Source organism: Shewanella sp. ANA-3 (assembly GCF_000203935.1).
Classification (GTDB): Bacteria; Pseudomonadota; Gammaproteobacteria; order Enterobacterales; family Shewanellaceae; genus Shewanella.
The window spans coordinates 2,705,978-2,821,320 of record NC_008577.1 but is presented as its reverse complement, the minus strand read 5'-3'; the positions used below and the strand labels follow the sequence as shown (position 1 = coordinate 2,821,320).

Sequence of the window (115,343 nt, the reverse complement as noted above, 5' to 3'; positions counted from 1 at the left end):
GCCAAGCTGTCCAACACGTGAGATAGATAATCCGTTAAGCCTGCGTTACGCAGACCATAAACCACCAGATACATACCCAGTGAAAAGATCACTATTTGCCATGGTGCGCCGCGCAGTACCTTAGTGGTATCTATCCCATGGCCTTTCTTGGCGACCACAAACAGAATAAGCGCGCCCACGGCAGCAACTAAACTCACGGGCACGCCGAGGGGTTCTAGGCCAAAAAAGCCGACTAAGAGTAAGACTAAAACTCCCCAACCGGTTTTAAAGGTGTTGAGGTCGCGAATTGCGGCCTTAGGCTCGCGCAGTTTTTCTAGGTCGTAGGTGGCTGGAATATCTTTGCGGAAAAACACATGCAGCATCACTAATGTGGCGCTAATCGCGGCAATATCGACGGGCACCATTACAGCGGCATATTCGTTAAAGCCTATCTTGAAAAAGTCCGCGGAAACGATATTCACTAGGTTAGAGACGATTAACGGCAAACTTGCGGTATCGGCAATAAAACCTGCGGCCATCACAAAGGCTAAGGTGGCTCCGGCGCTAAAGCCCAGCGCCAGTAACATCGCAATCACGATTGGGGTGAGGATCAGCGCCGCGCCATCATTGGCGAATAAGGCTGCAACGGTAGCACCGAGTAACACTATGTAAGTAAAGAGTAAACGGCCACGACCTTTACCCCAGCGGGCCACATGCAGCGCGGCCCATTCGAAAAATCCTGACTCATCCAATAATAAACTGATGATGATCACGGCGATAAAGGTGGCGGTCGCATTCCAGACGATATTCCACACCACGGGAATATCCCCTAACTGCACTACGCCTAATAGCAAGGCCAATACGGCGCCCAAGGTGGCACTCCAACCTATGCCTAAACCCTTAGGTTGCCAAATCACTAACACTATGGTGAGAACAAAAATCGCCCCTGCCAACCACATAAAACCTCCTAAAAGGGCAGCTATTGCCTGCCCATAACCATAAAATAATGCCCATTGAGGCACATTAACGCTATTTTGCCAATTGGCTTAATCGTTCAATACCAATGGGTTCTTCTTCCTGCAGTGGGATTAATGCCAATCTAGAGGCTAAACCCCGTTGTACTTTGTCGATTTGTGCCACTTCATGGCGAGCGCGCACTTTTAATAGTGGCGAGGTTGTTCTCGCAACGGCGAGGCTGTTATTGATAAGCCATGCCCAAGGCTCGATCCCTGCACGGCGCAAATCCTCTTGTAAATTAGCGGCTTCGAGCACGGGTGTGGTTTCGGGTAGGGTGACTAATAACACCTTAGTGCGCTCTTTGTCCTGTAACTGCATCATAGGGGTTGAATAGTGAGTCGTTTCTCCCATACGTTTGGCGACTTCACGGTGGTAGGCGCCCGTGGCATCGAGTAGCAATAGGGTATGCCCAGTGGGTGCGGTATCCATGACGACAAAGCGTTTACCCGCCTCGCGGATAATCCGCGAAAATGCTTGAAATACAGCGATTTCTTCGGTGCAAGGTGAGCGTAAATCCTCTTCTAGCAAGGCCTTACCTTGGGCATCTAATTCTTTGCCTTTGGTGGCTAACACTTGTTCACGGTAGCGAGTGGTGACTTCAACAGGATCGATTCTGCTGACTTGCAAATTCGCTAATTGACCATGAAGAGTGTGTTCTAAATGCGCAGCGGGATCTGAAGTCGTCAGATGCACATCTAAACCGAGCTCCGCCAATCTCACCGCAATTGCGGCCGCTAAGGTGGTTTTACCAACACCGCCTTTGCCCATCAACATGATAAGGCCATGGTCTTGTTTAGCGATTTCACCGATGAGGTTATCCAGTGTTGGCACTTGGGGATGGCTACCTTGATGAGATTGCTCATGCTCATTAATGTTAAGTAAGTCATTGGGTTGCGCTGGCAGCAAGAGTTGGCGTAATGGTGCAACACCCACCATATTCATGGATTGCAACGGCAAGGTTTCATGGGGCAATGCCGCGAGAATGGGAGATAAATTGGCGAGCACAGCTTGTTCTCGTCGGTAGAGCGCATTGGCAAGGGGATCATCAAGTGCCGCGTTTTGGGGTAATACGCCGTTAATCACTAGATATTGATTTTTAAGGCCCACTTGACGTAACTCTTGGTGAGTGCGTTCCACTTCAATCAGAGTGGATTGCTGTGGGCGCGCAACTAAGATCAAGCGTGTCTTATCGGGATCGGCCAGTGCTATTAAGGCCTGCGCGTAACGCTCCGCCTGTTTTTCGAGGCCCGCTAATGGGCCAAGACAGGATGCCCCCTCGGGGTTCGCCTCGATAAAACTGCTCCAAGCGCCGGGGAGTTGGAGCAAGCGGATAGTATGTCCCGTTGGCGCGGTATCAAAAATAATATGATCGAAATCTTGCTGTAATGAATCATCGGTCAATAAGCCAGTAAATTCATCGAAGGCGGCAATTTCAGTAGTGCAGGCACCGGAGAGTTGCTCTTCAATACTGCGAACCACATCAGGCGGTAAGATCCCTTTGACGGGATCGACAATCCGGGCACGGTATTGTGCTGCGGCGGCTTGGGGATCAATTTCCAGAGCCGTGAGTCCAGCAACGCTATCAATAGGGGTAAGTTGATTACCTATAGTTTGCCCAAAAACCTGGCCCACATTGGAGGCTGGGTCGGTACTGACCAACAACACCCGTTTTCCTTTGTCGGCTAAGTTGATTGCTGTGGCGCAGGATAGCGAAGTCTTACCAACACCGCCTTTACCGGTAAAAAAGAGAAATGCGGGCGGATTTTTAATAAATTTCATGCTGTTATCCTTAGTTCGTTGATTAGCAGCAAGCGCTCTTGCCGCTGCAACAAGACGTCGCTTCTGTAGCTGGTGCTTCGAGAGTGATTTTGGCCCAACGGGCCAGTTCCTGACGAGTCGGATAACGGCCAGCTAAAAGCATCTCGCCATTCAGTAGAATCACGGGTAAGGACTCAGCACCTGAGGTGTCTAAAAAGCGTTTGACCAGAGCATTTTCAACAAAGGCCATAGGCTGTTGGGATAAGTTGAATCGCTCGACGGTAATGCCTTGCTGTTTCAGCCATTGGCAATCCGCGGCAAAGGTAACGAGTGTTTGATCAACGTCAGCACCACATACGCCAGTACTGCAACATAAAGCAGGATCGAATATCGAAAAATGAGTCATGGCTGTTCCTCGTAAAAAAATTTTGATTTGAATAGGAGGCGATAAATGGAGATCGACGCCTTAAAAAATCACCTAGATAGTATATATGAAATTCCATATATACTATACGCTTCAAAAAATCAGAGTCAAATCCCCTAGGGATATTCAGCGCTTAAATCTAAAAACTCTGAAGTTGATCATCTCTATACCAGCAACAAGTGACATAACTCCTATTTGCTACTGATCACATTTTTTATTTTTTTCAACTTGGTTTCACAATTGTAAATTTTAGTAAAGTGTTGGTGTTTATTAATTGATCTAAATCGCAGTTATATACCTAAAAAGATATATATTAAATTCCATACCCTTATCAGGAGTGTGGAAAATGAAGAAAGAGAATCAAGTCAACTTGGGACGGCGCCAGCTGCTCAAGTCAACTGCGGCGGGAACGGTATTAACAGGTATTGGTGGAACCTTATCTTTTACACCTATTGTCGAGGGGATTGCTGCTGAATTACCCGCGCCTCTACGTAGAACGGGCGTGGGTGAATGGCTAGCCACGACTTGCCAAGGTTGTACCTCATGGTGCGCTAAACAGATTTATGTTATGGATGGCCGCGCATTAAAAGTGAGGGGTAATCCAAACTCCGGCGTACACGGTATGTCCAGTTGCCCTCGTCAGCACTTAAGCTTACAGCAGGTTTACGATCCTGATAGATTGCGCACGCCAATGATGCGAACTAATCCTAAAAAAGGCCGCGACCAAGATCCTAAATTTGTCCCTATTAGCTGGGATAAAGCGCTGGATATGTTAGCGGATAAAATCATTGCCTTACGTGTCGCTAACGAACCACATAAATATGCGCTTCTTCGTGGAAGATACTCGCATATCAATGATTTACTCTATAAAAAAATGACCAATCTGATTGGGTCTCCTAATAATATCTCCCATAGTTCAGTGTGCGCTGAAGCCCATAAAATGGGGCCTTACTATTTAGATGGTAACTGGGGATATAACCAATACGACGTTAAAAATGCTAAATTTATCCTGTCATTTGGTGCTGATCCCATTGCGAGTAACCGTCAAGTCTCGTTTTATTCTCAAACTTGGGGAGATTCACTCGATCACGCCAAAGTAGTTGTAGTTGACCCAAGACTTTCGGCTTCGGCGGCAAAAGCCCATAAATGGATCCCGATTGAACCTGGCCAAGACAGTGTTCTCGCACTCGCTATTGCCCATGTGGCCTTAGTTGAAGGTGTATGGCATAAGCCCTTTGTTGGAGATTTTATTGAGGGTAAAAACCTGTTTAAAGCAGGTAAAACCGTCAGTGTCGAGAGCTTTAAAGAAACCCATACCTACGGTTTAGTCGAATGGTGGAACCAGGCCCTTAAAGATTACACCCCTGAATGGGCAAGCAAAATTACCGGTATTGACCCTAAAACCATTATCGCCATTGCTAAAGATATGGGGGCGGCGGCGCCTGCGGTGCAAGTATGGACATCCCGAGGTGCAGTGATGCAGGCCCGTGGTACTTATACTTCAATTTCTTGTCATGCATTAAATGGCCTATTTGGTGGCATTGATAGCAAAGGGGGCTTATTCCCCGGTAATAAAACGCCACTGCTGAAAGAATATCCAGAGGCGAAAGCCTATATGGATGAGATTGCTGCTAAAGGGGTTAAAAAGGAAAAAATTGACCAACGTGGACGTCTTGAATTTCCTGCTCTGGCAAAAGGTAAATCCGGTGGCGGCGTGATCACGGCTAACGCAGCTAACGGTATCCGTAATCAAGACCCCTACGAAATTAAAGTGATGCTGGCCTACTTCAATAACTTTAACTTCTCCAACCCCGAAGGGCAGCGTTGGGATGAAGCCTTAAGTAAAGTCGACTTTATGGCGCACATTACCACCAACGTATCTGAATTCAGTTGGTTTGCGGATGTGTTACTTCCTTCTAGTCACCATATGTTTGAAAAATGGGGCGTGTTAGATTCTATCGGTAATGGTGTCGCCCAGATTTCAATTCAACAGCCTTCGATCAAGCGCTTGTGGGATACCCGTATTGATGAATCTGAAATCCCTTACATGTTAGCTAAAAAGCTGGCCGATAAAGGGTTTGATGCACCTTGGCGTTATATTAACGAACAAATTGTTGATCCAGAAACCGGTAAACCTGCGGCGGATGAAGCTGAATTTGCTAAATTAATGGTCAGATACCTCACCGCACCATTATGGAAAGAAGATGCGTCCAAATATGGCGACAAACTGAGCTCTTGGGATGAGTTCGTGCAAAAAGGGGTGTGGAATAGCTCTCCCTATAAGCTCGAAGCTCGCTGGGGTAAGTTTAAAACAGAAACCACTAAATTTGAGTTCTACAGCAAAACCTTAGAAAAAGCGCTGCAAAGTCATGCCGATAAGCACAAAGTTAGCATCGATGAGGTAATGAAAGCCTGTGACTACCAAGCCCGTGGCCACTTAGCCTTTATTCCCCATTATGAAGAGCCCTATCGTTTTGGTGATGAATCAGAATTCCCCTTGTTATTAGTGGATCAAAAGTCACGCCTTAATAAAGAAGGACGTACCGCAAATAGTCCTTGGTACTACGAGTTTAAAGATGTCGATCCAGGTGATGTGGCCAATGAAGATGTGGCGAAATTCAACCCGATAGACGGTAAGAAATTTGGCCTTAAAGACGGTGATGAAATTCGTATTACCAGTCCTGTGGGTATGCTGACCTGCAAAGCTAAGTTATGGGAAGGTGTTCGTCCTGGGACTGTGGCTAAGTGTTTTGGGCAAGGTCATTGGGCCTATGGCCGATACGCTAGTGCTAAATTTGGTGTCACTCCAAGGGGGGGCTCAAATAATGATTTGATTGCAGACAGATACGATCGCTTAAGTGGTGCGTCGGCATTTTATGGTCATATCCGTGTTCGTGTTGAGAAAGTGTGAGGTAACCCACTATGAGATTAGGAATGGTGATTGACCTACAAAAATGTGTAGGGTGTGGCGGCTGTAGCTTAGCCTGTAAAACAGAAAACAACACGAACGACGGTATTCACTGGTCGCATCATATTGCGACCACTGAGGGTACGTTCCCTGACGTTAAATACACATATATACCGACCCTGTGTAACCATTGTGATGATGCACCATGTGTTAAAGTGTGTCCTACAGGAGCGATGCACAAAGATAAACGCGGTTTAACGCTGCAAAACAATGATGAATGCATTGGTTGCAAGAAGTGTATGAATGCTTGCCCATACGGCGTGATTAGTTTTAATGCGGCAACACCGCACCGTCGTTGGCAGGATGACTCAGAGGTGGTCGCGAACGGAACTGTATCTCCACTTATGCTACTAAAGCGTACAGGGGCTACGGCAACACCTAATGAAAACCCAGAGCGGGGTGATACCTATCCGATGATACGGCCAAAGCGTACTACAGAGAAATGTACTTTCTGTGATCATAGGCTTGATAAGGGGTTGAATCCTGCCTGTGTTGACGCTTGTCCATCTGAAGCACGGGTAATTGGTGATTTAGATGATCCGCAGAGCAAGGTATCCCAGTTGATTAAATTGCATAAACCTATGCAGTTGAAACCTGAAGCGGGAACGGGACCAAGGGTATTTTATATTCGCAGTTTTGGTGTTAAAACCGCTTATTAATCATAGAGGTTAATTTGTTAGTGAAAGCCACAGATGAGATTCTGTGGCTTTTTACTTTATACGCGCCCTATCAATCACTAAACATCAGCGAATCTAATACCCCTTGGCCGCTGTGAACACCGCCCTCTGTGACTTTGGCGGATTTGCTGCGAATTAAATACCCCGCATAGCTGGGACTCTCGGCATGGGTTTTATCATTGACGGCGGCTATGCCATCACAGTGGACGCTGAACATGCCAATTTCAGGGATCAAGTCATCGATGATGTGTATTTCGCCGTTGCGTACCACTAAAGCCTGGGTTGCTCTCGGCCTTGGGTGTAAGCGACGCATTAAGGACCATACTGGGTATTGTGCGGGCTCAAGCTCGGCTAATTTGGGGAGAATATCGGCGCCAAAAATACAATGACCGCCGCCTTCCCCTTGATTTTTTAAGACCCAAGTCTCTATTGGGGACTCGGCAATTAACTGGGGGCTCTGTGCGGTGACAGGGCGCATTTCACCGAGGAGTGACTTGACCATGCTGGCTTCTGGCTGAGTTAATCCAAACTGAGTTAAGGCCTGTTCATCCATAGTCGAGAGCAGCATTTGCATTCGTTTACTGGTTGCCAACTGCTGGCCTAAGGTCGCATTGAGGGCGATGCGATGTTGTTCAAGCAACACCCGGATCTCCATCAGGGCTTGGTAATCCCTGTTGCCATTGATGTCGATGGTTGCATAATCTGCAAATTGATAACCTGTACGCAGATAGACGGTATCAATTGTCCCCACGCCTTCGAGTATTAGCCTTTGCTGCGCGCCGGTGGTGAGTTGCCCTTGCAGTTCACTCAAGGTTCTGCGCAGGGTTTGTATTCCTTTTTGCTGCAGCGCGAGTTCGAGCAAATGCTGATCAAACACATTGTCTTCATTTTCTTGCACTAGCATCAAAAATCTTGCCGGTCCTGAATCTTCAAATTCCTGTTTTATCTTAAAGGTTGCTGTTGCTATGCCGACGGATAATTGTTCAATAGCATGATTTTCAACCAGTTCCCCCTTAGGTTGTATAGACCATTGCTGCTGTAAATAGCGATGAAGTTGATGGGCCCGCTGCCCAAAGGGGCCCATGCCAGCCGCTATGCCATTAAACTCCACCAGTTTGGGTCCTAAGTCCCGATCGTCCATAAAGTCGCTACGCATAATAAGCAGTGGCATTCTTGGGGCTGGGGTGCCAGAGCTATTTGTAGAGCTATGTGCAGAGCCATGCAGCTGTTGATGCGCTTTCAATAGCGCGGCAAAGAAGGGATCGCTTGCTGTAATAGGTTGAATAGCATCAACTAAAAAAGCATGTGCTTCAGACACATAATGGATAAGTTTACCCAGTGGTTCCACCGCACCTTTGAGATATTGATAGTGTGCTTTACTGATTAAACTGGGCGTTAGGGTAAATGGGGCGTGGCGGGCGGAATACGCAGTTTCTTTAAAGGCCATCCCATGGGTTAGCGCCCATTCTATGGCATCATCTTTGGCTGTTAGTGGCACAGTTAAATTCATGTTGATTCTCTTAAACTGACAGCGTCTATTGGCAATACCTGTCTTTGCATTTGTAGGGGGTAGCCCTAAGGCACTCACTTTAAGGGCATACAGTGAGTGCCACATCGAACTAGATCACTATTTTGTGCATTAGCTAAATAGATAGCTATACAGAAACCCTGCACCCACAGCCATGCCTAAAATAACGCTGAGAAATGCGGCAATCATCTGACCTTTAAAAATGGCTTTAAGTAATATGACTTCGGTCAAACTTGCTCCGGCGCTCCCTATGATCAACGCCATTACTGAGCCCATCGCCATGCCTTTTTGGATTAACGCGGCGCTGAGTGGGATAACCGCTTCGGCGCGAATATAGAGTGGGATCCCAATTAATGCGGCAATGGGGATCGCATACCATGTGGCTTCTCCAGCATACTGAACGATTAACTCCGTTGGCATAAATCCGTAGATCATTGAACCCAATAGCACACCGATAAACAGATAGGGCAGCACTTGTTTGAAGTCCTTCCAAGTGGCGCGCCAAACCTTTACCCAGCGGCTCTGAGGTTTGTTTTGCGGCACGGTTTGGGAAGGGCAACACGAAGTTGCAATAGGCTCAGCTTGAGTAACGCAACACAAGGTCACCGCGGGGGCGGTTTTACTATCACAACATGCGCTGACAACGGGTGCGGGGGTTACTTCGCAACCGCTACTCGCGGTCGGTGACGGTTTAGTATCGCAACATGAAGCAGCAGTGGCTGTATCTGCCTGAGCATAGGCCTCTTGACGCACATATTGTTCAAATCCGAGTTTTTCCAGCAAGTAACCTGCTATTACAGAGACACCCAGAGCGACCGTAAAATAAAATAGCGCGACCTTAAACCCAAAGGTGACCACAAAAAGCCCGATAATCACCGGATTAAGTAATGGGCTGGCAAATAGGAATACCATCATAGGGCCAAATCCCGCACGGGCCCTGAGTAAACCTTTTAAGAATGGGATAGTGGAGCAGGAGCAAAAGGGAGTGATAGACCCGAGCAAGGCGGCCACTATATAGCCTCGACCATGGCGGGAACTTAATATGGATTGCACTTTTTGCGGCGTGATGAATTCTTGCAGCATACCGACGAGGTAGCTTATGGCAAGAAATAACAAGGTTAGCTCAAATGCAAGAAAGACGAACATATTGACCGTTTCTTTCAGTATAGTGATAGTTTCGGGAGTCATTTTTTATCTCTTTTAAGTTCATTTCGAATATTCCGGAATAATAGTTGTTGAGTGGAGTTATTTCAACTCTTAATTTCTGGAAATGTAGAAATATTTAGAATGGGACTAAACGTGATCCTCAGTAAGCCCTGTAGGCTAAGTTCTTCCCTAGGCTGTTTGCCCTTCATTTTGACGTCGCTCGTGAATAGATATTTCTGGTATTATCGAATAACTTAACAAATGACTCTGAAATCACAGTACCGATATGAATACAGAAAATGCAGCTAAAGTATTGAAGGAGCTAGGGCATCCCACTCGTCTTGCCCTGTTCAGAATATTGGTAAAAGGCGGTTATGGGGGCGTTGCCGTGGGGCAATTACAGGAAGCATTACAGATCCCAGGTTCAACACTCTCACACCATATTAGCGCCTTAATGTCGGCCGGCATTATCTCCCAGCGGCGTGAGGGCAGGGTGTTATATTGTGTGCCTGACTATGAATTATTACAGGGACTGGTGCATTTTTTACAGGATCAATGTTGTAGTGAACAATGAGACGTTTGTTAGGGGATGATAAATCCTTTGATATGGATATTTACATATACGATAATTCGTATATAGTGTCGGTATCTTTATAAGGACTCATTCCTATGAAAAAACGCATACTTTTTCTCTGTGTTGGAAATTCGGCACGTTCGCAACTCGCTGAAGCCTTGTTAAAACATCAAGCACAAGATCTGTTTGAGGTATTTAGCGCGGGGACTGAGCCAGAGCCGATAGACGAACGAACCTTATATGTTTTGCAGAAAAATAATCTAGACACGAGCGAATTACGTTCTAAATCTGTCAATGAATTCAGTGGGCAATCCTTTGATTTTGTGATCAGCCTCTGTGAAAAATCCACGCAAGAATGCCAGAGTTTTCCCTTAGCAGATAAGATTATTGCTTGGGATTATCCCGATCCCAGAATAGAATCGGGCACTCGTGGGTTTGAACAAACTTTTAGAGAACTCAACGAAAGAATAAAAATGTTTGTACTCGTTCAGTCTAAGGATCTTAATGATTAATCCTACGCAATTTTTTAAATGTTTAGCCGACGAAACGCGCCTGCGTTGTTTGATGCTTATTCAGCACGAGGGTGAGCTTTGCGTCTGTGAGTTGACCGAAGCGTTGCAGGAAATTCAACCCAAGATTTCACGGCATCTAGCCCAATTACGTAAATGCGGATTGTTAGTCGATCGCCGCCAGGGGCAATGGATTTTCTATAGTATCAGTAATGACTTACCCGAATGGAGTAAGTTAGTTTTGAGTGAGGTTACCAGCCACAATCCGGTATTTCTAGAAGAAAATATGCGAAATCTATGCAAGATGGGCGGTCGCCCCGAGCGCGCTAGAGCCTGTTGCTAAAGATTGTCCGTAGCAAATAAATAAAAAATTTAATCCAAAATATATGAAATTTCATATATTAAGTCGCCAGAGGTTGATATGGCACCAGCTATAAAAGTGCTCTTTCTATGTACCCACAATGCCTGTCGTAGCATCCTTGCGGAAGCCATCGGCCGAGATCTTCTGATTAAGTTGGAGGATGTGACCTCTGCTAAATGGCAGTTTGCGAGTGCAGGCAGTGCTCCTGCGGGAGTGGTTCATCCACAAACTTTATTGCAATTAGCTCATAGAGGCTATAGTACCGAGGGCCTCAGCAGTAAAAACTGGGATGTGATGGCTGATTTTACGCCCGATCTGGTGATTACTGTGTGTGATAGTGCCGCGGGAGAAACCTGCCCTCTATGGTTAGGCCACACACTCAAGTTGCATTGGGGGTTACCGGATCCAACATCAACAGATCCCGCCGATATGGATGCACAGTTTTCCAGTGTCATTGGCACTCTTGAAAAACGTATAACAGCATTAATCTCCTTGCCGCTTTCGGCTGGTATTGATGCACAGAAGGTTTCTTTACAATCCATTGCGAGTCAGTTTCCACTTACGTAAAAAATGCACAGAGGCTTAAGTGGATGGTAATTCAATCCATAGTACAACCTATATCTTTTGCTGTGCTGTTTCGATATTGCTCAAGGAAGTCTGATTATGCTGCAACTATTTTCCGATTTAGCGAGCTGGTTAACCTTTGGGGTGATGGGCCTAGATCCCAATACTAAGCTTGCAGATGCGGTACATTTTTTTATTGAAGATACCACTAAGATTTTTGCACTCCTGTTGCTGATGATTTATGCCATCGCCTTGGTGCGGGCATCGCTCAATGTTGAGCGGGTGCGGGATTACTTAGCGGGTAAAAATCGCTTTATTGGGTATTTTATGGGCTCGGGCTTCGGCGCTGTGACCCCATTCTGCTCATGTTCGAGCATTCCGGTATTTTTAGGTTTTACCTCCGCGGGGATCCCTGTGGGGATCACTATGGCGTTTTTGATCACGTCACCGTTAATTAATGAAGTGGCCGTTCTGCTGCTGGTAAGTCTGTTGGGCTGGAAGTTCACAGTGATATACGTGTTGGTCGGTATGTCGGTGGGGATACTCGCGGGCGCCTTTTTAGACACGATCCGCGCCGAACGTTGGCTGCAGTCCTTTGCGGCAAAAGCGCTTGAACAAGGTCAGGCGCAGGCGAGTCAAGATAATAGCGAGGATATGACATCAACATCCATGACCTTCACCGAGCGACATGAGTTTGCAAAAGGCGAGACCCTAGAGATTTTTGGTCGGGTGTGGAAATGGGTCATTATTGGGGTCGGGCTTGGCGCCGCGCTCCATGGTTTTGTCCCCGATGGTTGGATTGAAGCCCACCTTGGCGATGGTCAGTGGTGGTCGGTTCCTGCCGCGGTATTGATTGGTATTCCCCTATATTCCAATGCGACAGGTGTCATTCCTATCATGGAAAGCCTTATTACTAATGGTCTTCCCATAGGCACGACATTGGCATTTTGTATGGCTACAGTAGCCGCGAGTTTCCCTGAATTTATTTTACTAAAACAGGTGATGCAATGGCGTTTACTGGCCATTGTTTTTGCCATTTTATTGATTGCATTCACCCTGATAGGGTGGATATTTAACGCTATCAGTCCCATGCTGTGAGGATTATAAAATGTTAAACATCAAAGTATTAGGTAGTGGTTGCACTAAATGCACTAAAACCGCCGAGATCATTACCGCCATTGCCAATGAGAAGGGAATCAGTATTGCCCTGGTGAAGGAAACTAATCCCGAAGTCATTATGGGTTATAAGGTGATGAGTACATCCGCCGTAGTGATCGATGAGAAGCTCGTGCATTGGGGCTCAATTCCCCATAGAGACATGATTGAATCCTGGTTAGTGGGGTAACACTTAATGTCACATCCATTTGATATTTTGTCTTTAGACAGTGGTACTCGCTTAATTTTCACCCCTTGTCCTGGGACTAAATCTGCCCCTGTAGCAGAGGCGGTGGCGACACTTAAAGCTGCGGGGACTGAAGTTATCATCACCCTGATGCCGCTTGGTGAATTGCACACCTTTGGCGCCACCTCATTACCTGATATTTGCCGTGAAACGGGGATCCGTTGGCTGCATTTACCTATAGAAGACGATGCGTCGCCCGCAGAGGAGTTTGAGTTAGCCTTTGCAAAGCACAGGGCAGAGCTACTTGCCTTGATGCAAAACAAAGCGACGATTGCGATTCATTGCCGTGGTGGTTCAGGGCGCACGGGATTAATGGCGGCAATTCTGTTGTTACTAGCGGGAGGCTCCTTGAGTGAAGTGATTACCCAAGTGCAATCGATTCGTCCTAACGCCTTAACTAATGCGCATCAGCGCAGCTATATCGACCAGTTAACGCTTTAGCATAAGAGTGACGCTTTCATCTTAAACAATAATATCAAAAAGATACGATAAAACTGAGTGTGAAGGAAACAGGTATGACAATCAAAATTGGGATCAATGGCTTTGGCCGTATGGGACGTTTAGCGCTGCGCGCCGCTTGGGGCTGGAATGACGTCGAATTTGTGCAAATTAACGATCCCGCAGGGGATGCACCGACCTTAGCCCATTTGCTGACATTCGATTCTGTGCATGGCCGTTGGCAGCATGAGGCGAACAGTGAGGGTGATGACATCATTATCGATGGCAAGCGTATTCGCTGTACGCGCAATAAAACCATCGCCGAAACCGATTGGTCTGCCTGCGATGTGGTGATTGAAGCTTCCGGTAAGATGAAGACCAAAGCCGTGCTGCAAGCTTATTTAGATCAAGGCGTTAAACGTGTTGTGGTGACGGCACCTGTTAAGGAAGAGGGCGTGTTAAACATCGTCATGGGAGTGAATCATCAGCTCTATGATAAAGCCATTCATCCGATTGTGACGGCGGCATCTTGTACCACTAACTGTTTGGCGCCAATTGTTAAAGTCATCCACGAAAACCTCGGTATAGTGCATGGTTCGATGACGACCATTCACGATATTACCAACACTCAAACGATTTTAGATGCACCGCACAAAGATCTTCGCCGCGCGCGGGCCTGTGGTTTAAGCCTTATCCCCACAACGACGGGCTCAGCGACGGCCATTACCCATATTTTCCCTGAACTCAAGGGTAAGCTAAACGGCCATGCGGTGCGCGTACCTCTGGCAAATGCATCTTTAACCGACTGTGTATTTGAGGTGAGTCGTAAAACCACCGAAGCTGAGGTCAATCGCCTGTTAAAAGAGGCCGCAGAAGGGCCATTAAAAGGCATTTTAGGTTATGAGGAACGCCCGTTAGTGTCGGTGGATTATAAAACCGATCCCCGTTCGAGCATTATCGATGCGCTGTCGACCATGATCATCAATGGCACTCAGGTCAAACTCTACGCTTGGTATGATAACGAGTGGGGTTATGCTAACCGTGCGGCCGAGCTGGCCCGTATGGTCGGACTGATGGATAAGGCATAAGTTATTATATTTAAAGGGATACTATGGCTAAGCTGACAGGGTTATTGTCCAACTTATCACCCGACATTCGCCAGTATTTAATGATCACTGGCAACTATTGGGCATTCACGCTTACCGATGGCGCATTACGTATGTTAGTGGTGCTCCATTTTCATGGCTTAGGTTATAGCCCGCTGCAAATTGCCATGCTATTCCTCTTCTATGAAATCTTTGGGGTGGTAACGAACTTAGTCGGCGGCTGGCTCGGAGCGCGTTTAGGCTTAAATAAGACCATGAATGTAGGCCTATTTATGCAGATTGTCGCCCTTAGCATGCTGCTTGTGCCTAGCGGTATGCTCACGGTTGCTTGGGTGATGGCGGCGCAGGCCTTGTCGGGTATCGCTAAAGATCTCAATAAGATGAGCGCTAAAAGCAGTATCAAGTTGTTGGTGCCCAATGATGCTCAGGGTGAGCTGTATAAGTGGGTTGCCATGCTTACTGGCTCCAAAAATGCGCTAAAGGGCGCGGGGTTCTTCTTGGGCGGTGCCTTACTGACCCTGTTTGGATTCCAGCAGGCCGTGTTAGGTATGGCGATTGGCCTATTGCTGGTGTGGATTTTTAGTCTGTTAAGTTTGCAGCGCGATTTAGGTAAAGCCAAAAACAAACCTAAGTTCACGGAAATTTTCTCTAAGAGTTCGGCGGTAAACACGCTTTCAGCCGCGCGCATGTTTTTGTTTGGTGCGCGGGATGTGTGGTTTGTGGTTGCTTTACCCGTTTATTTGGCCTCAGCCTTTGGTTGGGATCATTGGTATGTCGGCGGTTTTCTCGCACTCTGGGTAATAGGTTATGGCATAGTGCAAGGCTTCGCACCTCGCTTGACGGGGACAAAGTCGGCGAGCCAAAACAAGGTTCCCGATGGGCGTAGCGCCTTAGGTTGGGCGGCGATATTGAGCATAGTGCCGGCAGGCATTGCGCTGGCGATAAGTTATGACTTCCATGCCGCAAATATACTGATTTGGGGATTGATGCTGTTTGGCGCCTTATTCGCGATCAACTCTTCATTACACAGCTATCTTATCGTCAGTTATGCGGATGAAGATGGCGTATCGTTAGATGTGGGTTTTTACTACATGGCGAATGCTATGGGACGCTTGATCGGGACTGTGTTGTCTGGCTGGGTGTATCAAGTGTATGGCATGGCGGCTTGTCTGTGGATATCGGCGGCATTTATTGCGTTAGCGGCCCTTATCTCAATTAAGCTTCCAAGACATAGAGCGATATAAAGACATTAAACGCGAAAAAATGTCACAAACAATATGCGAATTAACATATATGTCATATTTCATATGTATTCTAGCGGTGTTACATAAAGACAGTTAAATGACACCTATGTCTCCAAATGAGGATATCAAAATATGAAAAAAACAGCACTAATGTCACTGCTTGGTTTAGGATTATTTGCTTGTGTTGCTCACGCTAGCGAGTTCGATTTGCCCGGTTTTGTCACCGAAGTAGAAGATGGTCGTTTATGGGTGTTTAAAGAGAATTCAGCTGAGTTAACTGAGTTTAAAAAGCATGGTGAGCCAGCAAAGCAATTCACAGTGATCGGCGCTGGCCCTAAGGGGATGACGGTTAAAGCGGCCGATCAAATAACCTTAGATGAATATTTAGCTAAGGTAAAAGCGAACTAATGTACTTAGTGAAGCGTTACTCGATTTTCTAAATCCCTTTTTCTATTGATGTTTTACGAGTTGGAACTTTGGTTCTAACTCGTAATATCCAAAACTTAGGTGAATTACTCTAGCCCAGATTGTTCACTGAATCAGACTTATCTAGTCTGATTCTGCGCGTAAAGCTGCCATTTGGTGTTAGCTTCGGATTATGCGCTTTCTACCCAAAACTTAGTTTCGATAAACAGTGTACTTGTAAAAATCGAACACTCAGTAAAATCGGCGTTTATAGTTTATTTTAGAGTTACTTCCAACATCGCTCTAACATCGTTAGTTTCCCGTAAATGTTTTACGCCAAGCACTTGGGCTAACGTGAAAACGTTGATTAAAATGTTTCCTAAATGACGTTGCAGTCTGAAAACCAACCATTTCAGACACTTGTTCTACAGAAAGTCTTGTACTTTCAAGAAGCTCAAGGCTACGTTGCAGACGAGTGCTTACAAGCCATTTTCCAAATGACATACCGGTAGCGTTGTTGAAATGCCGAGTAAAGGTACGACGACTCATAAATAATTGATCTGCTAAATCAGCGATGGAATATTGTTTGTCGAGGTTTTCACGTAAATAATCCAGTAACCTATTGACCTCTGCATCTTGAGTTGATTTTGGGATAGGTTGTGCAATAAATTGTGCCTGACCGCCTTCTCTGTGTGGTGGTACAACCAAGATGCGCGCAACTTTATTCGCTGTTTTTGTCCCATAAAAAGACCTCACAATATACAAGCAGCAGTCTAAAGCAGCGGCTGTACCTGCAGACGTGACTACACGGTCGCTTTCAACATAAAGTGCGTTCGTATTTAGCTTTATATTTGGAAAACGAACAGTAAAATCGTCCTCTGCCATCCAATGAGTAGCAGCTTCTTTTTCATCTAATAGCCCTGAGTAGGCTAATGCGTAAGCACCATAGCAAAGCCCCACGACCATAGCTCCTCTTGCATGAGCTCTAACCAATGCTTCAGAAATATTAGAAGTAGGCGCACTGTCTAGGTCATGCCACCCTGGAATGACGACTATATCTGCCAACTCAACGAGTTCTAATCCACCATCAGGCTGAACTGTCATCCGATTGTCAGTGTGTTGTGGCTTACCATCAATTGACACTATCTTTAAGTTAAAAATGGATTTGCCATCTGGCTGCATCGAAAAAACGGCTTGAGGCACAGCGACATGAAACACGCTGAAATGAGGGTAGAGAATCAAAGCGACAGTTGGTACTTGCATGTGCAAAGCGCTCCCAAGTGAATAGTCATATCATTATTTGGCCCAATTTTTTCGATATTTGTCACTTGGGTCAATATTCCCTCTCGTAAATACTGAGGATAATGTCTCATATTTATCAACTGCCAAAGAGATACATTATGAAAAACAAAGCTATCACCATCCTACTTACCTTAGGGCTTGCAACCATCATAAATAGCACCAATGCATTAGCTGAATCGGCTCCAACGCTGCATTCAGAACCACAGCAGATTCACTTTCAGCATATCCGAAATGCAACATCTAAACTCACTTATGGTGACACAACATTCTTAATCGACCCTATGCTGGCAAAGAAAGATACCTATCCTGGTTTTGCCGGTACTTACCGTAGTGAAATACGTATACCAATGATCGATTTACCCATGTCAGCTAAAGCTGTAATTGACAATGTAGACGCCGTTATTGTCACTCACACACATCTTGATCATTGGGATGATGCAGCACAAAGTGTAATTCCTAAAACGATGCCTTTATTTGTTCAAAATGAAGAAGATGCAAATACTATTCGCGCTCAAGGCTTTAAAGATGTGCGCGTGTTAGGCATTAAAACTCAGTTCAATGGCATTAGTTTAACCAAAACAGGTGGGCAGCATGGCACGGATGAAATGTATGCAATCCCAGCGTTAGCTAAAGCACTAGGAGAGGCTATGGGTGTCATATTAGAGGCTGACAACTACAACACTGTTTATTTTGTCGGTGATACTATTTGGCGCGATGAAGTGGAGGATGCGTTACATAAATTTAAGCCTGAATTCGTTGTGCTTAACACTGGTGATGCTCGAATGGAAAATCTTAAAGGCTCAATTATCATGGGGAAAGAAGATACGGTAAGGGCTATTAAACATGCTCCTCAAGCGAACATTATTGCTGTGCATATGGATACGGTTAATCACGCAGCATTGACCCGTAAAGAGCTCAGGGAGTTCGTGGAAGAAAAAGGCATAGAAAAACAAGTATTAATTCCTGAAGATGGTGAATCGTTGAAGTTATAAGTATAGCTTCTTGATTAATTAGTTGTGAGTGATAAAGGGGTAAGTGGGGACTCGAAGTCGTGAGCGAGTGAATCACTCTACACCAGACTGATTCACGCGAGCCGCTAAAACCCGCCCTATTGCCCCGTTTGCGGCTATTCTGGGGCGGTTTTTTCCCTTAAGATGAATCAAATCTCCAAAGAACTGATTCATGCCCCTGTTATGCCTATTCCGACTGGTTATATCGTTCATTGATTAGTTTGTAGCCAAACGAAGCATTACTAATAGAATAGCTAATCCGAATCTGGCTCATAAGAGTGAATTATCTAACAAGGTTTTGTCCCCAAACGAGTCAATATTTGCACTAAACAAACAGTATTTGGGGTTAAAAATATCAAAATTTGGTTGACTGCTTGTTTCTTTCGGTTGAGCAATTTGTCACCGGTGTGTTAGTGCGGTTGATGGGTTATATAGAGGTGTTCTATTCCTACAGCTTTATTTCAATGTTTCTATCGATTTCAGAGACAAAGTCATGAATACACTCCTCGCAGCAGGATATGGAAAACTCATCCTTTTTTGCTGCTTTAAAACATTTTGGCTACAGAGTGTAATTTCGAGTGAGTACATATTTGCTTTAAATCCGTCATTCCGCACCTAATTTTCGATTTAAAAAACTTGACGGCGATCGGTCATTCTGATCTATTACTCTCTTTTGCAGGTAATTCATCATGGCCGCTCCCGCTATCTCTATCCGTAACCTCGACCACCTTGGTTTGGTCGCTGCACTTTGCCAAGAACTCGGCATTGCTCGCATGATTGATGCGGTGCTACCCAAAACGCCGCCCTACAAAGTCTCACATGGTGAAGCGTTGGTGGCGATGATACTGAACGGTCTTGGCTTTCATAGTTCGACCTTGCACATGTTCCCGCAATTCTTTGCCAACAAGCCTGTAGAACGCCTGATTGGCCCGGGGATCTGTGCCGATGACCTCAATGATGATGTGCTCGGCCGCTGCCTTGATGCCCTCTTTGAGGCCGATGTCAGCACGCTTTATCAGGTGATGGCGGAGCAGGTCGTTGAACGATTGGGGCTCAAAAGTACTGCAGTACACCTCGATATCACCAGCTTCCACGTCGATGGCGCCTATGACCAAGCCGATGGCGAGCAGCTCGGTAAGTTGCAATTGGTACGGGGCTATAGCCGCGACCATCGGCCAGAGCTAAACCAGGTTATCCTGGAGCTTATCTGTGAAAATCAGGCCGGCCTGCCCATCTACATGCAAGCCTTGAGTGGTAATATTAATGATACCAAGGCCTTTGCCCAGACGGTACGGCGCCACTTGAGCAGTCTCAAGGCCGCGCAGGAGAGTCGTTATCTGGTCGGCGATGCGGCGCTGTATTGCGCCGACACCTTGCAACTACTGGCACAACAGCAACAGTTGTTCGTGACTCGTGTGCCTGTCACCCTCAATGAAGCCAAGCGAGCCGTGGCAACCATTGGCACCCAGTCGCTGGTTGCGCTGGGCAATGGCTATCATGGCTGTTGGCAAAGCGCCAATTATGCCGACGTCGCGCAGCGTTGGTTGCTGGTGCGCAGCGAACAGGCCAGCCACCGTGAGCAGCAAACATTAGCCAAAAACCTACTGAAAGACAGCACGCGTGAACTGAAAGCCTTCAACAAATTATGTGCCCAGCGTTTTGCCTGCGAGACCGATGCGCAGGCTGAATTAGCCCGTTTTGCTGTCAGCTTAAATCTGCTGCAACTAGAAGCAGAAGTCGTGAGTGAACCTATCTATGCAGGGCGCGGAAGGCCCCAAAAGGGTGAAATGCCGGTGAACTACCAATTTCACATCAAGGGGTTAGCCGCAAGTAGCTTGGCGCGGGTGGCTGAGGCGCGCAACCAGACAGGGGTGTTCATCCTCGCGACCAATGATCACAGTGAAACGCTCACCATGGCTGAGCTGTTGGCTACCTATAAAGCCCAGCAGAATGTCGAGCGTGGTTTTAGGTTTCTGAAAAGTCCCGAATTTTTAACCTCCTCGTTATATCTTAAAAAACCGGAACGTATCGAAGCGTTGCTGATGGTGATGACCTGTAGCCTGATGATTTATGCGGCGCTGGAGCACCGGATCCGGCAGGGCTTAGTAGAGCAGAACCGGAGTGTGGCGGACATGAAAAAGAAACCCACGCAAAAACCGACTGCGCGGTGGATTTTTTTACGCTTTGGCGGGGTGCACGAGTACCAGTTGGGAGAGGCGCCACCTCAAGTCACAGGACTCACAGTGGACCAGCAGATCATTCTCGACGTGTTAGGCGAACGGTATCGGCAAATTTATTCCTAAATCAGGTGCGGAAAGTCGGTTAAATATGAAGTGAACACTATTTTTAGTTGCCAAAAACTGATCAAATATTGATCAGTAAAAAGGCGGATTTTTGTGACCGTGACCACCAAGTTGTTGTTAATAGTCGTTAATGTTTAGTCCGATTGTCATTCGAATAATGCTAATTAAATCAATTGACAACAATTTAGGCAAAATAGGTAACGCACTAAAATCCATATCTGCACGGCCTGTCACGCCGGGGGTCGCGGGTTCGAGTCCCGTCCGCTCCGCCAAATAGAATAAGCCTCATCGAAAGATGAGGCTTTTTTCTATCTATCTTTTCAGAGTATTTGCCTCTGTATTTCTGCTTAATACCTTGCCTAATGCCTAAGGTATTGTTTCTTGTTATCCCTTTATTTCTACTGAAAGCTGAATATTCGCTGTCAATCGGCCTATTCGAGTTACAGGACTGCTTTTTTTGCTGCTATTGTTATCACCAATAGTTCATTTTTCTGTATGAAAAAAGCGTGTTAGGTTGAGTTAATACTGACCACTCCATACCAACTAAAGGAAGTTATATGGTTGAAAAAATCACTGGGATGTTAGCACTCATCGGGGTGCTTTCGTTATTTTGTCAATGGGTTGGTTGGAAGCTTAGATTACCTGCAATTTTACCCTTATTACTCTGTGGTTTGATGTTAGGCCCGGCATTTGGGGTGCTCAATCCCGATGAAATCTTTGGGGATTTATTGTTTCCTATCATTTCACTCGGTGTAGCCGTGATCCTGTTTGAGGGCGCATTGACCCTCAATTTTAAAGAGATAAAAGATCATGGTCGCATGGTGACGCACTTAGTGAGCATCGGCATGGTGATCACTTGGGGCTGTATCAGTGTCGCGACCTTTTACCTACTGAATTTTAGCTGGGAGGTCGCACTGTTATTTGGCGCCCTCGTGGTGGTCACAGGCCCGACCGTGATAGTACCTATGCTGCGCAGCGTACGGCCTAAGTCGCAACTGGCGAGTATTTTACGCTGGGAAGGGATTGTGATTGACCCGATTGGTGCGCTACTTGCTGTATTAGTCTTTGAATACATTACGGTGTCTGGCGATCCCACTAGCCATGTGCTCTATGCACTAGGCTCCATGCTCACGCTTGGCTTAGGCTTAGGTGCGGCGTCAGGTTACTTAATTGGCCAAGTGATCCGCCGTAATTTATTGCCGCATTATTTACGAAATACCGCAGTATTAACCCTTATGCTGGGGATTTTCGTCGGCTCCAACCTACTGCAGGAAGAGTCGGGGTTACTCACTGTGACTGTGATGGGGATTTGGCTGGCGAATATGCGCGGTGTGGATATTGCTGAAATCCTTGAATTTAAAGAGACACTGACAGTGCTGTTGATCTCGGCCTTATTTATCCTGTTAGCTGCCAGACTCGACTCGAATGCCATGATGGATTTAGGTTGGGGCGGGGTAGGCGTACTCGCCGTGACTATGCTGGTTGCGCGGCCGCTCAGTATTTGGGTGTCGGGCATTGGGACGTCACTATCAAAGGCCGATAAGTGGTTCCTATGTTGGATTGCGCCGCGGGGGATTGTGGCGGCGGCGGTATCTTCCTTATTCGCCATTAAGTTAGAGGCAACCAATGTGCAGGGCGCCGATGCCATTGTACCCTTAGTGTTTTTAATTATTATCGGCACTGTGGTTATCCAAAGTTTAACTGCGGGCCGCTGGGCGAAATACCTTGGGGTGACCTCGGGGTCGGCGCAAGGATTATTAATCTTTGGCGCCTCCAAATTTTCCCGCGAGCTAGCAAAAATCTTAAAGGCCAAAGATATCAAAGTGCTGCTGGCCGACAGCAACTGGGATAACATTCGCCTCGCGCGGATGGACAATATTCCGGTCTATTTTGGTAATCCTGCCTCTGAACATGCTGAAACCTATATGGATTTAACTGGGATTGGCCGAGTGCTGATCATGTCGCCTTATAAGCAGTTAAACCCGCTGGTGACCTTTTATTTTCAAGATGTATTAGGTTCTAAAAAGGTCTTTGGCCTTAACAATGCCGAGCAGGGCAGCGCGCGCCATCAATTATCAGAGACTTACAAACAGCGATTGTGTTTGTTTGGTGATGCCGTGTCCTACGCCAAAATTGCCAGTCAAATGGCGAAAGGGGCACAGCTTAAAGTCACTAACTTAACTGAAAACTTCACCTTCGAGCATTTCCGCAAACGTTATGGCGAAACGGCATTGCCGTTAGTGTATTTGACCAAAGAAGGCAAAGTCGTGATTGTGTCAGGTAATGACACCCAATTCCCCAATGGCATCGAGTTAATCAGCCTATTGCCCGTTGAGGCGCTTGAAGAAGCGAAAATTCAACAGGCGATTGCCGAGCAAGAGGTGATAGCTGCTCAGGCCAAAGCGGCGGAAGAAGCGGCTCTAGCGAAAGCCAAGGCCGAGGAGGAAGCTGAAGCTGAGCGCCAACGACTTGAGCAGCAAGCGAAAACTAAGGCTGATGAGCCATCACAACCTGAAGCTGACGTACAAGATAACATCAATACCTCGGATGAAACGTTGGCGAAGGGATAATGGACAAGGCCAAGGTTAACTCAGGTGAGCTTGGCAATTGCGAAGAGATAAGCCTGTGAGGCGAAAATAAAAAAGGCACTACATAGGTAGTGCCTTTTTGTTTATTTAGATGGACTTATTTAGTACAGCTTAGTTAGTACAGCTCAACTAGTACAGTTTCGCTATTAAGCGGCGCGTTCTTGTGATGTCGTTGCGACGACTTCTGGGCGCAGCTCAGCTGGGTCAAAGTCATCCACATTGATAGACTTCATACGGCCGATTTCGGCACGTTCCAACAGTTGTACTTCGCTGTCGCTCAATACGCCTAAGGCTTTACCTTCGGCGGCAACTTTATCTAACCACATGAAAGGTAGACGCTTACCGCTGGCCTTACAGACTTTGTCGAATAAAGGTTCGGCGGCCAAAATATCCTTCAGCGTTTGCTCTTGGATACCCACAGCATTGTGCTCAGAGTTAGTCCAGAACTGACCTTTACCTAAACGATCACGGCTTTCACATGGGGTTTGCATGATCTTAGCCACTTTATGATCTAACACATCGCTTGGACGTTTCAGTGGACGGCCGAATGGGAACATGATGGCACGTAACACGCCGCCCAGACCCATAGGGAAGTTATCCAGTAAATCGTCTAATGAAGCCTGTAATTTGTACAGCGCATCTTCAACCGCCCATTGCACCAGTGGTAGATCGTCAGTTTGACGGCCTTCATCTTGGTAACGTTTTAAGGTTGCAGAAGCGAGGTATAACTGGCTTAACAGATCGCCTAAGCGGGCAGAAATACGCTCTTTACGCTTTAAGTTACCGCCTAAGGTTGCCATGGCCAAATCTGATAGCAGGGCTAAGTTGGCACTGAAACGGTTCATATGTTGATAATAACGCTTGGTTTTGTCTGAGTATGGCGCGTTAGAGAAACGGCTTGATGTCAGACCTAGCCAGAAGCTACGGACAAAGTTACTGGTCGCAAAACCAATATGACCGAAGATGGCCGCATCGAAGTTGGCTAAACCTTGGCCAGACTCAGTATCAAACGCTGACTCCATTTCGGCCAATACATAAGGATGACAACGGATTGCACCTTGACCATAGATGATCATCGAACGTGTCAGGATGTTTGCACCTTCAACGGTAATCGCAATCGGAGCCGCTTGATAGCCACGACCTAAGTAGTTGTTAGGGCCTAAGCACACACCTTTACCACCGTGGATATCCATGGCATCGATAACGCACTTCTGCATACGATCGGTCAGGTGATATTTCACGATTGCCGAGATAACCGAAGGTTTTTCACCTAGGTCGATACCTGTGGTGGTTAATGAGGTCACTGCATCCATCAAATAAGCGTTACCACCGATGCGTGCCATTGGCTCTTCAATCCCTTCTAACTTACCAATCGGCAGTTTGAATTGACGACGAATACGCGCATACGCACCTGTTGCAAGCGCTGCGGTTTTCACGCCACCAGCAGAGTTTGATGGCAGCGTGATACCACGGCCAACAGATAAACACTCAACCAGCATGCGCCAGCCTTGGCCAGCCATTTTCGGACCACCGATGATAAAGCTTAATGGGACGAATACGTCTTTACCGCGAGTAGGACCGTTTTGGAACATACAGTTCAGCGGGAAGTGACGACGACCTGTTTCAACGCCTTCAACGTCAGTTGGGATCAGCGCGCAGGTAATGCCCAGCTCTTCTTTATCGCCTAACAGGTGATCAGGGTCACGCAGTTTAAACGCCAGACCTAATACCGTCGCCACCGGCGCTAGGGTGATATAACGCTTGTTCCAGGTTAAGCGCATACCTAAGACTTCTTCGCCTTCCCATTGACCTTTACACACGATACCAAAGTCAGGGATAGAACCTGCGTCGCTACCAGCCTCTGGGCTAGTTAACGCGAAACAAGGGACTTCTAAACCTTTGGCTAACCTTGGCAGGTAATGGTTTTGCTGCTCAGGCGTACCATAGTGTTGTAACAGTTCGCCAGGGCCTAAGGAGTTAGGTACACCTACAGTGGATGCTAGTTCACTGCTTAAACCTGCAAGCTTTTGCAGTACGCGTGATTGGGCGTAGGCTGAGTACTCTAAACCGCCGTATTTTTTCTTGATGATCATGGCGAAGAAGCCGTGATCTTTCAGGTATTGCCATACTTCAGCAGGCAAATCAGCCAGTTGGTGTGATACTTGGTGTTGATTCACCATGCGGCACACTTCTTCAACGGGGCCGTCTAAGAAGGCTTGCTCATCGGCACTTAAACGAGCGACAGGATAGTTGTGGAGTTTTTTCCAGTTTGGGTTACCCGCAAACAGATCGGCTTCCCACCAAGTGGTACCAGCTTCAATCGCTTCTTTTTCGGTAGAAGACATTTCGGGCATGATGCCACGGTAGGTCTTCATCAGTGGGCGACTGATAACATTTTGTCTAAATGCACTGATATTGAGGGGCAGCGCGATCACCAGGAAGATAATCCAAGAGATAGGGCCGACAACATCGAGTGTCCATCCGGCTGTCATCACAACAGCGGCTGCAATAGTGGCAGTGAGCAAAGATACCCGAAGGTAAGCTAGGGCTCCTAGCACTAAGATCATGGCGATGATCCAAAGTAGGGTAGTCACTGTATTTCTCCTTAAGTATGACCGAGTGCCAATCACAGGTCATAACGAGTTTTGTTGATTGCGATCACAATTATAGTTTGTGGTCTGACCTGTGTCGCATAAAAGTTAAACCTAAGGCAGTTTTAATACAAGTATTTTTCAAACAATTGTTTAAATTTTTTGTCACCTTTGATCATTCCACAAATGTCATCAACTAGTTACAATGCAAAACCGTGGATTTTTGGATTAAGAAAGGCGAGAAATATGTGTGAGTTACTGGCGATGAGCGCCAATGTGCCGACCGATATTGTGTTTAGTTTTACTGGGTTAGCACAGCGTGGTGGCGTCACAGGGCCCCATGTCGACGGTTGGGGGATCACTTTCTATGAGGGCCGTGGCAGCCGTACTTTTAAGGATGCCTGCCCGAGTAGTGAGTCGCACATTGCAAAGTTGATCAAATCTTATCCGATTAAAAGCGAGGTGGTGATAAGCCATATTCGCCAAGCTAATCGTGGCTGTGTCTCCCTTGAAAATACCCACCCATTTACCCGTGAGTTGTGGGGCCGTTATTGGACCTATGCCCACAATGGCCAGTTGAGCGACTATCAGGCGAAGTTTCAGGTTTCCCGTTATCAGAACGTTGGCGATACCGACAGTGAACTGGCTTTTTGCTGGATACTGGAGCAAATTGCTGCCAAGTTTGGTGACCGTCGCCCAGAGGACATGCAAGCGGTGTTTCGGTTTGTGGCTACGCTTGCCGAACAAATCCGCGCCCTTGGGGTGTTTAATATGATCCTCAGTGATGGCGAATATTTGATGAGCTATTGCAGTAACAATCTTTGCTACATCACCCGCAGGGCACCGTTTGGCAAGGCAAAATTAATTGATACCGATGTTGTGATTGATTTTGATAAAGAAACCACACCACACGATGTCGTGACTGTGATTGCGACTCGGCCGCTCACCGAAAACGAAGACTGGCAGGTGATGCAGCCTGGCAATTGGAAGTTATTCCGCTTAGGTGAGCTGCTTATCGATTTGTAATCGGGCGCTGTCACTGTCGTTCTATTTGATGGCATTAAATCAGAGACAAAAGGCCAAACGGAGTCACTCACGTTTGGCCTTTTGTGTTTTTATGCTGTGCTGTTAGTGCGTCTTAGAAACAGCAGTCAATCTATCTGAAATCAGCGATAAATGTGTTTAAGGCTTAATTAGCGCCTGTGCCTAAAAGCTTAGGCACTTTCTGCTCTGTCGGAACTTCGGTTTCAACGGCAACGGCTTCAACGGCAGCAGGCGCGACTGCAACTGGCACATCATCGAAATGGTAATTCAGCAGTTTGATATCCAGCTGTTTACTGCCTTTTTCAAAGTGCGTCAGGCGAACGGGCAGGTAGGCTAAATCCGGTGCCATCCAAAAGAAGGTTTGGCGTTTATGATTGTCACGTACTACCTCTATTTTGACCGTATCGTAGCTGCCGCTCTCAATCGTCATCCGTTCCTTACCAATCACATGGAACTTATACTCATCGAGCTCGTTGGATTTAATCATCTTATAATCAAGCACTTCTTTACCAGCGCTAATATCGAGACGAAACTGCAGTTGCACCATTAAAGGGTCGAAAATATCGCCTTCAAAGGGGAATTTGCCTTTTTCATCCTTATAACGGGTGTGGATCATCCCCTGAGCCTTGGCAAAGGCGGTTTGCTCGACAAAGTTTGGGCCAACACCTTTGCGCTCATGCAAATAGCGCATTGGCAATAATTGATTACCCTCTTGGCCAAATTCACTCAGCACATGGCGCACATCGGTGAGTAATAACAGGCTAAGGTCGCTGTCGAAGCGATATTTATAAACGCCATCCTCGATGGCGGGCAGTTGATACTTGGCCTTACCCAACTCAATATCACCATAATTAACTTGATATTCAGCAGTTTGAGGCGTTAAAGGCGTTGGCGCCGCCATCGCAAATACGCTGTGGGTGAGCGCGAGACTCACGAATAACGTTGGAATTGTGCGCAAGTAATGCTCCTTTATATCGCAAACAGATTGCGGCTAATACTGTTTATCCCATTGGCTAAACTGCCAAGCTTAATTGTTTATAGCTGAGGCTATATCGGGTGTAAACAGTTTATAGATCAATATATTAAACTAGAAGGGGATTGACATCACTAAGGTTGCCATATCCGGTTGCCACTCAAACTCAGACAAGTCTACTTTGCCACAGTTCACTGTAACGCCTTCAATACGCAATAATTCCATCTGTTCCTGAAAGGGGGCTGAATGCTTTTCGAAGGATATTTTCCCTTGGCTGTTGAGTACTCTATGCCAAGGAAGTGACAAATGTTCGGGGGCCGATTTGAGCGCCTTTGACACATAGCGGGCGCGACCGGGTAAGCCAGCAAAATCGGCCACCTTGCCGTAACTGCTGACTTTGCCAGGCGGGATCATCGCGACAATATGCCAAATCTTCGCCATCGGCGAGAGCTTATTTTGTGTCTCTTGTGTGTTGTTCGTTTCGTCTGGCGTGACGGCCTTATCTTGCTCTAAGTAGCGATAAAGTGGAGATTTATCTTTTGCAAACCGCATGATGATGCCAAATAAAGCCATGAAAGAGGTGAGCCAGTGTAACGTTAATTACCGCCTAAGTGAAATCGCGGACGGTTGATACTGCTGTAATTTAAATCTAAAAAATCGATTGTAATGATTTTTATTAAACTATTTAGTTTTGAATATTGAGAAAACACAGGAATAGTTCATAATAGCGCCAAATTTTTTGACTCACTAAGAGATGAAACAGGCATGGCTGTACTCGATATTCTGACAATTCCCGATGAGCGTCTAAAGCGCAAAGCACAACCCGTAAAAGACATTGAAGCGATTCAGGGATTTATCGATGATTTAATCGAAACCATGTACCACACCGACGACGGTATCGGTCTGGCCTCGACCCAAGTGGGCAGTACAGATGCGGTGATTGTGATCGATTTATCCGAAACCCGCGATCAACCCTTAGTGCTGATTAATCCAGAGATTGTTGAAAAATCAGGCGAATACGTAGGTGAAGAAGGCTGTCTTTCTATCCCAGGTTACCGCGCAAAAGTCACTCGTTTTGAAAAGGTCAAAGTCACCGCCTTAGACAGACAGGGTAAAGCGATTGAAATCGAAACCGATGACTTTTTAGCCATTGTTTTACAACACGAAATCGACCATTTACACGGTAAAGTGTTTATCGAACACTTATCGGCATTAAAGCAGCAAATCGCGTTGAAAAAAGTGCGTAAATACGCCTAAGCAGATGAATTTGCGCAACTGATTATTTTAATCATCTAAGCCAAAGCCGCATTCCGATGCGGCTTTGTTGTTTCTAAGCATTTAAAAAGCCAAACAAAAGCGCGATATGTGAAGTTAACGGCTTGTTTTTACAGCAGTGACTCGCTAAGGTAGCGGCAATATGCACGGGTTGCATGGCCTGTGCGCAGTAAGGATACGGTAGGGAAGCAGATGAAGACAAAATTCATAGCACTTGTGGGCGCGCTGGCATCGATTAGCATTTTGCTTGGTGGTTGCAGTGCCTTTTTCAACGGTAACACCACCGAAAAAAATGTGGTGTCCAGCAGTCTGGTTGAATATCTCTATCCCGACGATAAACAACGTGAGGCGCAGCAACCCAGTATCCCTGTGCTGCGTCTTCCCATCACGGTCGGCATTGCCTTTTTACCTTCCACCCATTGGCAATTCGAAGCCCTCGATAGCAGCTCGCAAATCGCCTTGCTGGATAAAGTGAAACAATCCTTTGTTAAATATGACTTTATTGATCGTATCGAATTAATCCCCAGCACTTACCTTAAAAATGGCAAAGGTTTTAGTACCTTGCAGCAGGTCGCCCGCTTGCACGATGTCGATGTGATGGCGCTAGTGTCTTACGATCAACTGTTACAAAGCAGCGAGAATAAGGCTTCACTGCTGTATTGGACTATAGTCGGCATGTATATGGTGCCCGGTAATGAAAACGCGATCCAAACCTTTGTCGATACCGCCGTATTTGATATGCGCAGCCAAAAGATGTTGTTCAGAGCGCCCGGTATTAATCAACTTACCGACACGTCAACCGCGGTGAGCGTCACCAATGTGTTACGTGAAAAATCCACCGAAGGCTTTGAGCTCGCGGTAAACGATATGATCACTAATTTAGACGCCGAATTAGCCCGCTTTAAAACCCGCGTGAAAGAAGAACATATTGCAACCATTGAACATAAACAAGGTTATAGCGGTGGTGGCAGTTTATCCCTATTAATCCTTTCGCTACTGGGCATATTTGCACTTCGCCGTATAACTATCTGCCGAGAATAGTTGAGTTGATTGGTTTGAGCCTATTTAGTCAGATAGGTAAGGTGGGGTAGGGAAGGTTAGTTAGAACAATGTTCATCCTGTTAAGATCACAGCTGTAATGATGGCAATCTTAACGACTATTGAACTGTTCATCCGGGTAAAAGCTTTTTGCCCCATTACGAGTTTCGGCTCGTTAGTTCTATCGAAAATTCCCACTCCTGCTGACATACAAATTCTTATCTATTTGCCTAAGTTTGGCCCAACCAGAAATCGACTAACAATGTATGGGTATACAGTCATATATAAAATTAGCTATTTTGTATGATTTTAAGACGAAGTCAGTGCGCACCAATTCCATCTTCAACAAGTAAAACTCTATAAAATCAATTGACTATAATGTAATACTTTTAGTTAATAGGGTTGTAAAACGCGCATGCGCGTTTTTCCAGATGGTGTATTTGCCAGAAAGCTGATAAGTTCTTTGCATACAGAAAGTTAACCGTGCGCGCTTTCACTGGTCCAACGAGGTAAACGCGCATGCACACGAATAGAATGTTAGAGATCACAAGAACTATGCCTCTATCAACTGATGCAACAATTTCTCTGGCCTCTACGGTGGTTACCATATTAAGCATGGGGGTAACGCTCATCGCTGCTCTTCGCGTGAAGAAAACCAAAGATCAGATTTCTCTAGACATTCGGAGGTTAAATCTGACCAATGCTAGTCGGAGCTTGGAAAGGACTCTCGGTGAAGTCAGAAAACTTTTAGTTGAGCCGGTTTCAAGCGCTCGTGGGAGAGGTCGTGTGTCATTGATTGATTCAATTCAAGCTCAATTTGATTCGGCGTTAATGCAAATTGACCTGGATGGACCAGATGCTGATGTTCGTGGGCTAGTTGTGGAGGCCCAAATGCGTCTTCTCTCCCTTCGTTCGGAGACGGACCAAGAGGTCTGCAATCGTCTTACTTCTGAACTTCAATCATTTGTGCAGGATTCCGTGTCCAGACTGAATGGGCGGTATCTTCGTCTAGAGGGGAAATCTCAATGAGTATTGAGCTACAAGAACAAATCGATAAGCTCCGCTATCACGTAAAAATGCTTGCCGAAAGCGTAGATTATCGAGAGCATCCTATCCCGGCGCTAGTAATCCAAATGGACTGGGATGATAGCGATTTAAACCGGGCACACGATGTTTTTGAAAAGTACGATGAGAAACTCGAAGCAGGAGAAGCCGTCAACTGGCATGAGTTTGAGCATAAGTTGCGGGAGGAATTCTCTATAGGCTACCAGACAGTAAAAAGCATTATCATCGCATTTTATGCTAACCATCAGTGGACAAACGTGTGCCGAGAGTACGCAAAAGCATACGAGTGTGTTGAGTTTCATCACATCACTCGAGGAGAAGGTGATCTCTAACAAGCCAATCAACTTCGCGCCTACGGCGCCGGACGCGCAAAAAGCCGCGCGCCGGTTATTGGGGCGTTATGTTTTATTGGCGCTATCGGAGTCGTATGAAAGAAGATTTCAAAAAGCTTATTTATGAGGGTTTACGTAAAGCTAAATCCAGAAACTTGGATATATTCACTATAGCTCTTTACCATGATCATGAATCGCATGTTGCGACAGTTTGCATTGATACAATTGAATCATCTAAACGGTCGGTCATGTCAAGCAATGAATTCACGAAAAAATATTTTTTTAAAGCAATCGAAAAAGGTGAACTGGAGTCAGCTGGGAACTGGAAAGCAAATGGAGGCAGAAGCTTCTCACTTGGAGATTTTGCCCTTGTAAATGCATCCGAAATTGATGTTCCACGAAAAGTTGTATTGCCTGACTTCTATTTGAATATGGTTCATGCGTTGGAAGAAATGAGGGAGCTAATTGCATTGCAGAGTAGTCATGGTCGCAGCTTATTGTTTTGTTGTTCTACTGAAAATTTTGAGGTTGGCTTAGTTTGGTCATAGAACATAACAAAGTGCTGCAATACGCGCACTGCGTGCGCTGGGCAGTTTGTAAGTCGCAGGTTTGTGGTTTTGCTGCGCAAAAGTAATCCACAAAGCCACGACTTACAAACTGCCGTTGAGCACGGCGTTATCTCAATAGAAGTTTTAATTCGAAAATTATAGTTAGGAATCTAACTCACTTTTACCCCAAAACGAGACACATATTTTCTTTAAAACATACAGATTACGCCGCTGCTAAACAGGTGAGCCATGGTGATTAGCGAGACGACCGTCCGCTCCATGGCTGTTTTTTGATATAAATGCCATCGCGGCATTCGTGAATCCATTCACATCAGACGGGCGGCCCTAGATCCACGGATGGACTCGCTGCGCGTCGTCGAGCAAATGCCATGGCTTACTCATTCGTAGGAACAGCATGTTTGCCCGTCACTCAAAAATTTTCTCTTTTCTTATCTCAACGTATTCCTAGTTTTTAGAGCTTCATATATTAAAATCATATTCTTACAAAATAGGGGAGTGCGATAAGGGCGATGCCGATAGCGATAAGTAGCGTGAGATTGGTGACAAAATAAGGGTAAATCATCAGGGTGAGGCCGACGGCCAAAGGGATGGGGGCGGCTTGGCGCTTGCCGTAGGTGAAAAAGCCAAGACCAAAGAGGCCAAAGACTAAACTCCATAACAATAATGTTGGGTTATCAAACACCTTGAGCTCCTCTGTGATTAGCCTTGGTAAGCTCCAGCCTTTTACTCTGTCATATTGGTCAAACGATGGGCTAGTGCTGCACCGCTTCATTGAGTCTACTGCTAAAACTCCCTTGGCGTAATTAAGCTTTATTCATCTTATTCGCAACATGAATACGCTATTTTAGTGCGCTGTTTTATTTACATTTTTAATACAGTGAGGATTCAGGTATAGCTCATATAACTCTAAGGGTAAGCCGTCGGGGTCGCTAAAGAAGGTGAACTTTTTGCCAGTGTATTCGTCGATGCGGACGGGTTCGACGTCGATATCATGGGCCGTAAGATGCTCGATCGCCGTTTCAATCGATGCAACGCGAAAGGCGAGATGCCTAAGACCGCAGGCCTCGGGATAGCTTGGGCGCTTGGGAGGATTCTCGAAGGAAAACAACTCGATTTGGCTCATATCCGGCAGTTGTAAATCGAGTTTATAGGACTGGCGCGCCTCACGATAATGCTCTGCCAGCACGCTAAGGCCAAGAATCGTCACATAAAAGTGTTTGGACTTTTGATAGTTACTGCAAATAATCGCTGCATGGTGAATGCCGAGTAACATGGCTTGCCTTTGTGATGTTTAACTGATGTTTACGCTAGTGTGTTTTAAAAAAGCCAGAGTCACAACGGTGTGTGACTCTGGTGCTGATCTCTGATCTTTATCTTACCTTATCTGGCTAATGGGCGAGTTCAAAAATGGCTGTGGAGAGAGGCGCTAGCTGCAATTTAACTTGTCCTTCGCCTTGTTCGACAACCAACTGCGCCTCATGGTCTTCCAGCAAATCCTTAAGCGGATAGGTGGCATCGGTTAACCGCCATTGCGCAATCAGAGATTGGGGCAGTTTAAGTGAAAATAACTTGGCTTGGGTTTGACTAAAGTTACTGACAATAATCAGCTTTTGACCTTTGTTATTGGCGGTATTAGCCTCAAAGCGGACAAAGGCGAAGGTTGAGTCATCATAACCCGTTGCGCTGCCATTGTTTGTCTTATTGTTAGCCTTATTGCTAGCCTTTGCGGCCGATACCGCGCTGCGGTTAGCAGCATCTAGCGAGTCATATTGTCCTAAGAGCGCGGGCGCATTTTTCCCTGTGCTGAGGTTCAATAATTTTTGATAGTAGGTGCGCAGCGCGACTTCTGCCGTGGTTGATTGGCCGCCATCAAATTTACCTTGATTCATCCAGCGCTGATGGGCGGGAACACCCGCATAATCAAAAATACTGGTGCGCGAAGCATGGCCAAAGCCTAGGTTTTGCGTCGCCGCTTCTCCTACTTCTTGACCAAAATAAATCAAGGTGGGTGAGGTACTTAAGGTTGCTGACACCACCATTGCGGGCAGGGCGTAGCGGGGATCGACCGCATCCGTAGAGGCATTACCACTTAAACTACCTAAAAAGGCGGCATTGGCGATGCGCTGCTCGTCGTGGTTTTCTAAAAAATGCAGCATATGCGTGTCGATATCATGTACTTTGGCCTGATCCGCGGCGATCTGCGCGGTACTTTTTTGCCCTGCCATAATGGCTTTGAGGGTGTCGTAAAGATCGACCTTGTCGTAGAGGTAGTCCATTTTGCCGAGCTGAATATAGTCGCGATACAGTGCGGGGTTATAGACCTCAGCTAAGATAAAAGCTTCGTGATGGCTATGTTTTATATGACTATTTAAATAGCTCCAAAACTCGACTGGTACCATTTCGGCCATATCGTAACGAAATCCATCGACTCCCATCGCTAACCAATACTGGGCAATTTGATTGAATTTGATCCAAGAGTTAGGCAATTCATGACTATGTTGCTGCCAAAATGCGTAGTGCTGCTCGGCGCCGAGAGTGGCATAACCTGGTGGCAGTGCGGGGAAATCATGGCTGCCATCGGGGCGGACACCGTAATTGATTTTAACGGTTTCATACCAGTCGTTCATATCCGGCTTAGCAAGGCGTGAGCCATTGCCCGTCCATTTGGCGGGGATTTCCTTAAATTGACCATCACTTAGGGGATGCGATTCACCGCCTAACGGTTTGAGGCTCTCAGGCAAATCGGGCACTTGAAAGCCTGAGGATTGCTTTTTATCAATCACATAGTAAAAGTTATTATGCTTTGCATATTCAAGGGTTTGATTATCATCTTCACCAAAATCGTGCACACCCTCGGGCTTAGTGATGGAATGGTAATTACGCGCCACATGGTTGGGCACTATATCGATAATCACCTTTAAGCCTTGCTTGTGGGTGCGCTCGATAAGTGCCTGAAACTCCTGTAAACGCTTTGCGGGATCGACCGCTAAATCGGGGTTTACGTTGTAATAATCTTTAACCGCATAGGGCGAGCCAGCGCGGCCCTTAACCACATCGGGATCATCGTGACTTACGCCAATAGCACTGTAATCGCCAATTAGGGCGTGGTGGGGTACACCCGTATACCACACATGGGTAACACCTAAGTCTTTGATACTTTTGAGTGCAGTATCATCAATATCATTAAATTTACCCACACCGTTTTCGCTAATCGTGCCCCAAGGTTTATTGGTGGTGTTTTTATTGCCATAGAGTCGGGTAAAAATTTGATAAACAACGGGTTTAAACTTATTTGCTTGCTCGCCATGGTGATGGGCTGGCAGCATTTCGCCTTCGCCTACATTTGGATTGGCAGCCATAGTTTTAGCCGCTACTGCCTGTAACGCCGTTGCTTGAGTAGTGATTGCTTGAGCGGCCATGGCGTTAAAGGTGCTAATGCTGCTGAGTGCCAGTAGGGTTAATCCCTGATGCCAGCGATAAGTGCCACGTTTGCTGTTGTTAGATAATAGAAAATTCAACCTAGGTTCCTTTACTGACTTGGCGGCCAAACTATGGTTTGGCCGCGCTGTTAGCTAAGCATGCTTAGCTGCTTAATTGAATATGGGTTATTGATGATTGAGTTCAAGCAGCATAACGCCAGCATGGGGCAGAACAAGTGATTGATTCAGCTTTAACTTATCACCAGAGAGGACTGAGTTAGCCGAAGTATTGCCTGCCAATACCTTGCTAAAGCGGCTTAAATCCAGGGTTTGTGCTTGGTCATTCTTGTTGTAAATCACCATCACTTTATCCGTATCGGCTTGGTAGCAGGCATTGCCCGCTGCAGCCTGTTTGGCAACGCATCGAAATTGCACATAAATGCCGTTTTGCGGCACAAAGTGCAGTAAATCGCCTGTTTGCAGTGCGGTTGAATGCTTACGGTAATTGAGTAGAGTACGCACAAACGCAAGCGCTTGCTGCTGTTTTGCGTTTAGCCCTTTACCGCTAAAACCGTTGACCTTGTTATTGGCAAAGCCACCCGGAAAATCGCTACGCACTACACCGTCGTGGCGGCCTTCGGTCGGGCTGGTCATCAACACTTCGGTACCGTAAAACAGCTGTGGAATGCGTTTGGCCGTTAACACATAGGTGAGGGCCATTTGGTACAGCGGCAGGTTTTCTTTCAGCAGACTATAAATCCGATTGGTATCGTGGTTGCCTTCAAAGAGGACTAACTGGCTTGGGGTCGCATACACCACATCATTAGCTAACATCTCGTAAAGCTTGATAAAACCTGTATCCCAGCCTTCAGGCTCGTTCAGGCTTTCAAGCAGCTTTTCATAGAGTGGAAAGTCCATCAGGCTCGGTAAATCCGAGCTATAGCCATCGGCATTGATTTTGCCTTTTTGCCAATAGGAGACAGTTATGGGATTGGCGGTCCACTCTTCACCGACAATATTAAAATGTGGGTACTCTGCCATTAATGCCTTAGTCCATTGGGTTAAAAAGGCTTTATCGGCGTAGGAGTAGGTGTCTTCACGAATGCCCGAAAGCCCCGCGTATTCCACCCACCAAATGCTGTTTTGAATAAGATAAGTGGCAAGCTTTGGGTTGCGTTGATTAAGATCGGGCATCGAATCGACAAACCAACCGTCAACAAAATCTCTTTTATCCTGCATGTCGGCGTAGGGATCTTGCACTGTGGTGCGTCTATGGCTGGTAAAGCCCAGGTTGGTAGAACTGAGGCTGGTAGAACTGGCCGCAGGAGCCGTTTGGGTGTCAGTTGCATTGGGCTGCTGCGGGACATTGAGCCAGTCACTGCTCGGTAAATCTTTTAGCCACCAATGGTTTGAGCCGATATGGTTAAGCACCACGTCTTTAATCACCCCAAGACCATGCTGTTTGGCCTCTGTGACTAACCTTTGATAATCCTGATTACTGCCAAAACGCGGGTCGACCCGATAAAGATTGGTCATGGCGTAACCATGGTAGGAGTATTGGGCTTGGTTGTTTTCAAGCAGTGGGTTGATCCACAACTGAGTGACGCCCAGTTTAGCTAAGTAGTCTAAGTGCTGGCGTATACCTTCGATATCGCCGCCATGGCGACCATCGGAATTATCAGGCGCCGCATGCTCGAGCATATCGCTCTGATTGTCATTGCTTGGGTTGCCATTGGCGAATCTGTCTGGAGTGATAAGGTAAATTACATCTTTATTGTTGAAGCCTTGGCGTTCGCGGCTACCTTCTGCCCGTGTCGCTAAAGTGTAGGGCAGTTGTAAGAGCTGCTTATCGCCAGCGAGAATGCGGATATCAAAGGTCTGGGGTTTGGCTTGGCGCAAGTCTAAATTGATAAACAAATAATGGGGATTATCCGTCTGTTCAATCCCTTCAAACAACACATCTTGGCCAGTAATCTCAACCTTAAGCTGCGCAGCATCCGTGGGCAGGGCATCACTGTGGAGCATTAATTGCAGCTTAGGATTATGCATGCCCGCCCACCAAGAGAGCGGCTCGAGATGCAAAGATGCTGTACTGCTGACGGGGCTATGACTGGCCTGTGCTAGAGCATATAAGGGAGAAGAGGCGGTTAACACAAGGGCGAAGAGTAGACTGTGACGTATCATACTATGGGCCTTTATCGGGTGAGGTGTTAAGTGTGACTTTAGAAATAAAGAGCGGCGTATCATCTCACTATTATTATGGGTAAAAAGAAAAGCCTGCTTCACAGTGAAACAGGCTTTTACGATGACAGCTTACAGAGAGTAGGTTAAACCAAGGAAATATTGTCTACCGAAGTATTGAATTGTCCCGGTTTGATGCTCTTCACCAAAGTAAGTTTTGCTCGGTTCATCGGTGAGGTTATTGATTTGGAACAGGAACTTTAGGCCATTATCCAGCGCATAAGAGGCCTGATAATCCACAATCGTTTCCGCATCGAAGAATGCCAGTTGAGATTCAACCGCCACTTGCTCTGATACATAGCCACTACGGTATCTCATGCTCACACGGGTATCGAAACCATCCAAGGTGTAGAACAGGGTAGTGTTCAGCACGTTTTCAGACAGACCTGGTAATGGAATGGTCAGGTTAGAACCGCTTAAGTCTGTGGTGAATTCGACTTCGCTGTCTGAATAGGAATAGCTACCAGTGAAACCTAAACCATCTAAAGGTGACGGTAGGAAATCAAACACTTGGGTATAGCCTAACTCGATACCACGGATATAACCGCCGTTGTCATTGTTGATGGCTGTTTGATATTGCCCTTCATTTTTTACAACTGGGAATTCAACGCCATTGTCGATAATGGTATCGGGCACGATAAAGCCATTCGCTTCAAAATCGTAGTTTTGAATGGTGAAGTCGTTGATGAAAGATTTAATATCTTTATAGAACAAGGCAATAACGACCGCACCTTCAGACTCTTCAAAGTAGTGCTCGTAGGACAAGTCATATTGATCCGCATAGAAAGGATCTAATAACGGACTGGTGTTACCCCATGCATTGTACTTTTTATATCCTTCTGTGGAGGCATTATCGTACCAAGATCCCATACCCGACTTTAACTTGTTAATCGGAGGACGTGACATCACAGAGGCTGCAGCAAAACGCAGTTGATCGTTTTCAGTCAGGTGGAAGGTCAAGTTCAGTGATGGCAGGTAATCGGTATAGGTTTGACCAACTTCATTGCGGATATAATCCGTGCTCACGACACCTTGCTCATCGGTAATAGCTTCACCTAAACCATAACCTACCTGTTGCAGACCTGTACTGCTTTGATCTGTGTGTACCACTCTCACACCCAGGTTACCTGTGACTTTAACGTCACCAATATCAAAGTCTAAATTTGCCTGCACGTAGCCAGCTAATACATCTTCATTGACCGCGCCGCTTTGGATCATGGTCCAGTTATTTGACCAGTTCGCCGTGGGGGTGAAGGGTGATTGGCCAGTTGCTGCCAGTTGTGCATTTACCAACTCAAGTGCTTTATTAAAGTCAATGGCGAGGAAACTTGGGTAACCTGAGAGTTCTCCTCCAAAATCAACCACTTTGGCCATATCGCCGTTAAGTGCGAGGACTGGTTGGTTACTTGGATTTTTATCATATTCAAAACCGTAACCTGCCTGTGAACGTTGGGCATTAAACTCGCGCTCAGCATAACGCACACCAAAATCAACAGAAGAGACAAAGCTGGTGTCTAGGACATAGTTAAAATCGAGTTTGTAGGCAATCAGATCGTTTTGCTGATTATAGGGCCACATACCCACTTCTTTTAGACCTAGGGTCGAGGTATTGGTGTAGTCGTTAGTAAAGCTGACATCCGCAGGACTTAAGCCATTCAGTTGATAAGTAACTGATTCAGCTGAGCGTACTTCATTACCAATGTCATCGTATAATATAGCGCGGGTGCCACCGTTAACGAATTCACCATCGGCTTTGGAATAGCTGACATCGGCCGCCACTGTCAGTGCGCCGCCATTATTCCACTCAAGGTTTATAGAGCCTGAAGTCAATTCTGAGTACTTGGAGTCATTATCGTTTATTACGAAAATAGAAAAGTCATCAGTACTATCGGTACCTACAGAAACAGTACCACCAGTCATAGAACCATTTTCGACAACGGCATCACTGATGGTGCCATTTTTCAATGATTTCACGCGGAAACCACGGGCAAAGTTTTCAGAGGTAAATTTAGAGTGGAACAGATCGCCTTTCACACTCAGGCTATCACTCGGTTGCCAATGAATAGCCGCCATATAGCCATCACGGGTGTCGTCGCCGCCTTTTTGTTGCAGTTCAAAACCTTCACTGATCGCTTCGGTTACACCGTCACCGTTAACGTCTTTTTTGTCATCATTAAAACGTAAGCCAATGAATTGGCTCGCAACATAAGGTTGATACAGGTGAGCATAGCCCACTGCAACCCCTAAGGTGTCTTCGAGGAATTTACCTTGATAAGCAAGACTTAAACGATTGCCGTATTGCTCGGCATCGGAGATTTCATCGGCGCGATCGTTAAAGCTGCCACGGGCATTGATATTGAATGATTGGTCTTTGTCATTCTTTAGCGGATCGGCGGTTTTTAATTCAACCGTACCGGCCACGCCGCCTTCGATCAGCGAGGCTTTCGGGGTTTTATAAACTGCCGCTTGACTGATTAATTCAGATGGATATTGGTCAAACTCAATGGCGCGTTTACCGCCAGTGGTCACTTGTTCGTGGCCATTGAGGGTGGCAAACACGAAATCGCCATCCAGACCACGGATATTCAGCCCACTGGCTTGACCGCCAGTACGAACAGCGGTCACGCCCGGTAAACGGGTTAACGCATCGGCGATAGATTGGTCGGGCAGGGCGCCGAGATCGTCGGCAGAGATAGATTCAGATACGGTATCGCCAAAACGTTTTTCATTAAGCGATTTGATCACACTGGTTCTGAAGCCTTTAACTTGGATTACTTCAATTTCGGCATCTTTGGCTTTTAGGTCTTTTTCTTTTACATCATCTGCTGCGTAGGAGTGCATACTGGCGCCAGCAGCAACGAGTGCTAAGGTCAGCAAGCTGGGTTTAAATCGCATCATTTCTATCTTCCCCTTGAAGTCGCTTTTTACCGCTTATGTAGAGCGTTTTATCGTTATTACCGCATTGTTTTTGCGGCCTTTTTTTGGTATTTCGGCGCTTAATTGACTGCATAAGTGCTGCGTTTATGACCAAATTGTTATGCAACGGTGAAGATACTACTCCCGAGGATCTTGGCCTCACAATATTGTGCATACGTATTCAATAGGTCAGAGGCCTGCCAAAACGGGGATTTCGGCCAAAAAAACTCCGATTTTATCTCCGAGTAATTCAACGCAACCTTATGTTAGTAAAGGGTTAATTTAATCTTAATCTGACAAGTCTAATGATAGCCTGTTTTGCATACGTATGCAGGCGTATTGAACCTTATTTCCCTGTTCACGTATGCTCGTTGCCACTAATACAAGCCGTAGCGCCTTTACTCCGCAGTAACATGATTGTAACTGCTCATGTGAGAGTTTTTGGGTTAGCGCGCTGAAGAATAAGGATAAAGGGGCAATATGAGTGAGTTAACTTGGTGGCGTGGAGCCGTGATCTATCAAATCTATCCACGTAGCCTTTTGGATACTAATGGTGATGGCGTTGGCGATCTGCGCGGTATTATCACTAAGTTGGACTATATTGCCAGCCTGAATGTGGATGCGATTTGGATTTCGCCATTCTTTAAATCCCCGATGGCCGACTTTGGTTACGATATCAGTGACTACCGCGAGGTGGATCCTCTGTTTGGCACTATGCAGGATTTTGATGAACTGATTGAAAAAGCCCATCAACGTGGCATTAAAGTCATTATCGACCAAGTGCTAAGCCATACCTCAGATCAACATGCGTGGTTTTGTGAGAGTCGCGAGAGCCGCACCAATCCCAAGGCAGATTGGTATGTGTGGGCCGAACCAAAGGAAGATGGTACGGCGCCAAACAACTGGTTAGCGATTTTCGGCGGTTGCGCCTGGGAGTGGGAGCCGCGCAGACAACAATATTATCTGCACAACTTTTTACGCAGCCAACCCGATATCAACTTCCACAATCCCGACGTGCGTCAAGCCGTGTTAGATAATGTGGAGTTTTGGCTGAAGAAGGGCGTCGATGGTTTCCGCTTAGATGCCATTACCTTCTGTTATCATGATGAACAGCTTAGGGATAATCCGCCCAAACCCAAGGATAAACGCCAAGGGCGCGGATTCAGTGAAGATAATCCCTATGCCTATCAGTACCATTACTACAATAACGATAGACCGCAAACGATTCTATTTATTGAAGAATTACGCCAGTTAATCAATCGCTATCCAGGTGCTGTGACCTTAGGGGAAGTCTCCGCCGAGGATTCACTTGCGGTGATGGCCGCCTATACCAAGGGCGAAGACCGCTTACATATGGCCTACAGTTTCGAGCTGCTGACCGATGACTATAGCGCCGCTTATATTCGCCAAACGGTAGAAGCACTGGAAGCGAGTATTGGTGATGGTTGGCCCTGCTGGGCGATAGGTAATCACGATGCACAGCGCGTCGCCAGCCGTTGGGGACGTGGTAAGCAAACATCCGACATGGTGAAAATGCTCAATGCCATGGTTAACTCACTGCGAGGCAGTGTCTGTAGCTATCAAGGAGAAGAGCTGGGTTTAACCGAAGCGCCGATTGAATACCACGAGTTGCAGGATCCCTTCGGCAAAACCTTCTGGCCAATGTTTAAGGGCCGTGATGGCTGCCGTACACCTATGCCGTGGGAGCAAAATGCAGATTTTAGCGGCTTTAGCCAAGTGACACCTTGGTTGCCTATCGCGCAGGCGCACAGAGCACTGGCGGTTGATGTGCAGGAAGCCGATAGCCAATCGATGTTACATGGCTATCGTCAGTTCCTCGCATGGCGCAAAGGCTATCCCGCTTTGGTTGAAGGGGAAATTGAATTCCTCGATGCGCCAGAACCCTTGTTGGTGTTTGTGCGTACGTCCGGGGAGCAAAAGCTACTGGTGTGCTTTAACCTACAAGATACAGAGCAGGCATTATCACTGGATGCACTCAGCATCCAGCAAGAAATTACCGGTCACGGTTTGAAAACTGCGCAAAGGATCGCCGACACATTGACATTTTCGGCCTATGCCTGCTTTTATGCGTTGTTGAACTAGTTTCGACTCGGCATAACACCACTTCGGATGGGCAGCACAATTTCATTGTGGCTGCCTGTCGTAGTACGAAAACGCCTAAGGGACATTCCCTTTAGATAATAAAAACATGATTAGAGAGCACAACTATGGCGTCATCTATAAACACCAGCAGCCACACGAGCAGCGTGAGCGAGGCGGGAAACGGTAATTATCGTTTTGCGTTAGTCTCATTGACCTCACTGTTTTTTATGTGGGGCTTTATTACTTGTCTGAACGATATTCTGATCCCCCATCTTAAGGCGGTGTTTTCACTCAATTACACCCAAGCGATGTTGATCCAGTTTTGCTTCTTTGGCGCTTATTTTCTGGTGTCGATCCCGGCGGGACAGCTGGTGAAACGACTCGGTTATCAAAAGGGCATAGTCACTGGTTTAGTGATTGCGAGTATCGGCTGTGGTTTGTTCTACCCAGCAGCCTCCTTTGCGACCTACGGTTTATTCCTCGGCGCCTTGTTTGTATTGGCATCAGGGATCACTATTTTACAAGTGGCGGCTAACCCCTATGTTAACGCGCTTGGTAGCAGCGAGACCGCATCGAGCCGCTTGAACCTGACACAAGCCTTTAACGCACTTGGGACCACTGTTGCGCCATTTTTTGGCTCGATTCTGATCTTATCCGTTGCCGCGTCAGTATCTTCTGAATTAGCCCAAGCCAATGCCGAAGCGGAAGTGGTTAAGTTGCCTTACTTATTGCTGGCTGCGGCGCTTGCGGTACTGGCGATCATTTTCGCTAAGTTAGATTTGCCCGTGATCCGTGAACACAGCCAAGCCGCGGCAGAGGAAGTACAAACCCATTTAGGCAAGACCAGTGCGCTGCAAAGCATGCATTTGGTGTTAGGTGCGGTGGGGATTTTTGTCTATGTGGGCGCAGAAGTCTCGATTGGTAGCTTCTTAGTTAACTTCCTCGGCGAAGCACACATCGTCGGCATGCCAGAAGAGCAAGCGGCCCATTACATCGCCTATTATTGGGGCGGCGCTATGGTCGGACGCTTTATCGGTTCGGCGGTAATGCAAAAAATCCCCGCAGGTACTGTGCTTGCCTTCAATGCCTTTATGGCGGCATTGTTGGTGTTGGTGGCCATGACCACAAGTGGCAGTGTCGCCATGTGGGCGATTTTGGGCGTGGGATTGTTTAACTCAATTATGTTCCCGACCATTTTCAGCCTAGCGCTGCGTGACCTTGGTCCACACACGTCTCAGGGTAGCGGTATTCTGTGTTTAGCCATTGTCGGTGGTGCGATTGTGCCATTATTACAGGGCGTATTAGCCGATAATTTAGGCATTCAATTGGCCTTTATTCTGCCTGTGGTGTGTTACGGTTTTATCCTGTTCTACGGCGCGAAAGGTTCTAAAATGTAACGGCATTGGCCGATGCGAGAAAAGCGATCCCCATGGATCGCTTTTTTATTGGACTTTTTTGCCTCTAAAAGGCAACAGCGCATCTGTTTACTTGCGTATTAGTGCCTGACCTCCTATGATCCCCCGGTTTTATTACTCACGGTGACCTGTAAATGTTGAATTCTCCGCTTTCTGCCAGCTCGAATGAATTAGTGATCAGTATCTTAGCTATGGTGCTAAGCGAAGGAAAACCCTTAGACCGGGCCTATTCTCAGCATTTTTCGGGATTAAAGTTAGTACCCGCCGAACAGGCGCGTATTGCCACTGTGACCGGCGATATTCTGCGCCGGTTAAATCTGTATTGTTTCTTAGCCGAAATTAAGCCGGAAGAAATGGAGCGCTTAGGCTCTAAGCTGCTTAATGTGTGGCACTTATTCCACAACTTAGAACTGCCTAAAATGCAGTATTCGTTGCCGGTCGATGCCGAGCGTTTAGCCGAGCGTATCGAACAGGCTAAGAACCAACCTGTGCTTTGGGACGGTTGCCCAGAATGGTTAGATGCAATGGGTCAAGCCCAACTTGCGGCATCCTGGGAGAAGGAGCGCGCCGCCTTAAGCACTCCGCCAAAGCGTTTCCTGCGGGTCAATGGCCTTAAAGTGACTCGTGATGATTTAGCGCAAAAACTGGCGGCCGAGTTTGTCACCACCCAAGCGGTCGAGGGCGTTGATTCAGCCCTTGAAGTGACCTCTGATTCCGCGCTGTTTCGCACTAACTGCTTTAAAGATGGATTATTTGAGCAGCAAGATGCGGGCTCGCAACGTGTGGCCGCGGCGCTCGATGCCAAACCGGGCATGCGAGTGATTGATGCCTGCGCTGGCGCAGGGGGCAAGACCTTACATATCGCCGCGCAGATGCAGGGCAAAGGCCGTTTATTGGCGATGGATGTGGAGCAATGGAAACTCGACAACCTTAAAGAACGCGCTCGCCGTAATGGTGCCCACAATATCGAAACCCGATTAATTGTCGGCTCAAAAACCATCAAACGCTTAAAGCTCAGTGCCGATCGTGTGCTGCTCGATGTGCCTTGCTCAGGCCTTGGGGTATTAAAGCGCAATCCCGATGCCAAATGGCGTGATACTGCCGAACGTTTGCCAGTACTGATGGAGCTGCAAAAGCATATCTTAAGCAGCTATAGTCGCATGGTGAAGGTGGGTGGCATTGTGGTGTACGCGACCTGCTCAATTTTCCCCTGTGAAAACCGCGGCCAAGTGGATGCTTTCTTAGCGGAAAACCCCAATTTCCGTTTACTCGAAGATGAAACCATCAGCCCCGCCGAAACGGGTTTCGATGGGTTTTATTTAGCAAAACTTGAGCGAATTCAAGAATAAACCCGCATTTTACTCGCCACTAAAGCAGGTTTTCATCCATCATTGAAAAGTTGCTTTAGTGCGACTAAATACCTAAAATTCACCCCTGATTTACAAAGATTGTTCATCTTAGTAAGGTCGTTAACTTAAGCGCTAAATGACTAAGGGATGTATGGACGAAGGAATTGCGGTTACGGGCACTATCGGCGAGATTAATGCTCAGTTTAATCAAAGTGTTAGCTTAGAATGTTATAACGGCATCTTGTCTATGCTGCTCAATGGCGCGCCATTAGCAGAAATCCTCCATGCTCTAGTCTTAAAAATTGAAGATCAGCGTTTAGGCACGCATGCCTCCGTATTGCTACTCAGCGAAGACGGCAAAAAGCTGCTCACGGGCGCCGCGCCCCATTTACCCGTCAGTTATAACCAAGTCATTCATGGGGTCGAAATTGGTCCTGGGGTTGGCTCCTGCGGTACCGCGGCGTTTACGGGGCAGCGGGTGATTGTCGATGACATTGAACATCATCCCTATTGGGCGCCGTACAAAGAGTTTGCATTAACCCACGGGCTGAGGGCCTGTTGGTCTGAGCCTATCAAAGATACTCAAGGCAAGGTCCTCGGCACCTTTGCCATGTATTATGAAACCGTAAAAGTACCGACGGCCGCGGATTTAACCTTGATTTCTGAGGCGGCAAGGCTGGCGAGTTTAGCGGTAGAGCGCAGTCGGTCACTCGAGTTTCAGCGCCTTGCGGTGAAAATATTTGATCGCCTACCTCTGTCGTTAGTCATCACCAATGCCAGCCATTCCGTGCTCTATGCAAACGATGCGTTTACCCAGATGGTTTATCCTAAAACCACTGATATTCATGATTTTTGCCCTGAACACTTTTTCTCTCCCTCTGAGCCCCACGAAATCGATTCCCTGTTTCAACATCTGTCCGAGGGGAAAATGTGGCAGGGTGAGTTGATTGGCCTGCGTAATAACGGTGAAACCTTTTACCTCGATTTAACCGTGACCGTGTTTCGCGAGCCCCATAGCAACGAGAATAGTTTTGCTTGGTTATTTTCCGATATCAGTGAGCGTAAAAAGGCGGCGCAGTTAATTAAGTATCAAGCCAACAATGATCCCCTCACTGGCTTGGCAAACCGTAATGCCTTGTTTAGACAAATCCAAGAGCTGATATCCGCCGACAGCTTAACCCCTGGTTTTAGCTTTATGCTGATGGATTTAGATAACTTTAAACAAGTGAACGATACCTATGGTCACGACAAAGGGGATGCGCTGCTGGTGCAGGTCGTGGAGCAGATTAAGACCTGTTTGAATGAGCAAGCGGTATTTGCCCGTTTAGGGGGCGATGAGTTTGCGCTGTTGCTTCCGGGCCTTGTGACACAAAGAGAATTGTCACAGCTTGCTGATAAGATTAATAAACGTGTGTATCAACGTTATGAATTGTCCCATGATAAGGGCGTATATAGCTCGGTGAGTATTGGGATCGCGCGCTTTCCCGAGGATGCGTTGGATCTGGAGCAGCTGTTGAACTGCGCCGATCAGGCCATGTATATCTCCAAGGCGGATGGCCGTAACCGTTACCATTTTTTCACCGAGCAAATGCAGCAAAATGCCGAGCGCATTGCGAATTTGCATACACTGCTGAAACAAGCCTTAGAACAAGAAGCCTTCGAGCTATATTTTCAGCCGATTGTGGATGCGACAACAGGGCTTGTTCAGCGCGCCGAAGTGCTACTGCGTTGGCAGCACGAGGGGCAGTTTATTTCCCCCGATGAGTTTATTCCCATCGCCGAGAACAGCGGTTTAATCGTTAACATTGGTCGCTATGTACGCAAAGCCGTGATGCAAACCATCATCGATATGCAAGTTCTAGGCTGGCCAATCAATTTAGCGGTGAACGTGTCGACCTTTGAGTTTTGGTCCCACGAGTTGCAGGATGCGTTTTGTGACTCCTTTGCCGATATTATCGAAGAGCTGGGGTTAATTGAGTTTCCCTACGAGCTTATCACCTTAGAAATCACTGAATCGCTGTTGATGAAACAGCATGTGCATTTAATCCAAGTGCTGAACGAGTTACGCGGACGAGGCATTAAAATCTCCCTCGATGACTTTGGTACCGGTTATTCTTCCTTATCCTATTTGGCGAATTTTCCTATCGATCAAATCAAAATCGATAAGAGTTTTATCGATAGGTTAGATGAAGGGGAGCGCCATCTCGCATTGATAGAGGCGATTGTGCGCTTAAGTCATGCGCTGAATTTGAGTGTGACGGCAGAAGGGGTCGAAACCCAGGCGCAGCTTAAGGTGATGATGGAAAACCATATTCAAGAAATTCAAGGCTATATCTTTTATAAGCCCATGCCCAAGGCGGCATTTTTTGAGTTACTTGCCGAGCAGGCTGCGGCTCATCACCATTCATAATGAGTTCAAACCAACCTCAAAAAAGAAGCGCGCTATATAGGCGCGCTTTTCAGTTTATTTAGCCTATCACTCGGTCTATCACTTAGCCGCTAACTGGCCGTTAATCACCAAACTTAAGTATTCGGTAAAATCATGACCATGGTTTTGCAACATCTTAGGGAACATTGAAATCGGCGTCGAACCCGGGAAGGTATTGATTTCGTTGAGTAGAATTTCATTATCTTGGGTTAAGAAAAAGTCGATGCGTGACAGATGGCGCAGCTTCATGCCCTTAAAGGCTTTAATCGCATAGGCGCGGATCTGCTCACTAATGTCAGTTGGCACATTTTGCGCGACCACATCGGTGCGTGCCTTACTGCTCTTGGCGTATTTCTCATCGAAGGTGTAGAAGGTATTGCTATCACAGATGATTTCGCCCGGCAGGGTCGCAACCACTTCGCCTTGATACTCATAGACCGCGACTTCCAGCTCACGGGCCTTAATGGTTTTCTCGACGATCACATAGGGCGCGTAGCCAAAGGCATCTTTTAACACGTCAGCCACTTTGCTGCTGTCATCGACTTTATAGCAACCGACCGATGAGCCTTGGGATGCGGCTTTAACGAAAATCGACCCCCAGTTTTCGAGCGCTGCTTGGGTTTGGGCAATCGCGTCATCATCGTATTGATTTAAGAAGATATAAGGTGTGTTAGGAATGCCTAAGGCGCTGAACCACATCTTAGCGGTGATCTTGTTAAAGCAGTTGCTGCTGGCTTCGGATTCGCAACCAAAGTAGGGCAGTTGGATAAGATTAAAGTAAGACTGAATGTCGCCCGTTTCCCCCGGATAGCCGTGAATACAAGGAATGACATAATCCACAGGCCATGCGGGCTTGGTCTCATCACGGAAGCGAATTTCGCGGTTATTGGTCAGTTCACAGTCATCGCCTGCGGCGGTTTGGTATTGGCCAAATTTATCCAGTACCACGCGCAGTACATTAAACTGCTCGGATTTTGCTAATGAGGTTTCAAAATAATTAGCCGACAGTAGGGAAATATCGTGTTCCGCACTTCCACCGCCGCACAGCAAAAGTAAATTGATTTTTGACATTATGATTCCTCGATTGAGCAAAATGCTGTTGAGTTGCCTTTTGCAACTCGCTTACTAACGACAACTTCGTCACTTCCTGCAACAAGGGCTGTTATCTGCGCTAAGCACATAAGTTAGCCGCAGCCATCTTAGATTTCTTGCCCCCTAAAGTGCAAGGACTCAGGCGAAGGAGTTTGACCGAGTGATGAATTTTAACGCATTTTTACAGGGCAATAAAAAACGCGCCGAGGCGCGTTTTAAAGGATGTGTCTGTTAACGGACAAATTAGAAGTTCGCAGTGCGTGGCGCGCGTGGGAATGGGATCACGTCACGGATGTTCGATACGCCCGTTACGTAAGACACCAAACGCTCGAAGCCCAGACCGAAACCTGAGTGTGGCACTGTGCCGTAACGGCGCAGATCGCGATACCACCAGTAATCTTCTTTATTCAGATCCATTTCTTCTAAACGCATATCCAGCACGTCTAAACGCTCTTCACGTTGTGAACCACCGATGATTTCACCTATGCCTGGGGCTAACACGTCCATCGCGGCAACGGTTTTACCGTCTTCGTTAAGGCGCATGTAGAAGGCTTTGATATCTTTTGGATAGTTCTTCACAACCACAGGGGCTTTGAAGTGCTCTTCGGCCAGATAACGCTCGTGCTCAGAGGATAAGTCGATACCCCAAGACACTGGGAATTCGAACTCACGACCACATTTTTGCAGAATGTCTACTGCATCTGTGTAATCTACCTGGGCGAAATCACTCGATACGAAAGACTGCAGACGCTCAATCACGGTTTTATCCACGTGCTGGGCGAAGAATTGTAAATCGTCCATACGTTCAGCTAATACGGCGTTAAAGGCGTATTTCAGCATGCCTTCGGCAAGGCTTGCGATATCGCTTAAGGTCGCGAACGCCACTTCAGGCTCAACCATCCAGAATTCCGCTAAGTGGCGGCTGGTGTTTGAGTTTTCAGCACGGAACGTCGGGCCAAAGGTATAGATTTTTGACAGGGCACAGGCGTAGGTTTCGCCGTTCAACTGGCCCGATACGGTTAAGAATGCCTCTTTACCGAAGAAGTCTTTGTCATAGTCTACTTTGCCATCGCTGGTGCGTGGCAGGTTTTCCATGTCCAGTGTGGAGACACGGAACATTTCACCCGCGCCTTCACAGTCTGATGCGGTGATCAGCGGTGTAGATACCCACACGAAACCATTTTCGTGGTAGAAACGGTGAATCGCTTGAGACAAACAGTTACGTACGCGGGCAACGGCACCAATGATGTTGGTACGTGGGCGTAAGTGGGCCAGTTCGCGTAAATGCTCGATTGAGTGACGCTTAGCCGCCATTGGGTAAGTGTCTGGATCTTCGACCCAACCCGTCACTTCAACGTGTGTGACTTGCAGCTCGTAGGCTTGGCCAGCGCCAGGAGATTCCACAATCTCACCGGTTACGATCACAGAGCAGCCAGCTGTCAGCTTTAACACTTCGTTGTCGTAATTTTCTAAGCTATTTGGCACAACACCTTGAATAGGATTAAAGCAGGAGCCGTCATAGACAGCTAAAAAAGAGATGCCAGCTTTCGAGTCACGACGGGTTCTGACCCAGCCACGGACTGTGACTGTCGAACCAACTGCGTGCTCACCTTTAAATACAGAAGCGACCGATGCAATGCTCATTGTTGCTTAGTTCTCCAACGAAACGTTTTATATGAAAATTTTTGGAGGTTTATATTACCTTGCTGGTGGCTTTTCTCAAGCTGAAAAAGGTATCCTGAGGTTAATATTACTAATATTGAGTGATAGGGTGCCTTAAAACTTGGGAGGCGGTATGCGGAAAGTCAAAATATTTCAGATGATCCTCGCCACATTATCCATTCTGGGCTGGACCTTGGCGGTGTACGCGCTGATGGTGTTTGGCGAGGCTCGCCCCGAACGAGAGGTCGGATCCTACTTGAGTCGCGGTGAAACCTTCAGACACTATTGGGACCCAAGCGAAACCGAATTACTGCAATACATCATTTGGGGCTGCGGTGCGATAAGCCTGATAAGTCTGGCGTTTAATTACTATGTCGCCCACCACAGCAAACTGGGTTATTGGTTTAATATTCCCTTGCTGCTGCTAACCTCGTTAGTGGCGGGCTTATATGTGCATTTTGTGATTTGAATTATCCAAATGAGCAATGCGGGTTTACAGCATCTCCTCGGGAAGACTCAAATGCCGACAGAGGTGATCGATAATCGCCGCCGTCGCGCCCCAGATAAAACGTTGCTGATACGGAATAAAATGCACGCTGTAATAACGCCCTTGGCGTAAAAACTGTTTGCGGTGGCGATTTTGCGGTTCGATAAAAAAACTTAAGGGTACGGTAAAGCAATCGGCGACTTCACCGGGATCGAGCCTTAAGGCAAAATCCTGCTTAATCATGCCCACCACTGGAGTGATTTCAAAACCGGTAAAGGTGTTATGGGCGGGGAAAGTGCCTATCACTTCTACATTTTCTCGGCAAAGACCAATTTCTTCTTCCGCTTCCCGCAGCGCGGCCGTAATGGCGCTACTATCACTGGGCTCAATCTTGCCGCCTGGAAAGCTAATTTGCCCAGGGTGCGCCCTAAGGTGCATCGGTCTTTGGGTTAAAATCAGACTGAGCTCGCCCTGGATTTCCTGCAAGGGAATGAGTACTGCGGCTTTACGCAACCCAAGGTGAGGGATAGCCGCCGGATCTTGCGTGGCTAAAGGATGCAGATTAAATCTGAGTCTAAATTCCGCTTGATCCATTGGCTTCCTATTCGTTTCCTGACGCTTATTGAGGGCTATCGAGCAAGGGTAAGATGCGGCTTATCTTATCGAAGCTTTCTTGGTACTCGGCATCGACATTAGAGTCCGCGACTATGCCGCCGCCCGCCCAGCAATAGAGTTTACCTTGCTCTGCCACGATAGTGCGGATGGTGATACTGGTGTCCATTTGCCCATCTTGGCTGATATACCCCATGGAGCCACAATACAGACTGCGGCGTGAGGGTTCCAGCTCTTCAATAATTTCCATGGCGCGGATTTTAGGCGCACCGGTTATTGAACCGCCGGGAAAGGCCGCCCGCAACAAGTCGCAGGCGTGGTAATGTGGGTCGAGTTTGGCCGTGACGGTACTGACTAAATGGTGCACCGCAGGAAAGCTTTCAACGGCAAATAGATGTGGCACTTGTACAGTGCCGGGCGCCGCGACTTTACCTATGTCATTGCGCAGTAAATCCACAATCATCACGTTTTCGGCGCGATCCTTGGGCGAATGGGCAAGGGCTTGCGCTGCTTGCTTATCTAGCATCGGGTCGCTATGGCGCGGCAGCGTGCCTTTAATCGGTTTGGTTTGAATGTCGTCACCGCGTAGCTGAATAAAACGCTCGGGCGAAATCGATAAAATCGCGTTGGCATCAAGCCGCATAAAGGCGGAGAAGGGCGCTTGATTGGCACTTCGTAGCTTGCAGTAAGCGCGCCATTCATCGCCTTGATACTCTGCTTCAAAGCGCTGGGTTAAATTAATTTGATAGCAATCGCCGCTATGCAGATACGCCTGTACTTGAGTAAATTTTGCGGCGTACTGGGCTTTGGTGGTCTGCGCCGACCAAGGGCTTGTGAGACGAAATTCGGCCTGCTTTGTGGGTTTGGCTATTTTTGCTTCAATTATTTTCAATTGAGTATCGAGGACGGCATCCCCCAAATAGTGCACCATAAACCAGCTTTGCTGCTGATAATCGAAAATCAATGCCCAGTCGTAAAAGCCAATATTCATCTCGCCGAGGTGAATATCATGCGCTGCTGTGCTCGGGAGCTGCTCAATCCGGCGGCCTAAGTCATAACTAAAGCTGCCCATGGCGCCGCCACTAAAGGGCAAATCGCAGGCAAAAGAGTGTGGATACCAATGGCGCAGCAGCTGTTTGACCAGGGTAAAAGGGTCATCCTGCGGGCAGAGGTGAGTCGGTTTGGTTAATTCAGGCTGATGAACTTGAATGTCAGTCAGTTCGCCTTGGGTGATGAGGGTGGCAATGGGACCTGCGCAAATCATATCGAATTTAGCGTCCTGATGGGGCGCATTGGCCGAGTCGAGCAATATGGCCCAAGGTTCTGCCGCAAAGTATTCGAAGATTGCTGCTGTGCTGAAAGTCCAGTCAAGTTGGCGTACTGCCAGCGGTAATGCCGCCCTATTTGCCATCAATTAACCCTATCTAAAAATGTGATGTAGCCCAAAAAGATGGGAAAGAGTATCATATTGGCCCAGAAAGAATTACACAAAAAACAAGTAAGGCCCTAAAGGCTGCTGGAGCGCACCTACTATGTCATCTCACCATGAAACGTCTGAAAATGTAGTGATTAAACAAGCCGACTTTATTGAAAGTGTGGCCGATGCCCTGCAATACATCTCCTATTATCATCCCAAAGATTTTGTGGATGCCATGAGCGAAGCTTATGAGCGTGAGCAAAGTGCGGCGGCGAAGGATGCGATTGCGCAAATTTTGATTAACTCGCGTATGTCTGCCGAAGGTAAACGTCCACTGTGTCAAGACACGGGTATTGTGACCACCTTCGTTAAGATTGGTATGGGGGTTAAGTGGGACAAAACCGATATGACTGTGCAACAAATGGTCGATGAAGGTGTGCGTCGTGCTTATACCAATCCAGATAACCCACTGCGTGCATCGATTGTGGCCGATCCTGCGGGTAGCCGTAAAAACACCAAAGACAACACGCCATCCGTCGTGCATATCGATATGGTGCCAGGCAATCACATTGAAGTCGCTATCGCGGCCAAGGGCGGCGGCAGTGAAAACAAAGCCAAGATGGTGATGTTAAACCCATCTGACGATATCGCCGCTTGGGTTGAAAAAACGCTGCCAACCATGGGCGCGGGCTGGTGTCCTCCAGGTATGCTTGGCATCGGTATTGGCGGCACCGCTGAGAAAGCGGCCGTACTCGCGAAAGAAGCACTGATGGAAAGCGTGGATATCCATGAGTTAATGGCGCGCGGTGCAGAAACCAGCGAAGAAAAACTGCGTTTAGACATTTTCGAGCGTGCTAACAACCTTGGTATTGGTGCGCAGGGTCTTGGCGGTTTAACCACAGTGTTAGACGTGAAAATCAAATCTGCACCTACTCATGCAGCATCAAAACCTGTGGTGATGATCCCGAACTGCGCGGCAACTCGTCACGTACACTTCCATTTAGATGGTTCGGGCCCTGCTGATCTTGCGCCGCCTACACTCAGCGACTGGCCAGAAATCACCCGCGAAGTGGGCAGCGATGTGCGACGCGTTAACTTAGACACAGTCACTCAAGCCGATATCGAGCAGTGGAAGAGCGGTGAAACCATTCTGTTAAGCGGTAAAATGCTCACCGGCCGTGATGCTGCCCATAAACGTATCCAAAGCCTGATTGAAAGCGGCGAAGGCTTACCAGAAGGCGTCGACTTTACTGGCAAGTTTATCTACTACGTGGGCCCTGTTGACCCAGTCGGTAACGAAGTCGTGGGTCCTGCTGGCCCAACAACCGCGACCCGTATGGACAAGTTCACCGATCTGATGCTGGATAAAACTGGCCTGATGGGCATGATTGGTAAGGCTGAACGTGGTCCAGCGACCGTTGAGTCTATCAAGAAGCACAAAGCTGTGTACCTGATGGCTGTGGGCGGCGCGGCTTACTTAGTGTCGAAAGCCATTAAGAAATCCCGCGTGGTGGCCTTTGCCGACTTAGGTATGGAAGCAATTTACGAGTTTGACGTACAAGATATGCCAGTTACTGTGGCGGTGGATTCAAACGGCGTGAATGCCCATGAAACTGGCCCTGCGATTTGGAAAGTGAATATCGCTAACGCCAAAGCCTAAGCAAATGGCCTAAGCGAATGTCCTTCTTGCAAAAATGTCGCTTTTTTAAGCGGGATTTGAGCGGGAAAGGGCGGCGAGTGGCACTCAATGACGCCATTCGATGCTGACTGACAATTTGTCACAAAAAAATACGCTCAAGTATGCCTTTTGGCTTGCTTGAGCGTTTTTGTTTCGTTAGTGTGGCAAACTTATCTTCACAAAGACGATTGATGATCGTTTTGACCGTTCATTCGGTACAACTACCGAATGTGTTTAACAAAAGATGGATATAACAATGAAAATAGCTCCTCTCCTATTGGCGCTTGGCGCGGCTGGTTTGGCCTGCTCATCCCACGCGGCCGATCCTAAGCCTTTTACTGTGCAACAGCTGGTTAAACTCAACAAATTGCATTCAGCCGCGGTGTCCCACGATGGCACTAAATTGGTCTACGGTCTGAAAACCGTTAATGACAAGGGAGAGGCGAGCTCAGATTTATATATTCTCGATTTGACGCAAGCGGACGCTAAACCGATGCAGATCACTTCTGCCGCCGGTACTGAGCACGATGTCAGCTTCGCAAACGATGACAAATCGATTTATTTCCTCGCCAGCCGCAGTGGTTCAAGCCAACTGTTCCAACTGCCATTAACGGGCGGTGAAGCGCAGCAAGTTTCTGATCTGCCATTGGATATCGATGGTTACAAACTCTCTAACGATGGTAAGCAAATCGTGCTTAGCATGCGTGTCTTCCCAGAGTGTAAAGACTTAGCTTGTTCAAAAGACAAATTTAAGGCCGAAGAAGAGCGTAAATCGACGGGCCGTGAATACAAGCAGTTGATGGTGCGTCACTGGGATACCTGGGAAGATCATGCCCGTAACCACTTATTTGTGGGTGCCCTTAACGGCGAGAAGCTGACCAAAGTGGTGGACATCACCCAAGGTTTAGACACAGAAACTCCACCTAAGCCATTCTCAGGCATGGAAGAAGTAACCTTCACTCCTGATGGTAAATTTGTGGTGTACAGCGCCAAAGCGCCAAGCAAAGATCAAGCTTGGACCACAAACTACGATCTGTGGCAGGTGAGTGTAAACGGTGGCAAAGCCACTAACTTAACCGCCGATAACATCGCCTGGGACGCCCAGCCAAGATTCTCAAGCGATGGTCGCTATATGGCGTACCTCGCGATGACTAAACCCGGCTTCGAAGCTGACCGTTACCGCATTATGCTGCGTGATACCAGCACTGGACAGTCGAAGGAAGTGGCACCACTGTGGGACAGAAGCCCAAGCTCGCTGATGTTTGCACCGGACAACCGTACTCTGTATGTGACGGCACAAGACATTGGTCAAGTCTCTATTTTCAAAGTGAATACTCAGTTTGGTGATGTGCAGTCTGTCTACAGCGACGGCAGCAATAGCCTGATTGCGATCGCCGACGATCAACTAATCTTCGACAGCAAAACCTTAGTTGAGCCGGGCGATCTGTATCGCATCAACACCGACGGCCAAGGCCTGAAACGTCTGACTGAAGTTAACAAAGACAAACTGGCCGAAATCAAATTCGGTGAATTCCAACAATTTAGCTTTAAGGGTTGGAACAACGAAGATGTTTACGGTTACTGGATCAAGCCTGCTAACTACCAAGAAGGTAAAAAGTATCCGATTGCATACCTAGTCCACGGTGGTCCACAAGGTTCCTTTGGTAACGCCTTCAGTGGTCGGTGGAACGCCCAGTTATGGGCTGGCGCGGGTTATGGCGTTGTGATGGTGGACTTCCACGGTTCAACTGGTTACGGCCAAGCCTTTACCGATTCTATCAGCCAAGATTGGGGCGGTAAGCCATTAGAAGACTTACAAAAAGGTCTGGCAGCGGTGAGCCAACAACAAAAATGGCTCGATCCACAAAATGCCTGTGCCTTGGGTGGCTCTTACGGCGGCTACATGATGAACTGGATCCAAGGTAACTGGAACGATGGCTTTAAGTGCCTCGTTAACCACGCGGGTCTGTTCGATATGCGCTCTATGTACTATGTGACCGAAGAAGTCTGGTTCCCAGAGCATGAGTTTGGCGGCACTTACTCAGATAACAAAGCCTTATATGAGAAGTTTAACCCAGTAAACTATGTGGAAAACTGGAAGACGCCAATGCTGGTTATCCATGGCGAGAAGGACTTCCGTGTGCCTTATGGTCAAGGTTTAGCCTCATTTAGCTATATGCAGCGCAAGGGGATTCCATCAGAGCTGCTGATTTTCCCTGATGAAAACCACTGGATCTTAAAGCCAGAAAACCTCGAACAATGGTACGCGAACGTGTTCCGTTGGATGGACAGCTGGACGAAAAAGTAACCGAGGATGATGGACTTAAATCCACTGGGTATTAAGTCCCGTTAACCTGTTGCCAAAGCCAGAACCCTGTTCTGGCTTTTTAATACTAGGATTGTGAATCTAAGTCAGTTACACACTGGACTTATCAAGGAATGAAGATGCTGATCAGAGCAGCGACTACAACAGATATTGAAGCGATAAGCGCATTAATCACGCAGCTTACACAAGTTTATATTGCTCCCACCTGCACTGATGTGGGTGCTGAAACCTTAGTCAACGCCATGTCTGTTGAGTCAGTGGCTCATTATTTTGCCTTAGGTTATCAATATCATGTTGCAATTAATGAGACTGGCGAACTTGTCGGTGTGGTGGGGATGAAGGATAACAGTCATCTTTATCATCTATTTGTGGCGGATATTGCCAAGGGGCAAGGCCTGTCGCGTCAGCTGTGGGAGCTTGCCAAAGCTGAGTGTCTCGCCAAGGGGAATCCAGGTACTTTTACCGTTAACTCGGCGGTGAACGCGCTGCCTGTTTATCAGCACTTTGGCTTTGTTGCGCAAAGTGATATTCGTGAGCGCGGTGGGATCCGTGATATTCCAATGCAACTCGTGCTTTGATCTATAACGATCTTTAACCATAAGACCAAAACATAAAATCAGAAGAAGAGAACCTATGGCGAATGTGAGTTTTTACCCAATCGGGACTGTCGGTGAAAAATGGGGCGATGCCGAAAAGGCCGCATGGTTTGCTAACACGCAAATTAAGCGTTCATACCAAGATAATGTAGTCACGCCACTAAAGGCGATGGAGTCACAACTGGCCGAAATAGGGCTGAGTGTGGTGCAATATGGCGCCTTATCGATTGATTCTGCACGTTATCCCTTGTTTGCGGTTAGAACTGCTACGTTCGATCCGAACAAGAAAACCGTCTTAGTCACAGGTGGCGTACACGGCTACGAAACCAGTGGCGTGCATGGCGCCTTGGCTTTTTTGGCTAACAACGCGGCTCTCTATGCTGAGCGCGTAAACTTAGTGGTGGCAGTGTGTGTGAGCCCTTGGGGTTATGAGACCATTAATCGCTGGAACCCGAAAGCTATCGATCCAAACCGCTCGTTTTATGCCAATAGCCCAGCTGAAGAGTCGGCAGCACTGATGGCACTGGTGGCAAGTGTCCCACAAGGTTTTGATGTGCATGTGGATTTACATGAAACCACCGATTCGGATGAGGATGAATTTCGTCCAGCCTTGGCCGCGCGTGATGGTAAAGACTTTATTCCCGGCACGATTCCAGATGGATTTTACGCCGTAGGCGATACCGAAAATCCGCAGGATGCTTTCCAAAAGGCGATTATCGACGGGGTAAGCAAAGTCACCCACATCGCGCCCGCCGATGAAAAGGGCGAGATTATCGGCTCGACAGTGGTGCAACACGGGGTGATCAACTACCCGTTGAAAGCGCTAGGTTTATGCAGCAGTGTGACGGGCTGTATTTATAACACCACCACCGAAGTCTATCCCGACAGTCCATCGGCCACGCCCGCAGAGTGCAATCTAGCCCAAGTTGCCGCAATCACCAGTGCCATAGACTATGTGTTAGCGTTGAACTAATTGAGTTTGTTTGATACTTGGCTTGAACAATTGTAACGCTAGCATGGCGTGAACAATTGATTTTTCTTAAGTTTCATGTCTCGTCCTGAAATAAGTTGACACTTATTTCCACCTAAAACGCTCGATGAACCTCATCGGGCGTTTTGTATTTTAAGGCCAAATGTGGCCGTCGTTGATTATAGATGGCAACCGCTTCTGCCACCATTTGTCGCGCCTCCTCCAGCGTTGCGGGCTTATGTGTTAAAAACTCCTGCTTCAAGATGCCATTCACTCGCTCTGCTAAGGCATTTTGATAGCAGTCATATCCGTCTGTCATTGAGCATGTCACGCCATGTTGTGCGTGAACCGCTTGATACGCGTTTGAGCAGTACTGTATCCCTCGGTCTGAGTGGTGTATCAGCGGTTTACTTTTATCTTGTCGCTGTCTCAGTGCCCGTTTGTAAGCCGTTAGCACCCCGTCTGTTTTAAGATTATCATCAACATGATAACCCACAATTTTTCGTGACCAGGCATCGGTCACCAAGCTTAAATAGGCTTCATTATCTTGCAGTGACAGATAGGTAATATCAGCCACCCAGACTTGTTCTGAGCGGCTGATGTCCACTTGCTGCTCACTGGGCTTAAGCAAGTTGGGATGACACCTAAATCGATGATGGCTATGGGTCGTTTTATGGTACGCCCGTTTCGGCGTGACCAACAAACGATGCGCCCTAAGACAGCGAAATAACCGGTCTCGTCCTATCACTATTTGATGCATTTTGTTGAGTAAATACTGCAGTTTACGCGTACCGACTCGCGGTTGAAATAACCGTTCATATTGTACCGTTTGCACCACCTCTTGCTCCTTTAGCTCTGAGACGATTTGCCGCTGGCATTGTTGATAATACGCCTGGCGACTGATGCCAAGGTAACGACAGCATTGGGTGACGCCATAACCTATGGCCGTTTTTTCTTGGAGCGTTTCGCGGGTGGCTTTTTTACGACGGATATCCCGTAGTCAGTTCTGAGTTTTTCGACAATGGCTTCGAAGAACGCGGCTTTCATGCGAGTATCTTCAAGTTCGGCTTCGAGGGCTTTTATCTTTTGCTCGGGGGTGAGCGTGGTGGGTTCAGTCATCAACTGTCCTCGCATTGATGTAGGCGGCGTCCCTAGGGACCAATCCAGTTTGCCATGCTTGCGTAACCACACTAACACGGTGGAGCAGCCTTGAATACCGTACTTGTCTTGTGCCTGCTTATAGGTCAGCTCGCCTTTTTCCACTTGGTCGACAACCGCCAATTTAAAAGCGAGGGAATAATCACGTTGAGTTCGTTTAATTGTTGAAGTCATTACACTCTCCAAAATGAGTTTGAAAAGTGTCAACGCTATTTAGGACGGGTCATCATCAATAAAAAAGCCCTCAAACGAGGGCTTTTTTATGGTCGTTATCAACCGCTGTTGCACTGTACTAATGGTTACTTTAGTGGATACATTTTAATCGTATATGTACCACCATATACATTTCTAAATCTGGCAGATTCTTTTATTCAAGAATAGTTTATCCAATAACTTGTACGCTGAGCGGATACACATATCGCTTTGGATTTACCGTACCGCACAGATAATTCAAGGTGAGGATTGTTAAAATCATTCATCAACAGTAAGTTAGTGATACTTGATGGAGAGGTTTAAACGATTAATTGGCGTTAGTGGCGATTGCCAAACAGCGGTTCACATAAAGGAGTTGTGATGAGAAAGATAAAACAAGTGGCGTTACTGAGTCTAATCTTGTTGGGAGGCTGCGCTTCCTACACTACGCCCGGTGGCAGAGTGGTTATTGGTAGTTTGGCGGAATCGGATATTAATACGCTGATGTCAGTCCAAGCGGCTGCCACATTCCCCGCACATATTGCTGTTGCACGTATTCAGGCGCCGGGTTATGCATCCTATCGTTTAAGCAGTTTTGGGACTGGGCGTTACAGTGTGGTGACAACCCGTGAAGTCGAAACAGAAGCCGATTTTACTCAGCTAGCCAAAATGCCGCAGGTGGCAGGGATTGCACCGTTAAACCGTATTTTATTGCCGGAGCAGTTAGATTCTATCAAATCACTGCGGGAAGCCGCGGCAAGGCTCAAGGCGGATATCTTACTTATTTATACCTTCGATACCTCTTTCCATGCGGGTGAGCAGCAATTTGCGCCGTTAAATGTCATTTCCCTTGGGCTATTAAAGAATAAAGAAGTGAGTGTGACGACAACCGTATCGGCGGCTCTATTTGATGTGCGCACCGAATATTTGTATGGATTAGCGGAGTCGACGGCTAAGGAGAGTCGCAACGCGTCGGTATGGAGCACCTCTGATGCAGTCGATGATTTGCGTAGGGTGACTGAAAAACAGGCGTTTTCGCAGCTTCTTCCTGAAGTTGAAAAAACATGGGCGGGAGTGATTGCCGAATATGTGAATTCATCAATGAAGGCGACGAACTAAACTTTAACGCGTTTTCAGATAAACATATGCCGCGCTTAATCGTTTCGGTTTGAACGGTTAAGCGCGGCATGACAGTGTTAAATCGGTAAGTCGATTATCAGCATGAGTGGATTAACACTCAACAATGTTCACCGCGAGGCCACCTTTGGCGGTTTCTTTGTATTTACTGCGCATATCTTTACCTGTATCCATCATGGTTTTAATCACTTTATCCAGTGATACCTTGTGGTTACCGTCGCCGCGCAGCGCCATGCGTGATGCGTTAATCGCCTTGATTGCACCCATCGCATTACGTTCAATACAAGGAACTTGTACTAGGCCGCCTACTGGGTCGCAGGTCAAGCCTAGGTTATGTTCCATGCCAATTTCAGCCGCGTTTTCAACATGTTCGACTGTGCCGCCCATGATTTCGGTCAATGCGCCGGCTGCCATTGAGCAGGCTACGCCAACTTCGCCCTGACAGCCGACTTCTGCGCCCGAAATCGAGGCATTTTTCTTGTACAAAATACCAATAGCAGCAGCGGTTAACAGGTAACGGGCGCAAACATCGATATCGACTTCTTGCACGAAGGTATCGTAGTAACACAGCACGGCAGGGATAATGCCCGCAGCGCCGTTTGTCGGTGCGGTGACAACGCGATCGCCGGCAGCGTTTTGCTCGTTCACCGAGAGGGCGAATAAATCGACCCAATCCATTGCGGTTAACGGATCGACGTTGTTACGGCCTTCAGCTTTGAGACGACGATAGAGTGCAGGTGCGCGGCGACGCAGCTTTAAACCGCCAGGCAGAATACCTTCCTTCTGATAACCCCGTTCGATACAGGTTTTCATGGTTTGCCAGATATTCCACAGTTTTGCTTTGACTTCTTCTTCGCTGGCGAGGCTAAGCTCGTTGGCCATCATTAGGGAAGATATGCTCAGGCCATGCTCAGTACATAAATCCAGTAATTGGGCGCTGCTATTAAAATCGTAAGGTGCAGATTCAATTTGTGATGCTGGTGAGGCGTTGCGTTGATGGATTTCATCTTCGTCTAAGATAAATCCACCGCCGACAGAGTAGTAAGTGCGCTCAAAAATACATTCGCCTTTGCTGTAGGCATACAGTGTCATGGCGTTGGCATGGGCGGGGAGCGTTTTGCGTCTATGGTAGGTAATGCCGTCTTCACGGGTAAACTTAACTACTTTGCCGCAGCTGAGGGTGAGGGTCTCGTTTTTCGACACTTGCTCAAGAATGCCATCGATGCTGTCGGTGTCGACGGTTTCTGGATCTTCACCCATTAAGCCTAAAATAACGGCTTTCCCCGTGCCGTGGCCTTTACCCGTTTGACCGAGTGAGCCAAACAGTTCTGCTCTTAATTCATCCACTTGGGCAATCTGGCCCGAATCAGCAAGGTGCTGCATAAAAATTTTGCCCGCTTTCATTGGGCCAACAGTGTGTGAACTCGAAGGGCCAATGCCGATCTTGAACATATCGAATACGCTAATCATGATTGAAGTCCTGTTGTGTCTCGATTTTTATTTTAGTCTGTGCGTGGAAGATCTTTGCAGTTACCGCGCCAATACGCTGGTTTTTATGTCGTAAACTCTGGCAAACTGCAGGCATCAACCACACAAAATGTGCTTGTGTGATACGTTTAAGGTCAGTATCCCACAGTTTAGTATCAAGATTCACATTAGTTTTTTTGATTAGAAAGACTTCGGATAAGCTGAGCTTAATTAGCTTATGGTGAATGTCGAATTTATCGGCAACATAATTGCTTTGTGGCAAAGTCTGACGGCGAATGGCTCGCTTTTCGGGGATTTTTGTGAACCCAGTGGTCAGTATCGCTATGGTTATTTTTTGAGTATGAATAAGAATTTTTAGGGAGAAATATGAGTTATCTAATGTTGGATCTGCTGTCTTTAGACGTTAGCGAAGCTGAAGCCGAGATGCTGCGCCATCCGCAGGTGGGTGGTTTGATCCTGTTTTCCCGCAATTTTTCCAGCCGTGAGCAGCTAATTGCCTTAGTGCAACAGATCCGCCAAATTCGTCCCGAGATTTTGATTGCCGTTGATCATGAGGGCGGGCGAGTACAGCGTTTCCGTGAAGGATTTACCCTGATCCCGGCCATGGGGGATATTTTACCCGCGGCTAAGGGCGATATGGTTATCGCTAAACGTTGGGCCTGTGAATTAGGCTTTTTAATGGCCATCGAATTACTCGCCTGTGACATCGACTTAAGCTTTGCGCCTGTGCTCGATCTTAATGGCATTAGCCAAGTGATCGGCAAACGTAGTTTTAGTGCAAAGCCCGAGGAAGTGATTGCATTAGCGCAGAGTTTTATTGAGGGTATGGCTGAGGCGGGCATGGGCGCTGTGGGTAAACATTTCCCCGGTCATGGTAGCGTGGCGGCGGACTCCCATATTGCGCAACCTATCGATGAGCGTGAAGCTGAGGCGATTTTTAATCAAGATATTTTGCCGTTTAAAGATTTGATTGCTATGGGTAAATTATCGGGCATTATGCCAGCCCATGTCATTTACCCTAAAGTTGACCCGAATCCTGCGGGCTTTTCAAGCTACTGGTTAAAGCAGATCCTACGCAAAGAGCTGGGCTTTAACGGGGTAATTTTCTCCGACGATCTGGGGATGAAGGGCGCTTCCATTGCAGGGGATTATTTAGGTCGCGCTCAAGCTGCCTTGGATGCGGGTTGCGATATGATTTTGGTCTGTAACGATAATCCGGGCGTTATGTCACTGTTAAATGGCTTTGTATGGCCCGCCTCGGCGCCACAACATCCGGCGAGTTTACTCAAACCCAATGCGGCGCAGACAGCTATCGCACTAGAAAATGCTAGCCGTTGGGAAAATGCCAAGCAGCTGGCTGAGCAAATCCAGCTCGCACAACAGGCAAAAGTTTGATGTAGCGCAAGGTTCTGCAATGAATATTTGCTAGGGTTAGTAGCATGCGCCGTGTTTGGCAGATTGTTAAAAGGTCTCAATATGATTTTTTATCTTCATGGATTCGATGCAACTAGCCCTGGTAATCACGAAAAAATGCGTCAGTTGCAGTTTATTGACCCAGATGTGCGGCTTATCAGCTACAGCACTTTGCATCCCAAGCATGATATGCAGCATTTATTGAAAGAAGTCGCCAAGCAAATGCAGTATTGCGCCGATCCCGCACCGTTAATGGTCGGGGTCGGTCTAGGGGCGTATTGGGCTGAGCGAATTGGCTTTTTAAACGGATTAAAATCGGTGTTAATCAATCCCAATCTTCATCCCGAAGAGACGATGCAAGGGAAAATTGACCGCCCGGAAGAGTATGCCGATATCGCCAATAAGTGTGTCTCTGAATTCAGGTTGAAGAATACCCACAGAGCCATGTGTATTTTGTCTCGTGTGGATGAAGTGCTCGACAGTGAGGCTACTGCCGAGGCGCTTAAGCCTTATTACACCATCGAATGGGATGAGACGCAGGCCCATAAATTCCCGCAGTTAGCCGCCCATTTACCTAAGATAAAAGCCTTTAAGTTGAGTTAAATCGTTATTCGCTTATCTTTTCGTTAAAGAGGCTTATCGCGGAATATTCTGGCGATAAGCGCTTTGCCTCTGTTCATGTTTTCCCCTTCAAGAAGCATCCTATTTTCAAGCTGTTGGTGTTTGGTTACCTTGTATGAGTGAAGCCAGACTCAGATGAAGTTATGCTGTTATTTAGAATGCTCAACGGTATATGTGTCTGGTTTAGCTGGTTATTTCAGCAAAAAGCATTAAATACACTCTATTTGTATGGCTTTATCTATCATTTTGTTGAAATTAATCATGAATTGTGTAAAGTAGCCCCTCTTAATAGTTTGTTACAAAATGCTACAAACTTTTATGCCAATTTGTCCATTCATGGATAACCTTTTGCGTATGTCGCCCGACACAGCTAACAGCGGTCTCGTTAGCTGTTTTTTTATACTTGCTTTTTTACTCTTAAATCCATTACTTAGCAAAACTCTCCCTTATCGCAGCTGAAAACTCGGCTATGCTTAGGCTGGAATCGTTTTTACGTGAGCGACGCAAAGACGCATGATAATAGCCGCATGATAACAACCGCATGCTAATAACAAGGCTCACCTTACAGGGGAGGCGCAATGAAACGGGTGCTTATTCAATTAACGGGAAAAGTGCAGGGCGTGGGCTGCAGACATGCGACCCTAACAAAGGCTCGCACGCTTGGTGTCACAGGTTATGTGACTAACTGCGCCGATGGCAGTGTTGAAATTCTTGCCCAGGGCAGTGATCCTGCGGTGGATAGTCTTATCGCGTGGTGTGAGGTCGGAGTACCTTGTACCGATGGACTGAGGGTGACGGTGAATGAAGACCAAGGTGATGATATTTATTTGGATTTCTCGATAGTGCGCTAATTTTATTTTTATACTTTCAACGTCGCCTGAATGGCTGTTCACCCCTTAGGCAATAAAAAAACTTAGGCAATAAAAAAGCGGTATGCATTGCATGACCGCTTTTTTATTCGATTAGGGCTAATGGGTTTTAAGCGTTAGGTTGCGCCATCTTACGGATTTGGATCACCATGCCCATTTCGGGATGATCGAGATAGTGGATCTCATCACTTTTCACTCGACGATTTTGTTCCAACGGAATAGACATTAAATAAGGTGTCATCACTTTTGCTGGGGTTACGGCAGTACTTGTTGCTGTATTCATGCTCGCTTCATCGGCTGCCACAGGCATCAATTTGCGGCCTTCTTTACGCAAATTGAGCGCGGTTTCGATATACAGATAATGGCTAAGATAAATATTGAGCGTGCCATCGAGTTGCCACACGGGAGAGGGCTGTAATGGCGCTGTTTCAGCCATCATGCCAGTCGTGCCGTTAGCACCTTGCATTGAGGTGGCCATGGCTTGTTGCACAATTTGACGACCATCGAAGTGATAACTGGCGGAATAATCTTTACCCGCAAACAGGCGAATGGGCACTGAGCCACTCTTGCCCATCATAGGTTGTTGCCATGTCATATGCAGTAAGCTGCGGTTACCACGCTCTCTCGATAGGCTGTTGATGATGCTGGCAAATTGGCCTTGGCTGCTGGCGAGTAATACTGGGCCACTGCCTTGAGACGCGTAGGCTTGGCTACCACTGCCGATTTCCGATGGGATCACACTCGGATAGCGATAGCTGGTTACCGCATTTGAGCTTGCAGTGCTTGGGCCTGAAATGGCTAAAGTACCGCCGTTACTCATCTCGGGAGTGGCGTCCGTATTCGTACCTGTGCTGGTATTTTCAGCGCAATGGCTATTAGCATCGGCGTCATACACTAAGGTGCAGGGCGCAGATTCATTGCTCATGGAGAGCACAGCTTGACCCACAACCGGTGAAATCAGATCGATAGCGCGGTTGGTTTTGGTCTCAATTGGCGCCATCGGCCATTGTTCGGTCGACTGGCTTTGGCGTTCAAAAATATAGACTTCAACCTCGAACCAAGCTTCAGCACGGGCAAGTGAACTGTGTGAAAGTGCAATAAGTGTAGCGATAGAGACCGCGAGTTGACGTAACACTATTTATCTCCAAGACGATGTTGCGATAGTTGTTCGAGCAAGAGTTTGACCAAAGCGAGCCTATCTTTTGCCGTTTCGGCATTGAGGATGAACTTTAACTTATTCGGCCCATCCATTCGATAGATTTGTGGCTGACTTTGCAGTAATCCGATGATAAAGCCCGGATCAATCACATGATCATCACTAAATTCGATGCTGCCGCCCTTAGCATGTACCTCAATTTTAGTCGCGCCCAGCCGAGTTGCCTGATGTTTATATAAAGTCATTTCCATCAGGTTTTTGGTGGCCTCGGGCAGCAGACCGAAGCGGTCGATAAGCTCAACCTTGAGTTCATCTAAGGTTTCTTCACTGTCACAACTGGCGATGCGCTTATAGAGTGACAGGCGAATATTCACATCACCGACATAGTCTTCCGGCAATAGCGCAGGAATTCTTAGCTCCATCTCGCATTGCTGATTGAGCATTTGCGCCAGCGATGGCTCTTTACCCTGTTTGAGCGCCTTAACCGCCGACTCCAACATTTCCATGTAGAGACTAAAGCCAATTTTAGAAATATGACCGCTCTGCTCATCGCCCAAGAGCTCGCCCGCGCCGCGAATTTCTAAGTCTTGGGTCGCGAGCATAAAGCCTGCGCCTAAATCTTCGAGGGCATCGATGGCTTCGAGACGTTTGCGGGCATCACTGGTCATGCGTTTAGGATGCGGCGTCATCAAATACGCATAGGCTTGATGGTGAGAGCGTCCGACGCGGCCACGCAGTTGGTGCAACTGGGCTAAGCCGAAGGTGTCAGCACGTTCGATAATAATCGTATTCGCACTAGGGACGTCGATACCGGTTTCGATAATAGTGGTACAGACTAACACGTTGAATCTTTGGTGATAAAAGTCCGACATCACCCGCTCAAGATCCCGTTCACGCATTTGGCCATGGGCCACAACCACCCGCGCTTCGGGTAGCAGGGTACTAATATCTTGGGCGCATTTCTCAATGGTTTCGACATTGTTGTGCAAATAATACACTTGGCCACCACGGAGAATTTCACGCAGTATGGCCTCACGCACGGTGGCGGGATCGGATTCGCGCACAAAGGTCTTCACCGCCAAGCGCTTAGCGGGAGGAGTCGCAATAATCGATAAGTCGCGCATCCCCGACATCGCCATGTTTAAGGTGCGGGGGATCGGAGTGGCGGTGAGGGTCAAAATATCTACGTTGGCGCGCAGCGCCTTGATTTTCTCTTTTTGTCTTACGCCGAATCGATGTTCTTCATCGATGATTAGCAGGCCTAAGTTTTCAAACTTTGCCTCGGATTGCAGCAGCTTATGGGTGCCAATCACTATATCGACTTTGCCTTCTTCGAGTAGTTTCAGCACTTGGGTTTGCTCTTTGGCGGTTCTAAAGCGGGACATCACCTCAATCACTACCGGCCAGTCGGCAAATCTGTCCTTAAAGTTTTCGTAGTGCTGCTGGGCGAGTAGCGTGGTGGGCACTAGCACAACGACTTGTTTACCCGCATTCACCGCCACAAAGGCGGCGCGCATCGCGACTTCAGTCTTACCAAAGCCCACATCACCGCAGACGAGGCGGTCCATGGCGACGGGGGATTGCATATCGGCAAGCACGGCATGAATTGCGCTTTCCTGATCGACGGTTTCTTCAAAGGGGAAACCTTGGGCAAATTGCGCATACTCTTCATCGTTGATGTCGCAGCTTTCGCCGGGGCGTGCTTGACGGCGGGCGTAGACATCGAGCAGCTCGGCTGCCACATCGCGGATTTTCTCAATCGCTTTGTTCTTTGCCTTGGCCCAAGTGTCGTTACCGAGTTTATTGAGGTGAGCCTCGCCATCGGCGCCGACGCTGTAGCGGCTGATCATGTGCAGGTTAGACACGGGCACATAGAGTTTATCGCCGCCCGAGTATTCCAGCTGTAGGTATTCGGCCACTAATCCGCCGGTATCTAAGGTGACTAGGCCTTGATACAGCGCCACACCGTGCTCTAAGTGCACAATCGGCTGGCCGACTTTGAGCTCGGCTAAGTTTTTGATCAGAGTATCGTTGCTGATCTGGCGCTGTTTTTCACGGCGGCGCTGCTGGGAAATGCGATGACCAAAGAGTTCGGTTTCGCAGATGATGCTGACGGCGGTTTGCTTTCCTAGCCCGAGTAAACAACCACGGGAGAGGGGAGATACAATTAAACCCAGTTTGGCATCACTTTGAATAAACTCATCGAAATGGCTGAATAACACCGGTTTTAACTGAATTTTACTTAAGAGTTCGAGTAAAGCTTCGCGGCGGCCTTCCGATTCGGCACTAAACAACATCCGCGGCGCACGCTCGGCGTAATCTTGCAGCGCAATCAGTGGCTGCTTTAACTTGTGATTAGCGCTTACTTCGGGCAACACACTGGCATCAATCTGTACTGCGCCAGCGACGGCATCGGGTTGCGGCGCAATAAACTGATAGCGAGGCAGTGGCTTAAAGGCGGCAAATAATTCTTCTATCAGTAAATACAGCTCTTTGGGTGCCAACAGTGGTCGCAATGGGTCGACCCGTCTGTCCTCATAACGGGTTTCCACCTCTTGCAAATGAGCGCGGGCGGACTTTTCGATATCGCCTAGGGTGACTAATTGAGTGTCCTTCGGCAGGTAATCGAACAGTGTCGCGACCTCATCGAAAAACAGTGGCAAATAGTTCTCAATACCTGCGGGCATCAAATTGCGGCTCACCAGTTGATAAACTGATTCAGGCTCTTTGACTATGACCTCAAAGCGTCGGCGATAACGTTGCCTAAAACCTTCGATGGCGCTGCTGTCGGTGGGGAATTCCTTGGCGGGTAACAGGCGCACCGCATCGACTGGAGTGGACGAGCGCTGGGTTTCAGGATCGAAATGGCGAATGGTCTCGACTTCATCATCGAACAGTTCGATACGCAGCGGCATATTCACGCCGGTGGGGAAGATATCGAGAATCGAGCCACGAATGGCAAACTCGCCATGTTCGTAAACCTGTTCGACCAAGTGATAACCCGTGTCGGTTAACTGTTGGCGCACATCATGGAGCTGATATTTATCGCCTTTTTTAAGCACAAACACATTGGAGCTTAAATAGGATTTTGGCGGTAGGCGCATCATCAGCGTTGTCACCGGCACAATCACTACGCTGTGCTCGGCTTGGGTGATTTGCGACAGGGTTTCTAAACGCTGGGAAATCAAATCCTGATGGGGCGAAAAACTGTCGTAGGGCAGAGTTTCACGGTCAGGGAACAGTCGCACCTTAATCACACTTTTAGCCAACAAATAGTTGAGCTCTAACTCGATACTCAATGCCGTCGGCGTATCACTGGTCACAATCAATGTCGTGCCCTTGTGTTGACGAACTAGGCTGGCGAGGGTAACAGCTTGACCAACCCCGGCGAGACACGACAGGGTTTGCATTTGAGTTCCATTTTTGACAACGGGCGGTGTTAGGGCTGAAATTTGTGTCATTGGCGTGGGATAAACTGATTCATTCACAATAAGTTGCGTTCATTGTAGTGGCTTGGGCGCTAGGGTGCCAGCAAAAACGCTAGCCTTTATTGACGCTCGTCACGGGCCTGTTTACGCAGTTTAAGTTGTTTTTGTTGCACATTGAGGCTCGCTTTGACGAGTTGCTCCACATCTGCATCCAGTATTTGACTAAACTCGAGGTCGACGAGATAGGGCGATGCGGCATTGGGTTGTTGTGCTTGTTGCCCATCGGATTGGCCTTCCTGCGAAACTAAGCAGGCCGTGACCTTGGCAAAACATAAAATGGCGACCAATTCTTCGTGGATAAATAAGGTCACCTTATATTGGCGCCCAAGGGGGAGGGCCTCACGGCTATTTAGGCGAATGCCACTGCCACCAAACTGACAACCGCTAAATTTATCGCCCTCTTGCACTTCCTTTTCGAGCACATGCTGCAGGACTAAATCGACCTTGCGGGATTGGAGTTTGAGAAAGTCCACCACCACCTTGGCTTCGTTGTCTAAATGCCGCAGTTGCAGCAGGCAACTGGCCTCGAGGGCTTTGACTTCGCTTAGCAGCTGGATCCCTAGGGATTGCATTGATCTTAAAGCCATTTCACTGGGTAGTGGCTGGTTTTCGTCCCAAAGGCTTAAGTAAGCGGTAAAGGGATGAGGCACACTAAAATACGGATTGGTGTCAGTGAACAAGGCTTGCCTCTTTATTTATAGGACCTAAACCCCTATTATCGTGCCCATCTTTATGATTTAGCAAGTTCAGCACACAGGACGCAGCCCTCTTTCAATGGATCTTCGATTTCCTCTCTACGTTGGTTACCGTTATTGGCGGGCCAGAAAAGCAAACGCCTTTGCTTCTTTTATTACCTTATTTGCCGTTTCGGGCATTTTTTTAGGGGTGGCGGCCTTAATCGTGGTCAGCTCGGTGATGAATGGCCTCGAAGGGCAATTAAAGCAGCGCATTTTAGGCGCAGTACCTCAATTGACTGTGGTGACTGAGGCGCCCTTAAGTGATTGGACTATACCTGCGGACAAACTCAAAGCCTTGCCGGGCGTGCAGGGCGTGACGCCGAGCGTGTCGACCCAAGCCATGGTGCAATCGGCGGCGAATATCCGCGCCGTGCAAGTGTTTGGGGTGTTTCCTGAGCTTGCCGAAAAACTCTCAATGGTGGCGCAGCATACCTATTCGGGCGCATTTAACGAGTTAACTAGCGGCCAATATAAAGTCATCTTAGGCAGCGAGCTTGCGCGCCAATTAAAGGTGAGCCCAGGTGATACTGTGCGTCTGTTAAGCGGCGATGGCGTGGTATATTCGCCGCTCGGCCCAGTCCCTAGCCAACGCAAGTTTTTAGTGTCCGCCGTGTTTGAGATGGGCTCACAGGTGGATGCGGGCGTCGCATACATTCATTACCAAGATGCCAAGCGCTTAATGCGTCAACCGAGCGATGAAATCAATCAGTTACGGCTGTATCTGAGCGATCCTTTTATGGCCCCCGCACTGGCTAAGGATGTAAAGCAGGTTCTTACCCAGCAGGGTATAGAGGCGACAACCAGTGACTGGCGCGACACCTATGGTCATCTGTTTAGTGCCGTGAAGATGGAAAAAAACATGATGTCGCTGATGCTGAGCCTGATTGTAGCCGTGGCGGCGTTTAATATAGTGTCGGCGCTGGTGATGATGGTGGTGGATAAAACCACCGACGTGGCGGTACTCAAAACCCAAGGCTTACGTACCTCGGCGGTGATGGGCATTTTTGTGGTGCAAGGGTTATTGAATGCGGTATTAGGTTTAGTACTGGGGCTGGTGGTCGGTATTCTGCTCACCCTTAATTTGAATGGCATTATGGCGACCCTAGGGATTTCCATTTTAGGCACTGGGCAAGTGCTGCCAGTTAAATTGGAGCTGGGCCAATTGTCGATGATTATTGTCGGCACCTTAGTCGTGACCTTAGTGGCGACCCTTTACCCCGCATTGCGAGCGGCGCGGGTGCAACCTGCCACGGCGCTGCGTTACGAATAGCTGCGATGTAACAAATTACAACGTCGCTCCCATGATGAGAGACGTGTTTGGACATGGAGTTTATCCATGTCATTTAGAATCAATAGCGAGAATCTCAATGCAAGACGTGTTACTGCAAGTGCAGGCGGTGAGTAAGAGTTATCACGATGGCGATGTGACCACTCAGGTGTTGTCTGAGGTGGATTTACAGGTATTTAAGGGCGAGCAACTGGCGATTGTCGGTACCTCTGGCTCGGGCAAGAGTACGCTGCTGCATATTATGGGCACCTTAGATAAACCCTCCGCGGGCAAAGTCTTGTTAGCGGGTGAGGATTTATATCAGGTGAGCAGTGCCCGTCAGGCGCAGATCCGCAACCAAGATTTAGGTTTTATTTATCAGTTCCATCACCTTTTGCCCGAATTTAGCGCACTGGAAAACGTGGCTATGCCGGCGTTTATTCAAGGCAGAGACCGCGCTCAGGCTCAGGCTGATGCCAAAGTGTTGCTCGAGAGAGTAGGGCTTGGGCACAGAATGAGCCATATTCCCGCCGAGCTTTCGGGCGGTGAGCGTCAACGGGTGGCAATTGCTCGGGCGCTGATCAACAAACCCAAACTCGTGCTGGCCGATGAACCAACGGGAAACCTCGATGCCAAGAGTGGCGAGGCGGTCTATGAGCTGATCCGCGAATTAGCCAATCAACTCGGAACGGCGTTTGTGGTGGTGACCCACGATCCTAAATTGGCGGCGCGGATGGACAGACAACTCACCATGAAGAATGGTTATCTGCAAGCTGTCGCGGAACACGCCCAATGAAAGGACCATTAGCCCTCTCCATTGGTTGGCGTTTTTATCGTGCGCGCCAATCCAATAGTTTTATTAGCTTTATCTCCTTCGCATCGACCGCGGGGATTGCGCTCGGGGTTGCGGTGCTGATTGTGGTGCTCTCGGCCATGAATGGTTTCGAGCGCGAGTTAGAGCAGCGCTTGTTAGGCGTGATTTCCCAAGCCGATGTGGTTGGCGTGAATGAGCCGATTGCGGACTGGCGCGCCGTTGAGCAAACCGCTATGCAGATTGAAGGCATTACGGCGGCGGCACCTTTTATTCGGATGCAAGGATTAGTGCAAAAGCCCGGTGGTTTTCAGGGGCTTGCCGTTGTAGGAATCGACCCTGAGCAAGAGGCAAAAGTCTCGACCCTCGCGCAATTTATGTCGAAAGAGACTTGGCAAGGCTTGAGCGAGGATGACAATCACATCGTCCTTGGCGAGAGCCTGCTGAAAAAGTTAGGCCTCGAAGTTGGTGATACCCTCGCTCTGTATGTGCAAGATCTTGATCCAGAACATGCCGGCAGTTTACGGGCGGCCAAGAGCCATCGTTTTGTGGTGTCGGGTGTGTACCGTTTAGGCGGCGAGCTTGAGTTAACCACGGCGTATATTCCGATGCGCTATGCGGCGAATATCCTGAATTTACATCAAGGTGTTACCGGAGTGCGGATCAGTGTGGCGCAGGTGTTTGATGCGCCAGCGAAAATTCGTGAGTTGGGTTATGCCTTAAACCAGTCCGTTTATATCAGTGATTGGACGCGCACCCAAGGGCATTTATATCAAGATATTCAATTGGTTCGCACTATCATGTATCTCGTGTTGGTATTAGTGATTGGTGTGGCCTGTTTTAATATTGTCTCAACGCTCGTGATGGCGGTGCGGGATAAAGCCAGTGAAATCGCTATTCTGATGACCATGGGGTTAAGCCGTCTTTCAGTGATGGGGATTTTTATGGTGCAAGGCGCGTTAAATGGCCTTGTGGGTTGTGCCCTCGGCGGCGTGATTGGGATTGCGACCGCGATTAATCTCAGTGGTATCGCCCGTGGCATTGAGCAGTTGCTTAGTATTCAACTCCTGTCGGCCGATGTGTATTTTGTGGATTTTCTGCCGTCAGAGCTACATATGACGGATGCTGGTTTAGTGATTGCTACGGCATTTGTGATGAGTCTTATCGCAACTCTGTATCCCGCGTGGAAGGCAAGCCAAATTGGCCCTGCACAGGCGTTGGCGGGTAGATAGAAAGTCTTTAAGCCAACAAGTGCGTTCCAAGCAGATTAGCCAAAGCTGAATAACTAAAGCTAAAGTACGAAAGCAGCAAATAAAAAGGCCAGTGAATTCACTGGCCTTTTTAATATGCGTTACTGCCTACAGGGTGTGATTAACGCTTTAAACCTTCGTTCAGCAAAGGACGCATGGTTTTCACTAATTCTGTGGTCACTTTCGGTGAACCCGCAACGATGTTGCCAGAGATCAGGTAGTTATGACCGCCAGTGAAATCGGTGACTGTGCCACCCGCTTCGCGGCAGATTAAGTCGCCAGCGGCGATATCCCATGGCTTTAAACCGATTTCGAAGAAACCGTCTAAACGGCCAGCCGCCACATAGGCTAAATCTAATGCGGCAGAACCAGCGCGGCGTAAGTCAGAACACTGACCGAACACTTCGCCAAAGATTGCCATGTAGCTTTCGGTATGTTGACGGGCTTTGAATGGGAAACCTGTACCGATAATGGTTGGAGCCAGTTCAGTCACATTGGTTACGCGGATACGGAAATCGTTTAATTTGGCGCCTTTACCACGGATAGCGGTAAATAATTCTTCACGAACAGGATCATACACAACGGCAACTTCAGTTTTGCCTTTGTGTTGCAGTGCGATAGAAACCGCGAAGTGGGGAATGCCTCTAACGAAGTTGTTAGTGCCATCCAGAGGATCGACTATCCAAACATAGTCTTTGTTTTCGCCGCGGTTTTCGCCTTTCTCTTCACCCACGATAGTGTGATCAGGGTAAGATTTGCGAATTTGATAGGTAATGGCGGCTTCTGCTTCCTTATCTACACTGGTAACAAAATCGTTGACACCTTTAGCACTGACTTCAACTCGGTCAAGTTCAGTGTAGGCGCGCATAATAGTTTGGCCGGCCGCGCGGGCAGCGCGAACAGCAATCGTCAGCATCGGATGCATTGCAATCCCCTGGATGTTAAAGAACGTTAAAAATAGCGGGCGGCATTATACTCGATTTGAATGTTATATCAAATACCGATTTTCATATAAGCATTCACGCACGCCTGTGATAGTATTTGCTCCCTGTGTTTTGTGAATTAAATTAAGTCGTTTCATGCTAAGTAATATTCGTGTGATTTTAGTGGGGACATCGCACCCCGGCAATATTGGTTCGACCGCCAGAGCGATGAAGACCATGGGGTTATCGACCCTGTATCTTGCCGAACCAAGATGTGAAGTGGATGGTCAATCCATTGCCTTGGCCGCTGGTGCATCGGACATTTTAAAACATTTGGTGAAAGTGGATTCCTTAGAGGAAGCCATCGCCGATTGCAGTTTAGTAATTGCCACCAGTGCCCGCAGCCGTACCTTAGATTGGCCAATGCTCGACCCGCGTGAAGCGGGGCAAAAGCTGGTCACTGAGGGCTTAACAGGGCCTGTCGCCATTGTCTTTGGCCGTGAAAATCATGGTTTGACCAATGAAGAATTACAGCAATGTACATATCATGTGGCTATTCCTGCTAACCCTGAATACAGCTCATTGAATTTAGCGCAAGCAGTGCAGATCATTTGTTATGAGACGCGTGTGGCACACTTAGCGCAAACTGAGGCGCCTCAAGTGGAGGAAGAGTATCCGCTTTCTGCCGATCTCGAGCGTTTCTTTGTGCACTTAGAAAGCACCTTATCATCGACAGGTTTTATTATTAAAAACCACCCCGGCCAAGTGATGACTAAGCTACGTCGTCTGTTTAGCCGTGCACGTATCGAAAGCCAAGAGATGAACATTCTTCGAGGCATTTTAACCTCGATAGATAAAGTGGTGGGTAACAAACAAAAATAGCCAAAGCACATTTGGCAAATAACGCTAATCGCGAAGGATTGAAGCATGGGTGTGATAGCTAGGCTAAAAGAAGACATTGAATCTATATATCACCGTGATCCCGCGGCGCGCAGCGCCTTTGAGATCTTGGTCAACTATCCTGGCATGCACGCCATTTGGCTGCACCGGATAAGCCATAAATTATGGAAGCGTGATTGGCGCTTAATGGCCCGTTGTTTATCGACTTTTTCGCGCTGGTTGACGGGAGTGGAGATCCATCCCGGTGCCACCATTGGCGATCGTTTCTTTATCGACCATGGTATGGGCGTGGTGATCGGTGAAACCGCCGAGATTGGCGATGATTGTACTTTATATCACGGCGTGACATTGGGCGGCACCACCTGGCAAGCGGGTAAACGCCATCCAACACTGGGTAATAACGTGGTCGTGGGCGCAGGGGCTAAGATTTTAGGTCCTATCACTATGCATGATGGGGCGCGTGTCGGCTCTAACTCTGTGGTGGTGAAAGATGTGCCTAAGGATACGACTGTGGTCGGGATCCCGGGGCGCGTAGTGGCCACACCTTCGCCACAATCGAAAGAGAAGTCTGAGCGTCGCAGCGCCATGGCCAAGAAATATGGTTTCGATGCGTATGCTGTGTCCCCCGATAATCCGGATCCCGTCGCGAACGCTATCGGGCAAATGCTGGACCATATGCATTTAATGGATTCAAAAGTGCAGGAATTGTGTCAAGCCATTCAGCGCTTAGGTGGCGATGTCTGCACCGAAAGATTGCCAGAGCTGAATGTGGGTGAGTTTAACGACGCGGAAAAAGCCGCTGCCGATAAGCGCCAGAGTGCGCTCGACGAGTTTGACCCCAGCATTTAATAAGGTGTTTGGCGCAGTGGCATGTTGATATTAATCCACATGCTTCTGCCACCGATGATTGCCATTCAATCACTACTGTGGTTGGGCAGTTTTTGAACAGAGTGGACCTAGGTGGTTAGCATTCATTCTAAGAGAGTGCGTTAGATCCCGATATGGGGGCGATTAGGACGATTAATTGCCCCTTTAGCATTGAATCTTAGGGCAGAAAAAGGTTAAATACCCCACCAAGATGAAAGGGTATTGGTTCACTGCACGCTTATATACCTGAGTGTTTTACTAGGTTTTATACTTGACTGAAATACTCGGGTATGTTGAAATAACCCCATACCTGTTTGGGAGCTATGGTAGTTATGAAACTTACATCTAAAGGTCGTTATGCTGTAACCGCAATGCTCGATGTGGCCATCCACTCGGCTTCGGGACCGGTTCCCTTAGCGGATATCTCTGAAAGACAAGGGATTTCGCTTTCCTATCTGGAACAACTCTTCGCAAAGTTACGTAAACATGGCCTAGTGGCCAGTGTCCGTGGTCCAGGTGGTGGTTATCGCTTAGGCCTCGAAGCTAATGATATTTCTGTTGGCATGGTGGTCCATGCCGTTGACGAGTCTGTCGATGCGACTCGTTGTCAAGGACTAGGCAATTGCCAGAGTGGAACTCGCTGCTTAACGCACTCGCTCTGGGGCGATTTAAGCAAACAAATTTCAGATTTTTTAGATGGTATCAGTCTTGCTGGCTTAATGCAGAAACGAGATGTGCAGTTTATCTCGCTTAAGCAAGACACTATGCAAAAGGAGCAAAGAGTCAGCTTATAGGCTTTTTGTTATACGATAAAAATTATTTTTGTACGTTGTATGTAGCCTCGGCAGAGACTGCTAAGTACGGAGTGTGTTATGAAGCTTCCTATCTATTTAGATTATGCCGCCACCACGCCAGTTGATCCGCGAGTCGCGGAAAAAATGTTCCAATACATGACGATGGATGGCATCTTCGGTAACCCAGCATCACGTTCTCACCGTTATGGCTGGCAAGCGGAAGAAGCGGTGGATGTGGCACGCAGCCAAGTGGCTGATCTGATCAATGCCGATCACCGTGAAATCGTGTTTACCTCAGGTGCAACCGAATCAAACAACCTGGCGATCAAAGGCGTAGCGCATTTCTACAATAAGAAAGGCAAGCACATCATCACCAGTAAGACTGAACATAAAGCGGTACTCGATACCTGCCGTCAGCTTGAGCGTGAAGGCTTTGAAGTCACTTACTTAGAGCCAGAAGCCAACGGCATTATTCCGATGGAACGTTTAGAAGCGGCGATGCGCGATGACACCATTCTTGTCAGCATCATGCATGTGAATAACGAAATCGGTGTGATCCATGATGTGGATGCCATCGGTGAGTTATGCCGCTCAAAAGGCATTATCTTCCATATGGATGCGGCACAAAGCGCGGGTAAATTACCTATCGATGTACAAACGACTAAGGTCGACCTGATCTCTATCTCTGGCCACAAAATGTATGGTCCAAAAGGGATTGGTGCTTTGTACGTTCGCCGTAAGCCACGCATTCGCTTAGAAGCCCAAATGCACGGCGGTGGTCATGAGCGTGGTATGCGCAGTGGTACACTGGCGACTCACCAAATCGTCGGTTTAGGTGAAGCGGCTGCAATCGCAAAAGCTGAAATGGCAACGGACAACGCCCGTATCGCCAAGCTGCGTGACAAGTTATGGAATGGCATCAAGCACATCGAAGAGACGTATGTAAACGGCGACATGACTCACCGTGTGAGCGGTAGCCTGAACGTCAGCTTCAACTATGTTGAAGGTGAGTCGCTGATGATGGCATTAAAAGATTTAGCGGTTTCATCGGGTTCTGCCTGTACTTCAGCCAGTCTCGAGCCAAGCTACGTGTTACGTGCGCTCGGTTTAAATGATGAAATGGCGCATAGCTCAATTCGTTTCTCAATCGGTCGTTTTACCACTGAAGAAGAAATCGACCACGCTATCGAAACTATTACACAATCTATTGATAAATTAAGAGAAATGTCTCCATTGTGGGAGATGTTCAAAGATGGCATCGACCTGAATCAGGTCCAGTGGGCCCATCATTAATTCGACCGTTTACAATAGATAATTTTGGAGCAGTACCATGGCTTACAGTGAAAAAGTGATAGATCATTATGAGAACCCACGTAACGTTGGTTCTTTCGACAAGAACGATCCTTCGGTCGTGACTGGTATGGTGGGAGCACCTGCCTGTGGTGACGTGATGAAGTTACAGCTGAAAATCGGCGCAGACGGCATCATCGAAGACGCTAAGTTCAAAACCTACGGTTGTGGCAGCGCGATTGCGTCTAGCTCACTGGTAACCGAGTGGGTGAAAGGCAAGACTATCGAGCAAGCGGCGGCAATCAAAAACACCGATATCGCGGAAGAATTAGCCTTGCCACCGGTGAAAATCCACTGTTCCATTTTGGCAGAAGATGCCATTAAAGCGGCAATCGACGAGTACAAATCGAAACAAGCTAAGTAACATCTGGAGTTAAGATGGCGATTACAATGACCCCAGCGGCAACTGAGCGTGTCAGATCTTTCTTAGCGAATCGAGGCAAGGGCATCGGCCTGCGCCTCGGCTTAAAGACCTCTGGCTGTTCGGGTATGGCGTATGTGCTTGAGTTTGTTGATGCGCTGAATGATGACGATGAAGTGTATGATATTGATGGTGTTAAAATCATTATCGATGCGAAAAGCTTCATCTATCTACAGGGCATTGAGTTGGATTTTGTTAAAGAAGGCCTGAACGAAGGTTTCCAATTTAACAATCCTAACGCAAAAGGTGAGTGCGGTTGCGGTGAGAGTTTCACTGTTTAATTGCCGAATTGACGCATGAATTATTTCGAGCTGTTTAAGTTTTCCCCTGCCTTCGATATTGACACCGCTGTGCTTGCAGAACGCTACCGCGAACTGCAACGGGCGGTGCATCCCGATAAGTTTGCCAACGATACCGAGCAACAACGCTTATTGTCGGTGCAACGCACTGCGCAAGTGAATGACGGTTATCAAACCCTAAAAGATCCTATCCGCCGTGCCGAGCATATGCTGTCGCTACGTGGTATCGATTTAAGCCACGAAACCACCACAGTGAAAGACACTGCATTTTTAATGCAGCAGATGGAATGGCGTGAGGCGTTAGAAGACATTCGCGATAGTGCCGATCCCCAAGAAAGCATTGATGAGTTATACGACTCTTTCGCGGCCTACCGGACTAAGTTGACGAAATTGCTCACCGCCCAGCTAAGCAGTGGCAGCGAAGATGATGCCTTGTTAGCGGCAGATCAAGTACGCAAGCTTAAATTTATGGCAAAATTACACGATGAGCTGACGCGTATCGAAGACGCGCTGCTCGATTAATTTTCCCTATTGCAGTTATTTAGCCGATTCAGACGGGTCTGAGTCGGCGCTACTAAGTTGGATACATATGGCCCTTTTGCAGATTGCAGAGCCCGGACAAAGCGCCGCGCCGCACCAACATAGACTTGCCGTTGGCATCGATTTAGGTACCACTAATTCCCTCGTGGCCGCCGTTCGCAGCGGCGTAACGGCGACCTTACCCGATGAAAATGGCCAGCATTCTTTACCTTCTATCGTCCGTTACACTCAAGATGGCATTGAAGTGGGTCAAGTCGCGGCGTTAAGTTCTGCGCAGGATCCGAAAAACACTATCGTATCGGTCAAGCGCTTTATGGGCCGCAGCCTCACGGATATTCAATCCGGCGAGCAAGCTTTTCCATACCAGTTTGAAGCCAGTGAAAACGGTTTACCGCTGTTTGTCACGCCTCAAGGGCAAGTGAATCCGGTGCAAGTGTCAGCGGAAATTTTACGTCCGCTGGTTGAACGCGCCGAGAAAACCCTCGGTGGCGAACTGCAGGGTGTTGTGATCACTGTGCCAGCGTATTTCGATGATGCGCAGCGTCAAGGGACTAAAGATGCCGCGTCTTTGCTTGGTGTGAAAGTATTGCGCCTGCTCAACGAGCCTACCGCGGCGGCAATCGCCTACGGGTTAGATTCAAAGCAAGAAGGCGTGATCGCGATTTACGATCTCGGCGGCGGAACCTTTGATATCTCTATTCTGCGTTTAAACCGTGGCGTCTTTGAAGTGCTGGCCACTGGCGGCGATTCGGCGCTGGGCGGCGATGACTTTGATCATCTGTTGCAGGCTCATATGCAGCAAGTGTGGCAATTAGCTAATATCGATTCACAGCTCAGCCGTCAGTTATTGATTGAAGCGCGCCGCGTGAAAGAAGCATTAACCGATGCGAGTGAAGTCGAAGCGAGCCTGACACTTGCCGATGGCACCGTGCTCAAACAACTGGTGACCAAAGCTGAATTTGATTGCTTAATCAGCGCATTAGTGAAGAAAACCATCGCTAGTTGTCGTCGCACCCTACGTGATGCGGGCGTAACGGCTGATGAAGTATTAGAAACTGTGATGGTGGGCGGTTCCACCCGCGTGCCGTTAGTGCGTGAACAGGTTGAAGCCTTTTTTGGTAAGGCGCCATTAACCTCTATCGATCCTGATCGTGTTGTCGCCATTGGTGCGGCGATTCAGGCCGATATTCTGGTCGGTAACAAACCCGAGTCTGAATTATTACTGCTCGATGTGATCCCTTTGTCATTAGGGATTGAAACCATGGGCGGTTTAGTGGAGAAAGTGGTTTCTCGTAACACCACGATCCCAGTGGCCCGCGCCCAAGAGTTTACCACCTTTAAGGATGGTCAAACGGCGATGGCCTTTCATGTGGTGCAGGGCGAGCGTGAGTTAGTCGATGACTGTCGCTCACTCGCACGCTTTACCCTAAAAGGCATTCCGCCTTTAGCGGCGGGCGCTGCCCATATTCGTGTGACCTTCCAAGTCGATGCCGATGGTCTGCTCAGCGTCACCGCAATGGAGAAATCCACTGGCGTGCAATCGAGCATTCAGGTCAAGCCTTCGTTTGGTTTATCGGATACCGAAATCGCGACTATGCTCAAGGACTCGATGAAGCATGCGAAGGAAGACATCAGTCGTCGTATGCTGGCCGAGCAGCAAGTAGAGGCGGCAAGGGTACTTGAGTCGTTAAATGCGGCGCTTGCAAAAGATGGCGACCTGCTGACAAGCGATGAGCGTCAGCAGATTGATGCGGTCATGGCACAGCTTGCTGAAATTGCCCGTGGTGATGATGCCGATGCGATTAAGCAAGCGATTGAAGTCCTCGATGAACATACTCAGGATTTCGCCGCGAAGCGTATGGACAATTCTATTCGAGTGGCCTTTAAGGGTCAGTCAATTGACAACATATAGGTGATGTGATGCCCCAGTTAGTCTTTCTTCCCCATGCTGAGTTATGTCCCGATGGCGCAGTGTTGGAAGCCAAAGTAGGTGAAACGATTCTCGATGTGGCGCTGCGTAACGGCATCAATATCGAGCATGCCTGTGAAAAATCCTGTGCCTGCACCACATGCCACTGCATCGTGCGTGAAGGCTTTGATGAGCTAGAGCCAAGCGATGAGCTTGAAGATGATATGCTCGATAAGGCTTGGGGACTCGAGCCTGAGAGCCGTTTGTCTTGCCAAGCTAAAGTTGTCGATAGCGATCTGGTGATTGAAATTCCTAAGTACACTGTGAATATGGTGAGCGAAGGTTAATCAAGCCGATGCGATAATATCGTCAAAAACCAGTCCATGTGACTGGTTTTTGGCTTCTGGCGCCCAGCATTTGCGCAAGCAATAATTGCCATGATTGATTTATCCTAATCCGAGCGTATGATGCGCTCAAAATGAAATGGTTGTCGGAGACCAAAATGAGAATCGCGATCCTATCGCAAGGGCCTGAGCTATATTCCACAAAGCGACTCGTTGAGGCTGCGACATTACGTGGTCACGAAGTCAAAGTGATCAACCCGCTCGAATGCTATATGAACATCAATATGCGCCAGTCGAGCATTCATATTGGTGGGGAAGAGTTACCGCCTTTTGATGCGGTTATTCCGCGTATCGGTGCTTCGATTACTTTTTATGGCTCAGCTGTGCTGCGCCAGTTTGAGATGATGGGCGTATATGCGCTCAATGATTCTGTCGGCATTTCTCGCTCGCGCGATAAGCTACGTTCGATGCAGTTAATGTCACGCCGTGGTATCGGTCTGCCAATTACTGGCTTTGCCAATAAGCCGAGTGATATTCCTGATCTCATCGACATGGTGGGTGGCGCGCCGTTAGTGATCAAATTGCTTGAGGGCACGCAGGGCATTGGGGTGGTGTTAGCCGAAACCCGCAAGGCGGCAGAGAGTGTGATTGAAGCTTTTATGGGATTAAAAGCCAACATCATGGTGCAGGAATACATTAAAGAAGCCAATGGCGCCGACATTCGCTGCTTTGTGCTGGGCGATAAAGTGATTGCGGCAATGAAACGCCAAGCTATGCCAGGGGAGTTTCGCTCAAACTTACACCGTGGCGGTACTGCAAGTTTAGTTAAATTGACCCCAGAAGAGCGTTCGGTGGCAATTCGTGCGGCCAAAACCATGGGACTCAATGTCGCTGGGGTGGATTTATTGCGTTCTAATCATGGCCCTGTGGTGATGGAAGTGAATTCTTCGCCAGGCCTTGAAGGGATAGAAGGGGCAACCGCAAAAGATGTCGCCGGTGCCATTATTGAGTTTGTTGAAAAGAATGCCCTCAAGGCAAAAAAGCCCACTCAAGCGTAGAGTTAAGCCGCGATTAGGCTACACTCAGGAGAACAACGTTTAGCTACAGATGGCATAAGGGGGAGAGGATGTCGTTAAAATGGATTGATTCACTAGATATCGCCTTAGAATTGCTAGAAAAGCATTCCGAGGTTGACCCCCACAAACTGCATTTTACTCAGTTATACGAGTGGGTGTTGGCTCTCGATGATTTTGACGACGATCCTAAGCATTGCAATGAGCGGATATTGGAAGCCATTCAGCAATGCTGGATTGAAGAGAAGTAATCTTGCCTACTTGGGCATCTTGTCCAAGTGAAAAAGATGTCACGTGAGATTGATCACGTTTCATCTCTCCTAAAATGGGATTTTTGTAGGAGTTTGATCAGTATCAAATTCATTTTAAGTGAATGACGTACCTTGTTATGTATCAGTTAAGTGATTAATCGCTTAATGTTATTTCCGCTACGCAAGGATGTTCACATGAAACTTTTGTTTGCTATGTTATTCACACTGTTACCCGCCTTGGCATGGGCTCATCCTGGTCATGGCGGCGTCGGTTTATTCCACCATCTACTCGATTTAGCCCCTGCAATCATTTTAGTTGCCTTGATTGCATGGGCGGGTATTTGGGCAAAAAATAGAAAATAACCCCTGAGTCTTTGGCAAATATGCCAATTTAGTTGTGTTGTTATCCTTTCGCCAGTCCGGTGGAAAACATGGGCTGGCGTTTTTGTGTGAACAATCCGGTTACAAATCCAGCCAATGTGCGCAATATCTCAGACTTATTTGCTTTAAAGATAGGATTTGGTTTTTAAATTTCGTATAATCCGCGCGAATTTTTTCAAACTTGCTGACAAAGGAAGCTTGTTATGGCGATCGAACGCACATTTTCTATCATTAAGCCTGATGCTGTTGCTAAAAACCACATCGGTGCAATCTACAACCGTTTTGAAACTGCTGGTCTGAAGATCGTTGCAGCTAAAATGTTACACCTGACTAAAGAACAAGCTGAAGGTTTCTATGCTGAGCATAGCGAGCGTGGCTTCTTCGGTGCTCTGGTTGCTTTCATGACTTCTGGCCCAATCATGGTTCAAGTTTTAGAAGGCGAAAACGCTGTTTTAGCTCACCGCGAAATTTTAGGTGCAACTAACCCAGCTCAAGCGGCTCCAGGTACTATCCGTGCCGATTTCGCTGAAAGCATCGACGAAAACGCTGCTCACGGTTCTGACGCTTTAGAATCTGCTGCGCGTGAAATTGCTTACTTCTTCAGTGCTGAAGAACTGTGTCCACGTACTCGTTAATCTGAGTGTGAGACCGAAGAAGGGAGCCTAAGGGCTCCTTTTTTATTGGCGATATTCGACTAACCACGCCTGATACAAGGTTTTTAATGCTAATAACCTGTTCTTTTTATTTAGCTTTTAAAAAATTTTAAAAAACTGCCTTGAAATACGCTTTCCTATCCTTATATCTATTGCAGGATCGCTCGATGAGGATCCCAATCGATTCTGTGCCGCTAGGACAGAAGTTAATTTAGGCGAGACAAATGCGTTTTCAATTCAAAAACGTTCGCCATTTTTCCATATTGCTTAAGACAAGGATATGAATATGCGTACTTATGATTTAACTCCTCTTTACCGTAGTGCTATTGGTTTTGATCGTTTAGCCCAGATGGCAGAACACGCTGCCGCGAATAATGGCAACTCAGGTTATCCTCCATATAACATTGAACTCCTTGGCGAAAATCGTTATCGCATTACTATGGCCGTGGCAGGGTTCTCGATGGAAGAGCTTGAGATCAGTAGCGAAGGTGAGAAATTACTGGTGAAAGGCAATAAGGCCGAAAGCCAAACCGAGCGTAAATACCTATACCAAGGTATTGCCGAGCGCGGGTTTGAGCGTACCTTCCAACTGGCCGATTATGTGACAGTATTGGGTGCCAGTTTAGAGAATGGTTTATTGAACATTGATTTAGTGCGTGAGATCCCTGAAGCGTTAAAACCACGCAAGATTGAAATCACCACCTCGCGCCTATTAGATGGTCAGTCCTAATCCTTAATTGCGCGGATAAAGAAGGGGAGCTTAGTGCTCCCCTTATTGTTATCCCACCAATTAAAATCCCATGTTGGCTATTTCAAAGCATTGCGATGGCAAGTTCGCATGCGTTGATGGGCATTTCAGCGCCATTAGGCTCTCATCGCTTTTTCGCCGCGGGCTAAGCCCACAACGCCCGAGCGCGACACTTCAACCACTTTGGTCACTTCACCCATGGAATGAATAAAGGCATCGAGTTTTTCGGTCGTGCCCACCAATTGAATGGTGTAGAGATTGGCAGTGACATCGACAATCTGCCCACGGAAGATATCGGCGGTACGCTTAATTTCTTCCCGTAATTCCCCTTGAGCGCGGACTTTAACCAGTGCCAACTCCCGCTCAATATAAGCCGATTCGGTGACATTCGACACCTTGAGCACATCGACTAACTTGTGCAGTTGTTTCTCGATTTGCTCTAGCACCTTTTCGTCGGCCACTACGGTAATATTGAGGCGCGATAAGGTGTTATCATCGGTTGGTGCCACAGTTAAACTTTCGATGTTGTAACCGCGTTGGGAAAACAGACCGACAACACGAGATAATGCGCCGGATTGGTTTTCGAGTAATACAGATATAATTCGACGCATTAGCATTTCTCCGTTTTGCTTAACCACATTTCATTCATCGCGCCGCCGCGGATAAGCATGGGATACACGTGCTCAGTCTCATCCACCATAATGTCGATAAATACCAGTCTGTCTTTCATGGCGAGGGCTTCGGCCATCTTAGACTCAAGCTCAGCGGGATCGCTAATCGTCATGCCAACATGGCCATAGGCTTCGGCAATTTTGGCAAAGTTGGGTACCGAATCCATATAGGAATGGGAATGGCGACCCGAGTAGATCATATCCTGCCACTGTTTCACCATGCCGAGGAAACGGTTGTTTAAGTTGATAATTTTAACCGGCGTATCGTATTGCAGAGCGGTTGAAAGCTCTTGAATATTCATTTGAATCGAACCATCGCCCGTGACGCACACAACGGTTTCGTCAGGCATTGCCATTTTGACTCCCATGGCAGCGGGTAAACCAAAGCCCATGGTGCCAAGGCCGCCGGAGTTAATCCAATGGCGAGGTTTATCAAAGGGATAATAGAGCGCGGCAAACATTTGATGCTGGCCCACATCCGAGGCAACATAGGCCTCGCCATTAGTGAGTTTATAAAGAGTTTCAATCACTTGCTGTGGTTTGATCCGGTTGCTTTCCTTATCGTATGCCAAGCAATTGCGGTTACGCCATACTGTGATTTCTTGCCACCATTGATTAATTGCCTCGCTATCGTTGCTCTCCTTCGACTCCTCCAGCAGGGCTAACATGCTGTCCAGTACGATGTCTGCCGAGCCAACGATGGGGATATCCACTCGGACGGTTTTTGAAATCGATGAAGGGTCGATATCGATATGCAAAATAGTGGCATTTGGGCAGTATTTCTCGATGTTGTTGGTGGTTCTGTCATCGAAACGCACGCCAATCCCGAAGATAAGATCGCAGTTATGCATGGTCATGTTGGCTTCATAGCGACCGTGCATCCCCAGCATGCCTAAGCTGTTTTTATGGGTGCCAGGGAAAGCGCCAAGGCCCATCAAGGTGCTGACAACGGGGATATTTAATTTTTCCGCTAGGGCTAAGATTTGCTTTTCACAGCTGGAGATAATGGCGCCGCCACCCACATAAAGCACGGGTTTTTTCGCCGCCAGTAATGCCTGTAATCCACGGCGAATTTGCCCCTTGTGGCCCGATGTCGTTGGATTATAGGAACGCATTTTAATGCTCTCGGGGTAAATATAGTCGTGCAGCAATGCAGGATTGAGGCAATCCTTTGGCAAGTCGACAACGACGGGGCCGGGGCGCCCCGTGGAAGCAATATAAAAGGCTTTTTTAATGATTTCAGGTATTTGAGTAGGATCTTGTACTAAAAAGCTGTGTTTGACGACTGGGCGTGAAATCCCAATCATGTCGCATTCTTGGAACGCATCATTACCGATAAGATTGCTGGGTACTTGGCCGGATAACACCACTAATGGAATTGAATCCATATAGGCGGTAGCGATGCCGGTAATGGCATTGGTGGCACCTGGGCCTGAGGTCACGAGTACCACGCCTACTTTACCCGTGGCGCGGGCATAACCATCGGCCATATGTACGGCGGCTTGTTCGTGGCGAACCAGAATATGTTCAATACCGGGGATAAGGTGCAGGGCGTCGTAGATATCTAACACTGAGCCGCCAGGATAACCAAATATGTGCTTTACACCTTCATCGATAAGGGATCGCACAATCATGCTGGCGCCGGATAACTTCTCCATGTGAAACTCCTATTGCATAGTACCGTTACGGTAAACAGTATCTTGTTACAGCGACGGTAATCGCTCTAAAAATAAGCCTGAAGGGTAATTCAGACTCCGATTGCTGAGCTTGAAATCATCGATTTCAAGCGCTCATCCCTTTGGATGCAGCAGCTGTTGCAATGAACAGAATTTCATCATATTCAAAAAAGAACACATTTCAAGGCTTTTATGTAAAAAATAACCAACTTGAAACAATTTCATGTTTAGACGCGATAAACGCTTATGAAACGGGAGTTTTTATTTATGGTGATTTTATTTAATCGCTTTAATTAGAATGGGTTAGCAGATTTACAATGAAAAACGGCACTCAAGGTTCTATATATAACCTGAGTGCCGTTTATTTAGAAAACACTTAATTTGTTACAAATCAACCACAAAAGCGATGAATACCACAATTGCATTGTTTACGTGGCATAAAGATGCAGATTACTCCTTCGGCTTGGCTTGGTGAGTCGGTCGGTTAAATTGACAGAATCCCACCAACAATACCGCCGTCAGCATTAATGCCGAGAAGGGCACTGCGGTGCCATTGTAAAACAGCGCGAGTAATGGCCCAGCAAGGGCGCCAAAACCGAATCTTAGGGTGCCAATCACTGCCGTTGCAGTGCCCGTTTCCTGCTTGAATTTCATCAGCACAATAGCATCGGCGTTGACCGACATGATACCAAGGCTCCCCATCAGCGGGATCAACATCAATACGGTGAAATGATAACTGAGCCCCAGTAAGTTCACTCCCAGTAAACCTACCGCCGCCAGCGCACCGAAAAAGGTCGACACGTGCAGCATCCTCAACGAACCATAACGGCCCACAATTCGGGTATTGATAATATTTGCCAGCATCAGTGCGCCCACATTGGTACTAAAGAGCAGGGCGAATAAGGATTTATCTAGGGAAAAAACCTCCATATAGACAAAGGGCGACGCGGTTAAATAACAAAAAAACGCAAAAGAGGTAAGCACGCCACTGGCAATGTTCATTTTGACGCCGGGACGTGAAAACACAGTAGCATAAGCCCCTAAAAAGGATTTTTGACTGCGGCTACTCTGATCTTTATCGCTCGGCATTCTGAGCAACGTAATGACCAACAACAGCAACAACATGGCATAGGCCGATTGGATAAAGAAGATCAAATGCCATTTGCCAAGCTCGAGGATAAGGCTACCGATGCTGGGTGCTAATAATGGTGCTAACATCATGATTAAACTGACATAAGACATACCCTTAGCCGTGTTTTCACCATAGACTTCTTTGATATACCCAGGGACGACCACAGTGGCCGCAGCGCCGATAAAGGCTTGTAAAAAGCGCAGTCCTAAAAACACTTCAATCTGCTCGGCTAAGCCCAATAACAGGCTGACTACCATAAAGCCCGAGAGACCCATTATTACCATGGGGCGACGACCAATACGGTCTGCAAGTGGGCCAAAGCACAGCATACCCAAGGCGTAGCCGCCCAAGTAAACACTTAAGGATTGTTGCACTAGGGTGATATCTGTATGGAAACTATGGGCGAGGGTTGCCATGGCGGGCAAATACATGTCGATCGCGAGCGGCGTGATCGCAACAATAGCGGCGAGCATAGGGATCAGCAGGGCCAAATGGGGAATGTCGCTCGGTTTAGTCGGATAGCTTGACGGTTGTGGGTCCACAGTTACCTCGGGTGGCGAAAGAAGGCGATATAAAGTGTTATGTCACTCGAAAAACAAAATTGTAGGGTAACAATTTTGCCTATTCGCGGCTCATTTCGCCTCGATTGCCATAGCGTATCTCGCCATGAGCATTGGAGGAGTATAGGGGAGAAATGAGTGACCAGCGAAGACTCAGCCAACAGTTGAACTGAATGAGAGGTCTTGTCATCGAGTATAAGGATATTAAGCCATAACATAGTAAAACGCTCGGGCAAATAAGCCAATCTCGATGACGATATCTTTACACTTAAATTGTAACCAAAATCGCTTTACTGTCCTTGTATTGCATTAATTTACCAATGTACGCCTGAGCGTCATTCATTCGACTGAGATTGTCACTCCAGTGTCATCTGTATGTCATCTAACCGTCTTGAATGCGGATTAGTTTAATGGGCTTTAGCTTAACCCTACGACTAATAACAACACATTCAGGAATGATGCAATGAACACAAAACGACTGCCGCTGGCCGGTGCGATACTGGCAAGTATACTCCTTGGTGCCTGTAATGGTGATGACGGTACCAATGGTGAGCAGGGGGATAATGGCTTCAATTCATTAGTTAAAGTGACCGCACTCGCCATAGGTGATGCGAACTGTCCCGCCAGTGGTCAACGTATCGATACCGGGCTTGATGCGAATCGTAATGGCGAGTTGGAAGAAACTGAAATCGATGCGGCGCAAACACAATTTATTTGCCAACCTCAAGCTGCGGGAGTCACAGCTGAGCTGATTGGCCGTCATCAAACGGGCGTTTATGGCCTGAGTGCCGCTGAGATTGTCGAATATCACAGTGCTTCTCAGCGTATTTTTGTGGTTAATGCGAGAAGCGGTAAAGTCGACATTATCGATGCTCACTTACTTGGTAATGCGACCACGGCAACTGCGCCATTAGCCTTGAATAATCTTGATAAGCTCGGCGAGCTGGATGTCGCCAAGGATGTGGGCTTAAGTTTTATGGGCAGCGTTAACAGCGTCAGTATTTCTGGTAACTTGTTAGCGGCGGCCATTGAGCGCGGCGATGCGGCGGGCAATAAGACTCAAGCCAATGGTTATGTGGCTTTCTATCAACTCAACGGCAATGACACGCCGCAGTATCTTAGCGCGGTTGAAGTTGGTGCATTACCGGATAACGTGGTGTTTAGTCATGATGGTAAAACGGTACTCGTTGCCAACGAAGGCGAACCAAATCAAGACTATAGTGTCGATCCTGAGGGCAGTGTGGCCATTATCGCCATTGCGGATGGTAAACCCGCAGCGACGGCAACGCTAGTGACATTCACCGAGTTCAATCAGGGCAATGCTCGCTATAATGAAATCACCAAGGACATTAAAATCAATGGCCCTATGGCCACTGTCGCGCAGGACTTAGAGCCTGAGTATATCAGTGTCAGTCCCGATAACAGCCGTGCCTTCGTGAGTTTGCAGGAGAACAATGCCATCGCCGTGATTGATATCGCCAATGCCAAAGTGGCGAAGATTTTACCTTTGGGACTGAAGGATTACGGTCTTGATGTGAATAAAATTGATGCAAGTGATAAGGACGATATGATCAACCTTCAGGCCTATGCGGGCGTATATGGCATGTATCAGCCTGATACCGTAGCGAGTTACCGTTGGAATAATGCTGATTTTATTGTTACCGCAAACGAAGGGGATTCCCGCGACTATGCTGGGTTTTCGGAGGAAGCCCGCGCCGGTGACTTAACCTTAGATCCTAATCATCCACAATTTGCCGCCGCGAAAGATAAGACTCAATTAGCCCGTTTGAAAGTGACTAAGAGTATGGGGGATGAGGATAACGACGGCGATTATGACAAAATCGTGAGCTTCGGCGCGCGCTCCTTCTCAATCTGGACGGCTGATGGTCAACAGGTGTTTGACAGTGGTAGCGATTTTGAGCGGATCACCGCAGCCTTATTAGGCAATAACTTCAACAATAACAACGAAGAAAACAAAGGCGATAGTCGCAGTGACGATAAGGGACCCGAGCCTGAAGCCTTAGCCCTCGGCAAAATTGGCCAGAAACTCTATGCCTTTATCGGGCTTGAACGTACCTCTGGTTTTATGATTTACGATGTGACCAATCCCTTTGACGTGCATTTTGTTGATTATGTGGTAAACCGAGATTTTGAGGCGGATTTCAGCATAGATACAGATACTGGCGAAGTGAAAGGCGATGCCAGTTTGGCGGGAGATTTAGGGCCAGAAGGCATGAAGTTTGTGAGTACAGAGAAGAGTCCAAATGGTCAACCTCTGCTGATTATCGGCAATGAAGTCAGTGGCACAACCAGCGTGTACCAGATTAAGGTGCAATAGCCATAGTTTGTGTTCAAGGTGCTATAACGTTACATCTCGACACCTAAAATGCTTGTGATTAACCAAGTTTAAAACGCCAGAGCATCACTCTGGCGTTTCTTTTTGCTTCTTTCTCGCGATAAAAATGCAACGTTAAACGACTGAATAGGCGTTTTGCTTGAGGGCATTAAAGGTGGATTCGATACATTCGAGCGCAAGCTGGAATTGGGTATCGTTTTCGGCGCCACCTAAACTTAAACGGATAAAGTTATCATGGCAGTTAAAGTCATCCCCATTACGGATCAGCACACCTTTCGCCGCTAAGGCGGTCACCAGATGATGGGCTTTAATGTCTTCGGGCAACTGAACCCAGCCATTTAAACCACGCCAGCGTTGAGTTAACCCCAGCCTGTCGCCCAATGCCATGCACTGCTGTTGACGCGAACGAACAATGGCATCGCGATTGGCGGTGATTTGCCCGCGCTTGATCAGTTGACAGGCGAGCTCCACATTGAGTGGCGAAACCATCCAGCACTGGCTATGAATGGCGAGGCGCAATGGCGCGATGAGCGGCTCGGGCACGAGGATAAAACCTTGCCTTAAGCCCCCTGAAAACAGCTTAGACAGGCTTGAAATGTAAATGACCCTCGGGCAATTCAGCGTCTGTGCTAACTGCCACAGCGGAGGGTGCCATTCTTCAGGGAGGCAATAATTCACATCATCTTCAATGATATAAAACTGATACTGCTCCGCGAGTGTTAACAGTTTTTCTCTCTGTTGCTCACTGTATTCAATGCAGGTAGGGTTTTGATTGTTAAGGGTTAAATACACCAGCTTAGGTTGGTGGATTTGCACTAAGGCTTCGAATCTAGCGAGGTCGACCCCGTCAGAGGTTAACGGCACGCCAATGCTATTGATACCTAATTGTTTTGCGCAAATTCGCACTCCGGGATAGCTGTACTGCTCGTGCAGGAGTACCTCGCCCTTGGTGAGGAAGGCATTAAGGCAGGCAAAAATGGCCTGTTGGCCACCATGGGTAAAGATCAATTGCTCGGGTTGCTGTTCAATCCCACGTTGTAAAAGCCAGTGGTGAAATACCTGCTGATGCTGATCTAAGGGGCTGGCGCGATAGCCAAGGAGTTGACTCAGTTTTGCAGGATCCTTAGCCAGTTGGCTTAGACAATCACTCAGGGTACTAATTTGATCCGTCAGCGGCTGCTGACACGTCGCCATATTGAGCTGCAAGTTACTGAGCTCTGGCACGGGAGAAGCGTTGACATAAGTCCCATCACCGATACGTGCTTCCACATAGCCGCGCTGCTCCGCAAGGGCGTAGGCCCGTGTGACAGTGCCTATGGTCACCCCTAACGCATCGGCTAAACGTCGCTGTGGTGGGAGTTTTGTACCATGGGGCAGGATTTTACGCAAAATGCCTTGCTCAATGGCACTGACGAGACGTTGATATTTAGGACCAGTAAATACCTCTAGATCTGGCGTCCAAATTGTACCCATGACAATAAATCCATTGATCTCCATTAATCTACCTATATTATTTATTGTATCGTTTATTGTCAAATATTGTATGCGTACAATTTAAGGTGTTTATGGATATTCAACTTGTCAATGACCCACAACTCTGGACCTTGATGGCCTCTGCAGCACTCTTTTGTGCAACCATGACCATGACTCCTGGGCCGAATAATATTTTACTCGCCAGCTCTGGCGCCCATTTCGGGGTGATGCGCACCATTCCGCATATTGCGGGGATCCGCTTAGGCTCGACTTCTCTGCATCTGTCGGTATTACTGGGACTTGGTGCTTTGTTCGAGGCGTTTCCGGTGTTGCATCAAGTGCTAAAGTATGCGGCATTAGTGTATTTACTGCACCTTGCCTATCGATTAGTGACCTCTCCCGTTAAGGCGGCACATTTGGATGAAGGGCGTAAGCCGATGAGTGTGATGGAGGCGGCGCTGTTTCAGTGGATTAATCCCAAATCTTGGATGTCGACCATTACCCTTTGCAGCGCGTTTACTTTAGGGGGCGATGGCTTTTGGCTCAGTGCGGTATTGGGCGTGCTGGTGTTTAATCTGGTGGGATTTCCCGCGTCCTTCACTTGGGTATTTGTGGGCGCTGCAATCAGTAAAAAGCTGAATACGGATAAACGTCGACGTCATTTTAACTGGTTTATGGGCAGTTTATTGTTGGTGTCCTTACCTATGATCCTGCGTTAAAGAGTGCTAATTGCGCTAAAAGCTTAAATATTCTGGGATACTGACTCGCGTAAGGATTGGCTTTATGCCATAACCAACATACTATTGGTGGCTTTTTTAGGTAACGGCCTTTTGGGATCCCATTGAGGCTTAGTTATACTTAGCCACCGCAAGTTAGTGATTAACTTGGGAGTGAGTATATGGAGGTTACTGCGTGAAGTTTCCCAGTTTAGTATCGTTAATGCCCGGTTTGGCGCAGATGCTGCAGTATGAGAAGCAATGGCTCAGGGATGATGTGAGGGCGGGATTATCTGTGGCGGCGGTTGCTTTACCCGTTGCTATCGCCTACGCCCAATTGACCGGGGTTAATGCCGCCGTGGGTTTATACTCCTGCGTGCTGCCCATGTTGGTATATGCACTGTTTGGCACATCTAGACAATTGATTGTTGGTCCCGATGCCGCCACCTGCGCCGTGATTGCCGCAGTGGTGACGCCGCTTGCAGCAGGCGATAGCATGAAGCACTGGCAATTGGTGATGACCATGACGGCGATGACCGGCTTTTGGTGCTTAATCGCCAGCCGTTTTCGCCTTGGGGTATTAGCTGACTTTCTCTCCAAACCTATCCTAATGGGGCTACTCAATGGTGTGGCGATCACCATTATCGTTGGCCAATTCTCGAAAATTTTTGGTTTTACCTTCGATGAACGTTATTTGATTGAGCGTTTATCCGGTGCGCCTTCCTATTTAACTCGAACCCACTGGCCTACCTTGCTGATGGGTGTGGTGACCTTAGCAACCTATGCCTTAGTGAAACGATATCGTCCACAGTGGCCAGCCTCTATGTGTGCGATGGCTATGGCGGCGTTTTTAGTCTGGGCCTTTAACTTAACCAGCTTAGATATCAATGTGGTGGGTGAGGTGAGCGCTGGCTTGCCATCGTTCCAAGCGCCTGTGTTCGATATCGGTATTGCCCGTGAACTGGTGGTGCCCGCACTCAACTTAGCCATGGTGAGCTTTGTGAGCATGATGCTGACGGCGCGCAGTTTTGCGGCAAAAAATGGCTACGATATCGATGCGGATAAAGAGTTTCGCGCCCTAGGGATTGCCAATATCGCTTCGGCTTTATCTCAGGGTTTTGCCGTCAGTGGCGCCGATTCGCGCACTGCGGTTAACGATGCAAACGGCGGTAAGAGTCAGTTGGTGTCCATCATCGCAGCGGTATTAATTGCATTAGTCGCGCTATTTTTTACCGCACCACTGAAATATATCCCCAGTTCCGCGCTCGGCGTGGTATTGGTGATTGCTTCGATTTCCTTGATTGATTTAAAGGCGTTGTGGAACCTGCGCGTGCGGGATCGCTCCGCCTTTTTACTCGCCTGTACAACGTTGTTTTCGGTGCTGTTTATTGGGGTTATTCCTGGCATTACCTTGGCGGTACTGCTGGGCTTATTCCAATTTTTAGCAACAGTGATGCGCCCAACCGACCAAGTCCTCGGGCTGGACCAAAAAGGGGTGATTCGCAGTGTGGATGATTCTGGCAAAGCCAAATCTGTACCAGGCGTGTTTATCTACCGTTTCAACTCGCCGTTAACCTACTTCAACGCCACTTACTTTAAGCGCCGCCTACTGGAGAAGTTTATCCGCGAGCCAGAGCCCGTTGATTGCATTATCATCGATGCTGTGCCGTGTTTTACTCACTTAGATTTGAGTGTGATGGCCATGCTTGCGGATTTACATCAACTACTGAAGAAGCGCGGCATACGCTTAGTTTTAGCCGGTCGTAAACGACAGATGCTCGGCTGGTTTGAACAAGCGGGAATGCAGTCCGGTGAAGGCGGTATCTTGATCAGACCCGATTTATATCTGGCGCTGAAAATGAACCAAAGTTACAAACAAGCGTTAGCCGAGGGGCAGGCGCCAGTGATCAAAAAAGATCCCGAGGATGATGTGTTATTGCACAGTCATTTATAGAAGCAAACCTAATAAAAAAGCGCGATATTGTTCGCGCTTTTTTATGGCTCATTCAACACCCTTAGAAAACATCGGTGAGCTTAAATTAACTTAGTCATTTGGCAGTTTATCTAAGGGGATTAATCCGTGGTAGGCATAGTAGCCTATGGGTCCTAAAAATAAACTCAGTAGACACCAGAGGCATTTTTTATTGGTGCTAAGGTTAGCTTGACTCTTAAATACCCTACGCGCAAAGACGCAATGTAGTAGGGTTAGCCCTATGAGCATCGCAATGATCTTAATATCCGTATTTTCCAAGTACCTGATCCCTGTCATTCATCGTGATGATTTAGCATAAAATGTTAAAAACGATTAAGTTACTTTACCTAAGTGCTACGTACTTTACTCGAACATTTTACCGATTGCTATTATGTATATCAAAAATAAACTTTAATTCTTATTCACTTATAGACGTTCCTAACAAGTAAGTCGGCGGATTGCCAGCCTGCCAGATCACATATTTTTCCATTGCTTGTAGAAATATCTCACTGCTGGTTAGTGTCGTTAACCAGTTCATTAGGCGTGGAAACGCAACTGTCAGATCCCGTTTGCTATCCACCGCCGTAAATTGGCGGATAAAAGGCACAATAGCGTAATCAGCAAGGCTTAACGTGGCTCCGATTAGATAAGGATGTTGCTGAAGCTGTGCTTCGAGTCGTTCAAGAAAAGTGCTGGCCTTGGCAAAATAATCCGCCTGGGTGTATTCAGGATAACGGTCGGCATATTTGTACTTATCCAGCCAAGGTTTAAATTCAACATCATTCTGCGCGATAAGTGCAGTAATCAAGTTTTGCGCTGACGCGGTTTCTCCGAGTAACGGCTGTGTGGCTTGTGAATGAGTATTTGTCAGTGCCCAGCGCATAATCTCTAAGCTCTCGGCAATCACCTCACCTGTAGGGAGCTGTAATACCGGCACTGTGCCCTTGGGGGAGATGGCTAACATTGCTGTGGGTTTTGCTTTAAGGGTGATTTCCCGCACTTCTACCTGGCATTGGCCGAGCAATAGGCCAAGGCGAGCGCGCATGGCATAAGGACAACGGCGAAAACTGTAGAGTATGGGTAAGGGCATAGTTGTGTTCCTTAAAGCAATCATAAAAGCAATTTGCCACTGCTGCGGCTTAAAAGTCGGCAATAGTAGTGACTTTAAAACAGAAATACTGCGTTTATTACTGATTTTTCCACCGTTTGGCTTGTAAATAAACAATGACCTTGGTTTTTGTCTGTGTTTATCTGACTGTGACTCAGGTAGAATTTCGGCCGATTTTTGCGACCCGGCCTAGGCTTAGGTTGGTTATTAGTTAATGCACTGGAAATTAAGCTCCAGCCAGCAGTTGAGGGTGTTATGTCTAACGTTGTTGTTTGTGCTTTATATAAGTTTGTTTCATTACCGCATTTTGAGTCGCTGCGTGAGCCACTCCTGTCCATGATGGAACAGGCCGATATTAAAGGCACATTATTGCTGGCAAACGAAGGGATCAATGGCACTGTGGCCGGCTCTCAAGCCGCCATCGATGCACTGCTGGCTTGGTTGAATAACCAAAATGGCCTCGAAAACATCGTTTACAAGTTATCCTTTGACGATGAAATGCCTTTCTACCGCACTAAGGTGAAGCTGAAAAAAGAAATCGTCACTATGGGCGTTGAAGGTATCGATCCGCTTAAAGTGGTGGGTACTTATGTTAAGCCACAGGACTGGAATGCGCTGATTTCCGATCCAGAAGTCATTCTAGTGGATACCCGTAACGACTACGAAGTGCAAATTGGCACCTTTAAAAATGCCATTAACCCAGTGACCGAAACCTTCAGAGAATTCCCTGAGTATGTGAAGCAGAATCTCGATCCTGCTAAGCATAAGAAAGTGGCGATGTTCTGTACTGGCGGTATCCGCTGCGAAAAATCAACCGCTTATTTAAAAGAGCAGGGCTTCGAAGAAGTCTATCACCTCGAAGGTGGCATCCTTAAGTACCTCGAAGAGGTGAAACAGGAGGAAAGCCTGTGGGAAGGCGAATGTTTCGTCTTCGATAACCGCGTCGCCGTTGACCATGATTTAAAGAAAGGCCAATACGATCAATGTAATGCTTGTCGTATGCCGATCACTGAAGCCGAAAAATTAAGCCCTGCCTATGTGCAAGGCGTTAGCTGCCCACATTGTATCGATAAGATTTCGGACGAGCAGCGTAAGCGTTTCGTTGAACGTGAGCGCCAAGTGAACTTAGCGAAATCACGTAACGAAGCCCATATTGGTAGCGATGTGAATCAAGTGATTGAAGCTCGCCGTCAAAAGAAAGAAGCGCTGCGCCAGCAATCGGCCGAAAAGAACAAAGCTAAGCAATAAGGTAAGTAATAAGGTTTTTACCTATCTCTTGAGCGCGTACGTTTTCGACTATGACCACTATGGCCCGACATGTTCGGGCCATTTTTTTACTAAATGTCTTAGGGCGTGTTGACGTTTCGAGATTAGATTTTGTTCGTTCTGGCAAGCACGTGCTTGCGAAACGAGGAATGAAGTGTAGTTATTCTACTCAAATGACGAGCGGCTCTTATGACAGAAAGTAAGAGCAAGGGCTTGCCAGACGAACCCTTCGGGCAGCATTTGGCTGACGTTTCTGCTGCGTTATCGTCCGTTTATGTAGAATAACTACACTGCACGGACGTTGCCTTGCATAAAAGTCAGCCAAATTGCTGTAAAAACAACCCGGAAACGTCAACACGCCCTAGTAACAGTGTTAGCATTTTTAACCCTATGATAAATTTGCCTTAATAAAATCATGTCTCGGCAAAGAACCGCAATGCCAGACATCTTGCAGCAGGGACAGGGCATGAGTATTTGGAAAGAGTTATACGACATTTTTGATAAAGAGCGCAGCCGCTGGCAGCAATCGACGGCGGGTAAGCAGGCCATCAGCTTCGAATTAAAGGCTAATTTAGGCTTTCTCGCCGATGCCTTGAGCAGTGGTTTACCGCAACAGGCGATAATTCAAGGGCTTGAGTGCACTCTCTTTGAGGCAAAAATCAAAGAGGGTTTAGCGCTGACCAGCCTGAATCGTCGTAAAGTGACACTGAAATTTATCGGTGAATTTGCCGAGTTTGCTAAATATGTGGGTAAAGAGAATGCCGAGTTGGTGGAGAATGCCTACTCAAAAATCAAATCTTTACAAAAGCTCGCATCGGCAAAACCCGATAACAGTTATGATCTTAAAATTAAATCACTGTTTCGGTTTTTGGTGTTTATCGTGGCACATCTTGAGGAGCGTCCGCTCACTCGTCAATCTGCTAAAGGTTAATTTTTTACACGGGATTGAGCTTGAGTGTCGGGCACTACAAAGACGATTACCAATCCAAAGTGCTGCCAGCAGGAGAGTGTTTCAAGGATGAAGATGAATAATACTAAGTGGCGAGAATGTTTGAGTATCTTGGCCGCGCATCGGGTTTATCTGCAACTGCGCTTAGTGGGAGATGCTGATTTTTCGCTGGATTATGAAGCCGCTTATCGAGTGATTAGCCAGATTGATTCTCGAGATTTTGTGTTTGTCCGCAAGACCATCCCCTATAAAGACATTGCCGCGCTGCGGATTGTGAAGGATGCATTTCCCGCCGCCGAGACGCATAACTTAAACCAAGCAAGTGCGACGCTTTTTACTGCAGAACTTGCTGAGTTAAGAGGTAAGCTGATGCAACTGGGGCAATTACCGCTGACAGAAGATGACGAGTCTATCCTGATCACGGCTTATTGATGCCGCGAATCGGCGCTGGCGAAAACAGTTGAGCAAACCCTGATGTCAGTGGTGGAGAGCTGTGCGTTGTTTGGGAGAGCGACTGGCAGGCAAGGGGCTCTGCCAGTGATCGTTCGTAAGCGGGCGGTAAAGCGATTAACGGTTAAAGCTGAACAGTAAAAATCGCGTCTTTACCTGCGGTGACGCTACCTTGGGCCTTATCTAAGTATTTCACATCTTCCATATTGGCCAGCACAACGGGAGTGAGTAGGCTATCTACTTGATCTTTTAGGTAATCAATATCAAAAGACAGAATAGGATCGCCCACTTTGACCTCTTGGCCTTCCTCCGCTAAACGGCTAAAACCTCGCCCCCTTAGCTCAACGGTACCAACGCCAAAGTGCACGAAAAGCTCTAATCCCTGTGGCGACTCAATACTAAAAGCATGATTAGTCTCAAAAATTTTACCTATGGTGCCATCGATTGGGGCGACAATCGTGTCTCCCTTGGGGGCGATGGCGATACCATCACCCACAATTTTCTCTGCAAATACCACATCGGGGACCTTTTCAATGGCCACAATTTCTCCGTTCACTGGGGCGTAAACCATAATGCCGCCAGCCAGTTGTGGTTGCCCTGATACCAATCGCCTTATTCGGCTTAAAAATCCCATTATCCTGTGCCCCTTCGCTTGTTTTTGTTGTTATCTTTTTAGTCTGTAAAGCAGCATAACCAATAAAATGTATTATTTATAGCTTGTTATACACTGCTGTAGTTCTGAAATTCTATTCTGTTGCATGGCGGTGTGCGCTAACGCAGAAAATTTCGTCAATTGCCCTTGGCAAACGGCGGCCTTTACCTCCAGCAATGCGCTTAAGTTTACGCTGAGTTCATCGAGTCCCATACCGATAAGGAGCGGGACCATCAGCGGCGAGCTGGCAAGTTCGCCACAGAGTGACACTTTGACTCCAGCGGCTTTGGCTTGGTCGACGGTCATCTTGATGAGCCCTAAAATCGCCGGTGACAGGGAAGGATAATCCCGTGTCAGTTGTGGATTTGTGCGATCCGCCGCCATGGCATATTGGGTTAAGTCATTGGTGCCTATGCTCACAAAATCTAATCTTGGCAGCATAGAAGCAAGATTCATCACGGCGGCGGGGGTTTCAACCACTATGCCGTAACTGAGTTCGCCGAAGCCTTTTTCTTCCTCTTCGAGGGCGTCTTGGCATTCGGCGATGAGGGCAAAAATCTGATCGAGTTCTTCAACCTGATTCACCATGGGAAACATGAGTCGAATGGGGCCATGGTTGGCTGCTCGCAAAATCGCCCTAAGCTGGGTCTTAAACAACTCAGGATGCGCCAAGGTATATCTAACTCCGCGTAGCCCAAGGGCGGGATTGTCCTCGACCTCCTGGCAGAGGCAGGGCAGCTCTTTATCGGCACCAATATCTAAGGTTCTGATCGTAAAGGTTTTACCACCTAACGCATGCAAGGCTTCGCAGTATAGATTGTATTGCGCTTTTTCATCCGGCAGTGTACTGGTGTGCATCAGCATAAACTCGGTGCGAAACAGACCAATACCATCGGCACCCACATCGCCAACATGGGTGATATCGTTCAAGTTGCCCACGTTGGCCATCAGGCCTACGAGGTGGCCATCTTGGGTCTTGGCGGGCACATCTCGGTACGCTTGCAGGGCGGCGCGTCTGGCTTGCTCATGGTGCAATGTGACGGTTAAGCGTGCCTGTAGCTCGGGTGCTGGGTTAACAAAAAGCTCACCACTGAGGGCATCGAGCACCAGTGGTGTGCCATTGGGAATAAACTCGGCATCGAACTGGCAGCTAAGAATAGCGGGGATCCCCGCCGCGCGGGCTAAAATCGCCGTATGGCTGGTTAAGCCGCCGGTTTTAAGTACTATGCCGCTGAGCTGCTCTTTAGGTAATAACGCAAATTCGGCGGGAGTGAGATCTTGCGCCAGGAGGATCGTCGGCTCAGTTAACTGGGCTAAGCCTTGATCTAAGCGACCGTTAATAGCCGTGACTAATCGCTGGCCTAGGCATCGTACATCTTGGGCACGATTGGCAAGATAGGGATCGTCTAAGGATTCAAGCTCATTCGCCTGATGGGCGAAGATCCGCTCAACCGCTACACTGGCAGATAACTGCAGGGTGCGGATCGCTTCCTTCACTTGGTCGATAAGCTCTTCGTCCTCAAGCAGTAACAAATCGGCTTCAATTAACTGATAGTTTTCGCTTTGTGGGTCGAGCTTAGTTTGGCTGTGGCTGAGTTGTTGCTGCAGTGCCTGTAGGGCTTTAACAAATTTACTCTGTTGCTGCGGGATCCGTGATAGGGGAATAGGGCGATAATCGAGGTGGTGTTCGGCCTGGGTAAGGTGGAGCGCCTGTCCGAAGGCAATCCCCGATGACACTATGATCCCCGTAATCGACATATTCGTTCCTATCAAGCTGGCTAAGATGCCGTTTAACTTAAAGTGATGAGCAGTTCCGAGACTTTCTCGACCGCTTCCTGTGCCTGCTCACCTTCGGCAAACACTTTGACGGTGACGCCATGATACAGGCCTAATGTTTGCAATTTAAATAAGCTTTTGGCACTGGCCTGTTTGCCATTGCATTCAACTAGCACATCGCAGTTGAAGGTTTTCGCTTCTTTCACTAACAGGGCGGCTGGGCGGGTATGAATACCATGTTTTGCGGTGATAGTGACAGATTTTTCGTACATAGTGGTTTAACTCTTTAGCAATATTATGGCGCTTCGTTCGACTCAATAATCTTGTAACCCGCCTTTTTTAAGGCGGCAACGGCGCTTTGGAGGCAATTTTTCTTGACCAAAATATAGTCGGTATCGAAGGTGGAAAGGGCAAAAATACTGATCTGCACATCGGCTAAGGTACCGGATATTTTCGATAAAATGCCTGTCATCGAAAATCCCAGCGGGCCTAAGACTTCAAAACAGCACCAATGGGGTTCTTGCTCTAAACTGTCGAGCTCAAGTTCACTCGATACCACGACTGTCAGCCCTTCCTCGGTTCGGCCGATAAAGTACACTTCTTCGGCAAAGACTTCGCTAGGTAATTGAGCATTAGGACTAAAACTATGGATGGTATACTGCCGCAGGTGAACGGCTAAGGTCATGCGCATGGACGTTCCTCAATCGGCAATAGGGTAAAGTCATATCCTAGTTTATAGCATGGATACCCGTCTAGATTGCATCTAACCTAGTTGAGTGAAGTATTTTAAACTAAAAGAGGACGTTCTAATACGTCCTCTTTTATGGCGGTTGCTTATCTCGTCCTGCGAACTAGATTTTGAATTGGCCTAAGGTATGAGACATATCTTGGCTGATATCCTGCAATGACTGTGCCGCGCGGCTGTTACCTTCGTTAGCTTTGACTGAGACTTCGGTTAATTCCGAAATATTACAGATATTGCGGTTGATTTCCTCCGTCACCAGCGACTGCTCCTCGGTCGCACTCGCGAGCTGGGTGTTCATATCGCTGATATGGGCGATAAGCTGCAAAATCGCCGCCATGGCATTACCCGCTTCGCGGGCTTTGGCTTGTAATTCATCGGATTGAGTCTGTGTTTGGCTATTACTCTTCATTACAGAGTTCACGCCCATTTGAATATCCGAGATGATTTTTTGGATCTCGTTGGTAGAGTCTTGGGTGCGATTGGCCAGTGCGCGCACTTCATCGGCGACCACGGCAAACCCGCGGCCATGGCTCCCCGCGCGGGCGGCTTCGATGGCTGCATTGAGAGCTAACAGGTTCGTTTGTTCGGCAATAGAGCGAATGACATCGAGGATACTGCCAATTTGCGCCGAGGATTGTCCGAGTTTTTGGGTGATCACTTCTGATGCCCTTAGCTCTTGCACCAGTTTTTCGGTATCACGCACCGTATCATCGATTACCGCTTGGCTTTGCTGCGCCTGATTCTTCACACTGTTGGCTGCATCGGCAGCCTGCTGGGTGTTGCTCGCCATCTCATGGGTGGTTGAAAGCATTTGATTCACGGCGGTGGCTACGCTACCGGTTTCACGGTGGATATGCTCTGCGCTTTGGTTCGACTCTTCAACGGCCAGCATTAACTGCTTGGCATCATTGTCGAGGGACTGGCCCAATGGCTGTAAATGACCCACCATGTCGCCAATTTTCTGGGCAAACAGGTTAAAGGCGTGGGCAAGGTGCGCCACTTCATCCTTGCCTTGGGTGCTTAAACGCTGGCTAAGGTCGCCTTCGCCTTGGGCGATATCCTCAAGCGCATCGATAGCGTCGTTTAACGGTGAGGTAATGGAGTGATTCAGCACCAGGAAAAACGCGAAAATCGGTACAGAAATTAAAAACATGATAATCAGATAATCGATGATCACGGCTTTAAGACTTTGTTTCACATCGCTTAAGTAAGCACCAGTGATGAGCGTCCAGCCCCATTCAGGATAATAACGGGCTTCGACCAGCTTATCTTCAATGTTCTTCGACACGGGATTTGCAATTGGATATTCGAGCATGGTTTTGCCGTTTTGGCGGGCTAGCGGCAACATAGTGGCAAGGGGATTCGTGCCATTTTGCAGCTTAAAATTGAGCGCCGATGTGCCAATAAGATCGCTGCGTTCGCCATGGGCGAGGATCTGATTATTATCATCGATCACAATAAAGTAGCCGACACCGGCGTAACGGGTTTGGTCAATCAGGTTTGCCGCCGCTTGTTGCGCTTCTGCTTCTGACAGCTTGCCGCTTAGGGCATCTTGGCGATGAATATCGATTACACTGAGGAGGCTGCCGAGCTGGCCATCAATCTGTTGCCACTTTTGCTCAATAAGATTGCTGTATTGCTCTTTAATGGAAAAACTCGCAAAACACACAGTACCTATAGCCGCCATCACTAACATCATCATCAGTCGTTGGAGAATAGTGAATCGGCGCAAGAATGTGATCATGTGGGGTCCTTTAGGCGCAAAAAGAATGGTGTCCAATATACCTTCGAATCGGTATCAAATGAATCAAACTTGAGTTTATTTCGTGTAAAGACGTTAAGAATATTGGGATTCTTTGATCTTAAGCAGAATATTGTTTAGCACTGTGACTGATTGATGCTTTTATCGCTAATTCGTGTATCACCAAGGCGAATAAGACGTTAGACTGAATCGCGTATTTTATGAAATTCAAGTAGTTAGCCTTTAGATATACTTAATATTTCAGAGCCAGACTGCTAATTAATTGTTTTGGTTTTGATTTTTTATGCTTTTACGCGCAAGATTAATCATCGGTTTAGTTTGAGAATGGATTATGACAACAAACACTATTGTGACTTCGGATGATATTTTACTGAAGTTATGCCACTCGGTCGCCCATGTGTTATCGAGCACCAGTGCCAGCCATGTGAGCCACGCGGGCATGGTGCAAAGCATTACTCGCACCCGCTTAAAACCCGACCTAGGCTGTTTTTCGATTTTTGATGGCGGCTTTTCAGGGTTAGTGGTAATCAACTTTTCAGCCCCAGCGGCCATCGAAATCTATCGCCGCTATATGCTCAATATGGGCATGCCAGAGGAAGAGCTCGCCTTTTCCCACACGTCCGATGAAGTGGGGAACGTGATGGGCGAGTTGATGAACCAAATCTTGGGCGACTTTATTAATAAGGTTTCCAAGGAGCTGCAAACCTCCATTAGCCAAAGTCAGCCTAAAATGTTAACCATAAACAAAGAGCTGACGATTTCTATCGATGCAAACTTAGACGATGCTGTCGCAAGACGTGTGTCCTTTAAAACTGAAAATAATCATATTTTCTACCTCGAATTTGCCATGGATAAGACCGAGTTTATTAAACTCGATGAGTTTGAATACGACGAAGAGTTCGACCCTGACAGCTTGCTCGAGCAGCATGGTCTTGGTGCTAATGCGTCTTCGCACCCAGATACCGCATCACCTTGGAGCCGTATGACGGATAAACCCGCCATCGCCAGTACGAATGCCGACGATTTGCTCGATGAGTTAGGGATTTAACTTTATTTAGTGCTGTTGGGTGTCGGTATAAGCCTTAGTTGTATCGACACTGCTTTGTTAGCATGGGTGAGAGGGCGTTTGTTGTACAAGCTGTGCAGCCATTTTCATCAAGGTTTTCATCCCTGCTAACTTGTTAGTCAGTTGTAAACCCTTCGGCTATACAAGTCATTCGAACTGTTTTAGTATCGCCTCAAAATAATAATTATGGTGACCTTGCTATGGCATCGAAAGCGACCTCGATTGATATTGCTTATCGTGCTGGTGTATCCCAGTCTACGGTTTCCCGAGCCCTGAGAAATAGTCCGTTAGTCAATTTAGAAACCCGTCAACGGATCCAAGCGATTGCGAAAGAACTCAACTACAAAGTCGATAAAAACGCCAGTAACCTACGCACCCAAAATAGCCACACCTTAGCCCTGTTGTTGTGTGAAGATCCCACCAATGATGATTCACTGATCAACCCCTTTTTTCTGTCGATGTTAGGCTCAATCACGCGGGCGACGGCGCAGCAAGGTTATGATTTACTCGTGTCATTTCAACAGCTTTCCAGTGATTGGCATGCCGATTATGAAGATAGCAATAAAGCCGATGGCATTATTTTGCTAGGGTACGGCGACTACATGGATTACGAGCAAAAGCTCGAAAAGTTGCTGGCACAGAACACCCATTTTGTGATTTGGGGCGCAGAGCATAACAATAAATCCGTGTTATCCATCGGCTGCGATAATCACCAAGGCGGCCTAATTGCCACTGAGCATTTAATTTCCCTCGGTCGTAAGGATTTTGCATTTCTGGGCGGGGCATCGAGTCATTGCCCTGAGTTCAGGGACAGATATTTAGGCCATGTGAAAGCACTGCAAACTGCCGGGCTGACTGTCGATCCTCGTCGGCAGATTTCGGCTATTAGCACTGAGGGGGCGGGTTACTATGCTACTTTGGAGTTGCTCGATAAAGGATTGAATTTCGACGCGATTTTTGCCGCCAGTGATTTAATCGCCATAGGTGCGATCCGCGCCTTAAAAGAGAAGGGGATTTTAGTGCCCGAGCAAGTCGCAGTCGTCGGGTATGATGATATTCCCGTAGCAAGCTTTGCCAATCCGCCGTTAACCACGATTAAGCAAAATACCCAGTTAGCGGGGGAGATTTTAGTGGAAAGTCTACTTAAGCTTATTCGTGGTCAAGCGGTGAGCCCGCAGTTGATCCCAACGACGTTAGTGGTACGCAGTTCATGCGGGATTGACTGTACGCCGCTCGCTTGAGTCGCGTCTATTTTGATTGAATCATTAAGCCGAGTGATTGATAACACTCGGCTTTTTTATTGATGCGTTATACTCATTTTGCCTGATGGAGGACCAAAATAGGGCTAACCTCTGGCGTATTGGCGTAAAAACTTAGGCACCTCGGCCTTTGTCTTAGCCATAATTTTCTGCATCAGGCTAAAGGGCGGCTCAGTGATCGCATACCCTTGTTTAAGATCAGCCAGCATGCGCAGCCATAAATGTCCGGTCATTTCCGCATCTGCCAAGGCGCGGTGATAAGTTCCGTTAGTCGGTAGCTGTTTATGGCGAACTAAGGTCGCGAGTTGATGATTAATGGCCTCAGGATATAAGCGCCTTGCCAGCAGTAACGAACAACCAAATTGGCCGGGATATTGATGGCCTATCTGGGAAAATTCGGCATCGAGAAAGCGTTGATCGAAGGTGGCATTGTGGGCAACTAAGTGATGTTTACCGATAAACTCAGCAAAGCGGGCCATGACTTCTGCACAGGGCGCCGCATGGGCGAGCATCTGATTGCTGATCCCTGTGTAATCTTCAATAAAACTGTTTATCCGAAACCCCGGATTCATTAACTCAGAAAAGCGCGCGGTAATTTGCCCTTGCTCAATTAATACTGCGCCAATTTCAATGGCACGTGCTCCTTGATTGGGTGAAAGCCCAGAAGTTTCAAAATCGAGTACGACCACAGTATTGGCAGGCGAATAGGTTGGCGTTTTAGACATAGGCTCCACACATATCAACGTAAGTCGCAGAGGACATTCAAACGTTGGCATTGTAACAGAGTCATGGCACGAGTTCGCACGGTTTTATCCATCCACAGCAAAAGAATACCGCTATTCACTGATGCTAACCTATTGTTAATTAAGTGTACTCTAAGGTTCATTACCGCTGATTAGGGCCTCAGCTGTTCAACCATAGCGACAAATTGGCTGACACCATTGCCGACATCGGCAAGGCCAGCGGCGACATGATTGATACTGTCCTCCCCATGCAATGCCACATTGGTGATGTTGCTCAGTTGATGATCGATGTTTTTGATTAGGTCGGTATTTTGTTGAACCACATTCGCGATTTCGCTGGTCGCCGTGGAGGTGCGAGAGGCTAACTTTCTGACCTCATCGGCTACGACGGCAAAACCTCGCCCAAGATCGCCCGCTCTTGCTGCCTCAATCGCCGCATTGAGAGCCAGTAAATTGGTTTGTTCTGCAATGCCACGGATGGTGATCACTATGTCGTTGATATTTTTTGATTGTACGAGTAGCTCACCACCAATATTCGAGGCATTTTTAACTTGTTCGGCAATTTGATGCGAAGTACAGACGGCTTCGTTCAGCACTTGCACTGCATTTGTGGTGATTTGTGAGGTTTGCTCTGACGTCGCCGCCGCCATGTCCACCGCTTGCAGGGCGGTATTGACCCTATGGGAGATATCCGAGGCAAACTTAACAATCTTATACACCTTATTTGATGCATCCCAGATCGGATTGTAGGTGGCTTCAAGCCAAATCACATTGTTATGTGCATCGATGCGTTTAAAGCGTCCGGTGAAGTGTTCGCCTGCGGCGAGTCGTTTCCAAAAGTCGGGTCTAATACGGTAAAACTCTTTGTCACAGAACATCTTATGGTGTTTACCTTGGATCTCATCTAGTCGGTAATGCATGATATCCAAGAAGTTTTGATTCGCGGTGATCACTGTGCCATCGGGTAAAAACTCAATAACGGCTTGGGAGCGATCGAGGGCATCGAGAATGGCATTTTTAGCAATGAGGTTAAGTTGTGACGCCGTAACATCATTGGCGATTTTGATGATTTTCACGACGTCACCCGCACTGTTTTTTACGGGGAAATAACTGGCCTCGACATAAACTGGGATGTGGTTTTTCTTTAAACGTTGGAATGTCCCCGTAAACGCATTGCCTGCAGCAAGTTCCTGCCAAAACTTTTGATATTCCTGCGAGCCCGAGTATTGTGCCGTACAAAACATTCTATGGTGTTTACCAAGGATTTCATTGGCACTGTAACCCATTACATCTAAGAAAATATCATTGGCTTCAATGATTTCACCCTTAGGTGTGAAACAAATATAGGCAGTGTAGGCACGAATCGCCGCCAGTTCATTCTCAAGCGTTTCGGCTGCTGTAAAACCTGATGAATGGTTGTTCGCATCCCTGTTATTTGATTTAACTTTCCACCAAAACATAATGTCATTCCTTTATTAATCATTTGGTTATTAACAAGAAAGCATCACAACGGCACTCTGCTATCTGCTTATACACCACAGGTTCATCAAACCTATATGTAGGAGTAAGGTTTAGACACGTCGTCGAATTAACCTATTATTAACATATAGTATGATGTTCTTTATATCCATCTGATATTCATTATATTTTTAGCTGATTGTTTAGTGTGCTATTTAGTCGCTCCGAATTGGCTTTCAACAAAAGCCTAGTCTGTCATGCTCCTATTTGCCGAGTTTATAAACAAAAAATCTACCCATGATCGACAAAGAGAAACAAACTGTGCCTTGATTGGATAGCTTCTTACGCTTGGTGGCTAACTAAGTGATGTTATTTTGTGCAGTAAAGGGCTGCGGTTCAACACAAAGGTGAAGCATTTTTACCTATAGATGATTAACGCAATATTGATAGGCCTTATCGGTTAATAGGGCGGTTGTGAGTGAATGATTAATGATTGCAATGGGCTACGTGTTTACTCGGTTTAGGGCTACTTATGCTAAGCACCCGCTTGCGCCAGAATAAAGAGATCCGTTGTTCCTTCAGATGCTGGAAAGAGCTGACGCTTGACATCTCGTATCTGAAAACCATTGGCCGCAAGTTGTTGTTCAATAAAATCATATTGATGGTAATGCACATAGACACTGTCGCCAGTGCTACCAGTTTGTAAACCAGAACGGCTATCTTCACCTTCCATGGTGCTAAGATACACAATGCCCTGCGGCGCAATCAGGGCGCGAAGATGTGCAAAAAACGCGACCAGATCCGTTTGGGATAAGTAAGGCAGTGCAAAGCCGCAGGCGATAAGATCAAACGGCGGCATGTTTCGGTCAATAAGCTTATGAAGATGACGGCAGTCCATGAGCTCAAAGTGACCCGAGGGGACATTTTGTTTCGCGAGCGAGATCATTTGCGGGGCGAGGTCGATACCAAAAACCGTTAATTTAGGTTCCTTCGCAACCAGATAGCGGCTGATACCGCCTGGCCCACAACTGATATCGAGTAGGCGACTATGTTCGGTGAGATAGCTCAGCAGGCAATCATAGCTTTGGGTGTATGGGGCAAATTCCAGATATTTGTCCTGATACTGTTTGGCATGTTTATCAAAGGTCGCCACTGTGATTTGATAGTTATCTTTTACTTGCGACTTCAAATCTTGCTTCCTTTATCAGTGACCAAAGACTTCGATGATAACCAGTCTAGTACAATGCATTTCAGCCCAACAAAGTGAGACTAGACGGGATAATCCAAATCGAGCTTGATATTGAGCCCTAACTGATAGGCGTGTTCTTGCATCAGCCTCGTCATTAACGCGGTATCCGTCAGTTGCGACAAGGTGATGGGGCGAGCTTCCCATCGCGGCGCGTGACCAGCATAGTTGCAATGGGCAAGATATAAGCGGTGCTGACTCTGATACAGGGTAAAAAAACGCATATCACAGTTTGCTGCAACGGTTAAATAAGGTTCAAAATCAAGCTCGTATACTTGCATTGCCTCAAATTCTGACCAACGAATGTAACGTGAGCATTCGTAGCATTGTGCGGGTAATTGCGCCTCAGCTTTAATGCCATCAAATAAATTGATGACATCTTGCATCTGGTGCAGTTTGATCATGGCTTGTTCCGTCAATCTTAAGATCCTTTTACTTGTTGATTCTTAATGTTAATCAATAAGTTAACTATTCATTCGTTATCACTTAATCGCGCCAGAGCCTATCGGCTAAACCTGAGGCCCGTTGGGTGGCTTGCTGGCTTGCACGCTCGAAGACTTGCTGTGTTCCTAAACAGCTAAAGTGTTGTTTTGCACGGGTAATCGCGGTGTAGACAAGCTCCTTGGTGAGCAATTGCCACTGTACTAGGCTCGGATTTGGCGGAAGTACGAGGGCGACGCGATTAAATTCACTGCCCTGACTTTTATGTACCGTCATGGCGTAGCAGGTTTCATGGCTAGGTAGCCTTGCCGGGAGCACTTTAAGCAGTTTGCCATCGGCTTTGATAAAGTGGGCCATCAGTCGCTCTGGCCTGTCTTCATCCTGCAAAATCAAGCCAATATCACCGTTAAACAGGCCCAAGTTATAGTCGTTGCTTTGGATAATAATCGGTCTGCCGAGGTAAAACTCTTGCTGGGGATGGATCAGCTTGGCCTGAGACAGCGCCTTAGTCACAGTTTGATTGATACCTTCGACACCATAATCGCCACTGCGCATGGCGCATAGGATGCGATACTGGTTAAAGCGGGCAATGGCTTCGATGGCGCTTGGCACACTGCTTGGATCTGAAATTTGCAGCGGACGTAAATACTCAGCGTATTGCTCACAGGCCTGTGTTAGCAGGGCATGAAGTCCGCTGTTGTTTGCAGGCTCGCTGATTTTGGCTTGGGTCTGGCTCAGAGCCATACTGTGTTCTAGCCAAGTAAGCTCGGCCAGTCCCCGTTGCCATACGGTCAAAATCCCCGCCAGATCGGAGCGATTCACCGCACTGGCTAATAGGCCAATGCCCGCATCGCCCTTAAATCTGTGGCTGTGGGTCAACATACACAAACTGTCGCCAATCTTTGGCTCGCGGTGAATATAGGCGCGCAGATCAAAGCTGGTGAGCTTGCTCAATTGTTCGGCCTGAGCTTGGCTATAACGCATTCGCCATTCAGAGTGTTGGTCTGACTCGTATTTTAGTCCTGCGCAAATATCGGCTAGCACTGCGCCTGCTTCAACCGAGGCGAGTTGGTCCTGATCCCCAAGCAGTATCAAACCCGCCTGTTCGGGGAGGGCCGTGAGCAGCTTATACATCATTGGCAAATCGACCATTGAGGCTTCATCGACAATCAAGAGATCTAGCCGCAGGGGATTGCCCTGATGGTGACGAAACTGCGCCGAATTGGGGATAACCCCCAGCAGACGATGTAAGGTTGATGCCTCTTCCGGCACTTGCTTGAGCGCGGCTAACAGCGCTTGGGTTTCGTGACTTTGTACTTGTTCGTTTGTCGCTTGAGCCTGTTTGAGTTCCTGCTCGAGTCTTGCTTTCGAGGCCTTTATCGATTCACTTAAACGGGCGGCGGCCTTACCTGTCGGGGCGACGAGTCTTATCTGTTTTGGTGAACCTAATTGCTGTAGCAACAGTAACTTAGTCACTGTGGTGGTTTTGCCTGTACCAGGGCCGCCGGTGATCACCGCAAGCTTCTTGCCGAGCGCCGTTGCCGTTGCCACCTTTTGCCAGTCGATATGAGGCTCAAGGGTTGTGGCTGCATGGGAAGATGCGGCGTTTGGAAATAAGTAATCGAGCTGCCTGCGTAGCGGCGCGTCTGAATCTTTATCATTGCTGTTGGCGGGTTGACTCGAAGATAGCCTTGTCAGGGCGTTGGCCACCTCGGTTTCGAAATGATGATAACGCTCAAGATAGAGTCGGCCGCCATCAAAAATCAGTGGTTTATTGCTGTGAGGTTCGCCAACGGCCTCAAAATTTTGCAGCCTTGCAATCAGCTCTGGCAGGCTCAAACGGATTTGGCAGTGATTAACCGACTCTGCCATCGGATTGGCTGGCACTATATGTTCGAGCACTAGGCAGGTATGTTGGGCCGAGAGCTGTTGGCTTAACAGGGCGCACAGCAGCATAAACAGTGGCTCTTGGGCGTCATTGGGGTGAAGCCTAGCCATCTCAAGGGCAAAATGGCGATCGAGCGGGGTGATCAGCCGCTCCTTTTCCCAGTATTTGAGTAGCTCTGCGAGCGGCGCCTTGAGTCTGAGTGCGCCAGCTTCAACCCATTGGGTTGATTCTTTTGGGGGAGTCAGTTCGGTGCTGTGGTTCATGCCATTGCTCCCGTATCCTGTTGATTCACAGTGCTTGTCTCTAGGCTGCGCTGAAACAGCGCATCTAATGCCAAAATCAGCGCCTTGGGCGGTTTATCGTAATAAATACCAAAGCCTGGATATTGCACCGACATTCCCCGTAAAAACAAATAATAACAGCCGCCGATATGGGTATCGTAATCATAATTGGGCAAGCGCATCGCTAAATAGCGGTGCAGCGCAAGGGAGTAGAGAATATATTGCAAATCATACCTATGATCGCCAATCGCCTGTTTCAGGGCGCTATGATGATAGGCTTGAATATTATCCCCCAGATGGTTCGACTTATAGTCGGCAATATAAAACTTGCCTTGATATTCAAAGGTTAAGTCGATAAAGCCCTTAAGCATACCCTGTAATTCGTCAAACTGCAGCTCGGTATCGTAGCCATATTGCCCAAGGAGTTGATTAAGCTCCGTATCCTTTAAGCGATTCAGAGGTAGGTAAAACTCCATCTCAACTAAGGTGTGCTGCGGCGCGAGTGCGGCTAAACACAGCTCGGGATTGATAAGCTGATTATCCTGCGCCATTAATGCCAGTGGTGCTTGCAATACCTCAAGATACCAATCCTCTAATACGGGCTGCCATTCGGGGGCAATGCCGTATTGCAACATGGCCTTAGGTAGCTCTCGGGGTAAGTCGATTTGAGCTTGGGTAAAATCAATTAACTCAAGCACTAAGTGCATAAAGCTACCCGCGTTGGCGCCGCGCTCAAAACTAAAGCGATTGAGCAGAGGTTGTGCTTGCAGATCGGCAGCTTCTTGCCACCAGTGGTCTGGCCATATGGGATCAATTGCGCTATTTGTGGTATCAGTGCCCAATACGGCATTGACCTCATCATCGGCGCCAGGAGTGGCTTTAGCGTGTGGTGCATTTTTAACTAAACCGGAATAACTGCCGACGCGCCATGGAGTGCGATACTGACGGCTGACCTTACGGGCACTCAAGGTATGAGTATTCGCTCCACCTGTTTGCAGTTTATTAGCCTCAATGTCGTCGGCCACCACCTCAATGCTGATCGCAGGTTGACTCGACTCGAGACCCGCGACCAGCGCCTTGGCGGCATTTTGCAGACGCGAAAAATCACAATCCGTGTCAGTGATCCCAAGTAGATAACCGATGGCGGTCTCATGCAGCTGGCTTTTAAGCCCCGTCTTTAACATGCGGCTATGGTTGGCTATGTACAAATAACACAGGTACACGGGGCGGGTGAGCGCCACATAGAGCAGACGCAGATCTTCGGCTAAGGTTTCCTGCTTTGCCTGTTCCCAACCTTCGTCCGTGCCTTCTAAATCCCACACCAGCTCCTGCGCGCCATCGGCATTGGTTCTGTGGTAGAGCATGGGCGTCGGGCGGCGGCGATTGTCCCGCGCAAGGCTGACAAAGGGCACAAAGCATACTGGGTATTCCAGCCCCTTACTCTTATGGATGGTGACGATTTGCACTAAGTTTTGCTCGCTTTCAAGGCGCAGCTGCTGTTCATCAGTTCCTGTGTTATCAATCAGTTGTTGCTCATACCAGTTGAGCAGGGCACTGATCCCATCAATTTCGGTCGCCTTTTGCTGCAACAGCTCGGCTAAGTGGCGAAAATCCGTGAGTCGACGTTCACCATTGCTCGCCTCAAGCTGAGCGGCTGCATCTTGCTCCGCTTGGTCAGTGCTTGTCGAAGCGGGGGAATGCAGCAGACGCGCAACCATCTGGGTCGCATTGGCTAGGCTGAGCAGCGCCGGCATAA

99 protein-coding genes (2 of these 99 running past the window's edge) are annotated in these 115,343 nt (G+C 47.6%); 58 read left to right on the top strand and 41 right to left on the bottom strand.

All coding sequences use genetic code 11. From position 1 onward, the window contains the following. The 3 genes from SHEWANA3_RS12355 to arsD all read right to left on the bottom strand — a co-directional run. Positions 1 to 938, bottom strand: the 5' portion of a protein-coding gene (locus SHEWANA3_RS12355) for an arsenic transporter (protein ID WP_011717275.1). Its footprint begins 346 nt before the window's first position; only the first 938 of its 1,284 coding nucleotides appear in the window; its start codon is at positions 936 to 938; the stop codon falls past the left edge of the window. Positions 939 to 1,008: 70 nt separating this feature from the next. Next, complete coding sequence (arsA, locus tag SHEWANA3_RS12350) at positions 1,009 to 2,775, bottom strand: arsenical pump-driving ATPase (protein WP_011717274.1); 1,767 nt, start codon at positions 2,773 to 2,775, stop codon at positions 1,009 to 1,011. 22 nt (positions 2,776 to 2,797) lie between these two features. Further along, entirely contained in the window at positions 2,798 to 3,160 is a 363-nt protein-coding gene (gene arsD, locus SHEWANA3_RS12345; protein WP_011717273.1) for an arsenite efflux transporter metallochaperone ArsD, read from the bottom strand. A 364-nt stretch (positions 3,161 to 3,524) separates the two neighbouring features. Here arsD and arrA point away from each other — a divergent pair, with 364 nt between their 5' ends. Beyond that, positions 3,525 to 6,089: an arsenate respiratory reductase molybdopterin-containing subunit ArrA gene (arrA, locus tag SHEWANA3_RS12340; RefSeq protein WP_011717272.1), complete on the top strand. Its 2,565-nt coding sequence runs from the start codon at positions 3,525 to 3,527 to the stop codon at positions 6,087 to 6,089. An 11-nt stretch (positions 6,090 to 6,100) separates the two neighbouring features. Next, complete coding sequence (arrB, locus tag SHEWANA3_RS12335; protein WP_011717271.1) at positions 6,101 to 6,805, top strand: arsenate respiratory reductase iron-sulfur subunit ArrB; 705 nt, start codon at positions 6,101 to 6,103, stop codon at positions 6,803 to 6,805. Between the two features lie 70 nt (positions 6,806 to 6,875). On the opposite strand, the gene SHEWANA3_RS12330 is transcribed toward arrB, so the two are convergent. Then, the gene (locus SHEWANA3_RS12330; protein ID WP_011717270.1) at positions 6,876 to 8,333 is read right to left on the bottom strand and encodes a glutathione synthase; all 1,458 of its coding nucleotides are present in this window, start codon (positions 8,331 to 8,333) and stop codon (positions 6,876 to 6,878) included. Between the two features lie 129 nt (positions 8,334 to 8,462). Next, a complete protein-coding gene (locus tag SHEWANA3_RS12325) occupies positions 8,463 to 9,539 on the bottom strand; it encodes a permease (protein ID WP_011717269.1) in 1,077 nt (358 codons plus the stop codon). A 244-nt stretch (positions 9,540 to 9,783) separates the two neighbouring features. Between SHEWANA3_RS12325 and SHEWANA3_RS12320 the strand changes: the two genes are divergently transcribed. From SHEWANA3_RS12320 to SHEWANA3_RS12275, 10 genes are all read left to right on the top strand, one after another. Further along, complete coding sequence (locus SHEWANA3_RS12320; RefSeq protein WP_011717268.1) at positions 9,784 to 10,071, top strand: metalloregulator ArsR/SmtB family transcription factor; 288 nt, start codon at positions 9,784 to 9,786, stop codon at positions 10,069 to 10,071. Between the two features lie 95 nt (positions 10,072 to 10,166). Further along, entirely contained in the window at positions 10,167 to 10,583 is a 417-nt protein-coding gene (locus SHEWANA3_RS12315; protein ID WP_011717267.1) for an arsenate reductase ArsC, read from the top strand. Beyond that, positions 10,576 to 10,923: a metalloregulator ArsR/SmtB family transcription factor gene (locus SHEWANA3_RS12310; RefSeq protein WP_011717266.1), complete on the top strand. Its 348-nt coding sequence runs from the start codon at positions 10,576 to 10,578 to the stop codon at positions 10,921 to 10,923. The genes SHEWANA3_RS12315 and SHEWANA3_RS12310 overlap by 8 nt, the downstream gene beginning before the upstream one ends. Before the next feature lie 78 nt (positions 10,924 to 11,001). Beyond that, entirely contained in the window at positions 11,002 to 11,508 is a 507-nt protein-coding gene (locus SHEWANA3_RS12305) for an arsenate reductase ArsC (protein WP_011717265.1), read from the top strand. Positions 11,509 to 11,604: 96 nt separating this feature from the next. Further along, complete coding sequence (locus SHEWANA3_RS12300) at positions 11,605 to 12,603, top strand: permease (RefSeq protein ID WP_011717264.1); 999 nt, start codon at positions 11,605 to 11,607, stop codon at positions 12,601 to 12,603. Positions 12,604 to 12,613: 10 nt separating this feature from the next. Continuing rightward, entirely contained in the window at positions 12,614 to 12,850 is a 237-nt protein-coding gene (locus SHEWANA3_RS12295; RefSeq protein ID WP_011717263.1) for a thioredoxin family protein, read from the top strand. 6 nt (positions 12,851 to 12,856) lie between these two features. Further along, positions 12,857 to 13,348: a tyrosine-protein phosphatase gene (locus SHEWANA3_RS12290; RefSeq protein WP_011717262.1), complete on the top strand. Its 492-nt coding sequence runs from the start codon at positions 12,857 to 12,859 to the stop codon at positions 13,346 to 13,348. Positions 13,349 to 13,422: 74 nt separating this feature from the next. After that, positions 13,423 to 14,433, top strand: coding sequence for an ArsJ-associated glyceraldehyde-3-phosphate dehydrogenase (locus SHEWANA3_RS12285; RefSeq protein WP_011717261.1), 1,011 nt, complete (start codon positions 13,423 to 13,425; stop codon positions 14,431 to 14,433). A gap of 23 nt (positions 14,434 to 14,456) precedes the next feature. Further along, positions 14,457 to 15,695, top strand: coding sequence for an organoarsenical effux MFS transporter ArsJ (arsJ, locus tag SHEWANA3_RS12280; RefSeq protein WP_011717260.1), 1,239 nt, complete (start codon positions 14,457 to 14,459; stop codon positions 15,693 to 15,695). 132 nt (positions 15,696 to 15,827) lie between these two features. Further along, positions 15,828 to 16,103, top strand: coding sequence for a hypothetical protein (locus tag SHEWANA3_RS12275; RefSeq protein WP_011717259.1), 276 nt, complete (start codon positions 15,828 to 15,830; stop codon positions 16,101 to 16,103). 309 nt (positions 16,104 to 16,412) lie between these two features. On the opposite strand, the gene SHEWANA3_RS12270 is transcribed toward SHEWANA3_RS12275, so the two are convergent. Next, positions 16,413 to 17,363, bottom strand: a complete 951-nt coding sequence (locus SHEWANA3_RS12270) for a helix-turn-helix domain-containing protein (protein WP_011717258.1) — start codon at positions 17,361 to 17,363, stop codon at positions 16,413 to 16,415. Positions 17,364 to 17,500: 137 nt separating this feature from the next. On the opposite strand from SHEWANA3_RS12270, the gene SHEWANA3_RS12265 reads away from it, so the two are divergent. The 3 genes from SHEWANA3_RS12265 (at position 17,501) to SHEWANA3_RS12255 (ending at position 23,285) form a co-directional block, all read left to right on the top strand. After that, entirely contained in the window at positions 17,501 to 18,394 is an 894-nt protein-coding gene (locus SHEWANA3_RS12265) for an MBL fold metallo-hydrolase (RefSeq protein ID WP_041412661.1), read from the top strand. A 707-nt stretch (positions 18,395 to 19,101) separates the two neighbouring features. Beyond that, positions 19,102 to 20,715 carry an IS1634-like element ISShes12 family transposase gene (locus SHEWANA3_RS12260; RefSeq protein WP_011715680.1) on the top strand — a complete coding sequence of 538 codons (1,614 nt, stop codon included), beginning with the start codon at positions 19,102 to 19,104 and terminating at the stop codon, positions 20,713 to 20,715. Positions 20,716 to 21,272: 557 nt separating this feature from the next. Beyond that, complete coding sequence (locus SHEWANA3_RS12255; protein ID WP_011717256.1) at positions 21,273 to 23,285, top strand: sodium:proton antiporter; 2,013 nt, start codon at positions 21,273 to 21,275, stop codon at positions 23,283 to 23,285. Between the two features lie 164 nt (positions 23,286 to 23,449). Here the strand turns inward: SHEWANA3_RS12255 and fadE are convergent, their stop codons facing one another. After that, positions 23,450 to 25,897 (bottom strand): acyl-CoA dehydrogenase FadE, encoded by a 2,448-nt coding sequence (gene fadE, locus SHEWANA3_RS12250; RefSeq protein WP_011717255.1) that lies wholly within the window; start codon positions 25,895 to 25,897, stop codon positions 23,450 to 23,452. Between the two features lie 243 nt (positions 25,898 to 26,140). Between fadE and SHEWANA3_RS12245 the strand changes: the two genes are divergently transcribed. Beyond that, on the top strand, positions 26,141 to 26,920 hold the full coding sequence (locus SHEWANA3_RS12245; RefSeq protein WP_041412660.1) for a class II glutamine amidotransferase: 780 nt from the start codon (positions 26,141 to 26,143) through the stop codon (positions 26,918 to 26,920). A gap of 163 nt (positions 26,921 to 27,083) precedes the next feature. Here the strand turns inward: SHEWANA3_RS12245 and SHEWANA3_RS12240 are convergent, their stop codons facing one another. Beyond that, the gene (locus SHEWANA3_RS12240) at positions 27,084 to 27,896 is read right to left on the bottom strand and encodes a DUF3108 domain-containing protein (protein ID WP_011717253.1); all 813 of its coding nucleotides are present in this window, start codon (positions 27,894 to 27,896) and stop codon (positions 27,084 to 27,086) included. Between the two features lie 129 nt (positions 27,897 to 28,025). Next, positions 28,026 to 28,466: an MGMT family protein gene (locus SHEWANA3_RS12235; protein WP_166485384.1), complete on the bottom strand. Its 441-nt coding sequence runs from the start codon at positions 28,464 to 28,466 to the stop codon at positions 28,026 to 28,028. 210 nt (positions 28,467 to 28,676) lie between these two features. Here SHEWANA3_RS12235 and def point away from each other — a divergent pair, with 210 nt between their 5' ends. The 4 genes from def (at position 28,677) to SHEWANA3_RS12210 (ending at position 32,169) form a co-directional block, all read left to right on the top strand. Then, a complete protein-coding gene (gene def / locus SHEWANA3_RS12230; protein ID WP_011717251.1) occupies positions 28,677 to 29,168 on the top strand; it encodes a peptide deformylase in 492 nt (163 codons plus the stop codon). A gap of 210 nt (positions 29,169 to 29,378) precedes the next feature. Further along, a complete protein-coding gene (gene rhlP / locus SHEWANA3_RS12225; protein WP_011717250.1) occupies positions 29,379 to 30,227 on the top strand; it encodes a rhombotarget lipoprotein in 849 nt (282 codons plus the stop codon). A gap of 1,022 nt (positions 30,228 to 31,249) precedes the next feature. Continuing rightward, complete coding sequence (locus SHEWANA3_RS12215; RefSeq protein WP_011717249.1) at positions 31,250 to 31,621, top strand: DUF1878 family protein; 372 nt, start codon at positions 31,250 to 31,252, stop codon at positions 31,619 to 31,621. Between the two features lie 95 nt (positions 31,622 to 31,716). Further along, positions 31,717 to 32,169, top strand: coding sequence for a hypothetical protein (locus tag SHEWANA3_RS12210; RefSeq protein ID WP_041412658.1), 453 nt, complete (start codon positions 31,717 to 31,719; stop codon positions 32,167 to 32,169). Positions 32,170 to 32,662: 493 nt separating this feature from the next. On the opposite strand, the gene SHEWANA3_RS12205 is transcribed toward SHEWANA3_RS12210, so the two are convergent. The 5 genes from SHEWANA3_RS12205 to SHEWANA3_RS12185 all read right to left on the bottom strand — a co-directional run bounded on the left by SHEWANA3_RS12205 (position 32,663) and on the right by SHEWANA3_RS12185 (position 40,748). Then, positions 32,663 to 32,872, bottom strand: a complete 210-nt coding sequence (locus SHEWANA3_RS12205) for a hypothetical protein (protein ID WP_041412657.1) — start codon at positions 32,870 to 32,872, stop codon at positions 32,663 to 32,665. 162 nt (positions 32,873 to 33,034) lie between these two features. Next, the gene (locus SHEWANA3_RS12200) at positions 33,035 to 33,463 is read right to left on the bottom strand and encodes a VOC family protein (protein WP_011717247.1); all 429 of its coding nucleotides are present in this window, start codon (positions 33,461 to 33,463) and stop codon (positions 33,035 to 33,037) included. A 115-nt stretch (positions 33,464 to 33,578) separates the two neighbouring features. Then, positions 33,579 to 35,708 (bottom strand): alpha-amylase family protein, encoded by a 2,130-nt coding sequence (locus SHEWANA3_RS12195; RefSeq protein WP_011717246.1) that lies wholly within the window; start codon positions 35,706 to 35,708, stop codon positions 33,579 to 33,581. Between the two features lie 87 nt (positions 35,709 to 35,795). Further along, the gene (locus SHEWANA3_RS12190) at positions 35,796 to 37,793 is read right to left on the bottom strand and encodes a glycoside hydrolase family 13 protein (protein WP_041412656.1); all 1,998 of its coding nucleotides are present in this window, start codon (positions 37,791 to 37,793) and stop codon (positions 35,796 to 35,798) included. 129 nt (positions 37,794 to 37,922) lie between these two features. Continuing rightward, on the bottom strand, positions 37,923 to 40,748 hold the full coding sequence (locus SHEWANA3_RS12185) for a TonB-dependent receptor (RefSeq protein ID WP_011717244.1): 2,826 nt from the start codon (positions 40,746 to 40,748) through the stop codon (positions 37,923 to 37,925). A 498-nt stretch (positions 40,749 to 41,246) separates the two neighbouring features. On the opposite strand from SHEWANA3_RS12185, the gene SHEWANA3_RS12180 reads away from it, so the two are divergent. The 4 genes from SHEWANA3_RS12180 to SHEWANA3_RS12165 all read left to right on the top strand — a co-directional run bounded on the left by SHEWANA3_RS12180 (position 41,247) and on the right by SHEWANA3_RS12165 (position 48,043). Beyond that, positions 41,247 to 42,869: an alpha-glucosidase gene (locus SHEWANA3_RS12180; protein WP_011717243.1), complete on the top strand. Its 1,623-nt coding sequence runs from the start codon at positions 41,247 to 41,249 to the stop codon at positions 42,867 to 42,869. Positions 42,870 to 42,994: 125 nt separating this feature from the next. Further along, complete coding sequence (locus SHEWANA3_RS12175) at positions 42,995 to 44,266, top strand: sugar MFS transporter (RefSeq protein WP_011717242.1); 1,272 nt, start codon at positions 42,995 to 42,997, stop codon at positions 44,264 to 44,266. A 152-nt stretch (positions 44,267 to 44,418) separates the two neighbouring features. Beyond that, positions 44,419 to 45,633: an RsmB/NOP family class I SAM-dependent RNA methyltransferase gene (locus SHEWANA3_RS12170; protein WP_011717241.1), complete on the top strand. Its 1,215-nt coding sequence runs from the start codon at positions 44,419 to 44,421 to the stop codon at positions 45,631 to 45,633. 151 nt (positions 45,634 to 45,784) lie between these two features. Next, positions 45,785 to 48,043 carry an EAL domain-containing protein gene (locus tag SHEWANA3_RS12165; RefSeq protein WP_011717240.1) on the top strand — a complete coding sequence of 753 codons (2,259 nt, stop codon included), beginning with the start codon at positions 45,785 to 45,787 and terminating at the stop codon, positions 48,041 to 48,043. 78 nt (positions 48,044 to 48,121) lie between these two features. Here the strand turns inward: SHEWANA3_RS12165 and SHEWANA3_RS12160 are convergent, their stop codons facing one another. Together SHEWANA3_RS12160 and asnS are read right to left on the bottom strand one after the other, a co-directional pair. After that, positions 48,122 to 49,132: a D-alanine--D-alanine ligase gene (locus SHEWANA3_RS12160; RefSeq protein ID WP_011717239.1), complete on the bottom strand. Its 1,011-nt coding sequence runs from the start codon at positions 49,130 to 49,132 to the stop codon at positions 48,122 to 48,124. Between the two features lie 264 nt (positions 49,133 to 49,396). Continuing rightward, the gene (gene asnS, locus SHEWANA3_RS12155) at positions 49,397 to 50,797 is read right to left on the bottom strand and encodes an asparagine--tRNA ligase (protein WP_011717238.1); all 1,401 of its coding nucleotides are present in this window, start codon (positions 50,795 to 50,797) and stop codon (positions 49,397 to 49,399) included. A 151-nt stretch (positions 50,798 to 50,948) separates the two neighbouring features. On the opposite strand from asnS, the gene SHEWANA3_RS12150 reads away from it, so the two are divergent. Continuing rightward, positions 50,949 to 51,284 (top strand): hypothetical protein, encoded by a 336-nt coding sequence (locus SHEWANA3_RS12150; RefSeq protein WP_011622890.1) that lies wholly within the window; start codon positions 50,949 to 50,951, stop codon positions 51,282 to 51,284. Positions 51,285 to 51,308: 24 nt separating this feature from the next. Here the strand turns inward: SHEWANA3_RS12150 and SHEWANA3_RS12145 are convergent, their stop codons facing one another. Together SHEWANA3_RS12145 and pabB are read right to left on the bottom strand one after the other, a co-directional pair. Beyond that, positions 51,309 to 51,896, bottom strand: a complete 588-nt coding sequence (locus SHEWANA3_RS12145; RefSeq protein ID WP_011717237.1) for a CoA pyrophosphatase — start codon at positions 51,894 to 51,896, stop codon at positions 51,309 to 51,311. 25 nt (positions 51,897 to 51,921) lie between these two features. Further along, a complete protein-coding gene (pabB, locus tag SHEWANA3_RS12140; RefSeq protein WP_011717236.1) occupies positions 51,922 to 53,325 on the bottom strand; it encodes an aminodeoxychorismate synthase component I in 1,404 nt (467 codons plus the stop codon). Between the two features lie 121 nt (positions 53,326 to 53,446). Between pabB and SHEWANA3_RS12135 the strand changes: the two genes are divergently transcribed. The 4 genes from SHEWANA3_RS12135 to SHEWANA3_RS12120 all read left to right on the top strand — a co-directional run bounded on the left by SHEWANA3_RS12135 (position 53,447) and on the right by SHEWANA3_RS12120 (position 58,904). Beyond that, the gene (locus SHEWANA3_RS12135) at positions 53,447 to 54,991 is read left to right on the top strand and encodes a fumarate hydratase (protein WP_011717235.1); all 1,545 of its coding nucleotides are present in this window, start codon (positions 53,447 to 53,449) and stop codon (positions 54,989 to 54,991) included. A gap of 274 nt (positions 54,992 to 55,265) precedes the next feature. Further along, complete coding sequence (locus SHEWANA3_RS12130; protein WP_041412655.1) at positions 55,266 to 57,317, top strand: S9 family peptidase; 2,052 nt, start codon at positions 55,266 to 55,268, stop codon at positions 57,315 to 57,317. 137 nt (positions 57,318 to 57,454) lie between these two features. Then, positions 57,455 to 57,913, top strand: a complete 459-nt coding sequence (locus tag SHEWANA3_RS12125) for a GNAT family N-acetyltransferase (RefSeq protein WP_011717233.1) — start codon at positions 57,455 to 57,457, stop codon at positions 57,911 to 57,913. A 55-nt stretch (positions 57,914 to 57,968) separates the two neighbouring features. Further along, complete coding sequence (locus tag SHEWANA3_RS12120; protein ID WP_011717232.1) at positions 57,969 to 58,904, top strand: M14 family metallocarboxypeptidase; 936 nt, start codon at positions 57,969 to 57,971, stop codon at positions 58,902 to 58,904. 112 nt (positions 58,905 to 59,016) lie between these two features. Here the strand turns inward: SHEWANA3_RS12120 and SHEWANA3_RS23215 are convergent. Beyond that, a protein-coding gene (locus SHEWANA3_RS23215; protein ID WP_086017254.1) for an IS3-like element ISShes13 family transposase occupies positions 59,017 to 60,233 on the bottom strand; the annotation gives its coding sequence in 2 pieces (ribosomal slippage) (positions 59,017 to 59,885 and positions 59,885 to 60,233; 1,218 coding nt in all). A 399-nt stretch (positions 60,234 to 60,632) separates the two neighbouring features. On the opposite strand from SHEWANA3_RS23215, the gene SHEWANA3_RS12105 reads away from it, so the two are divergent. Further along, the gene (locus SHEWANA3_RS12105; RefSeq protein WP_011717231.1) at positions 60,633 to 61,370 is read left to right on the top strand and encodes a hypothetical protein; all 738 of its coding nucleotides are present in this window, start codon (positions 60,633 to 60,635) and stop codon (positions 61,368 to 61,370) included. Between the two features lie 111 nt (positions 61,371 to 61,481). Here the strand turns inward: SHEWANA3_RS12105 and SHEWANA3_RS12100 are convergent, their stop codons facing one another. Then, complete coding sequence (locus tag SHEWANA3_RS12100) at positions 61,482 to 62,858, bottom strand: L-serine ammonia-lyase (RefSeq protein WP_011717230.1); 1,377 nt, start codon at positions 62,856 to 62,858, stop codon at positions 61,482 to 61,484. Between the two features lie 384 nt (positions 62,859 to 63,242). Between SHEWANA3_RS12100 and nagZ the strand changes: the two genes are divergently transcribed. The 3 genes from nagZ (at position 63,243) to SHEWANA3_RS12080 (ending at position 65,761) form a co-directional block, all read left to right on the top strand. Further along, complete coding sequence (nagZ, locus tag SHEWANA3_RS12090) at positions 63,243 to 64,271, top strand: beta-N-acetylhexosaminidase (protein ID WP_011717228.1); 1,029 nt, start codon at positions 63,243 to 63,245, stop codon at positions 64,269 to 64,271. Positions 64,272 to 64,352: 81 nt separating this feature from the next. After that, positions 64,353 to 64,892 carry an alpha/beta hydrolase YcfP gene (gene ycfP, locus SHEWANA3_RS12085; protein ID WP_011717227.1) on the top strand — a complete coding sequence of 180 codons (540 nt, stop codon included), beginning with the start codon at positions 64,353 to 64,355 and terminating at the stop codon, positions 64,890 to 64,892. Between the two features lie 596 nt (positions 64,893 to 65,488). Further along, entirely contained in the window at positions 65,489 to 65,761 is a 273-nt protein-coding gene (locus SHEWANA3_RS12080; RefSeq protein WP_011622502.1) for an acylphosphatase, read from the top strand. 127 nt (positions 65,762 to 65,888) lie between these two features. Here SHEWANA3_RS12080 and SHEWANA3_RS12075 read toward each other — a convergent pair whose 3' ends face one another. The 3 genes from SHEWANA3_RS12075 to SHEWANA3_RS12065 form a co-directional block, all read right to left on the bottom strand. Beyond that, positions 65,889 to 66,914 (bottom strand): peptidoglycan binding protein CsiV, encoded by a 1,026-nt coding sequence (locus SHEWANA3_RS12075; protein WP_011717226.1) that lies wholly within the window; start codon positions 66,912 to 66,914, stop codon positions 65,889 to 65,891. After that, positions 66,914 to 70,396 (bottom strand): transcription-repair coupling factor, encoded by a 3,483-nt coding sequence (mfd, locus tag SHEWANA3_RS12070; protein WP_011717225.1) that lies wholly within the window; start codon positions 70,394 to 70,396, stop codon positions 66,914 to 66,916. Before mfd ends, SHEWANA3_RS12075 begins: the two co-directional genes overlap by 1 nt. An 86-nt stretch (positions 70,397 to 70,482) precedes the next feature. Then, positions 70,483 to 71,103 carry a hypothetical protein gene (locus tag SHEWANA3_RS12065; protein WP_011717224.1) on the bottom strand — a complete coding sequence of 207 codons (621 nt, stop codon included), beginning with the start codon at positions 71,101 to 71,103 and terminating at the stop codon, positions 70,483 to 70,485. A gap of 94 nt (positions 71,104 to 71,197) precedes the next feature. Between SHEWANA3_RS12065 and SHEWANA3_RS12060 the strand changes: the two genes are divergently transcribed. From SHEWANA3_RS12060 to lolE, 3 genes are all read left to right on the top strand, one after another. Then, positions 71,198 to 72,430, top strand: coding sequence for a lipoprotein-releasing ABC transporter permease subunit (locus tag SHEWANA3_RS12060; protein ID WP_011622506.1), 1,233 nt, complete (start codon positions 71,198 to 71,200; stop codon positions 72,428 to 72,430). Positions 72,431 to 72,527: 97 nt separating this feature from the next. Next, a complete protein-coding gene (gene lolD / locus SHEWANA3_RS12055) occupies positions 72,528 to 73,223 on the top strand; it encodes a lipoprotein-releasing ABC transporter ATP-binding protein LolD (RefSeq protein ID WP_041412654.1) in 696 nt (231 codons plus the stop codon). Then, complete coding sequence (gene lolE, locus SHEWANA3_RS12050; RefSeq protein ID WP_011717222.1) at positions 73,220 to 74,470, top strand: lipoprotein-releasing ABC transporter permease subunit LolE; 1,251 nt, start codon at positions 73,220 to 73,222, stop codon at positions 74,468 to 74,470. The genes lolD and lolE overlap by 4 nt, the downstream gene beginning before the upstream one ends. Positions 74,471 to 74,609: 139 nt before the next feature. Here lolE and suhB read toward each other — a convergent pair whose 3' ends face one another. Beyond that, complete coding sequence (gene suhB, locus SHEWANA3_RS12045) at positions 74,610 to 75,413, bottom strand: inositol-1-monophosphatase (protein ID WP_011622509.1); 804 nt, start codon at positions 75,411 to 75,413, stop codon at positions 74,610 to 74,612. 154 nt (positions 75,414 to 75,567) lie between these two features. Here suhB and trmJ point away from each other — a divergent pair, with 154 nt between their 5' ends. The 14 genes from trmJ to SHEWANA3_RS11975 all read left to right on the top strand — a co-directional run bounded on the left by trmJ (position 75,568) and on the right by SHEWANA3_RS11975 (position 85,923). Then, positions 75,568 to 76,293: a tRNA (cytosine(32)/uridine(32)-2'-O)-methyltransferase TrmJ gene (gene trmJ, locus SHEWANA3_RS12040; RefSeq protein ID WP_011717221.1), complete on the top strand. Its 726-nt coding sequence runs from the start codon at positions 75,568 to 75,570 to the stop codon at positions 76,291 to 76,293. Positions 76,294 to 76,338: 45 nt separating this feature from the next. Beyond that, positions 76,339 to 77,160: a serine O-acetyltransferase gene (gene cysE / locus SHEWANA3_RS12035; RefSeq protein WP_011626050.1), complete on the top strand. Its 822-nt coding sequence runs from the start codon at positions 76,339 to 76,341 to the stop codon at positions 77,158 to 77,160. Between the two features lie 350 nt (positions 77,161 to 77,510). Continuing rightward, positions 77,511 to 77,972: a Fe-S cluster assembly transcriptional regulator IscR gene (gene iscR, locus SHEWANA3_RS12030; protein WP_006081858.1), complete on the top strand. Its 462-nt coding sequence runs from the start codon at positions 77,511 to 77,513 to the stop codon at positions 77,970 to 77,972. Between the two features lie 78 nt (positions 77,973 to 78,050). Next, a complete protein-coding gene (locus SHEWANA3_RS12025) occupies positions 78,051 to 79,265 on the top strand; it encodes an IscS subfamily cysteine desulfurase (protein WP_011626051.1) in 1,215 nt (404 codons plus the stop codon). 37 nt (positions 79,266 to 79,302) lie between these two features. Then, positions 79,303 to 79,686 (top strand): Fe-S cluster assembly scaffold IscU, encoded by a 384-nt coding sequence (gene iscU / locus SHEWANA3_RS12020; protein ID WP_011072277.1) that lies wholly within the window; start codon positions 79,303 to 79,305, stop codon positions 79,684 to 79,686. Between the two features lie 14 nt (positions 79,687 to 79,700). Then, positions 79,701 to 80,024, top strand: a complete 324-nt coding sequence (gene iscA / locus SHEWANA3_RS12015; RefSeq protein WP_011072278.1) for an iron-sulfur cluster assembly protein IscA — start codon at positions 79,701 to 79,703, stop codon at positions 80,022 to 80,024. Between the two features lie 15 nt (positions 80,025 to 80,039). Beyond that, positions 80,040 to 80,564: a co-chaperone HscB gene (gene hscB / locus SHEWANA3_RS12010; protein ID WP_011717220.1), complete on the top strand. Its 525-nt coding sequence runs from the start codon at positions 80,040 to 80,042 to the stop codon at positions 80,562 to 80,564. Positions 80,565 to 80,631: 67 nt separating this feature from the next. Beyond that, positions 80,632 to 82,494, top strand: coding sequence for a Fe-S protein assembly chaperone HscA (gene hscA, locus SHEWANA3_RS12005; RefSeq protein ID WP_011717219.1), 1,863 nt, complete (start codon positions 80,632 to 80,634; stop codon positions 82,492 to 82,494). A gap of 8 nt (positions 82,495 to 82,502) precedes the next feature. Beyond that, the gene (gene fdx / locus SHEWANA3_RS12000; RefSeq protein WP_011622515.1) at positions 82,503 to 82,838 is read left to right on the top strand and encodes an ISC system 2Fe-2S type ferredoxin; all 336 of its coding nucleotides are present in this window, start codon (positions 82,503 to 82,505) and stop codon (positions 82,836 to 82,838) included. A 155-nt stretch (positions 82,839 to 82,993) separates the two neighbouring features. Then, complete coding sequence (rimK, locus tag SHEWANA3_RS11995; protein WP_011622516.1) at positions 82,994 to 83,893, top strand: 30S ribosomal protein S6--L-glutamate ligase; 900 nt, start codon at positions 82,994 to 82,996, stop codon at positions 83,891 to 83,893. A 68-nt stretch (positions 83,894 to 83,961) separates the two neighbouring features. Next, positions 83,962 to 84,159: a Fe-S cluster assembly protein IscX gene (gene iscX / locus SHEWANA3_RS11990; protein ID WP_011622517.1), complete on the top strand. Its 198-nt coding sequence runs from the start codon at positions 83,962 to 83,964 to the stop codon at positions 84,157 to 84,159. A 195-nt stretch (positions 84,160 to 84,354) separates the two neighbouring features. After that, positions 84,355 to 84,522, top strand: a complete 168-nt coding sequence (locus tag SHEWANA3_RS23490; RefSeq protein ID WP_041412653.1) for a hypothetical protein — start codon at positions 84,355 to 84,357, stop codon at positions 84,520 to 84,522. Positions 84,523 to 84,743: 221 nt separating this feature from the next. After that, positions 84,744 to 85,175: a nucleoside-diphosphate kinase gene (gene ndk / locus SHEWANA3_RS11980; protein WP_011717218.1), complete on the top strand. Its 432-nt coding sequence runs from the start codon at positions 84,744 to 84,746 to the stop codon at positions 85,173 to 85,175. Positions 85,176 to 85,479: 304 nt separating this feature from the next. Then, positions 85,480 to 85,923 carry an Hsp20 family protein gene (locus SHEWANA3_RS11975; protein WP_011622519.1) on the top strand — a complete coding sequence of 148 codons (444 nt, stop codon included), beginning with the start codon at positions 85,480 to 85,482 and terminating at the stop codon, positions 85,921 to 85,923. Positions 85,924 to 86,057: 134 nt separating this feature from the next. Here SHEWANA3_RS11975 and ilvN read toward each other — a convergent pair whose 3' ends face one another. The 3 genes from ilvN to SHEWANA3_RS11960 all read right to left on the bottom strand — a co-directional run bounded on the left by ilvN (position 86,058) and on the right by SHEWANA3_RS11960 (position 89,893). Continuing rightward, positions 86,058 to 86,552: an acetolactate synthase small subunit gene (gene ilvN / locus SHEWANA3_RS11970; RefSeq protein WP_011622520.1), complete on the bottom strand. Its 495-nt coding sequence runs from the start codon at positions 86,550 to 86,552 to the stop codon at positions 86,058 to 86,060. Then, a complete protein-coding gene (locus tag SHEWANA3_RS11965; RefSeq protein WP_011717217.1) occupies positions 86,552 to 88,270 on the bottom strand; it encodes an acetolactate synthase 3 large subunit in 1,719 nt (572 codons plus the stop codon). The genes ilvN and SHEWANA3_RS11965 overlap by 1 nt, the downstream gene beginning before the upstream one ends. Positions 88,271 to 88,738: 468 nt before the next feature. Next, the gene (locus SHEWANA3_RS11960; RefSeq protein WP_244096620.1) at positions 88,739 to 89,893 is read right to left on the bottom strand and encodes a multidrug effflux MFS transporter; all 1,155 of its coding nucleotides are present in this window, start codon (positions 89,891 to 89,893) and stop codon (positions 88,739 to 88,741) included. Between the two features lie 550 nt (positions 89,894 to 90,443). Here SHEWANA3_RS11960 and SHEWANA3_RS11955 point away from each other — a divergent pair. Beyond that, positions 90,444 to 92,318, top strand: coding sequence for a choice-of-anchor I family protein (locus SHEWANA3_RS11955; RefSeq protein WP_011717215.1), 1,875 nt, complete (start codon positions 90,444 to 90,446; stop codon positions 92,316 to 92,318). Positions 92,319 to 92,450: 132 nt separating this feature from the next. On the opposite strand, the gene SHEWANA3_RS11950 is transcribed toward SHEWANA3_RS11955, so the two are convergent. Beyond that, positions 92,451 to 93,809, bottom strand: a complete 1,359-nt coding sequence (locus SHEWANA3_RS11950; protein WP_041413048.1) for a PLP-dependent aminotransferase family protein — start codon at positions 93,807 to 93,809, stop codon at positions 92,451 to 92,453. Positions 93,810 to 93,901: 92 nt separating this feature from the next. Here SHEWANA3_RS11950 and SHEWANA3_RS11945 point away from each other — a divergent pair, with 92 nt between their 5' ends. Both SHEWANA3_RS11945 and SHEWANA3_RS11940 read left to right on the top strand, forming a co-directional pair. After that, positions 93,902 to 94,528, top strand: a complete 627-nt coding sequence (locus tag SHEWANA3_RS11945; protein WP_011717213.1) for a LysE family translocator — start codon at positions 93,902 to 93,904, stop codon at positions 94,526 to 94,528. A 193-nt stretch (positions 94,529 to 94,721) separates the two neighbouring features. Further along, on the top strand, positions 94,722 to 96,479 hold the full coding sequence (locus SHEWANA3_RS11940) for a SulP family inorganic anion transporter (RefSeq protein WP_011717212.1): 1,758 nt from the start codon (positions 94,722 to 94,724) through the stop codon (positions 96,477 to 96,479). 90 nt (positions 96,480 to 96,569) lie between these two features. On the opposite strand, the gene SHEWANA3_RS11935 is transcribed toward SHEWANA3_RS11940, so the two are convergent. Further along, a complete protein-coding gene (locus tag SHEWANA3_RS11935) occupies positions 96,570 to 96,794 on the bottom strand; it encodes a hypothetical protein (protein WP_011717211.1) in 225 nt (74 codons plus the stop codon). A 121-nt stretch (positions 96,795 to 96,915) separates the two neighbouring features. Continuing rightward, positions 96,916 to 97,587, bottom strand: coding sequence for a glutathione S-transferase (locus tag SHEWANA3_RS11930; RefSeq protein WP_011717210.1), 672 nt, complete (start codon positions 97,585 to 97,587; stop codon positions 96,916 to 96,918). A gap of 273 nt (positions 97,588 to 97,860) precedes the next feature. Between SHEWANA3_RS11930 and SHEWANA3_RS11925 the strand changes: the two genes are divergently transcribed. From SHEWANA3_RS11925 to SHEWANA3_RS11915, 3 genes are all read left to right on the top strand, one after another. After that, a complete protein-coding gene (locus SHEWANA3_RS11925; RefSeq protein ID WP_011717209.1) occupies positions 97,861 to 98,853 on the top strand; it encodes a rhodanese-related sulfurtransferase in 993 nt (330 codons plus the stop codon). Between the two features lie 484 nt (positions 98,854 to 99,337). Next, on the top strand, positions 99,338 to 99,802 hold the full coding sequence (locus SHEWANA3_RS11920) for a hypothetical protein (RefSeq protein WP_041413047.1): 465 nt from the start codon (positions 99,338 to 99,340) through the stop codon (positions 99,800 to 99,802). A gap of 93 nt (positions 99,803 to 99,895) precedes the next feature. Further along, the gene (locus SHEWANA3_RS11915) at positions 99,896 to 100,252 is read left to right on the top strand and encodes a hypothetical protein (RefSeq protein ID WP_244096561.1); all 357 of its coding nucleotides are present in this window, start codon (positions 99,896 to 99,898) and stop codon (positions 100,250 to 100,252) included. Between the two features lie 142 nt (positions 100,253 to 100,394). Here SHEWANA3_RS11915 and crr read toward each other — a convergent pair whose 3' ends face one another. The 5 genes from crr to SHEWANA3_RS11890 form a co-directional block, all read right to left on the bottom strand. Then, a complete protein-coding gene (gene crr, locus SHEWANA3_RS11910; RefSeq protein ID WP_011622534.1) occupies positions 100,395 to 100,904 on the bottom strand; it encodes a PTS glucose transporter subunit IIA in 510 nt (169 codons plus the stop codon). A 72-nt stretch (positions 100,905 to 100,976) separates the two neighbouring features. Further along, positions 100,977 to 102,680: a phosphoenolpyruvate--protein phosphotransferase gene (gene ptsP / locus SHEWANA3_RS11905; RefSeq protein WP_011717206.1), complete on the bottom strand. Its 1,704-nt coding sequence runs from the start codon at positions 102,678 to 102,680 to the stop codon at positions 100,977 to 100,979. Positions 102,681 to 102,712: 32 nt separating this feature from the next. After that, complete coding sequence (locus SHEWANA3_RS11900; protein ID WP_011717205.1) at positions 102,713 to 102,970, bottom strand: HPr family phosphocarrier protein; 258 nt, start codon at positions 102,968 to 102,970, stop codon at positions 102,713 to 102,715. Positions 102,971 to 102,993: 23 nt separating this feature from the next. Next, positions 102,994 to 103,389, bottom strand: coding sequence for an ACT domain-containing protein (locus tag SHEWANA3_RS11895; RefSeq protein ID WP_011717204.1), 396 nt, complete (start codon positions 103,387 to 103,389; stop codon positions 102,994 to 102,996). Positions 103,390 to 103,549: 160 nt separating this feature from the next. Then, entirely contained in the window at positions 103,550 to 105,187 is a 1,638-nt protein-coding gene (locus SHEWANA3_RS11890) for a methyl-accepting chemotaxis protein (RefSeq protein ID WP_011717203.1), read from the bottom strand. 349 nt (positions 105,188 to 105,536) lie between these two features. Here SHEWANA3_RS11890 and SHEWANA3_RS11885 point away from each other — a divergent pair, with 349 nt between their 5' ends. Then, positions 105,537 to 106,253 carry a DUF3334 family protein gene (locus SHEWANA3_RS11885; RefSeq protein WP_011717202.1) on the top strand — a complete coding sequence of 239 codons (717 nt, stop codon included), beginning with the start codon at positions 105,537 to 105,539 and terminating at the stop codon, positions 106,251 to 106,253. 218 nt (positions 106,254 to 106,471) lie between these two features. Then, positions 106,472 to 107,512, top strand: coding sequence for a LacI family DNA-binding transcriptional regulator (locus SHEWANA3_RS11880; protein ID WP_011717201.1), 1,041 nt, complete (start codon positions 106,472 to 106,474; stop codon positions 107,510 to 107,512). A 104-nt stretch (positions 107,513 to 107,616) separates the two neighbouring features. Here SHEWANA3_RS11880 and SHEWANA3_RS11875 read toward each other — a convergent pair whose 3' ends face one another. From SHEWANA3_RS11875 to recB, 6 genes are all read right to left on the bottom strand, one after another. Then, entirely contained in the window at positions 107,617 to 108,255 is a 639-nt protein-coding gene (locus tag SHEWANA3_RS11875) for a 3'-5' exonuclease (protein ID WP_041412652.1), read from the bottom strand. 170 nt (positions 108,256 to 108,425) lie between these two features. Further along, positions 108,426 to 109,733, bottom strand: a complete 1,308-nt coding sequence (locus SHEWANA3_RS23920) for a PAS domain-containing methyl-accepting chemotaxis protein (RefSeq protein ID WP_011717199.1) — start codon at positions 109,731 to 109,733, stop codon at positions 108,426 to 108,428. A gap of 533 nt (positions 109,734 to 110,266) precedes the next feature. After that, the gene (locus SHEWANA3_RS11865; protein WP_011717198.1) at positions 110,267 to 110,920 is read right to left on the bottom strand and encodes a class I SAM-dependent methyltransferase; all 654 of its coding nucleotides are present in this window, start codon (positions 110,918 to 110,920) and stop codon (positions 110,267 to 110,269) included. Between the two features lie 80 nt (positions 110,921 to 111,000). Further along, the gene (locus SHEWANA3_RS11860) at positions 111,001 to 111,381 is read right to left on the bottom strand and encodes a hypothetical protein (RefSeq protein WP_041413044.1); all 381 of its coding nucleotides are present in this window, start codon (positions 111,379 to 111,381) and stop codon (positions 111,001 to 111,003) included. An 82-nt stretch (positions 111,382 to 111,463) separates the two neighbouring features. Next, positions 111,464 to 113,569 (bottom strand): exodeoxyribonuclease V subunit alpha, encoded by a 2,106-nt coding sequence (gene recD / locus SHEWANA3_RS11855; RefSeq protein WP_011717196.1) that lies wholly within the window; start codon positions 113,567 to 113,569, stop codon positions 111,464 to 111,466. Further along, positions 113,566 to 115,343, bottom strand: partial view of an exodeoxyribonuclease V subunit beta gene (recB, locus tag SHEWANA3_RS11850; protein ID WP_011717195.1) — the 3' end only. The gene runs 2,014 nt beyond the window's last position; only the last 1,778 of its 3,792 coding nucleotides appear in the window; the start codon falls outside the window, past its right edge; it ends in the stop codon at positions 113,566 to 113,568. The genes recD and recB overlap by 4 nt, the downstream gene beginning before the upstream one ends.

What these genes read in the sequence shown, in the direction of transcription:
- arsA (WP_011717274.1), bottom strand. Translation starts at nt 2,775, where the DNA reads ATGAAATTTATTAAAAATCCGCCCGCATTTCTCTTTTTTACCGGTAAA.
- arsD (WP_011717273.1), bottom strand. Translation starts at nt 3,160, where the DNA reads ATGACTCATTTTTCGATATTCGATCCTGCTTTATGTTGCAGTACTGGC.
- arrA (WP_011717272.1), top strand. Translation starts at nt 3,525, where the DNA reads ATGAAGAAAGAGAATCAAGTCAACTTGGGACGGCGCCAGCTGCTCAAG.
- arrB (WP_011717271.1), top strand. Translation starts at nt 6,101, where the DNA reads ATGAGATTAGGAATGGTGATTGACCTACAAAAATGTGTAGGGTGTGGC.
- SHEWANA3_RS12330 (WP_011717270.1), bottom strand. Translation starts at nt 8,333, where the DNA reads ATGAATTTAACTGTGCCACTAACAGCCAAAGATGATGCCATAGAATGG.
- SHEWANA3_RS12325 (WP_011717269.1), bottom strand. Translation starts at nt 9,539, where the DNA reads ATGACTCCCGAAACTATCACTATACTGAAAGAAACGGTCAATATGTTC.
- SHEWANA3_RS12320 (WP_011717268.1), top strand. Translation starts at nt 9,784, where the DNA reads ATGAATACAGAAAATGCAGCTAAAGTATTGAAGGAGCTAGGGCATCCC.
- SHEWANA3_RS12315 (WP_011717267.1), top strand. Translation starts at nt 10,167, where the DNA reads ATGAAAAAACGCATACTTTTTCTCTGTGTTGGAAATTCGGCACGTTCG.
- SHEWANA3_RS12310 (WP_011717266.1), top strand. Translation starts at nt 10,576, where the DNA reads ATGATTAATCCTACGCAATTTTTTAAATGTTTAGCCGACGAAACGCGC.
- SHEWANA3_RS12305 (WP_011717265.1), top strand. Translation starts at nt 11,002, where the DNA reads ATGGCACCAGCTATAAAAGTGCTCTTTCTATGTACCCACAATGCCTGT.
- SHEWANA3_RS12300 (WP_011717264.1), top strand. Translation starts at nt 11,605, where the DNA reads ATGCTGCAACTATTTTCCGATTTAGCGAGCTGGTTAACCTTTGGGGTG.
- SHEWANA3_RS12295 (WP_011717263.1), top strand. Translation starts at nt 12,614, where the DNA reads ATGTTAAACATCAAAGTATTAGGTAGTGGTTGCACTAAATGCACTAAA.
- SHEWANA3_RS12290 (WP_011717262.1), top strand. Translation starts at nt 12,857, where the DNA reads ATGTCACATCCATTTGATATTTTGTCTTTAGACAGTGGTACTCGCTTA.
- SHEWANA3_RS12285 (WP_011717261.1), top strand. Translation starts at nt 13,423, where the DNA reads ATGACAATCAAAATTGGGATCAATGGCTTTGGCCGTATGGGACGTTTA.
- arsJ (WP_011717260.1), top strand. Translation starts at nt 14,457, where the DNA reads ATGGCTAAGCTGACAGGGTTATTGTCCAACTTATCACCCGACATTCGC.
- SHEWANA3_RS12275 (WP_011717259.1), top strand. Translation starts at nt 15,828, where the DNA reads ATGAAAAAAACAGCACTAATGTCACTGCTTGGTTTAGGATTATTTGCT.
- SHEWANA3_RS12270 (WP_011717258.1), bottom strand. Translation starts at nt 17,363, where the DNA reads ATGCAAGTACCAACTGTCGCTTTGATTCTCTACCCTCATTTCAGCGTG.
- SHEWANA3_RS12265 (WP_041412661.1), top strand. Translation starts at nt 17,501, where the DNA reads ATGAAAAACAAAGCTATCACCATCCTACTTACCTTAGGGCTTGCAACC.
- SHEWANA3_RS12260 (WP_011715680.1), top strand. Translation starts at nt 19,102, where the DNA reads ATGGCCGCTCCCGCTATCTCTATCCGTAACCTCGACCACCTTGGTTTG.
- SHEWANA3_RS12255 (WP_011717256.1), top strand. Translation starts at nt 21,273, where the DNA reads ATGGTTGAAAAAATCACTGGGATGTTAGCACTCATCGGGGTGCTTTCG.
- SHEWANA3_RS12245 (WP_041412660.1), top strand. Translation starts at nt 26,141, where the DNA reads ATGTGTGAGTTACTGGCGATGAGCGCCAATGTGCCGACCGATATTGTG.
- def (WP_011717251.1), top strand. Translation starts at nt 28,677, where the DNA reads ATGGCTGTACTCGATATTCTGACAATTCCCGATGAGCGTCTAAAGCGC.
- rhlP (WP_011717250.1), top strand. Translation starts at nt 29,379, where the DNA reads ATGAAGACAAAATTCATAGCACTTGTGGGCGCGCTGGCATCGATTAGC.
- SHEWANA3_RS12215 (WP_011717249.1), top strand. Translation starts at nt 31,250, where the DNA reads ATGAGTATTGAGCTACAAGAACAAATCGATAAGCTCCGCTATCACGTA.
- SHEWANA3_RS12210 (WP_041412658.1), top strand. Translation starts at nt 31,717, where the DNA reads ATGAAAGAAGATTTCAAAAAGCTTATTTATGAGGGTTTACGTAAAGCT.
- SHEWANA3_RS12200 (WP_011717247.1), bottom strand. Translation starts at nt 33,463, where the DNA reads ATGTTACTCGGCATTCACCATGCAGCGATTATTTGCAGTAACTATCAA.
- SHEWANA3_RS12190 (WP_041412656.1), bottom strand. Translation starts at nt 37,793, where the DNA reads ATGATACGTCACAGTCTACTCTTCGCCCTTGTGTTAACCGCCTCTTCT.
- SHEWANA3_RS12185 (WP_011717244.1), bottom strand. Translation starts at nt 40,748, where the DNA reads ATGATGCGATTTAAACCCAGCTTGCTGACCTTAGCACTCGTTGCTGCT.
- SHEWANA3_RS12180 (WP_011717243.1), top strand. Translation starts at nt 41,247, where the DNA reads ATGAGTGAGTTAACTTGGTGGCGTGGAGCCGTGATCTATCAAATCTAT.
- SHEWANA3_RS12175 (WP_011717242.1), top strand. Translation starts at nt 42,995, where the DNA reads ATGGCGTCATCTATAAACACCAGCAGCCACACGAGCAGCGTGAGCGAG.
- SHEWANA3_RS12170 (WP_011717241.1), top strand. Translation starts at nt 44,419, where the DNA reads ATGTTGAATTCTCCGCTTTCTGCCAGCTCGAATGAATTAGTGATCAGT.
- SHEWANA3_RS12165 (WP_011717240.1), top strand. Translation starts at nt 45,785, where the DNA reads ATGGACGAAGGAATTGCGGTTACGGGCACTATCGGCGAGATTAATGCT.
- SHEWANA3_RS12160 (WP_011717239.1), bottom strand. Translation starts at nt 49,132, where the DNA reads ATGTCAAAAATCAATTTACTTTTGCTGTGCGGCGGTGGAAGTGCGGAA.
- asnS (WP_011717238.1), bottom strand. Translation starts at nt 50,797, where the DNA reads ATGAGCATTGCATCGGTCGCTTCTGTATTTAAAGGTGAGCACGCAGTT.
- SHEWANA3_RS12150 (WP_011622890.1), top strand. Translation starts at nt 50,949, where the DNA reads ATGCGGAAAGTCAAAATATTTCAGATGATCCTCGCCACATTATCCATT.
- SHEWANA3_RS12145 (WP_011717237.1), bottom strand. Translation starts at nt 51,896, where the DNA reads ATGGATCAAGCGGAATTTAGACTCAGATTTAATCTGCATCCTTTAGCC.
- pabB (WP_011717236.1), bottom strand. Translation starts at nt 53,325, where the DNA reads ATGGCAAATAGGGCGGCATTACCGCTGGCAGTACGCCAACTTGACTGG.
- SHEWANA3_RS12135 (WP_011717235.1), top strand. Translation starts at nt 53,447, where the DNA reads ATGTCATCTCACCATGAAACGTCTGAAAATGTAGTGATTAAACAAGCC.
- SHEWANA3_RS12130 (WP_041412655.1), top strand. Translation starts at nt 55,266, where the DNA reads ATGAAAATAGCTCCTCTCCTATTGGCGCTTGGCGCGGCTGGTTTGGCC.
- SHEWANA3_RS12125 (WP_011717233.1), top strand. Translation starts at nt 57,455, where the DNA reads ATGCTGATCAGAGCAGCGACTACAACAGATATTGAAGCGATAAGCGCA.
- SHEWANA3_RS12120 (WP_011717232.1), top strand. Translation starts at nt 57,969, where the DNA reads ATGGCGAATGTGAGTTTTTACCCAATCGGGACTGTCGGTGAAAAATGG.
- SHEWANA3_RS12105 (WP_011717231.1), top strand. Translation starts at nt 60,633, where the DNA reads ATGAGAAAGATAAAACAAGTGGCGTTACTGAGTCTAATCTTGTTGGGA.
- SHEWANA3_RS12100 (WP_011717230.1), bottom strand. Translation starts at nt 62,858, where the DNA reads ATGATTAGCGTATTCGATATGTTCAAGATCGGCATTGGCCCTTCGAGT.
- nagZ (WP_011717228.1), top strand. Translation starts at nt 63,243, where the DNA reads ATGAGTTATCTAATGTTGGATCTGCTGTCTTTAGACGTTAGCGAAGCT.
- ycfP (WP_011717227.1), top strand. Translation starts at nt 64,353, where the DNA reads ATGATTTTTTATCTTCATGGATTCGATGCAACTAGCCCTGGTAATCAC.
- SHEWANA3_RS12080 (WP_011622502.1), top strand. Translation starts at nt 65,489, where the DNA reads ATGAAACGGGTGCTTATTCAATTAACGGGAAAAGTGCAGGGCGTGGGC.
- mfd (WP_011717225.1), bottom strand. Translation starts at nt 70,396, where the DNA reads ATGACACAAATTTCAGCCCTAACACCGCCCGTTGTCAAAAATGGAACT.
- SHEWANA3_RS12060 (WP_011622506.1), top strand. Translation starts at nt 71,198, where the DNA reads ATGGATCTTCGATTTCCTCTCTACGTTGGTTACCGTTATTGGCGGGCC.
- lolD (WP_041412654.1), top strand. Translation starts at nt 72,528, where the DNA reads ATGCAAGACGTGTTACTGCAAGTGCAGGCGGTGAGTAAGAGTTATCAC.
- lolE (WP_011717222.1), top strand. Translation starts at nt 73,220, where the DNA reads ATGAAAGGACCATTAGCCCTCTCCATTGGTTGGCGTTTTTATCGTGCG.
- suhB (WP_011622509.1), bottom strand. Translation starts at nt 75,413, where the DNA reads ATGCATCCGATGCTGACGATTGCTGTTCGCGCTGCCCGCGCGGCCGGC.
- trmJ (WP_011717221.1), top strand. Translation starts at nt 75,568, where the DNA reads ATGCTAAGTAATATTCGTGTGATTTTAGTGGGGACATCGCACCCCGGC.
- cysE (WP_011626050.1), top strand. Translation starts at nt 76,339, where the DNA reads ATGGGTGTGATAGCTAGGCTAAAAGAAGACATTGAATCTATATATCAC.
- iscR (WP_006081858.1), top strand. Translation starts at nt 77,511, where the DNA reads ATGAAACTTACATCTAAAGGTCGTTATGCTGTAACCGCAATGCTCGAT.
- SHEWANA3_RS12025 (WP_011626051.1), top strand. Translation starts at nt 78,051, where the DNA reads ATGAAGCTTCCTATCTATTTAGATTATGCCGCCACCACGCCAGTTGAT.
- iscU (WP_011072277.1), top strand. Translation starts at nt 79,303, where the DNA reads ATGGCTTACAGTGAAAAAGTGATAGATCATTATGAGAACCCACGTAAC.
- iscA (WP_011072278.1), top strand. Translation starts at nt 79,701, where the DNA reads ATGGCGATTACAATGACCCCAGCGGCAACTGAGCGTGTCAGATCTTTC.
- hscB (WP_011717220.1), top strand. Translation starts at nt 80,040, where the DNA reads ATGAATTATTTCGAGCTGTTTAAGTTTTCCCCTGCCTTCGATATTGAC.
- hscA (WP_011717219.1), top strand. Translation starts at nt 80,632, where the DNA reads ATGGCCCTTTTGCAGATTGCAGAGCCCGGACAAAGCGCCGCGCCGCAC.
- fdx (WP_011622515.1), top strand. Translation starts at nt 82,503, where the DNA reads ATGCCCCAGTTAGTCTTTCTTCCCCATGCTGAGTTATGTCCCGATGGC.
- rimK (WP_011622516.1), top strand. Translation starts at nt 82,994, where the DNA reads ATGAGAATCGCGATCCTATCGCAAGGGCCTGAGCTATATTCCACAAAG.
- iscX (WP_011622517.1), top strand. Translation starts at nt 83,962, where the DNA reads ATGTCGTTAAAATGGATTGATTCACTAGATATCGCCTTAGAATTGCTA.
- SHEWANA3_RS23490 (WP_041412653.1), top strand. Translation starts at nt 84,355, where the DNA reads ATGAAACTTTTGTTTGCTATGTTATTCACACTGTTACCCGCCTTGGCA.
- ndk (WP_011717218.1), top strand. Translation starts at nt 84,744, where the DNA reads ATGGCGATCGAACGCACATTTTCTATCATTAAGCCTGATGCTGTTGCT.
- SHEWANA3_RS11975 (WP_011622519.1), top strand. Translation starts at nt 85,480, where the DNA reads ATGCGTACTTATGATTTAACTCCTCTTTACCGTAGTGCTATTGGTTTT.
- ilvN (WP_011622520.1), bottom strand. Translation starts at nt 86,552, where the DNA reads ATGCGTCGAATTATATCTGTATTACTCGAAAACCAATCCGGCGCATTA.
- SHEWANA3_RS11965 (WP_011717217.1), bottom strand. Translation starts at nt 88,270, where the DNA reads ATGGAGAAGTTATCCGGCGCCAGCATGATTGTGCGATCCCTTATCGAT.
- SHEWANA3_RS11960 (WP_244096620.1), bottom strand. Translation starts at nt 89,893, where the DNA reads ATGCTCGCCGCTATTGTTGCGATCACGCCGCTCGCGATCGACATGTAT.
- SHEWANA3_RS11955 (WP_011717215.1), top strand. Translation starts at nt 90,444, where the DNA reads ATGAACACAAAACGACTGCCGCTGGCCGGTGCGATACTGGCAAGTATA.
- SHEWANA3_RS11950 (WP_041413048.1), bottom strand. Translation starts at nt 93,809, where the DNA reads ATGGGTACAATTTGGACGCCAGATCTAGAGGTATTTACTGGTCCTAAA.
- SHEWANA3_RS11945 (WP_011717213.1), top strand. Translation starts at nt 93,902, where the DNA reads ATGGATATTCAACTTGTCAATGACCCACAACTCTGGACCTTGATGGCC.
- SHEWANA3_RS11935 (WP_011717211.1), bottom strand. Translation starts at nt 96,794, where the DNA reads ATGACAGGGATCAGGTACTTGGAAAATACGGATATTAAGATCATTGCG.
- SHEWANA3_RS11930 (WP_011717210.1), bottom strand. Translation starts at nt 97,587, where the DNA reads ATGCCCTTACCCATACTCTACAGTTTTCGCCGTTGTCCTTATGCCATG.
- SHEWANA3_RS11925 (WP_011717209.1), top strand. Translation starts at nt 97,861, where the DNA reads ATGTCTAACGTTGTTGTTTGTGCTTTATATAAGTTTGTTTCATTACCG.
- SHEWANA3_RS11920 (WP_041413047.1), top strand. Translation starts at nt 99,338, where the DNA reads ATGAGTATTTGGAAAGAGTTATACGACATTTTTGATAAAGAGCGCAGC.
- SHEWANA3_RS11915 (WP_244096561.1), top strand. Translation starts at nt 99,896, where the DNA reads ATGAATAATACTAAGTGGCGAGAATGTTTGAGTATCTTGGCCGCGCAT.
- crr (WP_011622534.1), bottom strand. Translation starts at nt 100,904, where the DNA reads ATGGGATTTTTAAGCCGAATAAGGCGATTGGTATCAGGGCAACCACAA.
- ptsP (WP_011717206.1), bottom strand. Translation starts at nt 102,680, where the DNA reads ATGTCGATTACGGGGATCATAGTGTCATCGGGGATTGCCTTCGGACAG.
- SHEWANA3_RS11900 (WP_011717205.1), bottom strand. Translation starts at nt 102,970, where the DNA reads ATGTACGAAAAATCTGTCACTATCACCGCAAAACATGGTATTCATACC.
- SHEWANA3_RS11895 (WP_011717204.1), bottom strand. Translation starts at nt 103,389, where the DNA reads ATGCGCATGACCTTAGCCGTTCACCTGCGGCAGTATACCATCCATAGT.
- SHEWANA3_RS11890 (WP_011717203.1), bottom strand. Translation starts at nt 105,187, where the DNA reads ATGATCACATTCTTGCGCCGATTCACTATTCTCCAACGACTGATGATG.
- SHEWANA3_RS11885 (WP_011717202.1), top strand. Translation starts at nt 105,537, where the DNA reads ATGACAACAAACACTATTGTGACTTCGGATGATATTTTACTGAAGTTA.
- SHEWANA3_RS11880 (WP_011717201.1), top strand. Translation starts at nt 106,472, where the DNA reads ATGGCATCGAAAGCGACCTCGATTGATATTGCTTATCGTGCTGGTGTA.
- SHEWANA3_RS11875 (WP_041412652.1), bottom strand. Translation starts at nt 108,255, where the DNA reads ATGTCTAAAACGCCAACCTATTCGCCTGCCAATACTGTGGTCGTACTC.
- SHEWANA3_RS23920 (WP_011717199.1), bottom strand. Translation starts at nt 109,733, where the DNA reads ATGTTTTGGTGGAAAGTTAAATCAAATAACAGGGATGCGAACAACCAT.
- SHEWANA3_RS11860 (WP_041413044.1), bottom strand. Translation starts at nt 111,381, where the DNA reads ATGATCAAACTGCACCAGATGCAAGATGTCATCAATTTATTTGATGGC.
- recD (WP_011717196.1), bottom strand. Translation starts at nt 113,569, where the DNA reads ATGAACCACAGCACCGAACTGACTCCCCCAAAAGAATCAACCCAATGG.